This window comes from Synechococcus sp. HK05 (assembly GCF_019104765.1).
Taxonomy (GTDB): domain Bacteria; phylum Cyanobacteriota; class Cyanobacteriia; order PCC-6307; family Cyanobiaceae; genus Vulcanococcus.
In genome coordinates, this window is record NZ_JAHRXJ010000009.1 from 108475 (window position 1) to 216874 (window position 108400).

Annotated in this window: 118 protein-coding genes, 5 tRNA genes and 1 other RNA gene (2 of these 124 running past the window's edge); 57 read left to right on the forward strand and 67 right to left on the reverse strand. The window is 66.7% G+C overall.

Features of this window, described 5'->3' with window-relative positions:
- Positions 1 to 351, reverse strand: the 5' portion of a protein-coding gene (gene trmH / locus KUL97_RS07330; protein ID WP_217796313.1) for a tRNA (guanosine(18)-2'-O)-methyltransferase TrmH. 345 nt of this gene lie to the left of the window's left edge; the window shows 351 of its 696 coding nt (coding positions 1-351); it begins with the start codon at positions 349 to 351; its stop codon lies off the left edge, out of view.
- A 105-nt stretch (positions 352 to 456) separates the two neighbouring features.
- Here trmH and KUL97_RS07335 point away from each other — a divergent pair, with 105 nt between their 5' ends.
- Positions 457 to 780 (forward strand): MGMT family protein, encoded by a 324-nt coding sequence (locus tag KUL97_RS07335; RefSeq protein WP_368656117.1) that lies wholly within the window; start codon positions 457 to 459, stop codon positions 778 to 780.
- Positions 777 to 2141, forward strand: a complete 1365-nt coding sequence (locus KUL97_RS07340) for a 16S rRNA (cytosine(967)-C(5))-methyltransferase (protein ID WP_217796315.1) — start codon at positions 777 to 779, stop codon at positions 2139 to 2141. The genes KUL97_RS07335 and KUL97_RS07340 overlap by 4 nt, the downstream gene beginning before the upstream one ends.
- 10 nt (positions 2142 to 2151) lie before the next feature.
- On the opposite strand, the gene KUL97_RS07345 is transcribed toward KUL97_RS07340, so the two are convergent.
- The 3 genes from KUL97_RS07345 to KUL97_RS07355 form a co-directional block, all read right to left on the reverse strand.
- The gene (locus tag KUL97_RS07345) at positions 2152 to 4224 is read right to left on the reverse strand and encodes a PBP1A family penicillin-binding protein (protein WP_217796316.1); all 2073 of its coding nucleotides are present in this window, start codon (positions 4222 to 4224) and stop codon (positions 2152 to 2154) included.
- Complete coding sequence (chlG, locus tag KUL97_RS07350) at positions 4221 to 5153, reverse strand: chlorophyll synthase ChlG (RefSeq protein ID WP_303246124.1); 933 nt, start codon at positions 5151 to 5153, stop codon at positions 4221 to 4223. The genes KUL97_RS07345 and chlG overlap by 4 nt, the downstream gene beginning before the upstream one ends.
- An 88-nt stretch (positions 5154 to 5241) precedes the next feature.
- Positions 5242 to 5454, reverse strand: coding sequence for a DUF2862 domain-containing protein (locus KUL97_RS07355; protein WP_010304223.1), 213 nt, complete (start codon positions 5452 to 5454; stop codon positions 5242 to 5244).
- A 79-nt stretch (positions 5455 to 5533) separates the two neighbouring features.
- On the opposite strand from KUL97_RS07355, the gene hisF reads away from it, so the two are divergent.
- From hisF to glyQ, 4 genes are all read left to right on the forward strand, one after another.
- Positions 5534 to 6307: an imidazole glycerol phosphate synthase subunit HisF gene (hisF, locus tag KUL97_RS07360; RefSeq protein WP_217796318.1), complete on the forward strand. Its 774-nt coding sequence runs from the start codon at positions 5534 to 5536 to the stop codon at positions 6305 to 6307.
- A gap of 50 nt (positions 6308 to 6357) precedes the next feature.
- Positions 6358 to 6654, forward strand: coding sequence for a hypothetical protein (locus tag KUL97_RS07365; protein ID WP_217796319.1), 297 nt, complete (start codon positions 6358 to 6360; stop codon positions 6652 to 6654).
- The gene (gene ubiE / locus KUL97_RS07370) at positions 6623 to 7339 is read left to right on the forward strand and encodes a bifunctional demethylmenaquinone methyltransferase/2-methoxy-6-polyprenyl-1,4-benzoquinol methylase UbiE (protein WP_217796320.1); all 717 of its coding nucleotides are present in this window, start codon (positions 6623 to 6625) and stop codon (positions 7337 to 7339) included. The genes KUL97_RS07365 and ubiE overlap by 32 nt, the downstream gene beginning before the upstream one ends.
- Positions 7340 to 7582: 243 nt before the next feature.
- Positions 7583 to 8452 carry a glycine--tRNA ligase subunit alpha gene (gene glyQ / locus KUL97_RS07375; protein ID WP_217796321.1) on the forward strand — a complete coding sequence of 290 codons (870 nt, stop codon included), beginning with the start codon at positions 7583 to 7585 and terminating at the stop codon, positions 8450 to 8452.
- Here glyQ and KUL97_RS07380 read toward each other — a convergent pair.
- Entirely contained in the window at positions 8449 to 9126 is a 678-nt protein-coding gene (locus tag KUL97_RS07380; protein ID WP_217796322.1) for a LysM domain-containing protein, read from the reverse strand. The genes glyQ and KUL97_RS07380 overlap by 4 nt on opposite strands.
- Positions 9127 to 9190: 64 nt before the next feature.
- On the opposite strand from KUL97_RS07380, the gene KUL97_RS07385 reads away from it, so the two are divergent.
- Both KUL97_RS07385 and KUL97_RS07390 read left to right on the forward strand, forming a co-directional pair.
- Positions 9191 to 11191, forward strand: a complete 2001-nt coding sequence (locus KUL97_RS07385; protein WP_254896302.1) for a ComEC/Rec2 family competence protein — start codon at positions 9191 to 9193, stop codon at positions 11189 to 11191.
- 36 nt (positions 11192 to 11227) lie between these two features.
- Positions 11228 to 11312, forward strand: a tRNA-Ser gene (locus tag KUL97_RS07390).
- Positions 11313 to 11727: 415 nt separating this feature from the next.
- On the opposite strand, the gene KUL97_RS07395 is transcribed toward KUL97_RS07390, so the two are convergent.
- Positions 11728 to 11970, reverse strand: coding sequence for a hypothetical protein (locus tag KUL97_RS07395; protein WP_217796323.1), 243 nt, complete (start codon positions 11968 to 11970; stop codon positions 11728 to 11730).
- A 116-nt stretch (positions 11971 to 12086) separates the two neighbouring features.
- On the opposite strand from KUL97_RS07395, the gene KUL97_RS07400 reads away from it, so the two are divergent.
- Complete coding sequence (locus tag KUL97_RS07400; RefSeq protein WP_217796324.1) at positions 12087 to 13283, forward strand: glycosyltransferase; 1197 nt, start codon at positions 12087 to 12089, stop codon at positions 13281 to 13283.
- Between the two features lie 75 nt (positions 13284 to 13358).
- Entirely contained in the window at positions 13359 to 14039 is a 681-nt protein-coding gene (locus KUL97_RS07405) for a sugar transferase (protein ID WP_217796325.1), read from the forward strand.
- On the opposite strand, the gene cbiB is transcribed toward KUL97_RS07405, so the two are convergent.
- The 5 genes from cbiB to KUL97_RS07430 all read right to left on the reverse strand — a co-directional run bounded on the left by cbiB (position 14033) and on the right by KUL97_RS07430 (position 18710).
- Positions 14033 to 15031 carry an adenosylcobinamide-phosphate synthase CbiB gene (gene cbiB, locus KUL97_RS07410; RefSeq protein WP_217796499.1) on the reverse strand — a complete coding sequence of 333 codons (999 nt, stop codon included), beginning with the start codon at positions 15029 to 15031 and terminating at the stop codon, positions 14033 to 14035. The genes KUL97_RS07405 and cbiB overlap by 7 nt on opposite strands.
- Before the next feature lie 62 nt (positions 15032 to 15093).
- A complete protein-coding gene (gene ilvC, locus KUL97_RS07415) occupies positions 15094 to 16089 on the reverse strand; it encodes a ketol-acid reductoisomerase (protein WP_217796326.1) in 996 nt (331 codons plus the stop codon).
- A 61-nt stretch (positions 16090 to 16150) separates the two neighbouring features.
- On the reverse strand, positions 16151 to 16753 hold the full coding sequence (locus KUL97_RS07420; RefSeq protein WP_217796327.1) for an ATP-dependent Clp protease proteolytic subunit: 603 nt from the start codon (positions 16751 to 16753) through the stop codon (positions 16151 to 16153).
- A gap of 72 nt (positions 16754 to 16825) precedes the next feature.
- On the reverse strand, positions 16826 to 17527 hold the full coding sequence (locus KUL97_RS07425; protein ID WP_217796328.1) for an ATP-dependent Clp protease proteolytic subunit: 702 nt from the start codon (positions 17525 to 17527) through the stop codon (positions 16826 to 16828).
- A gap of 31 nt (positions 17528 to 17558) precedes the next feature.
- On the reverse strand, positions 17559 to 18710 hold the full coding sequence (locus KUL97_RS07430; RefSeq protein ID WP_217796329.1) for a PIN/TRAM domain-containing protein: 1152 nt from the start codon (positions 18708 to 18710) through the stop codon (positions 17559 to 17561).
- Here KUL97_RS07430 and hemW point away from each other — a divergent pair.
- Positions 18709 to 20016, forward strand: a complete 1308-nt coding sequence (hemW, locus tag KUL97_RS07435) for a radical SAM family heme chaperone HemW (protein ID WP_217796330.1) — start codon at positions 18709 to 18711, stop codon at positions 20014 to 20016. The genes KUL97_RS07430 and hemW overlap by 2 nt on opposite strands.
- Here hemW and panB read toward each other — a convergent pair.
- Positions 19934 to 20755, reverse strand: coding sequence for a 3-methyl-2-oxobutanoate hydroxymethyltransferase (panB, locus tag KUL97_RS07440; protein ID WP_217796500.1), 822 nt, complete (start codon positions 20753 to 20755; stop codon positions 19934 to 19936). The genes hemW and panB overlap by 83 nt on opposite strands.
- A gap of 42 nt (positions 20756 to 20797) precedes the next feature.
- On the opposite strand from panB, the gene ffs reads away from it, so the two are divergent.
- Positions 20798 to 20894, forward strand: an RNA gene (ffs, locus tag KUL97_RS07445) — signal recognition particle sRNA small type.
- Positions 20895 to 20914: 20 nt separating this feature from the next.
- Here ffs and ftsZ read toward each other — a convergent pair.
- The 5 genes from ftsZ to miaB form a co-directional block, all read right to left on the reverse strand.
- On the reverse strand, positions 20915 to 22027 hold the full coding sequence (gene ftsZ / locus KUL97_RS07450) for a cell division protein FtsZ (RefSeq protein WP_217796331.1): 1113 nt from the start codon (positions 22025 to 22027) through the stop codon (positions 20915 to 20917).
- Between the two features lie 163 nt (positions 22028 to 22190).
- Positions 22191 to 23090 carry an FtsQ-type POTRA domain-containing protein gene (locus tag KUL97_RS07455; protein WP_217796332.1) on the reverse strand — a complete coding sequence of 300 codons (900 nt, stop codon included), beginning with the start codon at positions 23088 to 23090 and terminating at the stop codon, positions 22191 to 22193.
- Positions 23087 to 23497, reverse strand: a complete 411-nt coding sequence (locus KUL97_RS07460; RefSeq protein ID WP_217796333.1) for a hypothetical protein — start codon at positions 23495 to 23497, stop codon at positions 23087 to 23089. The genes KUL97_RS07455 and KUL97_RS07460 overlap by 4 nt, the downstream gene beginning before the upstream one ends.
- On the reverse strand, positions 23494 to 24588 hold the full coding sequence (locus tag KUL97_RS07465; protein WP_217796334.1) for a D-alanine--D-alanine ligase family protein: 1095 nt from the start codon (positions 24586 to 24588) through the stop codon (positions 23494 to 23496). The genes KUL97_RS07460 and KUL97_RS07465 overlap by 4 nt, the downstream gene beginning before the upstream one ends.
- A gap of 53 nt (positions 24589 to 24641) precedes the next feature.
- Positions 24642 to 26027, reverse strand: a complete 1386-nt coding sequence (gene miaB / locus KUL97_RS07470) for a tRNA (N6-isopentenyl adenosine(37)-C2)-methylthiotransferase MiaB (RefSeq protein WP_217796335.1) — start codon at positions 26025 to 26027, stop codon at positions 24642 to 24644.
- A 217-nt stretch (positions 26028 to 26244) separates the two neighbouring features.
- On the opposite strand from miaB, the gene KUL97_RS07475 reads away from it, so the two are divergent.
- The gene (locus tag KUL97_RS07475) at positions 26245 to 27306 is read left to right on the forward strand and encodes a dipeptide epimerase (RefSeq protein ID WP_217796336.1); all 1062 of its coding nucleotides are present in this window, start codon (positions 26245 to 26247) and stop codon (positions 27304 to 27306) included.
- A complete protein-coding gene (locus KUL97_RS07480; RefSeq protein ID WP_217796337.1) occupies positions 27306 to 28388 on the forward strand; it encodes a DUF1611 domain-containing protein in 1083 nt (360 codons plus the stop codon). The genes KUL97_RS07475 and KUL97_RS07480 overlap by 1 nt, the downstream gene beginning before the upstream one ends.
- Positions 28389 to 28432: 44 nt before the next feature.
- On the opposite strand, the gene KUL97_RS07485 is transcribed toward KUL97_RS07480, so the two are convergent.
- Positions 28433 to 28505, reverse strand: a tRNA-His gene (locus KUL97_RS07485).
- A gap of 39 nt (positions 28506 to 28544) precedes the next feature.
- On the opposite strand from KUL97_RS07485, the gene KUL97_RS07490 reads away from it, so the two are divergent.
- Genes KUL97_RS07490 through KUL97_RS07500 form a run of 3 tightly spaced genes read left to right on the forward strand, consistent with a single transcriptional unit; the run spans position 28545 to position 31651 of the window.
- Positions 28545 to 28955 (forward strand): DUF4359 domain-containing protein, encoded by a 411-nt coding sequence (locus KUL97_RS07490; RefSeq protein WP_254896305.1) that lies wholly within the window; start codon positions 28545 to 28547, stop codon positions 28953 to 28955.
- Positions 28945 to 30246, forward strand: coding sequence for an amidohydrolase family protein (locus KUL97_RS07495; RefSeq protein WP_217796338.1), 1302 nt, complete (start codon positions 28945 to 28947; stop codon positions 30244 to 30246). The genes KUL97_RS07490 and KUL97_RS07495 overlap by 11 nt, the downstream gene beginning before the upstream one ends.
- A gap of 7 nt (positions 30247 to 30253) precedes the next feature.
- Complete coding sequence (locus tag KUL97_RS07500; protein WP_217796339.1) at positions 30254 to 31651, forward strand: FAD-binding oxidoreductase; 1398 nt, start codon at positions 30254 to 30256, stop codon at positions 31649 to 31651.
- 12 nt (positions 31652 to 31663) lie between these two features.
- On the opposite strand, the gene KUL97_RS07505 is transcribed toward KUL97_RS07500, so the two are convergent.
- The 5 genes from KUL97_RS07505 to murA all read right to left on the reverse strand — a co-directional run bounded on the left by KUL97_RS07505 (position 31664) and on the right by murA (position 36058).
- Complete coding sequence (locus KUL97_RS07505) at positions 31664 to 32188, reverse strand: pentapeptide repeat-containing protein (RefSeq protein WP_217796340.1); 525 nt, start codon at positions 32186 to 32188, stop codon at positions 31664 to 31666.
- Positions 32189 to 32208: 20 nt separating this feature from the next.
- Positions 32209 to 33432, reverse strand: a complete 1224-nt coding sequence (locus tag KUL97_RS07510; RefSeq protein WP_217796341.1) for a Mur ligase family protein — start codon at positions 33430 to 33432, stop codon at positions 32209 to 32211.
- Complete coding sequence (locus KUL97_RS07515; protein ID WP_217796502.1) at positions 33402 to 34613, reverse strand: aspartate aminotransferase family protein; 1212 nt, start codon at positions 34611 to 34613, stop codon at positions 33402 to 33404. Before KUL97_RS07515 ends, KUL97_RS07510 begins: the two co-directional genes overlap by 31 nt.
- 41 nt (positions 34614 to 34654) lie before the next feature.
- Positions 34655 to 34736: transfer RNA gene (locus KUL97_RS07520), tRNA-Leu, on the reverse strand.
- A 26-nt stretch (positions 34737 to 34762) separates the two neighbouring features.
- The gene (gene murA / locus KUL97_RS07525) at positions 34763 to 36058 is read right to left on the reverse strand and encodes a UDP-N-acetylglucosamine 1-carboxyvinyltransferase (RefSeq protein WP_217796342.1); all 1296 of its coding nucleotides are present in this window, start codon (positions 36056 to 36058) and stop codon (positions 34763 to 34765) included.
- Positions 36059 to 36206: 148 nt separating this feature from the next.
- Between murA and KUL97_RS07530 the strand changes: the two genes are divergently transcribed.
- From KUL97_RS07530 to trpC, 5 genes are all read left to right on the forward strand, one after another.
- A tRNA-Leu gene (locus KUL97_RS07530) sits at positions 36207 to 36290 on the forward strand.
- A gap of 143 nt (positions 36291 to 36433) precedes the next feature.
- Positions 36434 to 36682, forward strand: a complete 249-nt coding sequence (locus tag KUL97_RS07535) for a hypothetical protein (RefSeq protein WP_217796343.1) — start codon at positions 36434 to 36436, stop codon at positions 36680 to 36682.
- A complete protein-coding gene (locus KUL97_RS07540) occupies positions 36682 to 37467 on the forward strand; it encodes an RNA methyltransferase (RefSeq protein ID WP_217796344.1) in 786 nt (261 codons plus the stop codon). The genes KUL97_RS07535 and KUL97_RS07540 overlap by 1 nt, the downstream gene beginning before the upstream one ends.
- 47 nt (positions 37468 to 37514) lie before the next feature.
- The gene (gene lpdA, locus KUL97_RS07545) at positions 37515 to 38957 is read left to right on the forward strand and encodes a dihydrolipoyl dehydrogenase (RefSeq protein WP_217796345.1); all 1443 of its coding nucleotides are present in this window, start codon (positions 37515 to 37517) and stop codon (positions 38955 to 38957) included.
- A gap of 4 nt (positions 38958 to 38961) precedes the next feature.
- Positions 38962 to 39846, forward strand: coding sequence for an indole-3-glycerol phosphate synthase TrpC (gene trpC / locus KUL97_RS07550; protein WP_217796346.1), 885 nt, complete (start codon positions 38962 to 38964; stop codon positions 39844 to 39846).
- Positions 39847 to 39954: 108 nt separating this feature from the next.
- Here the strand turns inward: trpC and rpsD are convergent, their stop codons facing one another.
- Positions 39955 to 40563, reverse strand: coding sequence for a 30S ribosomal protein S4 (gene rpsD / locus KUL97_RS07555; RefSeq protein ID WP_217796347.1), 609 nt, complete (start codon positions 40561 to 40563; stop codon positions 39955 to 39957).
- A gap of 156 nt (positions 40564 to 40719) precedes the next feature.
- On the opposite strand from rpsD, the gene yidD reads away from it, so the two are divergent.
- From yidD to KUL97_RS07570, 3 genes are all read left to right on the forward strand, one after another.
- On the forward strand, positions 40720 to 40947 hold the full coding sequence (yidD, locus tag KUL97_RS07560; RefSeq protein ID WP_083798514.1) for a membrane protein insertion efficiency factor YidD: 228 nt from the start codon (positions 40720 to 40722) through the stop codon (positions 40945 to 40947).
- On the forward strand, positions 40947 to 41201 hold the full coding sequence (locus KUL97_RS07565; RefSeq protein WP_217796348.1) for a glutaredoxin family protein: 255 nt from the start codon (positions 40947 to 40949) through the stop codon (positions 41199 to 41201). Before yidD ends, KUL97_RS07565 begins: the two co-directional genes overlap by 1 nt.
- A 107-nt stretch (positions 41202 to 41308) precedes the next feature.
- Positions 41309 to 42829 carry a UDP-N-acetylmuramoyl-L-alanyl-D-glutamate--2,6-diaminopimelate ligase gene (locus KUL97_RS07570; RefSeq protein ID WP_217796349.1) on the forward strand — a complete coding sequence of 507 codons (1521 nt, stop codon included), beginning with the start codon at positions 41309 to 41311 and terminating at the stop codon, positions 42827 to 42829.
- Here KUL97_RS07570 and KUL97_RS07575 read toward each other — a convergent pair.
- The 13 genes from KUL97_RS07575 to sppA form a co-directional block, all read right to left on the reverse strand.
- Complete coding sequence (locus tag KUL97_RS07575) at positions 42826 to 44010, reverse strand: aminotransferase class V-fold PLP-dependent enzyme (protein WP_217796350.1); 1185 nt, start codon at positions 44008 to 44010, stop codon at positions 42826 to 42828. The genes KUL97_RS07570 and KUL97_RS07575 overlap by 4 nt on opposite strands.
- A gap of 89 nt (positions 44011 to 44099) precedes the next feature.
- Entirely contained in the window at positions 44100 to 44912 is an 813-nt protein-coding gene (locus KUL97_RS07580; RefSeq protein ID WP_217796351.1) for a sulfotransferase, read from the reverse strand.
- 41 nt (positions 44913 to 44953) lie between these two features.
- A complete protein-coding gene (locus KUL97_RS07585; protein ID WP_217796352.1) occupies positions 44954 to 45649 on the reverse strand; it encodes a sulfotransferase in 696 nt (231 codons plus the stop codon).
- Positions 45650 to 46052: 403 nt separating this feature from the next.
- A complete protein-coding gene (locus tag KUL97_RS07590) occupies positions 46053 to 46214 on the reverse strand; it encodes a hypothetical protein (protein WP_217796353.1) in 162 nt (53 codons plus the stop codon).
- A gap of 93 nt (positions 46215 to 46307) precedes the next feature.
- Positions 46308 to 47801: an AAA family ATPase gene (locus KUL97_RS07595; protein WP_217796354.1), complete on the reverse strand. Its 1494-nt coding sequence runs from the start codon at positions 47799 to 47801 to the stop codon at positions 46308 to 46310.
- The gene (locus KUL97_RS07600) at positions 47798 to 48349 is read right to left on the reverse strand and encodes a DUF177 domain-containing protein (protein ID WP_217796355.1); all 552 of its coding nucleotides are present in this window, start codon (positions 48347 to 48349) and stop codon (positions 47798 to 47800) included. Before KUL97_RS07600 ends, KUL97_RS07595 begins: the two co-directional genes overlap by 4 nt.
- A 4-nt stretch (positions 48350 to 48353) precedes the next feature.
- Positions 48354 to 49490 carry a membrane protein insertase YidC gene (yidC, locus tag KUL97_RS07605; RefSeq protein WP_217796356.1) on the reverse strand — a complete coding sequence of 379 codons (1137 nt, stop codon included), beginning with the start codon at positions 49488 to 49490 and terminating at the stop codon, positions 48354 to 48356.
- Between the two features lie 55 nt (positions 49491 to 49545).
- Positions 49546 to 49998 carry a PH domain-containing protein gene (locus KUL97_RS07610; protein WP_217796357.1) on the reverse strand — a complete coding sequence of 151 codons (453 nt, stop codon included), beginning with the start codon at positions 49996 to 49998 and terminating at the stop codon, positions 49546 to 49548.
- Positions 49995 to 50384, reverse strand: a complete 390-nt coding sequence (gene rnpA, locus KUL97_RS07615) for a ribonuclease P protein component (protein ID WP_217796358.1) — start codon at positions 50382 to 50384, stop codon at positions 49995 to 49997. The genes KUL97_RS07610 and rnpA overlap by 4 nt, the downstream gene beginning before the upstream one ends.
- 46 nt (positions 50385 to 50430) lie before the next feature.
- Entirely contained in the window at positions 50431 to 50568 is a 138-nt protein-coding gene (gene rpmH / locus KUL97_RS07620; protein WP_010303865.1) for a 50S ribosomal protein L34, read from the reverse strand.
- A 58-nt stretch (positions 50569 to 50626) separates the two neighbouring features.
- A complete protein-coding gene (locus KUL97_RS07625; protein WP_254896307.1) occupies positions 50627 to 51211 on the reverse strand; it encodes a DUF2808 domain-containing protein in 585 nt (194 codons plus the stop codon).
- 108 nt (positions 51212 to 51319) lie between these two features.
- Positions 51320 to 51691 (reverse strand): chorismate mutase, encoded by a 372-nt coding sequence (aroH, locus tag KUL97_RS07630; protein ID WP_217796359.1) that lies wholly within the window; start codon positions 51689 to 51691, stop codon positions 51320 to 51322.
- The gene (gene sppA, locus KUL97_RS07635; RefSeq protein ID WP_217796360.1) at positions 51688 to 52500 is read right to left on the reverse strand and encodes a signal peptide peptidase SppA; all 813 of its coding nucleotides are present in this window, start codon (positions 52498 to 52500) and stop codon (positions 51688 to 51690) included. Before sppA ends, aroH begins: the two co-directional genes overlap by 4 nt.
- 50 nt (positions 52501 to 52550) lie before the next feature.
- Between sppA and KUL97_RS07640 the strand changes: the two genes are divergently transcribed.
- From KUL97_RS07640 to KUL97_RS07650, 3 genes are read left to right on the forward strand one after another with little or no spacing between them, the layout of a single operon-like run.
- On the forward strand, positions 52551 to 53513 hold the full coding sequence (locus KUL97_RS07640) for a DMT family transporter (protein ID WP_217796361.1): 963 nt from the start codon (positions 52551 to 52553) through the stop codon (positions 53511 to 53513).
- Entirely contained in the window at positions 53510 to 54586 is a 1077-nt protein-coding gene (locus KUL97_RS07645) for a glycosyltransferase family 4 protein (RefSeq protein WP_217796362.1), read from the forward strand. Before KUL97_RS07640 ends, KUL97_RS07645 begins: the two co-directional genes overlap by 4 nt.
- A gap of 34 nt (positions 54587 to 54620) precedes the next feature.
- On the forward strand, positions 54621 to 56411 hold the full coding sequence (locus KUL97_RS07650; protein WP_217796363.1) for a glycosyltransferase family 39 protein: 1791 nt from the start codon (positions 54621 to 54623) through the stop codon (positions 56409 to 56411).
- On the opposite strand, the gene KUL97_RS07655 is transcribed toward KUL97_RS07650, so the two are convergent.
- Positions 56405 to 56944 carry a DUF721 domain-containing protein gene (locus tag KUL97_RS07655; RefSeq protein ID WP_217796364.1) on the reverse strand — a complete coding sequence of 180 codons (540 nt, stop codon included), beginning with the start codon at positions 56942 to 56944 and terminating at the stop codon, positions 56405 to 56407. The two genes, KUL97_RS07650 and KUL97_RS07655, sit on opposite strands and share 7 nt — an antisense overlap.
- Positions 56945 to 56954: 10 nt before the next feature.
- Positions 56955 to 58082 (reverse strand): mechanosensitive ion channel family protein, encoded by a 1128-nt coding sequence (locus KUL97_RS07660; protein ID WP_217796365.1) that lies wholly within the window; start codon positions 58080 to 58082, stop codon positions 56955 to 56957.
- A gap of 107 nt (positions 58083 to 58189) precedes the next feature.
- Between KUL97_RS07660 and KUL97_RS07665 the strand changes: the two genes are divergently transcribed.
- From KUL97_RS07665 to KUL97_RS07685, 5 genes are all read left to right on the forward strand, one after another.
- On the forward strand, positions 58190 to 58957 hold the full coding sequence (locus KUL97_RS07665; RefSeq protein WP_217796366.1) for a PspA/IM30 family protein: 768 nt from the start codon (positions 58190 to 58192) through the stop codon (positions 58955 to 58957).
- Between the two features lie 20 nt (positions 58958 to 58977).
- Entirely contained in the window at positions 58978 to 59310 is a 333-nt protein-coding gene (trxA, locus tag KUL97_RS07670) for a thioredoxin (RefSeq protein ID WP_217796367.1), read from the forward strand.
- Between the two features lie 13 nt (positions 59311 to 59323).
- On the forward strand, positions 59324 to 60517 hold the full coding sequence (locus KUL97_RS07675; RefSeq protein WP_217796504.1) for an aminotransferase class I/II-fold pyridoxal phosphate-dependent enzyme: 1194 nt from the start codon (positions 59324 to 59326) through the stop codon (positions 60515 to 60517).
- Positions 60499 to 61248 (forward strand): biotin--[acetyl-CoA-carboxylase] ligase, encoded by a 750-nt coding sequence (locus KUL97_RS07680; RefSeq protein WP_217796368.1) that lies wholly within the window; start codon positions 60499 to 60501, stop codon positions 61246 to 61248. Before KUL97_RS07675 ends, KUL97_RS07680 begins: the two co-directional genes overlap by 19 nt.
- A 124-nt stretch (positions 61249 to 61372) precedes the next feature.
- Positions 61373 to 62347: a M23 family metallopeptidase gene (locus KUL97_RS07685; protein ID WP_368656118.1), complete on the forward strand. Its 975-nt coding sequence runs from the start codon at positions 61373 to 61375 to the stop codon at positions 62345 to 62347.
- Here KUL97_RS07685 and KUL97_RS07690 read toward each other — a convergent pair.
- On the reverse strand, positions 62344 to 63054 hold the full coding sequence (locus KUL97_RS07690) for an ABC transporter ATP-binding protein (RefSeq protein WP_217796369.1): 711 nt from the start codon (positions 63052 to 63054) through the stop codon (positions 62344 to 62346). The two genes, KUL97_RS07685 and KUL97_RS07690, sit on opposite strands and share 4 nt — an antisense overlap.
- A complete protein-coding gene (locus KUL97_RS07695) occupies positions 63054 to 64628 on the reverse strand; it encodes an NAD(P)H-quinone oxidoreductase subunit N (protein ID WP_217796370.1) in 1575 nt (524 codons plus the stop codon). The genes KUL97_RS07690 and KUL97_RS07695 overlap by 1 nt, the downstream gene beginning before the upstream one ends.
- A 118-nt stretch (positions 64629 to 64746) precedes the next feature.
- On the opposite strand from KUL97_RS07695, the gene topA reads away from it, so the two are divergent.
- The 5 genes from topA to KUL97_RS07720 are packed head-to-tail and all read left to right on the forward strand — an operon-like array spanning position 64747 to position 70697.
- A complete protein-coding gene (gene topA, locus KUL97_RS07700; RefSeq protein ID WP_217796371.1) occupies positions 64747 to 67458 on the forward strand; it encodes a type I DNA topoisomerase in 2712 nt (903 codons plus the stop codon).
- Entirely contained in the window at positions 67458 to 67874 is a 417-nt protein-coding gene (locus tag KUL97_RS07705) for a hypothetical protein (protein ID WP_217796372.1), read from the forward strand. The genes topA and KUL97_RS07705 overlap by 1 nt, the downstream gene beginning before the upstream one ends.
- Positions 67871 to 68509 carry a DUF2232 domain-containing protein gene (locus tag KUL97_RS07710; protein ID WP_217796373.1) on the forward strand — a complete coding sequence of 213 codons (639 nt, stop codon included), beginning with the start codon at positions 67871 to 67873 and terminating at the stop codon, positions 68507 to 68509. The genes KUL97_RS07705 and KUL97_RS07710 overlap by 4 nt, the downstream gene beginning before the upstream one ends.
- Positions 68506 to 69615 carry a nicotinate mononucleotide-dependent phosphoribosyltransferase CobT gene (cobT, locus tag KUL97_RS07715; protein WP_217796374.1) on the forward strand — a complete coding sequence of 370 codons (1110 nt, stop codon included), beginning with the start codon at positions 68506 to 68508 and terminating at the stop codon, positions 69613 to 69615. Before KUL97_RS07710 ends, cobT begins: the two co-directional genes overlap by 4 nt.
- A 26-nt stretch (positions 69616 to 69641) precedes the next feature.
- On the forward strand, positions 69642 to 70697 hold the full coding sequence (locus KUL97_RS07720; protein WP_217796375.1) for a hypothetical protein: 1056 nt from the start codon (positions 69642 to 69644) through the stop codon (positions 70695 to 70697).
- A gap of 10 nt (positions 70698 to 70707) precedes the next feature.
- Here the strand turns inward: KUL97_RS07720 and KUL97_RS07725 are convergent, their stop codons facing one another.
- Both KUL97_RS07725 and KUL97_RS07730 read right to left on the reverse strand, forming a co-directional pair.
- Positions 70708 to 71781 carry an aldo/keto reductase gene (locus KUL97_RS07725; RefSeq protein WP_254896351.1) on the reverse strand — a complete coding sequence of 358 codons (1074 nt, stop codon included), beginning with the start codon at positions 71779 to 71781 and terminating at the stop codon, positions 70708 to 70710.
- Between the two features lie 52 nt (positions 71782 to 71833).
- Positions 71834 to 72394 carry a bifunctional nuclease family protein gene (locus KUL97_RS07730; protein WP_217796377.1) on the reverse strand — a complete coding sequence of 187 codons (561 nt, stop codon included), beginning with the start codon at positions 72392 to 72394 and terminating at the stop codon, positions 71834 to 71836.
- 55 nt (positions 72395 to 72449) lie between these two features.
- Here KUL97_RS07730 and KUL97_RS07735 point away from each other — a divergent pair, with 55 nt between their 5' ends.
- Positions 72450 to 73121 carry a riboflavin synthase gene (locus KUL97_RS07735; protein WP_217796378.1) on the forward strand — a complete coding sequence of 224 codons (672 nt, stop codon included), beginning with the start codon at positions 72450 to 72452 and terminating at the stop codon, positions 73119 to 73121.
- 45 nt (positions 73122 to 73166) lie between these two features.
- The gene (locus KUL97_RS07740) at positions 73167 to 73769 is read left to right on the forward strand and encodes an HdeD family acid-resistance protein (RefSeq protein WP_217796379.1); all 603 of its coding nucleotides are present in this window, start codon (positions 73167 to 73169) and stop codon (positions 73767 to 73769) included.
- On the opposite strand, the gene KUL97_RS07745 is transcribed toward KUL97_RS07740, so the two are convergent.
- The 4 genes from KUL97_RS07745 to KUL97_RS07760 all read right to left on the reverse strand — a co-directional run bounded on the left by KUL97_RS07745 (position 73757) and on the right by KUL97_RS07760 (position 77384).
- Entirely contained in the window at positions 73757 to 74167 is a 411-nt protein-coding gene (locus KUL97_RS07745; protein ID WP_217796506.1) for an AbrB family transcriptional regulator, read from the reverse strand. The genes KUL97_RS07740 and KUL97_RS07745 overlap by 13 nt on opposite strands.
- A 114-nt stretch (positions 74168 to 74281) precedes the next feature.
- Positions 74282 to 74890, reverse strand: a complete 609-nt coding sequence (locus KUL97_RS07750) for a cytochrome c oxidase subunit 3 (protein ID WP_217796380.1) — start codon at positions 74888 to 74890, stop codon at positions 74282 to 74284.
- Positions 74887 to 76554: a cytochrome c oxidase subunit I gene (gene ctaD / locus KUL97_RS07755; RefSeq protein WP_217796381.1), complete on the reverse strand. Its 1668-nt coding sequence runs from the start codon at positions 76552 to 76554 to the stop codon at positions 74887 to 74889. Before ctaD ends, KUL97_RS07750 begins: the two co-directional genes overlap by 4 nt.
- Entirely contained in the window at positions 76551 to 77384 is an 834-nt protein-coding gene (locus KUL97_RS07760; protein ID WP_217796382.1) for a cytochrome c oxidase subunit II, read from the reverse strand. The genes ctaD and KUL97_RS07760 overlap by 4 nt, the downstream gene beginning before the upstream one ends.
- A 185-nt stretch (positions 77385 to 77569) precedes the next feature.
- Here KUL97_RS07760 and KUL97_RS07765 point away from each other — a divergent pair, with 185 nt between their 5' ends.
- From KUL97_RS07765 to KUL97_RS07795, 7 genes are all read left to right on the forward strand, one after another.
- Entirely contained in the window at positions 77570 to 78493 is a 924-nt protein-coding gene (locus tag KUL97_RS07765; RefSeq protein ID WP_217796383.1) for a heme A synthase, read from the forward strand.
- Positions 78486 to 79505 carry a heme o synthase gene (locus KUL97_RS07770; RefSeq protein WP_217796384.1) on the forward strand — a complete coding sequence of 340 codons (1020 nt, stop codon included), beginning with the start codon at positions 78486 to 78488 and terminating at the stop codon, positions 79503 to 79505. Before KUL97_RS07765 ends, KUL97_RS07770 begins: the two co-directional genes overlap by 8 nt.
- A 57-nt stretch (positions 79506 to 79562) precedes the next feature.
- A complete protein-coding gene (locus tag KUL97_RS07775) occupies positions 79563 to 80594 on the forward strand; it encodes an ABC transporter ATP-binding protein (protein ID WP_217796385.1) in 1032 nt (343 codons plus the stop codon).
- A gap of 47 nt (positions 80595 to 80641) precedes the next feature.
- Complete coding sequence (locus tag KUL97_RS07780; protein WP_010303801.1) at positions 80642 to 81508, forward strand: ABC transporter permease; 867 nt, start codon at positions 80642 to 80644, stop codon at positions 81506 to 81508.
- A gap of 10 nt (positions 81509 to 81518) precedes the next feature.
- Positions 81519 to 81887, forward strand: a complete 369-nt coding sequence (locus tag KUL97_RS07785) for a hypothetical protein (protein WP_217796386.1) — start codon at positions 81519 to 81521, stop codon at positions 81885 to 81887.
- Positions 81877 to 82569 carry an N-acetylmannosamine-6-phosphate 2-epimerase gene (locus KUL97_RS07790; protein WP_217796387.1) on the forward strand — a complete coding sequence of 231 codons (693 nt, stop codon included), beginning with the start codon at positions 81877 to 81879 and terminating at the stop codon, positions 82567 to 82569. Before KUL97_RS07785 ends, KUL97_RS07790 begins: the two co-directional genes overlap by 11 nt.
- Before the next feature lie 69 nt (positions 82570 to 82638).
- Positions 82639 to 82830, forward strand: coding sequence for a hypothetical protein (locus KUL97_RS07795; protein WP_217796388.1), 192 nt, complete (start codon positions 82639 to 82641; stop codon positions 82828 to 82830).
- An 18-nt stretch (positions 82831 to 82848) separates the two neighbouring features.
- On the opposite strand, the gene groL is transcribed toward KUL97_RS07795, so the two are convergent.
- Positions 82849 to 84507, reverse strand: a complete 1659-nt coding sequence (groL, locus tag KUL97_RS07800; RefSeq protein ID WP_217796389.1) for a chaperonin GroEL — start codon at positions 84505 to 84507, stop codon at positions 82849 to 82851.
- Positions 84508 to 84632: 125 nt separating this feature from the next.
- On the opposite strand from groL, the gene KUL97_RS07805 reads away from it, so the two are divergent.
- Entirely contained in the window at positions 84633 to 84887 is a 255-nt protein-coding gene (locus KUL97_RS07805) for a hypothetical protein (RefSeq protein WP_217796523.1), read from the forward strand.
- Positions 84888 to 84891: 4 nt separating this feature from the next.
- Here the strand turns inward: KUL97_RS07805 and fabG are convergent, their stop codons facing one another.
- Genes fabG through KUL97_RS07820 form a run of 3 tightly spaced genes read right to left on the reverse strand, consistent with a single transcriptional unit; the run spans position 84892 to position 87632 of the window.
- Positions 84892 to 85644 carry a 3-oxoacyl-[acyl-carrier-protein] reductase gene (fabG, locus tag KUL97_RS07810; RefSeq protein ID WP_217796390.1) on the reverse strand — a complete coding sequence of 251 codons (753 nt, stop codon included), beginning with the start codon at positions 85642 to 85644 and terminating at the stop codon, positions 84892 to 84894.
- Positions 85645 to 85686: 42 nt separating this feature from the next.
- Complete coding sequence (locus KUL97_RS07815) at positions 85687 to 86799, reverse strand: TrkA family potassium uptake protein (protein WP_217796391.1); 1113 nt, start codon at positions 86797 to 86799, stop codon at positions 85687 to 85689.
- Positions 86796 to 87632, reverse strand: a complete 837-nt coding sequence (locus tag KUL97_RS07820; protein ID WP_217796392.1) for a glycosyltransferase family 9 protein — start codon at positions 87630 to 87632, stop codon at positions 86796 to 86798. The genes KUL97_RS07815 and KUL97_RS07820 overlap by 4 nt, the downstream gene beginning before the upstream one ends.
- A gap of 60 nt (positions 87633 to 87692) precedes the next feature.
- Between KUL97_RS07820 and ispD the strand changes: the two genes are divergently transcribed.
- Positions 87693 to 88370 (forward strand): 2-C-methyl-D-erythritol 4-phosphate cytidylyltransferase, encoded by a 678-nt coding sequence (gene ispD / locus KUL97_RS07825; RefSeq protein ID WP_217796393.1) that lies wholly within the window; start codon positions 87693 to 87695, stop codon positions 88368 to 88370.
- Here ispD and KUL97_RS07830 read toward each other — a convergent pair.
- Entirely contained in the window at positions 88367 to 89254 is an 888-nt protein-coding gene (locus KUL97_RS07830) for an LD-carboxypeptidase (protein WP_217796394.1), read from the reverse strand. The genes ispD and KUL97_RS07830 overlap by 4 nt on opposite strands.
- Positions 89251 to 90141 (reverse strand): 4-hydroxybenzoate polyprenyltransferase, encoded by an 891-nt coding sequence (locus KUL97_RS07835; RefSeq protein WP_217796395.1) that lies wholly within the window; start codon positions 90139 to 90141, stop codon positions 89251 to 89253. The genes KUL97_RS07830 and KUL97_RS07835 overlap by 4 nt, the downstream gene beginning before the upstream one ends.
- 102 nt (positions 90142 to 90243) lie before the next feature.
- Between KUL97_RS07835 and KUL97_RS07840 the strand changes: the two genes are divergently transcribed.
- The gene (locus KUL97_RS07840) at positions 90244 to 91851 is read left to right on the forward strand and encodes a Ppx/GppA phosphatase family protein (protein ID WP_217796396.1); all 1608 of its coding nucleotides are present in this window, start codon (positions 90244 to 90246) and stop codon (positions 91849 to 91851) included.
- On the opposite strand, the gene KUL97_RS07845 is transcribed toward KUL97_RS07840, so the two are convergent.
- The 6 genes from KUL97_RS07845 to petC all read right to left on the reverse strand — a co-directional run bounded on the left by KUL97_RS07845 (position 91832) and on the right by petC (position 96078).
- Complete coding sequence (locus KUL97_RS07845; RefSeq protein WP_217796397.1) at positions 91832 to 92689, reverse strand: helix-turn-helix domain-containing protein; 858 nt, start codon at positions 92687 to 92689, stop codon at positions 91832 to 91834. The genes KUL97_RS07840 and KUL97_RS07845 overlap by 20 nt on opposite strands.
- Positions 92690 to 92824: 135 nt before the next feature.
- A tRNA-Val gene (locus KUL97_RS07850) sits at positions 92825 to 92896 on the reverse strand.
- A gap of 50 nt (positions 92897 to 92946) precedes the next feature.
- Positions 92947 to 93708, reverse strand: a complete 762-nt coding sequence (gene cobM, locus KUL97_RS07855; RefSeq protein WP_217796398.1) for a precorrin-4 C(11)-methyltransferase — start codon at positions 93706 to 93708, stop codon at positions 92947 to 92949.
- A complete protein-coding gene (gene lgt, locus KUL97_RS07860) occupies positions 93705 to 94559 on the reverse strand; it encodes a prolipoprotein diacylglyceryl transferase (RefSeq protein ID WP_217796399.1) in 855 nt (284 codons plus the stop codon). Before lgt ends, cobM begins: the two co-directional genes overlap by 4 nt.
- Positions 94559 to 95491, reverse strand: a complete 933-nt coding sequence (gene petA, locus KUL97_RS07865) for a cytochrome f (RefSeq protein ID WP_217796400.1) — start codon at positions 95489 to 95491, stop codon at positions 94559 to 94561. The genes lgt and petA overlap by 1 nt, the downstream gene beginning before the upstream one ends.
- Positions 95492 to 95529: 38 nt before the next feature.
- The gene (petC, locus tag KUL97_RS07870) at positions 95530 to 96078 is read right to left on the reverse strand and encodes a cytochrome b6-f complex iron-sulfur subunit (protein ID WP_217796401.1); all 549 of its coding nucleotides are present in this window, start codon (positions 96076 to 96078) and stop codon (positions 95530 to 95532) included.
- Positions 96079 to 96177: 99 nt separating this feature from the next.
- On the opposite strand from petC, the gene KUL97_RS07875 reads away from it, so the two are divergent.
- The gene (locus KUL97_RS07875; RefSeq protein ID WP_254896309.1) at positions 96178 to 96537 is read left to right on the forward strand and encodes a DUF3067 family protein; all 360 of its coding nucleotides are present in this window, start codon (positions 96178 to 96180) and stop codon (positions 96535 to 96537) included.
- On the opposite strand, the gene tatC is transcribed toward KUL97_RS07875, so the two are convergent.
- A complete protein-coding gene (gene tatC, locus KUL97_RS07880; RefSeq protein WP_217796403.1) occupies positions 96538 to 97353 on the reverse strand; it encodes a twin-arginine translocase subunit TatC in 816 nt (271 codons plus the stop codon). It lies immediately after the preceding gene.
- Positions 97350 to 99080 carry an NFACT family protein gene (locus tag KUL97_RS07885; RefSeq protein WP_217796404.1) on the reverse strand — a complete coding sequence of 577 codons (1731 nt, stop codon included), beginning with the start codon at positions 99078 to 99080 and terminating at the stop codon, positions 97350 to 97352. Before KUL97_RS07885 ends, tatC begins: the two co-directional genes overlap by 4 nt.
- Positions 99081 to 99139: 59 nt before the next feature.
- Between KUL97_RS07885 and gmk the strand changes: the two genes are divergently transcribed.
- Positions 99140 to 99709, forward strand: coding sequence for a guanylate kinase (gene gmk / locus KUL97_RS07890; RefSeq protein WP_217796405.1), 570 nt, complete (start codon positions 99140 to 99142; stop codon positions 99707 to 99709).
- A gap of 55 nt (positions 99710 to 99764) precedes the next feature.
- Here the strand turns inward: gmk and psaJ are convergent, their stop codons facing one another.
- Both psaJ and KUL97_RS07900 read right to left on the reverse strand, forming a co-directional pair.
- Positions 99765 to 99881, reverse strand: a complete 117-nt coding sequence (psaJ, locus tag KUL97_RS07895) for a photosystem I reaction center subunit IX (protein ID WP_010303754.1) — start codon at positions 99879 to 99881, stop codon at positions 99765 to 99767.
- Positions 99882 to 99930: 49 nt separating this feature from the next.
- On the reverse strand, positions 99931 to 100410 hold the full coding sequence (locus tag KUL97_RS07900) for a photosystem I reaction center subunit III (RefSeq protein WP_029552731.1): 480 nt from the start codon (positions 100408 to 100410) through the stop codon (positions 99931 to 99933).
- Between the two features lie 62 nt (positions 100411 to 100472).
- Here KUL97_RS07900 and tsaD point away from each other — a divergent pair, with 62 nt between their 5' ends.
- Together tsaD and KUL97_RS07910 are read left to right on the forward strand one after the other, a co-directional pair.
- The gene (gene tsaD, locus KUL97_RS07905; RefSeq protein WP_217796406.1) at positions 100473 to 101540 is read left to right on the forward strand and encodes a tRNA (adenosine(37)-N6)-threonylcarbamoyltransferase complex transferase subunit TsaD; all 1068 of its coding nucleotides are present in this window, start codon (positions 100473 to 100475) and stop codon (positions 101538 to 101540) included.
- A gap of 34 nt (positions 101541 to 101574) precedes the next feature.
- The gene (locus KUL97_RS07910) at positions 101575 to 101769 is read left to right on the forward strand and encodes a high light inducible protein (protein WP_217796407.1); all 195 of its coding nucleotides are present in this window, start codon (positions 101575 to 101577) and stop codon (positions 101767 to 101769) included.
- Here the strand turns inward: KUL97_RS07910 and KUL97_RS07915 are convergent.
- Positions 101766 to 103124, reverse strand: a complete 1359-nt coding sequence (locus KUL97_RS07915) for a type IV pilus twitching motility protein PilT (protein WP_217796408.1) — start codon at positions 103122 to 103124, stop codon at positions 101766 to 101768. The two genes, KUL97_RS07910 and KUL97_RS07915, sit on opposite strands and share 4 nt — an antisense overlap.
- Here KUL97_RS07915 and wecB point away from each other — a divergent pair.
- Positions 103072 to 104190, forward strand: coding sequence for a non-hydrolyzing UDP-N-acetylglucosamine 2-epimerase (wecB, locus tag KUL97_RS07920; RefSeq protein WP_217796409.1), 1119 nt, complete (start codon positions 103072 to 103074; stop codon positions 104188 to 104190). The genes KUL97_RS07915 and wecB overlap by 53 nt on opposite strands.
- On the opposite strand, the gene KUL97_RS07925 is transcribed toward wecB, so the two are convergent.
- Complete coding sequence (locus KUL97_RS07925) at positions 104191 to 105363, reverse strand: efflux RND transporter periplasmic adaptor subunit (RefSeq protein ID WP_217796410.1); 1173 nt, start codon at positions 105361 to 105363, stop codon at positions 104191 to 104193. It abuts the gene before it with no gap.
- 112 nt (positions 105364 to 105475) lie between these two features.
- Here KUL97_RS07925 and ychF point away from each other — a divergent pair, with 112 nt between their 5' ends.
- Positions 105476 to 106567, forward strand: a complete 1092-nt coding sequence (ychF, locus tag KUL97_RS07930) for a redox-regulated ATPase YchF (protein WP_217796411.1) — start codon at positions 105476 to 105478, stop codon at positions 106565 to 106567.
- Between the two features lie 68 nt (positions 106568 to 106635).
- Positions 106636 to 106800, forward strand: coding sequence for a hypothetical protein (locus KUL97_RS07935; RefSeq protein WP_254896310.1), 165 nt, complete (start codon positions 106636 to 106638; stop codon positions 106798 to 106800).
- Positions 106801 to 106813: 13 nt separating this feature from the next.
- Here KUL97_RS07935 and KUL97_RS07940 read toward each other — a convergent pair whose 3' ends face one another.
- Positions 106814 to 107713, reverse strand: coding sequence for a cation diffusion facilitator family transporter (locus KUL97_RS07940; RefSeq protein WP_217796412.1), 900 nt, complete (start codon positions 107711 to 107713; stop codon positions 106814 to 106816).
- Positions 107714 to 107766: 53 nt separating this feature from the next.
- Positions 107767 to 108400, reverse strand: partial view of an MFS transporter gene (locus tag KUL97_RS07945; RefSeq protein WP_217796413.1) — the 3' portion only. Its footprint extends 581 nt past the window's final position; 634 of the gene's 1215 nt are visible here — the last part of the coding sequence; its start codon lies off the right edge, out of view; its stop codon occupies positions 107767 to 107769.

The window sequence follows — 108400 nt, forward strand, 5'->3', positions numbered from 1 at the left end:
GCAGCTGGGGCCGGTGAAGTCGCAGTCGCGGTAGTCGCGCGCATCCACGCTCAGGTGGGTGCCATAGATGCGGAAGCCCTTGGCCTTGAGGCCGCTCAGGCACTCCTCGATGCTCGGGTGCGGATGCAGCGGTACCCACTTCTGGCTGCCCTTGGCGGTTTTGTTGAAGGTGCGCGGCCGGCCCGGCAGGCTCACCACGTGGGCCTCCAGCACCCCCACGGCATCGCAGGTGCGCAGGATGGCTGAGAGGTTGTGGGGCTTGTCCACCGCTTCCAGCACCACGGTGAGATCGCCCATGCGGCGGTTGAGCACGGTCTGCAGGCGCTCAAAGCGGCGGGGCAGCAGGGGCATCGTTCAGGGCGGGCCTGTGGTCCATCGTCCCGGATCGCCGGATCGGCAGCCCAGGCCCGATAGCGTTCCGCCGTGGACCCAGGCTTCTACGATCGCGTTCGCCAGGTGGTGGCCCAGATCCCAGCGGGTCAGCTCGCCACCTACGGCCAGATCGCCGAGCTCATCGGCGCCTACGGCTGTGCCCGCCAGGTGGGCTGGGCGCTGCGCCGTCTCGCCCTGCCCTCGGAGGTGCCTTGGCATCGGGTAGTGAATGCCCAGGGCCGCATCAGCATGAGCCTCAGCCGCGAAGGCTCCGACTGGATGCAGCGGGAGCTGCTGCTCGCCGAGGGCATCCCGGTGGATGAGCAGGGGCGGCTGCCATTGGCCCGTTATCGCTGGATCCCCCCGGGCGCTAGTTGTGGAGCAACATCGGACCCGTTGCCCTGTTGAGCTCGTCGCCTGTTGCTTCAACGGCTGCTGAACCCAAGGGCCTGGCGCCGCGGCGGTTGGCCTGGCAGGTTTTGCAGGCTGTTGCGGCCGGGGCCTATGCCGATGGCGCACTGGAGCGGGAGTTGGGGCGCACGCCGCTCTCGTCAGTGGATCGGGGCCTGGCCACGGAGCTGGCCTACGGGGCCATCCGCCAGCGCCGCTTGCTTGATGCCTGGCTCGATCAGCTGGGCAAGGTGCCCGCCGAACGCCAGCCTCCCAAGCTGCGCTGGCTGCTGCACATTGGCCTCTATCAGCTTCTGGCCAGCGATCGGGTGCCCCCCTCCGCGGCGGTGAGCACCACGGTGGAACTGGCCAAGCGGGGCGGGCTGGCGCGCCTGGCACCGGTGGCTAATGGTCTCTTGCGCGCTTTCCTGCGCCGGCGAGAGGCTGGCGACACCCTGCCGCTCACGCCAGAGCAAGCCCTGGATCCGGCCACTGTCCTTGGGGTTCGGCAGTCGTTGCCGCCCTGGTTGGCGGTTGAGCTGCTGGGGTGGCTACCGCCCGAGCGGGCCGAAGCCTTTGGCCTCGCCTGCAACACGCCGCCCAGCCTGGATCTGCGGGTGAATCGCCTGCGCAGCACCCCGGACGAGGTGTGTGCAGCTCTGGCGGCAGCGGGGGTGGAGGCCTGCCCGATTGAGGGTCTGGCTTCGGGGATCACCCTGAAGGGGCGCAGCGGCGACCTCAGCCGCCTGCCGGGTTTTGCGGAAGGGCATTGGTGCGTGCAAGACCGGGCGGCGCAGCGCATTGCGCCGCTGCTGGATCCTCAGCCCGGTGAGCGGATCCTGGATGCCTGCGCGGCTCCTGGCGGCAAAAGCACTCACCTCGCGGAATGGATGGGAGATCAGGGGCTGGTGCTGGCGCTGGACCGTGGTGAGGCTCGGTTGCGGCGGGTGAGCCGCAACGCCGAACGGCTTGGTCTGAGCAGCATTGCGGTGCAGCACGGGGATGCCACGGCCCTGGCTCAGCAGCAACCTGAGTTGCTCGGCCATTTCGATCGCATCCTGGTGGATGCCCCTTGCTCCGGCCTTGGCACCTTGGCCCGCCATGCCGACGCCCGCTGGCGGATTGATCCAGCGGCGATTGAAGATCTGGTGGTGCTGCAACGCCAGTTGCTGGAGGGGCTGTTACCGCTGCTCAAGCCCCAAGGCCGATTGGTGTACGCCACCTGCACCGTTCATCCCCGCGAAAACAACGCCTTGATCGATGCGTTTGCGGCGGATCATCCCGCCTTGCAGGTGCGCCAGAGCTGGCAGCTCTGGCCGGGTGAAATGGCAGGCGCTGGCGACGGCTTCTATGCCGCCGTGCTCGAGCACCAGGGCTGAGCGATCCGCCTCAGGGCAGAGCTGGAGGTGCGGCCGGTAGCCCTGCGGGAGGAAGCGGCGGCGGCGGTGCTGGCGGTGCGGCTACGGGGGCAGCCGGTGTGGCGTTGGTTGGTGGGCTGGGTTCGCTGGGTGTGCCTTCTGGGATCACCGCCTCCACCGGTGGTTTGTCCTCGGTGGGGGCTGGTGCGGCAGGCTGTGCCGGTGTGGCCACAGGCGCGGCTGCTTCCGGTTTGGGTTTCGGCTTGAGCGCCTTGAGTGGATCGAATTTGCCGGCCAGCTGGGGCTTGGGCGGGAAGGGGCGCACGGGCAGATCCTTGAGGATCGGGCCCATGTAGTCGGCCCAGGCCACCACGGCCACGGCGCTGGTGCTCTTGGTTTCCTTGTTGTTGTCGTATCCGAGCCACAGGCCTGTCACCAGCTGGGGCACGCCGCCGATGAACCAGAGGTCGCGGCCGCCTTCGGAGGTGCCGGTTTTGCCGGCGGCGGGGCGGTTGGGCGGTACAGCGCCGTAGCCGGTGCCGCCCTTCACCACCTGCTGCAGCATCCAGAGCATGGCGTCGGCGATGTCGCTTGGCACAGCGCGGCGGCCGCGGTCGCCATCGACGCGGCGGCTCCAGAGCAGCTCGCCGTTGGGGCCGAGGATTTCTTCAAAGGGTGTGGGGGTCACGTACACGCCACGGTTGAAGATCGCGGCGTAAGCGGCGGTCATATCGAGCACGGTCTGCTCGGTGGCCCCCACCGCCAGCGGATAGAAGCGGCCGAGCTCGCGGGTGATGCCCAGGCTCTTGGCGGTGGCGATCACCTTGTCGAAGCCCACCTGCTTGAGCAGGCTCACCGACACGGTGTTAAGCGACTGCTGCAGGGCCACCCACAGCGGCACCACACCCCGATATTTGTTGCCGAAATTGCGCGGGCAGTAGCCGCCGAAGCACTGCTGCTTGTCGTTGATCTTGTCCTCAGGCTTCATCCCCTCCTTGAGGGCGCTGAGGTACACGAACAGCTTGAAGGTGGAGCCGGGTGAGCGCAGCGCCTGGGCTGCGCGGTTGAACTGGCTCTTGTCGAAATCTTTGCCCCCCACCATCGTGCGCACCAGGCCGGTGCCCGGCTCCATCGACACCACGGCGCCCTCCATGGCGCCGCGGGCGTGCTTGTTGATCGTGGCCTGAGCCCGCTCCTGCCAGCTGAGGTTGAGGCTGCTGCGGATCGTGAGTCCGCCCACCTCCAGATCTTCGGGGCTCAGCACCTTGGGCAGTTCCTGCGCCACCCAGCTGGTGAAGTAGGGCGCTCGGCTGGTCCAATACTTCGGCTCGGCTGGCTTCAGGAGCAGCGGGGCGGCATTGGCGGTTTGCAGCTGTAGTGCATCGATGAAGCCGGCTTCCCGCATTCGCCGCAGCACCGTGGCGCGGCGCTGGAGGGCGAGATCAGGATTCACCAGCGGCGAATACACCGAAGGTGCCGGTGGCAGGCCCGCGATCAGAGCGGCCTCCGGCAGCGTGAGCTCGGCCGGTGTTTTCGAGAAGTAGATCCAGGCTGCATCCGACACGCCATAGGCGCTCGAGCCCAGATACACGTAGTTGAGGTATTGCTCAAGGATTTGCTGCTTGCTGAGCTGGCGCTCCAGCTTTCCCGCCAGCAGCGCTTCTTTGAGCTTGCGGATGATCGTGCGGTCCTGGCTCAGGAACACCGTGCGCGCCAGCTGTTGGGTGATCGTGCTGGCACCCTCCTCCACCGATCCCCGGCTCACGTTGCGCATCAGGGCGCGGCCGATGCCCACGGGATCGATGCCGTTGTGCTCGTAGAAGCGGCGATCCTCCGCAGCGATGAAGGCACGCTGTACGAGCAGCGGCATCTGCCCACTCACCAGCTTCTCGCGCGTGGCGGGGCCCAGCTTCTGGATCACCTGCCCATCCGCCGAGAGCACGGTCACCGTGCCCGGGCGGTTGTAGCTACTCACCCGCTGCACATTGGGCAAGGTTGAATCCAACCCCTGCACCAGCAGGTTCTGGCCCAGGGCAACGGTGATGCCGGCTCCAGCCCCAATCAGGCCAGCGCGCAGCAAAGGGCGGCGGCGTGCGCCTGTCACATCACCACCAGATCGCTATGGCCGATGGCCAGAGCGGTCACCAACATGCCGAGCACCAAGAAGGGTTGTGCACTGGCCTGGTATTTCACATCGAAGGCCACGGGATCGCGGAGCAGCCAGATGTCCTGGAAGGTGATCTGCGGAATCACCAGCAGCACGAGCAGTACCGCCGCGAAATGCTGACCGATCGCGATCAACACGGCCACCATCGCCAGCTGAAACACGTCGATCATGCCGGCGCTGATCCAGCTGGCTTTTTCAATGCCGAACGCCACAGGCAGCGATTGCAGGCCCAAGGCGCGATCGCCTTCCACGCTCTTGAAGTCGTTCACCACAGCAATGCCAAGGCCGGCCAGGGAGTAGGCCAGGGTGAGCAAAGCGGTGGTCCAGGTGAGTTGGCCGAACAGGGCCTGCCCAGCCCACCAAGGCAAGGCGATATAGCTGGCACCCAGGGCGTAGTTGCCCAGCCAGCCGTTCTGCTTCAGCTTCAGCGGCGGGGCGGAATAAATGAAGCTCACGAAGGAGCCACCGAGCGCCAGCAGGAACAGCACCGGGGTGGCGTGACCAGCCCAACGATCGAGGCCGTAGGCCACGCCCAAGCCAGCCAACAGCAGAACCCAGATCTGCGCCTTCACCTGCCAGAGCGGAATGGCGCCGGAGGGAATCGGCCGATAAGGCTCGTTGATCGCGTCGATCTCGCGGTCGTAGTAGTCGTTGATGGTCTGCGTGTAGCCGGCTAGCAGCGGACCGCTCATCAGCATGCAGGCGATCGAGGCGCCCACCTCAGGCATGGTCCAGTGGAAGTTGCCGGAGGCGGCGGCACCGCAAAGCACCCCCCAGATCAAGGGGATCCAGGTGACCGGCTTCATCAGCTGAAGCCGGATCTTCCAAATGTTGGAGGTGCCGCTCGCACCTTTCATCCCCAGCAGTTGCCGTGCCCCACCTCCGCTGCTGGCGGTGGGGTTGGGGGATGCGTTGGTGGAGTCGCTCGTGGGTTCGCTCACAGGGGCTGACGGATCAGGCAGCGGTGATCTCGTCGTCGAAGAACCAGGTGGTGGTGCCGTTGGCCAGCTCCACCACCACGCCGATGCCCTTGCCGTCGGTCACCTTGAAGTCCTTCACGGTGCCGGTGGCATCGGCCTGGAGGGCAGCCACGAGATCGGCAGGAATGCGGTCGCGCACCCGGGTGACCCGCACCTTCGAGCCGACGGTGATGGCAGCCTGGGACATGTCCGGCGCGACGCAAAAGTGGCGTCAGATTAGCCCCCAGTCCTGCGGCTCTACAGCCGTCAGCCGCTCCCCCTTCGCCATGGTCGCCAAACGGATCATTCCCTGCCTCGATGTGGCCGATGGCCGGGTGGTGAAGGGCGTGAACTTTGTGGGTCTGCGGGATGCCGGTGATCCCGTGGAGCTGGCCTGCCGCTACAGCGCCTCTGGTGCTGATGAGCTGGTGTTTCTCGACATTGCGGCGTCTCACCAGGGCCGCGCCACCTTGGTGGAGTTGGTGCAGCGCACCGCTGAAGCGGTCACCATCCCCTTCACCGTGGGCGGCGGCATCAGCACGGTGGAGGGCATCACCGAGCTGCTGCGGGCCGGGGCCGACAAGGTGAGCCTCAACTCCTCGGCTGTGCGCGATCCCGAGCTGGTGGCGCGGGGAGCAGAGCGGTTTGGCTGCCAGTGCATCGTGGTGGCCATCGACGCCCGCCGCCGCGAGGGGGGCTGGGATGTGTACGTGAAAGGCGGCCGCGAGAACACCGGGCTTGATGCGGTGGAGTGGGCGCGGCGGGTGGTGGATCTCGGGGCCGGCGAGATCCTGCTCACCTCGATGGATGGCGATGGCACCCAGGCCGGCTACGAGCTCAACCTCACGCGCGCCGTGGCCGATGCCGTGGAGGTGCCGGTGATCGCCAGTGGCGGCGCCGGCTGCATCGATCACATCGCCCAGGCGCTGGATGCCGGCCCGCAGGGCGGCCATGCCTCGGCGGCTCTGCTGGCGTCGTTGCTGCACGACGGCGTGCTCAGCGTGGAGCAGATCAAACAAGATCTGCTCGGTCGTGGTTTCAACATCCGCCCGCTCGCGTAGGCCTGTTACGCGCCGTTACATTCGTCTCAGATTCGAGCCTCTGCCCGTTCGTGCACGCCCTGGTTCAGACCCACTCCACGGCTCTTGCGGTGGTGCTCGTGCTGGCCGTTGTGGCGATGGTGGCTTGGGCGCTTCAGCTGATGCAAGCCGCGGCTGATCGCAAGGAGTTTTCACTGATGCTCGCCGGCTGCATGGTGTGCTCGGCGGCGGTGGGGCTTGCGGCCGTGATGGTGATGAGTTTCACCAGCGCTGATCGCGTGGAGGCCCAGCTGGAGGCTGGAGGTGTCAGTCTCGACGCGATCTCCCTGCCCTGGGATGCCAGCTTCGATTCAACCCGGCGATCCTGAGCAGGTTCGCGATCTGTTTGATCGCATCGCCCCTGCTTACGACAGGCTCAACGACCTGCTCAGCCTGGGCCTGCACCGCATCTGGAAGCGGCAGGCTGTGGCCTGGCTCGAGCCGCAGCCAGGGCAGCGTCTTCTGGATCTCTGTTGCGGCACCGGGGATCTGGCGCTGGTGCTGGCGGAGAAGGTGCGCCCGGCGGGACTGGTGTTGGGCATTGATGCGGCGGCGGCGCCGCTGGAGCGTGCTCGGCAGCGGGCTCACGGCCAGCCCTGGCTGCCGGTGGAGTTCCGCCTGGCTGACGCGACGGCTACAGGGCTGGCGGATGCCTCAGCGGATGGGGCGGTGATGGCCTACGGGCTGCGCAACCTGCCTGATCCTGCTGCGGGGCTGCAGGAACTGCGGCGCTTGCTGCGGCCCGGTGGGCGCGCGGCGGTGCTCGATTTCAATCGGCCGGCTGATCCCCATGGCGCTACGGCTGCTTTTCAGCGGTTGTATCTGCGTCGCTTGGTGGTGCCGCTGGCCCGCAGGGCGGGGCTGGAGGAGCAATACGCCTACCTCGAGCGCAGTCTTGAGCGCTTTCCCACGGGGGTGGAGCAGGAGGAGCTGGCTTTGGCGGCCGGCTTCAGCGGCGCCCGTCATCGTTTGTTGGCGGGCGGCCAGATGGGGCTGCTGCAGTTGCTGGCATGAGTGCGCTGCTGATTTTCCAGTTCGCGCTCTTGCTTGGCTGAAAGCATCACCGTGATCGCGCTGATCAGCAGGGCGGGCAAGAAGATGCTGAGTCCGAGATCGGGTCCCATCTGAGAGCGGCGAGTGCTTTCAGCGTGGATCTGCGCCGGGGGTGCGTCAGTAGGTGCTTTTGCGGTCGTTGATCCGTCGCTGGGCAGAATCGGGGGCCGAGCGCGCCCACGCCGGCCTCACCAGGAGCAGATCGTGCATTTCCAGGACATCATCAGCACCCTCAACCGCTTCTGGGCCGAGCGGGGCTGCCTGATCCTGCAGCCCTACGACACCGAAAAGGGCGCTGGCACGATGAGCCCTCATACGGTGCTGCGGGCCATCGGCCCCGAGCCCTGGGCGGTGGCCTATCCCGAGCCATGCCGGCGCCCCACCGATGGGCGCTACGGCGATAACCCCAACCGGGCCCAGCACTACTTCCAGTACCAGGTGCTGATCAAGCCCAGCCCCGATGGCATCCAGGAGACCTACCTCGCTTCGCTCGAGGCCCTGGGCATCAAGGCGGCTGACCACGACATCCGCTTCGTGGAGGACAACTGGGAGTCGCCCACCCTCGGTGCCTGGGGTGTGGGCTGGGAGGTTTGGCTCGATGGCATGGAGGTCACCCAGTTCACCTACTTCCAGCAGTGCGGTGGCATCGACTGCCGGCCCGTGTCGATTGAGATCACCTATGGCCTCGAGCGCCTGGCCATGTATCTCCAGGACGTGGAGAGCATCTGGGATCTCTCCTGGGACGGCAACCGCTCCTACGGCGACATCTGGCTGCCCTTTGAAAAGGGCCAGTGCACCTACAACTTCGAAGCCTCCAACCCCGAGCGGCTCAAGCAGCTGTTTGCCATCTACGAAGCCGAAGCCGCCGATCTGGTGGCCAAGCAATTGCCGGCGCCGGCGCTCGACTTCGTGCTCAAGTGCAGCCACACCTTCAACCTGCTCGAGGCCCGCGGTGTGATCTCGGTGACGGAGCGCACCGCCACCATCGGCCGTATCCGCAACCTGGCCCGGCAAGTAGCCGAGGCCTGGCTGGCGGAGCGGGAAGCGCTGGGCTTCCCACTGCTGGAGCGCTAAGGATCTGGGCTCGGCGGCGGCACCGGCACCGCCGGTCCATCGAGCGTGTTACTGCACAGATCCAGCACGATCCGCTGCCCCACGCTGCCTGGAGCGGGGGTGTCCCAGCCCTGCCAGGTGCCGTCGATCCGCCAGTTCTGGCGCAGGCTCGTGCATTGCACGGCCACGGCCGTGGCGGCTGAGCCCCGCAGCCCCAGATCGCTGATCGAGGGCTTCACCAGGGTGATGCGCACGCCGCCGGGGTGCAGCCGCCAGCCCGACCAATCCACGGCAGTGCTGTTGAACCATTTCCAGCGCGCTTTGCCGGAGAGCTCCCGCAGTTCGAGTTCGGCGCGATCGCGCCGCTCAGCGGGGCTCAGCAGCAGTGCGGCGGCGGCCTCAGCGCTGCTGCCCTCAGGCGGGGGTGGTGCCACGGCATCGGCAGGTGCGTTGCTGCGGGTGGAGGCGCCTGGCGCCCCAGGCAGTTTCAACACCTCGCCCACCTGCAGCAGGGTGGGATCGCTGATGCCGTTGAGGTCGATCAACGCCTGCAGGTCCACGCGATAGCGCAGGGCCAGCTGTTCCAGTGTGTCGCCCTCCACCACCGTGATGGTGCGGGGCTGGCCCCAACTGGGCCCTGCGGCGATCAGCGCCAGGCTGCAGGCCAGTGCCAGGAAGCGCTGCCGTCGCTCCATCACCCCAGGGATCTCGGCGGAACCTTAAGGGAACACTCCCAGTAGTGCTGTTGCGAATCAGGCCATGGGTGCGGTGGGTCTGGGCGTTCTGTTGCTGGCGCTGGCGATCGGTGTGTTGCCGCTGAGCGGGCCGCTCAAGCTCGGCTTGCTCGGGGCGCTGCTCCTGGCGGTGGTGCTTGGGCTGAGGCGCCGGCCGCGCCTGCTGGTGCTGTTGTTGCTGGTGCTGCCGCTGAGTTGCGGCCGTGGTGTGCTCGGCCAGCCCCACCAAGCTCCCTCCGATCCGGTGCATCGCTTGGCGGGCTCGGCGCGTGAGCCGGTTACCCTCACCGCCCAGCTGCTGGAGGATCCACGGCCTGATCCCAGCGGGCAGCGCTGCCGGGCTCTGGCCCAGTTGCCTGGTGGTCGCAGTGAGCTTCAGTTCAGCCCTTGCCCGGCTGTGCGCATGGGGTGGCGGCTGCAGCTTGATGGCATGCTGCGCAAGCTGCCGCCAGCGCCCCATCCGCTGCTCTCCGGTTCAGCCGAGCGCCTGCAGCGCCGCGAAGCCTGGACGGCATTGGATGTGCAGCAGTGGCAGGTGTTGCAGCGGGCGCCAACCCCCATTGCCGACCTTCGGCGCCAGATCGGGCTGGCGTTGCGCCAGGCGGGGGGTGAACGGGCCGGTGGGGTGCTCTCTGCGCTGGTGCTCGGCAGTGCCGTGAGCCCCTTGCCGCAGGAGGTGCGGGAGGCGTTTCGGGCGGCGGGTTTGTCCCATGCGTTGGCGGCGAGCGGATTTCATCTGAGCGTGTTGCTCGGTGCGGTGCTGGTGATCGCTCGGCCTTTGCCGGCGGCCCTGCGCTGGGCGTTAGCCCTTGGCGCGATGGGGATCTTCCTGTTGCTGGCTGGTGCGCAGCCCTCGGTGGTGCGAGCTGTGTTGATGGGAGCGGTGGCCTTTGGTCTGCAGGAATGCGGCCGGCGCAGTCGTCCCCTTTCGGTGTTGTTGCTGTGCCTGCTGGTGATGCTGCTGTTGCGGCCGGCCTGGTTGCTTGATGTGGGCTTTCAGCTCAGTGCGGCCGCCACGGCGGGTTTGATCCTCACGGCCCGGCCGCTGGAGCAGCAGTTGAGAGGCGTTGCCCCCGCCTGGGCTGCTGCTGCGATGGCGGTGCCGGTGGCGGCCTCGCTGTGGACGATTCCGTTGCAGTTGCTCCATTTCGGTGCGCTGCCCCTCTACGCCGTGCCCGCCAACCTGCTGGTGGGGCCGCTGCTCACGCCGCTCACCCTGGGGGCGATGGCGATGGCGGCTCTGGCGTTGCTCTGCCCGCCGTTGATGACGGCCCTCGGTTGGTTGTTGGTGCCGGTGGCGCACGTGCTGGTGTGGCTGGTGCGTCAGCTGGCGGCGCTGCCCTTGGCTCAGTGTCAGCTGGGCCGTCTGTCGCCCTGGCTGGCGCTGGCCTCGGCGCTGGGCCTTTTGCCTTGGTTGGTGCCGCAGCTGCGCCGCTGGCGCCTGTGGGCTGCGCTGCTGTTGGGGTGTGTGGCGGCTGCGCAGTTCCACTTGCTCCGTGCTGATCAGCTGCTGTTGGTGGAGGACGGCAGCCGCCAGTGGTTGTTGGCACGCCATGGCGGACGGGCGGCGCTGATCAGCCGCCGCGCGGATGGCCTCAGCTGCAGCCGCGGGGCGCAGCTGGCCCAGGGGCTGGGGGTGCAGCGCTTCGATTGGGTGCTGTCGTTGGACGCGCTTCCGCCAGAGCCCCCTGCCTGTTGGGCGGCGCTGACGCCCACCCTGTTGGCTGGTCAGAACGGCAGTCCGCCCTTGGCTCGCGGTCAGCGGTTGCAGAGCGCGGGGCTGGCGGTGGAGGCCGTGTCGGACACCAGTCAGGCCCTGCTGCTGGCCGCCGGTCGCTGGCGCTGGGGATTGCTGCCCGATCGCCAGGCCTGGTGGAGCTGGCGCGAGCAGCCTGGGCTTGCGGTGGATGGGTTGTGGCTGGGGTTTCGGCCCCGGCCCGCTGAGCAAGCTGCCTTGCCCGCGCTGCCGCCCGCGCGGCTCTGGTGGCCGCCTGCCGGTTCAGCCAGCGGTTGGCGTCAGGCCTGAGCCGGCACCCTGGTCTCTACACTGCATCGGTCGCCTGGAGAGGTGGCTGAGTGGTCGAAAGCGAACGACTCGAAATCGTTTGAAGGGCAACCTTCCGTGGGTTCGAATCCCACCCTCTCCGTATTTAGAAGGTCTGGTGAAGACCATCGAAGTCCCACTTCCCTTGCGGTGGTGGGATTTTTTCTGGGTGCCCAGTGCTGGTTGGTTCTCTTGATCCGGGAAGAGTCGACCAGTGTGTTGTTGGATTGCCGAGAGGCTCCTGCTCGCGGCATACATGCTCAGTTAAACCCGATTGATGATCGAGTGGCGCATCTGTATCTCATTCGCTATCTAAATCTGCTCCAGCCTGCTCCAGCTCGATGACGCTGCCCGTTGATCCTTTTGCCAGATTCGCTCCAGCGACTGCCTGAAGCGTTCAGGGTTGGATTGTGCTTGGGCCATGTGTTGGCGGAACACACGGGTGAGCCGCCAGACCTTCAAGCCAGCAGCAAGGGCAAACACCGCCCAGGGACCCAGCATCCAGAGGGGATGGGCCATCAGCTGTGGAATAACAGCACCAGGCCTCGGCTCACTTGGTGGAATTCGCGCTCCTCACGGCTGAGGTCGAGACCCACCTGCAGCCCTTCTTCCAGGGCGTTGTCGAACGGCGGCGGCGTCGGGGGCTGGCCATCGGTCCACAGCGCAGCGATGCCCACCGGGGTGGCGTGCCAGACAAATCGCTGGGTGATCCCGATGGAGGGTTCGTCGAGGGCGTCTTCCAGGAGCTCGTGGATTGCCATGGCAAAGGGGCTCTGGCGTCAGCATCGAGATTTGCCGCTCCAGACGCAATCAGCTGACAGTTTTTGTGACCTGCTGAGCAATCCTTCTTCAACTTTGCGGCCTTAGCTTGGCCGCGATGGCATCTCTCCCTGGCCCCGCCGCGCTCGTGCACGAGTGGTTCACCCCTCGCTCGGTGGGCGGGGCGGAGTTGGTGGTGCAACAGCTTGATGCCCTGCTCGGGCAGCCCCAGCTGGCCGCCCTGGTGGATGGTGAGAGTGCACGCCCCGAAAGCTGGCTGGCAGGCCGCTCGATCCACACCTCGTTTGTGCAGCACCTGCCTTGGGGCGTGAGCCATGTGCAGCAATACCTGCCGCTGCTGCCGCTGGCGATCGAGCAGCTCGACCTGGCGCCGTATCCCCTGGTGATCAGCAGCAGTCACCTGGTGGCCAAGGGCGTGCTCACGAGCCCGGATCAGTGCCATCTGAGCTACGTGCACACCCCCGTGCGCTACGCCTGGGATCAGATGCACGCCTATCTGCGCCAATCGGCCCTGGCGCGCCGGGGCCTCTCACCCTTGATTCGCTGGCAGTTGCATCGCCTGCGCCAGTGGGATGTGCTGAGTGCCCAGCGGCCCGATGCCCTGATCGCCAACTCCCGCTTCACGGCGGCTCGCATCCGCCGCTACTGGGGCCGTTCCTCCACCGTGGTGCATCCGCCGGTGGCGGTGGAGCGGTTCCGCTGGGATCAGCCTCGCAGCGATGTGTATCTCTGCTTGTGCCGCCTGGTGCCCTACAAACGGGTGGATCTGGTGGTGCAGGCGTTCAACGCCACCGGATTGCCGTTGGTGCTGATTGGCGATGGCCCGGAGCGGCAGCGTCTCGAGGCGATGGCCGGCCCCAATGTGCGGCTGCTAGGCCGCTTGCCGCAGGAGCAGGTGAATGAATGGCTCGCCACCTGCCGTGCCTATGTGTATGCCGGGTTGGAGGATTTCGGGATTGCGCCGGTGGAGGCCATGGCCTCGGGCGCACCGGTGATCGGCCTTGGCCAAGGTGGCCTGCTCGACAGCGTGCGTTGCCTGAGCAGCGGCTGTGAGTCCCCCACCGGCTTGCTGTTCCCCCAGCAATCGCTGCCGTCGTTGGTGGCGGCCCTGGAGCATTTCGAGGCCAATCGGCTGTGGGCACAGCTGCCTGCGGCCGCCTTGCGTCAGTGGGCCGAGCGCTTCAGCCCGCAGCGGTTCCGCCAGCGCTCCCAAGCCTTGATCGAGCAGGTGTGGAGCCGGCACCAGCGCCACCTGGCTCAACGGGGCCGAGCCATGTCTGTGCCTCTGGGGTGAGTGACCGCCGCCTGCGGGCCTCTGGAGCGGCGCACTTCTTTAATGAAGCCACTGTGCACTCTGAGCGCCCGGCATTTGTCCTCTGCCTCCATCCCGGCTGAGTCCACGGCCAGCAGCTTGCTGGCGGCTCAGTCGCTGCGTGGGCGTGTGCTGAAGCGGGGCGGCGACATTGTGTTTTCGCTCTTGGTGCTCAGCCTCGGCTCGCCGCTGTTTCTGCTGTTGGCGGTGCTGGTGAAGCTGAGCTCCCGGGGCTCGATCTTTTATTGCCAGCGCCGGATCGGTCGCGGCTACAAGGGCTTTGGTTGCCTGAAGTTCCGCACGATGCGGCGTGATGCCGATCGGGTGCTGGAGGCGATGTTGGAGGCCGATCCGACGCTGCGGGCCGAGTTTGAGCGGGATCACAAGCTCAAGCGTGATCCGCGCATCACGCCCCTCGGCAAATTTCTGCGCCGCTCCAGCCTGGATGAACTGCCCCAGTTCATCAACGTGCTGCGGGGCGAAATGAGCGTGGTGGGGCCCCGGCCGATCGTGTGGGATGAACTGCGCCGCTACGGCCGCAACATGGATGAAGTGCTCTCGGTGCGGCCTGGTCTGACGGGCCTCTGGCAGGTGTCGGGGCGCAACAACCTCACCTACCGCACGCGCGTGCGCCTCGATCTCACCTATGTGCGCCACCGCAGCTTTTGGCTGGATCTCGGCATCGTGCTGCGCACCATCGGTGTGGTGCTGTTGCCGATGGATCGCGGCGCCTATTGAGCGGCGTTGAGGCCTGCTCCGAGGGCCAGGCCGGTCGCTAACCAAAGCGCTTCCAGCCTCAGGCTCAGCTGCAGGATGCGTTGCACGGAAGAACGGCTCGCTGGCGGGCAGCTCTGTGCCAGGAGCGGTTTGGGTTTGAGGGTGTCGCCGTAGCGGTTCAGCCCTCCCAGCTGCACGCCGGCGGCATGGGCATAGGCCGCCTGCGATACACCGGCATTGGGGGAAGGATCAGAAGCGCCATCCTGCAGGGCGGCTTGCAGCAGGGGAATGCAGCGTGTTGCGGCGCTGGTGCCGGCGACCAGCGGCAGGCTCAAGGCCACCAGCCGGCAGGGCAGCCACACCAGCAGGTCATCGAGCCGGGCCCCGGCGGTGCCGAGCCAGTTGAGCCGGCCAACGCGATAGCCCAGCATCGAATCGAGCGTGCTCGCGGCTTTGAAGCCCCAGGCCAGGCACAGCGGCCCAGGCCCTGCCGTGAGCCCGATGCTCCAGAGCGCCGCTCCCACCAGCATCCAGAACAGGGGGGCAAAGAGCCCATCCACCGCGTTTTCGCTGGCGGTTTCGGCCGCGGCTCTCAGGATCTCTGGGGCGCTGAGCTCGCTGGTGTTGCGCCCCACAATCCAGCTCAGGGCGCAGCGCGCTGGCTGGAGATCCGCATCAATGGCATCCAGCACGCCGCGCACGGCCTGCTCCAGGCTGCGGCCCGCCAGGGCGCTGGCTAGGGCGATCCAAAGCAGCAACAGCCCTGCGGGCTGTGCATCGGGCAGCGCTCTGCCCAGAGCCCATTGCTCCAGCAGCCAGCCGGCGCCGCCGCTGCTGCCCACGAGCAGCAGCGTGATCACGCCACCGGCCAGGCGCAGCGCCAGCGGCCGATCGCCGGCCCAGTGCTCCGCTAGCCGGCGCAGCCGGCTGATGCACCAGCCCATCACCACCACCGGGTGCAGGCACCAGCGCGGATCGCCCACCAGCCGATCCAGCCCCGCCGCGGCGATCACCAACAAAAAAGGGTGGATCCCCGTGAAGGAATCCACCCCAGAAGCGAATGCCAAGGCCTGGATCAGGCGGCCTTCAGCCAGGAGAACATCGAGCGCAGGCCCTTGCCCACCTGCTCGATCGGGTGCTGGCTGTCGCGCTCGCGGATCTTCTTCATCTCAGGCTTGCCGGCGTCGCACTCAGCCACGAAGTTGCGGGCGAAGGTGCCGTCCTGGATGTCGGCCAGGATGCGCTTCATCTCGGCCTTGGTGTCGGCGGTGATCAGGCGGGGGCCGCTCACGTAGTCGCCGTATTCAGCGGTGTTGGAGATGGAATCGCGCATGGCGGTGAGGCCGCCCTTCACCATCAGGTCCACGATCAGCTTCACCTCGTGCAGGCACTCGAAGTAAGCCAGCTCGGGCTGATAACCAGCTTCCACCAGGGTTTCAAAGCCGGCCTTCACCAGCTCGGAGAGACCGCCGCAGAGCACGGCCTGCTCACCGAACAGGTCCGTCTCAGTTTCTTCCTTGAAGTTGGTCTCCAGGATGCCGGCGCGGGTGCCGCCGATGCCCTTGGCGTAGGCCATGGCCAGGGCGCGGGCGTTGCCAGTGGCGTCCTGGTGGATGGCGAATAGGGCGGGAACGCCCATGCCGTTCTGGTACTCCCAGCGCACGGTGTGGCCGGGGCCCTTGGGAGCGATCATCACCACATCCACGTCGGCGGGGGGCTTGATCAGCTCGAAGCGCACGTTGAAGCCGTGGGCGAAGCTGAGCACCTTGCCGGCGCTGAGGTGAGGAGCGATTTCCTTGTCGTAAACGGCCTTCTGGGTCTCATCGGGCAGCAGCACCATGATCCAGTCGGCCTTGGCGGCGGCGTCAGCCACGCTGAGCACTTCCAGACCATCGGCCTTGGCTTTTTCGGCGGAGCGGCTGCCTTCGTAAAGGCCCACCACCACGTTCACGCCGCTGTCCTTGAGGTTGAGGGCGTGGGCGTGGCCTTGGGAGCCGTAGCCAATGATGGCCACCGTTTTGCCGTTCAGCAGGCTGAGGTCGGCATCGGTGTCGTAATACAGCTTGGCCATCAGGGGCTTCGGTTCAGCGCTGAGCAAGGGTCGAGCTTACGAAAGCGCCTGCCGCTGCCCCTCAGGCCTCGCTGGGATGGGCAATCACGCGGTCGATCAAGCCGTAGTTCTTGGCTTCCTCGGCACTGAGGAAGTAGTCGCGGTCGGTGTCCTTCTCGATCTTGGCCAGCTCCTGGCCGGTCATCTCCGCCATGCTCTTGTTGAGCATGTCCTTGATGCGCAGGATTTCGCGGGCCTCAATCTCGATGTCGCTGGCTTGGCGCTGAGCCGTGCCGCCCAGGGGCTGGTGGATCATGATCCGGCTGTGGGGCAGAGCCAGCCGCTTGCCCTTGGTGCCGGCGCCGAGCAAGAAAGCACCCATCGAGGCAGCCAGACCCACGCAGATGGTCACCACATCGCTCTTCACGTATTGGATGGTGTCGTAGATCGCCAGACCGGCGGTCACCGAGCCACCCGGTGAGTTGATGTAGAGGTAGATCGGCTTGGAGTTGTCCTCCGAGTCGAGGTAGAGCATCTGCGCTACCAGGCTGTTGGCAATGGCGTCGTTCACCTCGGAGCCCAGGAACAGGATCCGCTCCACGCCCAGGCGCGTGTAGATGTCAACCCAACGCTCGTACTGGCTGCCGGGCAGGCGGTAGGGAACGCTGGGGGTGCCGATGGGCATGGCGGATGCGGGGGTGGCCGGTGGGTTGAAGTGAGGGGTGAGATCTAGGCCGCCGTTGGGGCCCAGCCGGTTTCAGCTGATACCGGGATTGCCGGGGCTCACGCCGGCGCCGGCCGGTAGTTGGCTCGGAAGCTTTTGGCTGGTGAGCACCCGATCGATCAGGCCGTACTCCACAGCTTCATCGGCCGTGAGGTAGGTCATGCGGTCGGAGTCTTTCGCCAGCTGCTCCACGCTGCGGCCGGTGTTGGCCGAGAGCATTTCGAGCATGGTCTGCTTGTTGTGCAGCACCTCTTTGGCCCGGATCTGGATGTCGCTGGCCTGGCCGCGGGCGCCGCTGCGGGGCTGGTGCAGCACGATCGAGGCGTGGGGCAGGGCGGCGCGATGGCCCTTGGTGCCGGCGCTGAGGATCATCGCCGCGGTGCCCATGGCCTGGCCGATGCAGATGGTGTGCACCGGGGGCTTCACGTAGCGGATCGTGTCGGCGATGGCGAAAGCCTCGGTTTCAAAGCCGATGGCATCGCCGGAGTACCAGCTGGTGCCGGTGGAGTTGATGTAGAAGAAGATCGGCTTCTCCGGGTTGTCAAACTCCAGATACAGCAGCTGGGCAATGATCAGCTCGGTCACGTCGATGCCCATCTGACGCTTGGCATCGTCGTCGCTGAAGAGCGGCAGCCCCAGATACACGATCCGCTCCTTCAGCAGCAGTGAGGGCAGATCGGGCGGTGGGGTGCGCATCACGGCGGAATCGCCGTAGTAGGGAGCTGACACCGACATCCGCGGATCACTGCAGGCCTGAGCCGGGAGCCTAGCGGGGGTTGGCGGTGCCCGGATCGCCTTTCGAGGGTGCGGATTTCTTGCCCGTGGATCGGGGTTTGGCGGGCGACGGCCCCGTGGCCCCCTCCAACTTGCCGAACACCATTCGGCCCGTGGGGGTTTGCAGGGCCCCGGTGATCACCACCGGCAGGCGCTCACCGCTGCGGCCGTGGGCGCCATCCACCACCACCATCGTGCCGTCGTCGAGGTAGCCCACCCCCTGGTTGGCTTCCTTCCCATCGCGCACGATCTTCAGGTTGAGCTCATCACCCGGCTGCACCTCGGGGCGCAGGGCGATCACCAGCTCGCTCAGGTTCATCACCTTCACGGTCTGCACCTCGGCCACCTTGGTGAGGTTGTAATCGGCTGTGAGCAGGGTGCCGCCGGTATCGGCCGCCAGTTTGAGCAGCTTGTCGTCGACGCCGTTGCCTTCGTAGCGGGTGGTGTTCACCACCAGGCGGCGGCCGTAGCGCTCCCGCAGGCTGCTGAGCAACTTCAGGCCGCGGCGGCCCTTACTGCGCTTTTCGTTGTTGCTCGAATCGGCCAGGGCCTGCAGTTCATCGATCACCGCCTGGGCCACGATCACCTGGCCCTCCAGCAAGCCGGAATCGAGCAGGCCGCGCACCCGCCCATCGATGATCACGCTGGTGTCGAGGATCTTGGCGCTGGCGGGCATCAGCACGCCATCGGCCACCAGCAGGGCTTCGGTGCTGTTGGGGTTGAACAGGCGCAGCAGGGTGCGGCCGTGCACCTCCGCCAGGTTGTAGCCCGACACGCCAAAGAACACGTTCGCTGCCACTGCCGCCAGGGGCTTCACCAGCACCAGCTCCCAGGGGAGCGACAGGAACAGGATCGGTGAAATCAGAAGGTTGGCCACCAGCAGGCCTAGGATCAGGCCCACTGCCCTGCTCACCAGCAGATCGGTGGGCATGGTGCGCACCTGCTCCATCAGGCGCTTGCGCAGCCGTTGGAACACCACACCGGCGAGTAGGCCTGCCAACCCCCCTCCGGCCCCCAGGATCCAGCTCAGCTGCTCCAGGTTTTCGATGCGGATCAGCTGCTGTTCGGGCAGCAGGTCGACCCCCAGCCATCCAGCGGCGGCCCCTGACACCACGAACAGCACCAGGATGAGGGTGTCCACCATGACCGGTGCTGTGGCTGCCGACGGCTTGAAGAAGGCAGCATGCCTGATCCCGGCGGCTTTGGCCCGGGAAGGTAACCGGCCTGCACCGCACGCATGGCCGCCGCGCAGCGCCTATCTGCACATCCCGTTCTGCCACCGGCGCTGCTTCTACTGCGATTTCCCCGTGGTGCCGCTGGGGGATCGCGCTAGCGCCGAGCCCGGCGCCCCGGGCAGTGCATCCATCGCCCACTACCTGGAGCAGCTGCAGCGTGAGATCGACTTGGCCCCCTCCGGGCCGCCCCTGTCCACTGTGTATGTGGGTGGTGGGACCCCATCGCTGCTGAGCGCTGAGCAGTTGAAGGTGTTGCTCGCGCTCCTGCGGCGCCGCTTTGGTCTGGCGCCCGGAGCGGAGGTGAGCCTTGAGCTTGACCCCGCCAGCTTCGATCAGCAGCGCCTGGCCGGCTATCTCGCGGCGGGGGTCACACGCGTGAGCCTTGGGGGCCAGAGCTTCAGCGATGCGGTGCTCGAGCAGCTAGGCCGCCGCCACCGCGGCGCCGATCTGCGGGAGGCAGCGGGCTGGCTGCGGCAGGCTCAAACCAGCGGCCGACTGCAGAGCTGGAGCCTGGATCTGATTCAGGGCTTGCCGGGGCAGAGCCTGGCCGGTTGGCGAGAGCAGCTTCAGCAGGCGATGGCGCTGCAGCCGCCCCATCTCTCGGTCTACGACCTGATCGTGGAGCCCGGCACCGTGTTTGAGCGCCTCGAGCAGCGCGGTGCTCTGGCCCTGCCGGAGAGCGATCTCGCGGCGGATTTGATGGAGCTCACCGCCCGCACCCTTGGCGCCGCGGGCTACGGCCACTACGAGATTTCCAACTACGCCCTGCCGGGCCATGCTTCCCGCCACAACCGCGTCTACTGGAGCGGCGCCGGCTGGTGGGGCTTCGGCATGGGAGCCACCGCGGCGCCCTGGGGTGTGCGCGAGGCGCGCCCGCGCACCCGCGAGGGTTATGCAGCCTGGCTCGATCAGGCAGAACGCGCGCAGCCGCTTGGCCATGAGCGCTTACACACGGCGCCGGAGACAGGGATGCCGCTCGATGAGCGCTGGATGGTGGGGTTCCGGCGGCGGGAGGGAGTGAGGATCGATGTGCCGGAAGCGTTAAGGCGCCGTTGGCAGCCCTTTGTGGATCAGGGCCTGCTGCTGCAGGAGGGGCCGCGCTGGCGCCTGCGTGATCCCGAGGGGCTCGCCCTCAGCAATGCGGTGCTGCGGGAGCTGCTGGCGTGGTGGGAGGAGGAGGGCTCTGCGGTTGCAGACCCGCCACCCAGCTCCTGAGGGCATCGATACAGAGCGCACGGCCCGCCAGCAGCGGCGGCGAGAAGGGCGGCTGCCGCTCGGTGAGGCCCAGGAGATCAGCGGTCACGCGCACCTGTCCATCGCACTGATCGCCCGCGCCGATGCCGATCACCGGGATGCTGAGCTCCTGGCTGAGGCCCGCCGCCAGATCGGCAGGCACGTGTTCGACCACCAAGGCAAAGCAGCCGGCGGCCTGGAGATCGCGGGCCTGGCGGCGCAGCCGTTCCTGGCTGAGGGGGTCATTGGCCTGGCGCCGGTAGCCCAGTTGATGCACCGATTGCGGTGTGAGGCCCAGGTGCCCCATCACCGGGATGCCGCTGCGCACCAGGCGATCCACCACCGCGAGGGTTTCTGGCTCGGCACCTTCGAGTTTTACGGCGGCTGCAGGGCTGTCTTTGAGGACGCGCCCGGCGGCGGCCACGGCGGCATCGCCGCCGCACTGGTAGCTGAGGAATGGCAGATCGGTGACGATCAGCGGCTGCTGCGCAGCCGGGCGCTGCAGGCCGCGCCCCACGGCGCGGGTGTGCAGGATCATCTCCTCGAGCGTCACCGGCAGGGTGGTGGCATGGCCGAGCACCACCATCGCCAGGGAATCGCCCACCAGGATCAGGTCGGCGCCGGCTTGCTCCACCAGCGCGGCTGAGAGGGCATCCCAGGCGGTGAGGGCGGCGATGGGCCTCCCTTCCTGCTTGCAGGTGAGCAGATCAGCAGGTCGCACGCCGGAGCACTGAAGGCCGAGGCCCATTGCTAGCATCTGCTCGACTCGGACCCATGCGGCCCGGACGCCCAAATCTGGTCAGGACCGGAAGGGAGCAGCCACACGGGATGCTCCGAGCAGGCGTGGACTCCGGGTCACCCCAATCCAATCGCCTCTGGCTCAGCTCTCGCGCTGTCGGTTGAGCAGGAACGATGGGATGGCGGCCCCGGATTGATCGGCCTCTGTGCTGGCGGAGTTGTTCCCCGCGAAGCTGGCGATGGAACGCTCCGGCCGGTAGCTGCCACCGCCCTCGAAGCCGGTGGCGATCACGGTGACGTGAATTTCGCCCTCGAGGCGTTCATCCACCACCGCACCCACGATGATGTTGGCTTCGGGATCCACCACGTCGTAAATCACTTCGGAGGCAGTGGTCATGTCCTCAAGGGTCATGTCCTTGCCGCCGGAGATGTTGATCACGCAGCCCTTGGCGCCATCGATGCGGGCGGCCTCCAGCAGGGGGCTGCTGATAGCGGCCTGAGCCGCTTCAGTGGCGCGGGAGCGGCCCGAGCCAACGCCTAGGCCCAGCAGCGCGGTGCCGGCATCGGTCATCACCGAGCGCACATCCGCGAAGTCAACGTTCACCAGGCCGGGCTTGGTGATGATGTCGCTGATGCCCTTCACGCCCATGCGCAGCACGTCGTCCGCGGCGCGGAAGGCATCCTGCAGCGGGGCTCCGGCGATCGCTTCGCGCAGACGATCGTTGGGGATCACGATCAGCGTGTCCACATGCTCCGACAGCCTGGCGATGCCTTCTTCGGCCTGGCGCATGCGGCGGCGGCCTTCAAAGGCAAACGGCTTGGTCACGATGCCCACGGTGAGGGCGCCGCACTCTTTGGCCACTTCCGCCACCACCGGTGCGGCGCCGGTGCCGGTGCCGCCGCCCATGCCGGCAGCGATGAACACCAGGTCGGTGCCTTGCAGGGTCTGGGCAAGATCGCTGCGGGATTCTTCAGCGGCCTTCTGACCGATGGCCGGGTTCCCGCCGGCGCCCAGGCCTCGGGTCAGCTTCTGGCCCAGCTGCACCCGTTGTTTCGACGCTGACTGCAGCAACGCCTGGGCATCGGTGTTCAACACGCGATAGCCCACCCCCTGGAGATCCGAGGCGATCATGCGGTTGACGGCGTTGCTGCCACCGCCACCCACGCCGATCACTTCAATGCGAGCCGATTGGCTGGGAACGATCCCGCTGGCTCCATTGCTGCTGGCACTGAGGCCTTCAGCTGCCATCTCCATAGAAGGTCCCATGCCTGTGGTGCTGCGCAGCATTATGTCGTTGATCTGTTCGATCAGCCGCGGGAATCGACACACCTTTGCCGGTAGCAACAGGTGAAGCAATCACCTGTCACCGTTTGCACGCCGTTCGCTTTGCTCCAGTGCTGTTTGTAGACCGCTTGCGTTAGTCGGCAGCGGGGGGTGGCGCTGGCCGGTTGGTGGTGCTTGGTGCCTGCGGTGGACGGTTGGCTTCAGCTATCGCTTTCTGCAGGGCCGCGATGCTGATGCGCCCCTTCCCCGGCAAGCCCAGTTCGGGTTGCTCCGGGTCGCTCAGATCGATCGATTGGATCTTGAGCGTTTTGATCTGCTTCGGCAGATGGGAGGAGAGATGGCGCAGCACCTCGAGGCGCCGGTTCAGCCGTTGATCCGGAAGGCCTAGATGCACATCGCCCAGGGCGGCGGTGCGGAGCCACAGGCTGCCGTTGGGTTCAAACCGCACCTGTTGCAGGGTGCTGCCCAGCTCGTTTTGTTGAGCAAGGATGTCGGCCAGGGGCGCCCGCAGCCGCTCTTGCCAGCCCATCACCATCACCTGTGGGGTGCGGTTGGCGCCACTGCCGCGCTGTTGCCGGCTGGTCATCCAGTTGCCGAGGCGATCCACGTAGCCGCGCTCCATGCCTTTGGCGGAGCGGCGCTGGGCCTGGGCCACTGCTTCCCGTTCCACCAGGCTGATGCGCAGCCGTGGCGGCAGCATCAGCCGGCTCACCTGCACCTGCTCCACCGGCAAGCCAGCCGAAAGCCGCTGGGCCAGTTCCCGGGGTTTGAGGCCTAGTAACGGTTGGGGCAGCTGCAGCTGGGCTTCGCGGATCACCTGCTCGCGATTCACTTGGGAGCTGCCCAGCACTTCGATCTGATCCGGGCTGCGCAGCACCCACCCCTCACGCAGCAAGCCCCAGCCCAGCCCGGTGGCCGCGGCGCTGAACAGGGTGATCCGCCACAGCTGCCGCAAGCGCTCCTGACGGCGTTGCTGGCGCAGTTGCTTACGCCGTTCCGGAGCCAGTGACGGCCGGGTGGGGGTGCGGGTCACAGCTCGCAGCGCGAGCGCGCCATCAGCTCCGCAATCCAGCGGCGGGCGCGATCGGCATCGGCGAAGGGAACATCCTGATGGGCGCTGCCGCTGATCAGGCGCAAGCGGCAGGCTCCCTGGGATTCATCGGTGAGCGGTGCTTCCCCCGATCCGAGCGCCAGGAGCTCCACCTTCTCGAGGGTCTTCACCTCAAACTGGCCCTTTTCCTCGAGCTTGCCGGAGGCGAACACGCTCCAGGTGAGCACGCCGTTGATCAGGCGAGCACCGCCGCAGTCATCGAGCTTGGAGAGCTCAGCGCCTTCGGCCCAGTCGCGGAAGAGCCTCTGCCGCCGCCGTTCCAGCCAGCCCAGGGCCGTGATCAGCGGGAACACCACCAGCAGTGGCAGCCAGAGCAACCCGTGACTCATGCGGCTTCAGCCCTCCTCCCCAGCGCCGGTGTGCCCGATTCTTGCGCCAGTTGCACCAGTTGGTGCACCAATGCGTCGAGCGGTAACCCGCTGGCCTCCCAGAGCATGGGGTACATGCTCTGGCTCGTGAAGCCGGGCAGGGTGTTGATCTCGTTTAACCAGAGATCGCCGCTGCGGCGATCCAGGAAGAAATCCACCCGGGCCAGGCCCTCAGCCGCCACCGCCCGGCAGGCGGCGATGGCCATGCTGCGGGCGCGATCGCTGATGGAGCTGCTCACCTCAGCCGGAATCACGGTGTGACTTTTGCCGTCGCTGTACTTGGTGTCGTAGTCGTACCAGTCGGCGTCGAAGCAGATTTCGCCCAGCACGGAAGCTTGCATGCTGCGGCCCCCGAGCACGGCGCATTCCAGTTCGCGGGCGTCGATGCCTTGCTCCACCACCAGGCGTGGGTCGTGGCTGGCGGCCAGCTCCAGGCCCGCCAGCAGCTCGTTGCGGTTGGTGGCCTTGCTGATGCCCACCGAGGAGCCCAGGTTGGCGGGCTTGATGAAGCAGGGGTAGCCGAGCTGTTGCTCCAGTCGATCCAGCAGCGCCTGAGGATCGGCGTCCAGCTCCTGGGCATCCACGCAGGCGTAGGGCACCTGGGGCAGGCCGGCGGCGGCAAAGGCAGCCTTCATCGCTTGCTTATCCATGCCCACGGCCGATCCCAACACGCCGGATCCCACGAAGGGCACCTGCATCAGGCTGAACAGGCCCTGAATCGTGCCGTCTTCCCCGTTGGGGCCATGCATCACTGGCACCCACACCTGCATGTCGAGTGCGCCTTCGGGAAATCCCTGGAAACCCGGCCGCAGTGGTGCTGCTGGCAACTCCTCGCGGCTCGCCGGGGTGCCCTTCGCGAGCACGGCATCGGCCACCGCCGGCGGCCACCAATGGCCCCATTGATCGATGTAGAAGCAGCTCAGCCGGTAGCGCTCGGCGTTGGCACCGCGCCGCAGGGCTGCCGCCACCGTGTTGGCCGAGCGGATCGAGACCGCATGCTCACCCGAGACACCGCCGAACACCAGGCCTAGTTGCATGGGTTCGCTGGTCATGGGCGCGTGAATCGAGAGGCCAAACGTATCAGCGATCTCGGCGCTGACCAGGCCTAGGGCTGGGCTGTGCCGCTGAGGGAGAAGGCCCGCACCTCCTCGATGCGCACCTCCACCAGATCGCCCGGCTGCCAGCGGCCGTTCTCGCCGGAGAAGAAGGTGAGCCGGTTGGTGCGGGTGCGGCCCATCACCTGCTCGGGATCCTTAGGATTGATGCCCTCCACCAGCACCTGTTCGGTGCGGCCGGCATAACGGGCGCTGCGCTCCCGGGCCACCCGCTCCACCACGGCGTTGATCTCGCGCAGGCGCTCCACCTTCACCTCCTCGCTTAGCTGGTTGGGCCAGTTGGCCGCAGGGGTGTTGGGGCGCGGCGAGTAGGCGGCGGTGTTCACCTGATCGAAGCCGATCTCCTCAATCAGATCGAGGGTGCGGCGGTATTGGGCGTCGGTTTCGCCTGGGAAGGCCACGATCACATCGGCGCTGATCGAGGCATCGGGCATGCGCTCGCGGATCCGATCGATGATGCGCCGGTAGCGGTCCACCGTGTAGCCGCGGGCCATCTCCTTGAGCACGTCATCGTCGCCGCTCTGGAAGGGGATGTGGAAGTGCTCGCACACCTTGGGCAGATCGGCGCAGGCATCGATCAGCCGTTCGGTGAAGTAGCGCGGGTGGCTGGTGGCGAAGCGGATGCGCTCGAGCCCCTCCACGTTGTGCACGAACTGCAGCAGATCGGTGAGGGTGTGCTGGCGGCGGCCTTCCGGCGTGATGCCGGGGAGATCGCGGCCGTAAGCATCGATGTTCTGGCCCAGCAGGGTGATCTCCTTGAACCCCTGGGCGGCGAGGCCTTCCATCTCGAGCTTGATCGCCTCGGGCAGGCGGGATTGCTCCTTGCCGCGCACCGAGGGCACCACGCAGTAGGTGCAGCGCTCGTTGCAGCCGTAGATCACATTCACCCAGCCGCAGATGCTGCTGTCGCGGCGGGCGGTGGTGATGTCTTCCAGGATGTGGTGCTCTTCGGTGGCCACCACCTGCTGGCCCTGCTCCACCTGGGCGAGCAGCACATCGAGGCGGTTGGCGTGCTGGGGGCCCATCACCAGATCCAGCTCGGGCACCCTCCGCAGCAGTGATTCGCCCTCCTGCTGGGCCACGCAGCCCGCCACCACCAGGGTGAGGTTGGGGTTGACGCGTTTGCGCTGGGCTTGCCGGCCCAAGTAGCTGTAAACCTTCTGCTCGGCGTTATCGCGGATCGTGCAGGTGTTGTAGAGCACGAGATCGGCCTCGAGCTCAGCCTGGGCTTCGCTGTAGCCCATGGATTCGAGGATCCCGGCCATGCGCTCGGAATCCGCCTTGTTCATCTGGCAGCCGAAGGTGGTGATCCAGTAGCTGCCGCGCCCGCCCACTGCGGTGGGGGAAGGAGCGTCGCGCAGAGGTGTCGCCGTCATGAGCTCAGTCTCCGGTATCGCGGGGTCGGGCTGCGATGGCCCGTCGCCGCGACGGCCTGGCCTAGGGGCGACTGCCATTGGGTTGCCTCCGGGAGTGGGCCCAGATCCGGCTTGATGTGGGCCCACTCCCGGAGATGCAGCTCGATGAGGTCGGCCCGGCTTCAGGCCTGGCGGGCGCGGCGCATGCGTGCCAGCTTGAAGGCAGCGCCGTGGGGCCATGCGCCTTCGCCTGCATCGCTTCCGCCTGAGCAAGGCCGTGCCGCTCGCCATCAGCCGCGGTACCACCAGCGCTGTGGAGCATCTGCTGCTCGAGCTCGAGCACGAGGGCCTGATCGGCCGCGGCGAGACCGGTGGCTTTGACACCGGCCACCGCCACTACGACACCGAGGCCATTGCGGCGGAGCTGGAGGGGCTGGCGCCGGAGCTGGAGTGCCTGGCGCCGCAGCCGCTGCAGCCGCTTGAGCCGCTTCTGGCCGGGCTGAGCCCGCCGGCGCGCTGCGGCCTGGATCTGGCCCTGCACGATTGGTGGGGGCAGCGCCTGGGGCAACCGCTGCACCGGCTCTGGGGGCTGGATCCAGGCGCCTGCGCCGCCACCAGCGTGACCCTCGGCTTAGGACCGATCGAGGCGGTGTTGGCGCGGCTCGAGCGCTGGCGGCTGCAGCTGCCCTCCACTCGCATCAAGCTCAAGCTGGGCTCCCCTGATGGTCTCGACCACGACCGTGCCCTCGTGCAGGCGGTGCGCAGGGCGCTGCGGCCTGGCGATGAGCTGCAGATCGATGCCAATGGCGGTTGGGATCTCGATGGGGCACAGCAGATGATTCCCTGGCTGGCCGATCTGGGGGTGGTGCTGGTGGAGCAGCCCCTGGCGCCCCAGCGCGATGCCGCCGCCGACACGGCTGGCTTCGCGGCACTCCAGGGACTGGCGTCGATCCCTGTGGTGGCTGATGAAAGCTGCTGGGATCTGGCCGATTTGTTGCGCTTGGCGCCCCATGTGCAGGGCATCAACATCAAGTTGGTGAAGTGCGGCGGCCTGAGCGAGGGGGTGTTGATGGCGCGCACGGCGCGGCGTCTCGGTCTTGGCGTGATGCTGGGTTGTTATTCCGATGGCGGTTTGCTCAACAGCGCCGCGGCTCAGTTGCTGCCGCTGGTGCAGTGGCCTGATCTCGATAGCCATCTCAACCTGCTCAACGACCCCTTCGCCGGCCCCGAGCGTGAGGGGGATGTGCAGCGGCCGGCGCAGAGGCCGGGTCTTGGGGTGCAGCCCCAGGAGGTGCACTGATGCTCAGCCCCGATGCTCCGCTGGTGCTGTTGCAGCACGGCGGCCTCGACAACCTCTCGGGCAAGACCGGCCTGGCGATGCTGCGCTACCGCCAGGGCCCGATCGTGGCGGTGATCGATCCCGCCCATGCTGGCGCCGATCTGCAGACGCTCACGGGGATCGCGCGCGCTGTGCCGGTGGTGGCGGATCTGGCCGCGGCGCTGGCCTTTGGGCCGGCGGTGGCGGCGGTGGGATTGGCGCCCTCCGGCGGACGCTTGCCGCGCGAGATGCGGGCCGATGTGGTGGCGGCGCTGCGGGCTGGGCTCAATCTGGCGAGCGGCTTGCACAGCCGTCTGGCGGCGGACCCGGAGTTTGCAGCGATTCCCCTGGCGCCGGGTCAGTGGATCTGGGATCTGCGCCAGGAGCCGGCGGAGCTGGAGGTGGCGATGGCCCGCTGCGCTGCCCTGCCCTGCCGGCGCCTGCTGGCGGTGGGATCGGATATGGCCGTGGGCAAGATGAGCGCCTGCCTGGAGCTGCAGCGGGCGGCCCAGCGGGCGGGGTTGGATGCCCGCTTTGTGGGCACCGGCCAGGCCGGCATCTTGATCAGCGGCCAGGGCGTGGCGCTGGATGCGGTGCGTGTGGATTACGCCGCCGGTGCGGTGGAGGCGGCAGTGCTGGCGGCCGCGCAGGGGGCTGGAGCCGAGGCCTGGGTGCTGGTGGAGGGCCAGGGTTCGCTGGCGCACCCTGGATCCACGGCCACCTTGCCGCTGATGCGGGGCAGCCAGCCCACGGATCTGCTGCTGGTGCATCGCGCCGGCCAGAGCCATGTGCGCACCCGAGCGGGCGCTGTGCCCGTGGCGATCCCACCGCTACCGGAGCTGATCGCGGCCTGTGAAGCGGTGGCGGCCTTGGGCCGGCCCGACGGACTGCGGCCCCGGGTGCGGGCCATCGCCTTGAACACCGCCTTACTTGATGCGGCCGAAGCCGAGCGCCAAGCCCAGCAGATTTCAGCACTCACCGGCTTGCCGGCGCTTGATCCAGTGCGCCACGGGGCTGATGCGCTGTTGGCGGCCTTACTTGCAGCGCCGGCGACCGCTGGATAGGCGAAAGCCCCACCACTCAACGAGTGATGGGGCTTTCGAGCAGGGGCGGACGAGGGGACTTGAACCCCCGAATGCCGGAATCACAATCCGGTGCCTTAACCACTTGGCTACGCCCGCCAGGGCTGCGCGATCCTATCAATGCGTGTGCAGCCTTGAATGGAGCGGCTTGGTGGGCTGAGCAGGCCATGGGGGTGGTGCCTCACGGCGGTGGCGCTGGGGGGAGCCCTGGTGGCCACCAACCCCGACGAACAGGATTTCGAGGAGTTCGCCGGTGAGCGGCTCGTGCGCCTCGTGGATCAGGAGCTCTGCGATCAGGGCGGCCTGCCGATGGTGGCGCGGCTGCTGATTCAGAACTGCTCTGAGCTCGTGCAGGGGCAGGAGCGCGTGCTGGGCAGCCTGGCTCTGCAGGGCAGCACGCGCACCAATGCCGGTGTGTTCAGCCTTTACAGCACCCAGCTCGGCGGACAGTCGCTGTTGCCTGGCCTGCGCATACCCCGCTACAGGATCCTCACGCTGGGAGTGGCGGGGCAGCTGGTGATGCTGCAGGCCAGTGCTGATGAGGGCTGATGCCCCCGGGCCCAGCTGCCTGAAGCTGCAGCTGCCGCGGCTGCTGCTGGATCCCTGCCAGCGCGATCTGCCCTGCGGCGATGCCGATGGGTTGGTGCCGGTGCAGCTGGAACTGAAGGCCGGCCGGGTGGCCGCGATCCGGCCCCTGGCATCCCCGCAGGGTTTGCCCCTGGCGCTCACGCCTCTGGTGGAGGCCCATGCCCATCTTGATAAGGCCTTCAGTTGGGAGCAGCACCCCAACCGCAGCGGCCAGATGGCTGACGCACTGAGCGTGAATCTGCTGGAGGGCGAGCAGCGCACCCTCGAGCAGGTGTGCCAGCGCGCCGGCCGCGCCCTGGATCAGGCCTGGCGCTATGGCCTGCGCGCCATTCGCAGCCACATCGATAGTGGCGGGCCGGGTGCAGCGCCCAGCTGGGAGGCCTTGCTGGGGCTCCAGCAGCAGTGGCGCGGGCGCGTGGAGTTGCAGCTGGTTGCTCTGGTGCCGATCAGCCACTGGAGCACTGAGGCCGGCCGGGCCCTGGCGCAGCGGGTGGCGCTGGCTGGCGGCTTGTTGGGCGGAGTGCTCGGGCCGCCCTATCCGCGCGCCCGCCGCGATCGCCAGGCCCTGCAGGGGATGTTGGCCCTGGCTGAGCAGCTCGGCTGCGGCATCGATCTGCACGTGGATGAGAGCGGCGAGGCCCCTGGCCAGGGGGTGGCGCTGTTGCTCGAGCAGCTGGAGCGCCACCGCCCTCAACTGTCGATCACCTGCAGTCACGCCAGCAGCATGGGGCTGCTGCCGCTCGCCGCGCAGCAGCGGCTGGCGGAGCGGCTGGCGCGTTTGCAGGTGGATGTGGTGGCCCTGCCCACCACCAACCTCTGGTTGCTGGGCCGGCGCGGGGATACGGATCTGGCCCAGCGGCCCCTGGCGCCGGTGCGCCAGTTGCAGCGGACCGGGGTGGTGGTGGCTGTGGGCGGCGACAACGTGCAAGACCCCTGGGATCCCGGCAGCGACTTCGACCCGCTCGAGCTGCTGCGCCTGGGCAGTCGCGTGTGCCATTGCGCCCCCTGGCAGCGCCAGGGGCTCACCCCCTTCACCACGGCGCCTGCGCGCCTGCTCGGCCTGGCGTGGGATGGGATCTTGCGCCAGGGATCTCCGGCCGATCTAGTGATCACCAGTGCCACCAGCTGGAGTGAGCTGCTGGCTAGGCCGCCCCAGCGGCGGGTGCTGCGCGGCGGCCAGTGGCTGCAGGCGGCCTCCACAGAGCAGCCCTCGCCAGCCCTTGCCAGGCTGGAGGCCTCAACCTTCCGCTGATTGCTCGATGGCCTCGCTGCTGCCCAGCGCTCTGCCGCAGCCCCTGCCGGATCCGGCTACGGCGCAGCAGCTGGAGCAGCTGGCCGCTGATCTGCGCGCCGCCGGCTTGATGCCCCTGCGCAGCAGCGGAGAGCTTGAGCAGCTCTCCGCCGATGCTTTTGTGTATTCGCCGGTGCTGCAGCCCCTGCTGCAGGGGTTGCGGGCGCAGCTGGGCGTACGGGCTGAGAGCGCCGAACAGGTGTTGGCGGTAGCGGCGGCCTGCGCCCGCCATGGGGTGAGCCTCACCCTGCGCGGGGCTGGCACGGGTAATTACGGCCAGGCCACGCCCCTGGCTGGCGGGTTGGTGCTGGAGCTCAGCGCCATGAACCGTCTGCTGGAGGTTGATCCCAGCAGCGGTGTGTTCAAAGCAGAGGCGGGAATCCTGCTGGCCGATCTGGAGGAACAACTGCAGGCGCGGGGCCGTGAGCTGCGCCTGCTGCCCAGCACCGTGCGCAGCGCCAGCCTGGCGGGGTATCTGGCGGGCGGCTCCAGTGGGATCGGCTCGCTGCGCTGGGGATTTCTGCGGGATCCAGGCCATCTGCTCGGGCTTGAGATCGTCACGCTCGAATCCACGCCGCGGCGGCTTCAGCTCGGGGCTGCGGAAGCCGAGGCGATCAACCACGCCTATGGCTGCAACGGCATCATCACCAGCGTCACCATGGCCAGCGCGGCTGCCGTGCCCTGGCAGCAGTGGGTGCTGGAGTTTGCCTCCTGGGACCAGGCCCTGTCGGCGGCGCAGCAGCTGCCTAAAACAGCCTTGCTGCTCAACGCCCTCTGTGCCCTGGAAGGGCCTGTGGCGCAAAGGATGCCGTGGCCAAAGGGCTGCCCCCCCGCTAAGGCATCAGGGCATCGGCTGTTAATCCTGGCGGCCCCGGATGCACGCTTGGCCCTCGATGCGCTGCTGCTGAGCCTCGGGGGCCAGCTGGTGTGGGAGGCGCCCCAGGGGCAAAGCCGGGGCATCCCGCTGCGGGAGCTGTGCTGGAACCACACCACCCTGCATGCCCGCACCCAAGATCCGGGTCTCACCTATCTGCAGCTGCTGTTGCCTCAACCGGAGCAGCCGGCCCTGGCCGCCTTGCGCCAGCGTTGGGGCGACGACGTGCTCTGGCACCTGGAAGCGGTGCGGGCCCAGGGGCAGCAGCGGTTGGCCTGTTTGCCGCTGGTGCGCTGGCGGGGGCGTGAGGCGCTCAGCGACCTCATCCGCCACGCCTGCGAGCTGGGCTGTCTGTTGTTCAACCCCCACGCGATCACGGTGGAGGACGGCGGCCTGGGCGGGGTGGATGCGGCTCAGGTGGCGGCCAAAGCCGAGTACGACCCGGCCGGGCTGCTCAACCCCGGCAAGCTGCGTGGCTGGTTGGAGCGCTGAAGCGAACTGGCTTCAGCAGCCGAGGCTGGCGCGGGTGTCGGCGCCGGTGCTGGGGTTGGTGCCGCTGGCCTTGGCGCAGAGCAGCCGCTGGTCGGCGCGATCAATCAGGGCATCGCTGAAGTCGGCGCCGGTCACATCAGCGCCGCTGAAGCTGGCACCCGCCGCGATCACCCCCACCAGCACGGCATCGCGCAGGTTGGTGTAGCTCATGTCGGTGCGGTCCATCAGCACATCGCTGAGATCGGCGCCGCTGAAATCAGCTTCGGGGAAGGCCCCTTGCGTGAAGATCGCGCCGTGCAGATTGGCGCCGGTGAAGTTGGCACCCTTGCCCACCGCACCAGCAAACGACGTGTTGGCCAGCTGCTGGTTGGAGAAGTCTTTGCCGCTCTGGTTGGTGAGCGTGTAATCCACGGTGTCCTGGAACAGGGCCCGATCCTGCAGGCCCACACCTGCACTGGTGTCGAGCGCCATGGCCGGCAGGGCGGCCACCAGCAGCCAGAGGCTGGTGGCAAAGGCCATCAGGCGGCGGATCAGCATGGCGGCGGCGGCGTCTGCCTTCAGTCTGTCGCTTGAAGCAGGGGCAGTAGCTCCGCCACCAGATAGAGCGAACCGCAGGCCACCGGTAGAGCGGGCGAGTCGATCAGCCAGGCCAGGTTGCTGAGGAGGTCTGGAGCGCCTGCCTCCAGGGGAAGGCCCGTCGCGGCCTGGAGCTCCTCCGCGCTCCAGCTGCTGTGCTCTGCCGGCAACGCCACCACGCGCACCGCATCGCCTGGCTTGAGCAGGCTCTGCAGCAGTTGCGGCGCATCCTTGTGGCGTTGCATGCCGATCAGCCAGCGCCGCGGTAGGCCCTGCTCCTGGGTGCGTTGATCGAGCTCTTGGCGCAGGGCCGCGGCGGCTGGTGGGTTGTGGGCGCCGTCCACGAGCAGCGGGCACCCCTGGAATTGGCGATGCTCCAGCCGGCCAGGCCAGCGGGCTTGCTGCAGCCCTGCGTGGATGGCGGCGGTGTTGATCGGCCAGCCGCGCTCCGCCAGTGCCTCGGCCGCGCCGTAGGCCACGGCGGCGTTGAGCTGCTGCAAAGTGCCGCGCAGGCCCAAACGCGGGCCGCCTTCCGCGGTGCTCGGGAGTGGTCCCACCCAACGCAGCAGACAGCCCTCGCGGGTCGCCTGCTGGCGCAGTACCGCCGCTGCTTCCGGGGGCTGTGGGCCGCTCACGGCGAAGGCCCCGGGGTGCAGCACGCCCGCTTTCTCTGCGGCGATGGCCGCGATCGTGGGCCCTAGGTGTTCGGTGTGATCGAGGCCGATGCTCCCGAACGCCAGCACCTGGCGATCCGGATGCACCGTGGTGGCATCGAGCCGGCCCCCCAGTCCCACCTCCAATACGGCTAGCTCCACGCCCGCATCGGCGAAGGCCTGCATGGCCGCAGCCGTCACCAGCTCGAAGGGGGTGAGGTTGTGCCGCAGCGCTAGGGGCTGAAGCTCCTGCAGTAGTGCACTCAGCGCGGCTTCGCTGATCAGGCCCTCCGGCAGGCGGATGCGCTCGCACCAGCTGAGCAGATGGGGTGAGGTGTAGAGGCCGCAGGGGATGCCGGCGGCGCTGGCGATGGCGTGCAGCATCGTGCTGATCGAACCCTTGCCATTGGTGCCGGCCACTTGCACCGCCGCAAAGCGACGCTCCGGATGGCCCAGTTCGGCCAGGGCCGCCTGCAGCCTCTCAAGGCCGAGGTCAACACCCCGGCGGCTGAAGGGGGCGATCAGCTCGCTGAAGGGGTCTTGGCCTGGCACTCGATCAGGGCTCGTTCCAGTCGCTTCACCGCTTCGCGGATGTGGCGCGGCTGAATCGTGAGGGGCGGCACAAAGCGCACCACATTGGTGCCGGCGGGCACCAGCAGGAGCCCTTCAGTCATGGCCGCTTTCACCACATCGATGGCGGCGGGGCCATCGGGGCGCAGCACCAGGCCCTGGAGCAAACCCCAGCCGCGGCAGCCTTCGGCCAGCGTGGGGTGACGACCCACGAGGCCGGCGAGCTGCTCCTGCAGCAGCTGACCCATCGCTTCGGCATGGGCGGGCAGATTGCGCCGCACCAGCTCTTCCGCCACGGTGAGGCCAGCTCGGCAGGCCATGGGGTTGCCGCCGAAGGTGCTGGCATGCTCACCGGGCTTGAGGTGATCGGCAGAGGCCTTCACGCACAACGCGCCGATCGGGAATCCGCCGCCCAGCCCTTTGGCGAGGGTGAAGGCATCGGGTTCCACGCCCAGCTTTTGGTAACCCCAGAGACGCCCGGTGCGGCCCACGCCCACCTGCACCTCATCAAAGATCAACAGGATGTTGTGTTGATCGCAAAGCTCTCGCACCCGCCGGAAGAACGCCTGGTTGCCGGGGTTCACACCGCCTTCGCCCTGGAGCGGCTCGAGCATCACGGCGGCCACCCGTGGACCGTTCTGTTCGCACTCCGCAAGGAGCGCCTCAAAGGCGGCGGTGTCGTTGTAGGGGAAGTAGCGGAACCCCTGCACCATCGGCTCAAAGCCCTGGTGATATTTGGGTTGGCCAGTGGCGGTGACCGCCGCCAGTGTGCGCCCGTGGAAGCTCGCCTGGGCGGTGAGGATCAGCGGGCCACCAGCCTCATTGCCAATGCCGCGCACCTGGTGGCCGTGCTTGCGGGCCAGCTTGATCGCGCCCTCGTTGGCCTCTGCGCCCGAATTGCAGAAGAACACCGCATCGGCGCAGCTGTTGGCCGTGATCCAGGCCGCCAGCTGTTCCTGCTCGGGAATGCGATACAGGTTCGACACGTGCTGCAGCTTGCGCAGCTGCCGGCCCAGAGCCCGGCGCATCACCGGGCTGCTGTGGCCGAGGGTGCACACGGCAATACCAGCCACGCCGTCGAGGTAGCGCTTGCCCTGGCTGTCCCACACCCACACGCCCCGGCCGCGGACCAGTTCGAGGGGAAAACGCCCGTAGGTCTGCATCACCGCCGAGCTGGCGGGGGTGATGCGAGGGGGCGGAGTCATAGGAGCGGTGGGACTTGAACCCACATGCCCGAAGGCGCTCGATTTTGAGTCGAGTCCGTCTACCAATTCCGGCACGCTCCCGCGTGGCTGACTTTAGGGGTCAGCCCTCAGCCCACGCGGCGGATCGAGGCGCCGACGCGGTTGAGTTTGCCCTCGAAGTCGGCGTAGCCGCGATCGAGGTATTCCAGGCCCTGCACCGTGGTGATGCCTTCGGCGGCCAGGCCCGCCAGCACCATGGCGGCGGAAGCGCGCAGGTCGCTGCCCTGCACCGGTGCACCGCTGAGGCGCGCCACCCCTTCGATGAAGGCGGTGCTGCCCTGCACGCGGATCGCAGCGCCCATGCGCTGCAGTTCAGCCACGTGCTGCAGCCGGTTTTCGAAGATGTTTTCCGTGATCACGCTTGTGCCTGTGGCCGTGGCTAGCAGGCTCATGAACGGCGCTTGCAGGTCGGTGGGGAAACCCGGGAAGGGCTGTGTGCGTAGATCCACGGCCCGGATCTCGTCGGCGCTGATCGTGACCAACGTGCCGTCGATCTCGAGCTTGCAGCCCGCTTCTTCGAGCTTGGTGAGCACGGCGCCGAGGTGATCGGTGATCACCGGGCCCACCGTGAGGGTGGAGCGGGTGATCGCCGCGGCCAACAGGAAGGTGCCCGCCTCGATGCGATCGGGAATCACGGCGTAATCCGCACCGTGGAGCCTCTCCACCCCAACGATCGTGATGGTGGGGGTGCCGGCACCGCGCACCTTGGCGCCCATGGCCAGCAACAACCCGGCCAGATCCACCACCTCCGGCTCGAGGGCGGCGTTTTCGATCACCGTTTCACCCTCGGCCAGGGCGGCGGCCATCATCAGTGTTTCCGTAGCGCCCACGCTGGGGCAATCGAGGTGGATGCGCCCGCCCTTCAGGCGATGGCCGCGGCCTGGCACCACCGCCGACACCACACCGTGCTCGATCGTGACCTGAGCCCCCAGGGCCTTGAGCCCCTTCACGTGCTCCACCACAGGCCGGGTGCCGATCTGGCAGCCACCGGGGAGGGGGACCCGGGCGATGCCCAGCCGTGCCAGCAGGGGGCCGATGCAGAAGAAGCTGGCCCGAAGGCTGTTCACCAGCTCATAGGGCGGGGCCGATTGGCTCAGGCCCGAGCCGTTCATCTCAAGGCTCTCACCGTTGCGGCGCACCTTGACCCCGAGGGAACTGAGGATGTCGCCCATCCCCTGGATGTCCGTGAGGGGCGGCACGTTGCGCAGCCGCAATTGATCTTCGGTGAGCAGGCTGGCGGCCATCAGCACCAAGGCTGAGTTCTTGGCACCACTGACCCGCAGCTCGCCCGACAAACGGCGGTTTCCCGCGATCTCGAGCTGAGGGTTGAGAATCTGTTGAGACGGGAGCGCGGTCACGGTCATGGCTTCGGGCGTCCCGCCTCAGGGGCCTCATCCTGACAATCCGTCCTGAGACCGGCAAGACGTCCGGCGCTGGAACTGGCTTGGCCCCGGGGGCGCCACCCTTGATGGGGTACATTTCCGGGGTCGCCGACGCGACACGCCAGCCCCTGCGGATGTGGCGGAATTGGTAGACGCGCTAGTTTCAGGTACTAGTGGCAGCAATGTCGTGGGAGTTCAAGTCTCCCCATCCGCACTTCTAAAGCCTCCCTCAAGCTGAGGGGGGCTTTTTGTTGCTTCGCTGCTTTTGCTTGCTGTGGATTGCCTTGGTTGTCAGGCTGCGCGGCAAAGCAGCTGCATCCGTGCAGCTGCTTTGATCGTTGTTGTTGCACCTTCGCGATGCTCGTTCTCAAGATCACCAATGCCCCTGAAGTGGTGGCATCCAAGATCGGCCGTTTTCTCGAGGCGCTGACTCCCGACGCCCTCGACGAAAAAACGGTGGAGGACGTGATTATCAAAGAATTGATCAGCAACCTCACCGCCGAGGGGCTCAAGGGTGAAGTGGCGGCGGTGCGTGGTCTGGAGCTGAAGGACGCCAGCCTTGAAGTGGGCGATGGACTGCACGTGCGCCGCCACGAAACCTTCTGATGGAGCTGATCACCAGCCGCCGGAACCCGCTGGTGGGACGCCTGCGGGCGCTGCACCAGCCCAAGGGGCGCCGTGAGCAGGGCTTGCTGCTGTTGGAGGGCACCCATCAAGTGCAGGAGCTGCTGCGGCTGGGGCTTCAGCCCGAGCAGCTGCTCGCCACCCCCGCCTGGATCGAGCGCCACGGCGCTTTGCTGGCGGATCAGGCGCTTCCGCTGCAGCCGGTGGGTGAGGAGGTGATGGAGGCGGTGGCCACCACCGATCACCCCGATGGGGTGGTGGCCACCCTGGCGCGCGAGGCCCTGCCGGTTGCCCGGGGTGACGGAGCCTTCGTGCTGGCCTTGGATCAGCTCCAGGACCCTGGCAATCTCGGCACCCTGCTGCGTACGGCTCTCGCTGCCGGAGTGGATGAGGTGTGGCTCGGAGGCGGCGCCGATCCGCTCCAGCCCAAGGTGCTGCGCGCTTCTGCAGGTGCCGCTTTGGCCCTGCCACTGCTGCGGCTGACCGATCGCTCAGGCCTGCTGCCCCTGCTGCAGCGTGCGGCAGCTGAAGGCCGCCAACTGGCCGCCACCCTGGTGCATGCCACTGCCCAGCCCTATTGGCAACTCGAGTGGACCCGTCCCACGGTGTTGTTGCTAGGGAATGAAGGGGCGGGGCTGCATCCGCAGCTGGCTGACCTGGCGACCCATCGCGTCACCATCCCCCACAGCGCGGCGGTGGAATCCCTGAACGTGGCGGTGGCGGCGGCGCCGTTGTTGCTGGAGCGCTGGCGCCAGCTCCACAGCTGAATGGGGGGCTGACAGGAGAGAATGCCCGCCAATTGAGCAGGCATCCGGTGAGCGACGGCAGCTTCGACTTTGATGTGATCGTGATCGGCGCTGGCTATGGCGGCTTCGATGCGGCCAAACACGCTGCTGAGCACGGCCTGCGCACCGCCATCATTGAAAGCCGCGACATGGGCGGCACCTGCGTGAACCGCGGTTGCGTGCCCTCCAAGGCGCTGCTGGCCGCCAGCGGCCGCGTGCGCGAGTTGGCCGATGCCGAGCACCTCAAGGGCTTCGGGATCCACGCCGCCCCCGTGCGTTTTGAGCGTCAGAAGATCGCCGACCACGCCAACCAGCTGGTGGCCACGATCCGCGGCAACCTCACCAAAACCCTGGAGCGCGCCGGCGTCACGATCATCCGCGGCACCGGCCGCCTCGAAGGGCCCCAGAAGGTGGGTGTGCGCGAGATCAACGGCGTGGATCGCGTGCTCAGCGGCCGCGACGTGATCATCGCCACCGGTTCTGATCCCTTCGTGCCGCCCGGGATTGAAACCGATGGCCGCACGGTATTCACCAGCGATGAGGCCGTGAGCCTGGAGTGGCTTCCCCGCTGGATGGCGATCATCGGCAGCGGCTATATCGGCCTGGAATTTGCCGATGTGTACACCGCTTTGGGTTGTGAGGTCACGATGATCGAGGCCCTCGATCGGGTGATGCCCACCTTTGATCCCGACGTCGCCAAGATTGCTGCCCGCAACCTGATCGATGGCCGCGACATCGACGCCCGCTCCGGTGTGCTGGCCAAGTCGATCAAGCCCGGTGCGCCGGTGCAGATCGAGCTGGTGGATATGCAGACCCGTGAGCCCGTGGAAACCCTCGAGGTGGATGCGGTCCTGGTGGCCACCGGCCGCGTGCCCAGCAGCAAGGGCCTGAACCTGGAGGCCTGTGGCATCGAAACCAACCGCGGCTTCATTCCGGTGGACGATCAGCTGCGGGTGCTGGTGAACGGTGCTCCCGTGCCCCACCTCTGGGCCGTGGGCGATGTGACCGGAAAAATGATGCTGGCCCACACCGCAGCGGCCCAGGGCACCGTGGCGGTGGACAACATCCTGGGCCACCCGCGCGCGATCGATTACCGCTCGATCCCTGCAGCCACCTTCACCCATCCCGAGATCAGCTCGGTGGGGTTGAGCGAAGCCGATGCCAAAGAGCTGGCGGCCAAAGATGGTTTCGAGCTGGGAGCGGTGCGCAGCTACTTCAAGGCCAATTCCAAGGCCCTGGCGGAGCTGGAGAGCGACGGCCTGATGAAGCTGCTGTTCAACAAGAGCACTGGCGAGGTTCTCGGCGCCCATATTTATGGCCTGCATGCTGCAGATCTGATCCAGGAGATCGCCAACGCTGTGGCTCGCCGCCAGAGCGTGAAGCAGCTGGCCAACGAGGTGCATACCCACCCCACCTTGAGCGAAGTGGTGGAAGTGGCCTACAAGCAGGCCGCCATGGCCGTGGGAGCCTGAACCGATGGAGATTCGTCGCCGGCCGCCGAACCCCAAGGTGAAGGTGGCCCACCTGGAGTACGCCATCCCCCACGAGGAAAGCGAACCGCGCAACATCCTCGAGAAGATCGTCTGGGAGAAAGACCGCGAGGTGGCGGTTGCCCGCGAACGGGTGAGCTTGGAGCAGCTCAAGAAACAGGTGGCTGAGCTGCCGGCTACCCGCGATTTCCTGGCGTCGCTGAAAGCCGCCTGCCGCAAACCGGCGGTGATCGCCGAGGTGAAGAAAGCCAGCCCCAGCAAGGGCGTGATCCGTGAGGATTTCGATCCCGTGGCGATTGCCCAGGGTTACGCCGCTGGTGGTGCCAGCTGCCTCTCTGTGCTCACCGATAAGCAGTTCTTCCAGGGTGGCTTTGAGGTGCTGGTGCAAGTGCGCCAGGCCGTGGAGCTGCCGCTGCTCTGCAAAGACTTCATCCTCAGCCCCTATCAGCTGTATCAAGCGCGCGCCGCCGGCGCCGACGCAGCCCTGCTGATTGCCGCGATCCTCACCGACGCGGATATGGCTTATCTCCTGAAGGTGGCGCGGGCCCTGGGCCTCACCGTGCTGGTGGAGGTGCATGATGCAACCGAGCTGGAGCGGGTGCTCGCTCTCGACGGTGTGCAGCTGATCGGCATCAACAACCGTGATCTGGCCAGCTTCCACACCGATCTGGCCACCACTGAGTCGCTCACCGAGCGCTATGGCGATCAGATCCGCGCCAAGGGCTGCCTGCTGGTGAGCGAATCGGGGCTGTTCAGCCGCGATGATCTCGATCGCGTGCAGAGCGCCGGCGCCGATGCTGTGCTGGTGGGTGAATCGCTGATGCGGCAAGACGATGTGACCGCGGCTCTCGAGAAGCTGATCGGCGGCTGACATCTCAGCGCTGTCAGACACAACCCAGCTCACAAAAAAGCCCGGCTGGATAGCCGGGCTTTTGCTGTAGGTGGGGAAGATCGGGGCTGCCGGAAGGCAGCCGATTGATCACACCTTGCGGGAGTAGTACTCCACCACCAGCAGTTCGTTGATTTCGAGGGCGACCCACTCGCGCTCGCACTTGCTGATCACCTTGGCCACCTGCTTGTTCTTGTCGAGCTCGAGGTGGGGGGGGATGTTGGCCAGACCCGGGAATTCCAGGTTGGCTTCAGCCAGCTTCTTGCTTTGCTTGCGCTCGCGGATGGCGACCACATCACCGGCTTTGCACTGGTAGCTGGGGATGTCCACGACGCGACCGTTCACGGTCACGTGGCCATGGTTCACCAGCTGACGGGCACCGGGAACGGTGGGGCCGAAGCCGAGGCGGAAGCACACATTGTCGAGACGGTTCTCGAGCAGCTTCAGCAGGTTGGTTCCCGTGGAACCCTCCTGGGCGCGCGCTTTCTTCACGTAGCGCACGAGCTGACGCTCGGAGATGCCGTAGTTGAAGCGAAGCTTCTGCTTCTCTTCGAGGCGGATGGCGTATTCGGAGCGCTTGCGACGGGCTTGGCCGTGCTGACCGGGGGGATAAGACCGCTTAGCGGACTTACGGGTGAGACCGGGAAGGTCTCCCAAGCGCCGCGTAATCCTCAGACGAGGGCCGCGGTAGCGAGACATAGAAAACCGTGTGGTTGGGCAAAGGAGTGGTGAGAGCTTGGTGCTGGTGAAGCGGCCTTGCGAGAATCTCTCGGTGCCGGTAGCTCCAACAGCGGGCTGCAGCCACGCCAGTTGTCGATCCTATCGCTCGGCCCTGGTTTCTCCCCTTTGCTGCCCATGAACCAGCTGCTGCAACGGTTGCTCCTGGCCTTGATCGGCTTCTACCGCCTCTTCATCTCACCGCTGTTGGGCCCGCCCCGCTGCCGTTTCATCCCCAGCTGCAGTGCTTACGGTTTGGAGGCGATTGAGCGGCATGGCCCCTGGCGCGGCAGCTGGCTCACCCTGCGTCGCCTGCTGCGCTGTCATCCCTTCACCCCCTGCGGCTGCGACCCGGTGCCGGATTGATGGCTGAGCTTGTGCTGATCACCCGGGAGGGGTGCTGCCTTTGCGAGGGACTGGAAGAGAAGCTGCTCGCTTTGGCTTTGCCGTTCAGCCGGCTGGATGTGGACGCTGATCCGCAGTTGTTGGCCCGTTTTGATCTGGAGGTGCCGGTGCTGCTGGTTCGGGAGGCCGGTGAGGAGCGGCAGCTGCCGCGGGTGTCGCCGCGCTTGCCGGCTACCCAGCTGCACGCCTGGCTGAAGGGCCATGGTGTGGCCTGATCAGGTGGCCAGAGTGGTCAGTCTTGCCTGAGGCTCACAAGACTGGTTGCAGCGGCAACCGTGTGGGCTGGGATTGCGCTTAAAACAAGCGCATCAGCCTTGCGGCCATGTCTGATCGGCTTCACCCTTTGCTGCGCCAGGTGGGCCTGGCGGTGCCGCCCGGGTTGGCCAACGCGGATGTGACCAGCGTCAGCTGTGATAGCCGGCGGGTGGGCCCGGGCACCGTGTTTGTGGGCTTGCCGGGCGCGCAAGTGGATGGCGGGGTGTTCTGGCCGCAGGCCCTGGCGGCTGGGGCGGTGCTGGCGGTGATTGGGCGTGCGGCGGCGGAAGCCTGTCCACCCGCCGACCAGGACGCGGTGCTGGTGGTGGCCGACCCCGTGGCGCGCTGGGCTGGGCTGCTGGCTGCGGAGTTCTGGCAGCAGCCGAGCCAACGCCTGCACCTGATTGGCGTGACGGGCACCAACGGAAAAACCACCACCACCCACCTGATCGAGCATCTCGCCGCCAGCTGCGGCACCCCCGCCGCCTTGTTTGGCACCTTGGTGAACCGCTGGCCTGGCCACAGCGTGACCGCGCAGCACACCACGGCGTTTGCCGATGTGCTCCAGGGGCAGTTGGCTCAGGCCGCGGAATCGGGGGCCCAGCTGGGAGCCATGGAGGTGAGCTCCCATGCCCTCGATCAGCAACGCGTGAGCGGCTGCCGTTTTGCGGGGGCGGTGTTCACCAACCTCACCCAGGACCACCTCGACTATCACCCGTCGATGCAGGCCTATTTCGAGGCCAAGGCCAGCCTGTTCAGTGCGCCCTTCCTTGAGCTGCAGGACGGGCAGCCCACGGCCGTGGTGAATGTGGATGACCCCTGGGGGCAGCGTTTGGCCGAGCGGCTGGGGAGCCACGCCTGGCGCTGTTCGTTGGAGGAAGGCTCTGAGGCGGAGCTGCGCATGGAGCAGCTGCAGTTCAGCTCTGAGGGTGTTCGAGGGGTGCTGGTGAGCCCCCATGGCAGCGGTGCGTTCCAATCGCCCCTGCTCGGTCGGTTCAACCTGATGAACCAGCTGCAGGCGGTGGGCGCCTTGCTGCAGCAGGGGCTGCCTTTGGCCAACCTGCTGCAGGGCCTCAGCAGTTTTCGGGGTGTTCCCGGCCGGATGGAACGGGTAGCTGTGGGCCGTGCGGAGTGTTGTGAAGGAGCGTTGCCGGCGGTGTTGGTGGATTACGCCCACACCCCCGATGGTTTGGAGAGTGCGTTGAAGGCCTGCCGGCCCTTTGCGCGCGGGCAGCTGATCTGTGTGTTTGGGTGCGGGGGGGATCGCGATCGCACCAAGCGGCCGCTGATGGGCTCCATCGCCGCGCGGTTGGCGGATCGGGTGGTGGTCACCTCCGATAACCCCCGCACCGAAGATCCTCAGCAGATCCTCAACGACGTGGTCGCCGGCATCCCCGAGGGCACGGCCGTGCAGGTGGAGGCGGATCGTGGCCGTGCGATCGCCGCCGTTGTGGCGGCTGCCCGGCCTGAGGATCTGGTGTTGATTGCCGGCAAGGGCCACGAGGATTACCAGATCCTGGGCACCACCAAGATCCATTTCGACGACCGCGAGGAAGCGGAGAAGGCCCTGCGGGAGCGGCCCTGTTAGGCGAGGGCCCTCACGGCGTTCAGCAGGGCCTCAATCTCCTGGGTTGTGGTGGTGATGTGGGTGCAGGCCCGCAGGCAATCGGGATCGTCCAGACGGCGGATCCACAGGTGCTGTTCTCCAAGACGGTCCACCACACCGGCTGTGGAGGCGCCCTGCAGGCTGAAGCTCACCAAGCCCGCCGGTGGTGGGTCCGGCAGCAGGGTGCTGATGCCTTGGACCGCCTGAAGGCCCTGCCAAAGCTGGCGGCTGCCGGCCTGGATGGTGGCGAGGCGTTGCTGAGGAGTTCCCGCTTCGGCAAGCAGCTCCAGGGATGTGGCCAGGCCGCTGCAGAGAGGAACGCAGGAGGTGGCCACTTCAAAGCGTCGCGCGTCGCTGTGGAAGCTGCTGCCGGCTGAGGCCTCATGGCGCAGGCTGCGCCAGCCGATCAGGGTGGGCTGTGCCTGCTCCAGAAGCCGATTTGAGAGGGCGACGCCGCCCAGCCCCTCTGGGCCGCAGCACCATTTGTGGCCCGTAAAGGCATAGATGTCGGCCGCTGCGGCTGCCTCATCCACGGGGATGGATCCCATTGACTGCGCTGCATCCACCAGCAGCCACGGTGTGTTTGGATGCCGGCGCAGATGTGCTGCCACCGCGGTGATCGGCATCACGCTGCCGCTGTTCCACAGCAGGTGGGAGAGCGCCACCAGACGCGTGCGTGGCGTGAGGGCCCGCTCGAGGGCCTCCAGCACGGCCTGATCAAGCGCAGCTTGCGGTGTGGTGCGGCACAGCTCCAGCACCGGCAGCCACTGAATCTGGAGCCCTTCGCGCCGGGCCAGCTCCTGGCAGGCAGCCACCACTCCTGGATGTTCGCAGTCGCTGATCAGGAGCGCGTCATCCGCTTGCCAGGGCAGTCCCCAGAGCGGCAACACGCAACCGCTAGTGACGTTTTCGGTGAGGGCAATCCGATGCGGTGCCACACCGCACAGGTGAGCTAAGGCTTGGCGTACCCGGGCTGATTCGTGCTCAATGAAGGGCCACACATCATTGGTGAACGGCCCCAGCTCCTGGATGCGCTGCCAGCTGGCGTGGATGGCCTGCAGGGAGGGAGTTGGCAGGGGGCCTTGACCGCCGTAGTTGAAGTAGGTCTTGTTGGCGAGGGCTGGGCAGAGATCCCTGAAGTCGTTTTGCGTTGCGTCTGTCAAGGTCTGGCTGTTGCGGATTAGCTCGGAGCCGCTTGCTGAGAGAATGGCGCCGTGAGCGTATTCTCTCGCCTCGGTGCTGTTTCTGCTGTCTATGGAGATGGTGGATCAGGCCACAGCCCAACCTCTGGAAAGCGTGCTGCGAGCTGTTGATTAGGCTCCTTATAAAAATCTTGAAGGTGCCGGATCACATCTGCGGGGATTACTGTTTTGGGCTTGTTGGTGTTTCGAGGGGGGGAATGTTGGGGCTGTGGAATTGGATTAAGATTGAGAAAACGCTGTGCCTGATAGAAGGTGGCTTCGGAGTCTCTGAAGAAGTCTTCACTTTTGATGATCAGGATTTGTTCTCGGCTGTAGTACTCGATGAATGCCTCGAGTTGCTGGGCATAGAGGCCGCGCGCTTTGTAGGGGTTAGCGTTCCTTCCGCTGCGTGAGACTTCGGCAGTGAGGGCGATTTCCGGGGGCCTCGTTTCGACGCCATTGCGCTGAAGATGGCAGTAGTGGGAGATGGCTCGCTCCACAGGGTTACGAAGCATCGCGATGAGCTTGGCGTTCGGAATCAACGCGTGCATGCGTGGTGCTGAGACCGTTGCATTCGCGAGATACGACGGCGTTGCCTCGATTCTGCAGTGTGCACCTCTCAATGTTTCCCAGATTGGGAAGTGAGTTCGATACCAGTGGCTGCCTTTTGCATAGTGCTTGTCAAAGAAGTGTATTTCCTTCACCGATGAGAAGGCGACTTGTGGGTGCTCGCGCAGCCATGCATTGAGTGTTGTGGTCCCGCATTTCATGCCGCCAATGATCAGGGCATTCGGTAGGGGGCGGAACGCGGTGGTGAGCCGGTAGTAGGGGTAAAGCGCTTGCCGAAGGCGCTCGCGCTGAGTGAGGGTTCGGATTCGAAACATGTTGTTGGCACGCCCGCCTTCATCGTAGACAGTGGGTTTGCTTACCAGCCTGGAAAATCACCCAAGAGAGCGCTGAGGTCCTGATTGGGTTGTTCATAGAAGATCTCCAGGTGCTGCCTTACGGCATCGGAAATCACGGGCTTGATGGTGCTGGTGTTGCGAGCGGTTGCATTGTCGGGGAGGGGTCTTCTCTCCAGGTTGAGAAAGTTCAGAGTTTGTTGGTAGATGGTTGAGGGTGCGCTGAAGAATTCCTCGCTTTTGATGATGAGGATGTTATTGCGTGGGTAAAAGTTGAGGAAGTGTTCGAGCTGTTTGGCGTAAAAGCCTCGCGACTTGTAGTGATTGACGCAGCTGCCGTTGCTTGTGAAATCAGACATCAGTGCCACTTCAGGTGGGCGGGATTCCTTCTGGTTTCGGAGTGCATGGCCGTAGTGAGAAATGGCCCGCTGGACCGGGTTGCGCAACATCACGATCAACTTGGCACCCGGAATCAGGGCATGCATCCGTGGTGCAACCCGTTCTGCCCGATAGAGGTAAGAGGGTGTTGCCTCGAGTGTGCAGCTTGCGCCCTGTAGGCGTTCCATGATGGGGAAATGGGTTCTGTACCAACCTGTGCCCCGTTCAAAATGTTTGTCGAAAAAATGAACCTCTTTGTGGCTCGAGAAGGCGATGCCTGGGTGCTCCCTCAGCCAAGCATTCAGGCTTGTTGTGCCGCACTTCATGCCGCCAATGATCACGGCATTAGGAAGGGGTCTCAGGGGCGCGCTGAGCCTGTAAAGAGGGTAAAAGTTTTTGCGAAGATACTGGCGAGTGCTCTTGCTTCGGCGTAGCAAGGTCTGATTCGCGGCAATGGGCAATATGACCCACTGATCTAGTAAATATTCTGAAGGTGCTAAAGGGGTTGTCTAGAAGCTCCTGCGCTGCAGTGCTTTCAGGGTTTTTGCCCAACATCTGTAAGCACTCTTGCTGTGATCTAGCGCACGGTTTGATTCATGTCTCGCTCGATTTCAGCCTCGCTGAACGGCATCGCGGGTTGGGAGAGCGTCCAGCCAGTCCTGGTGGCCAGCATTGGGGTTGCCACTATTAACCGCTGCTACGGCTGGCGGTAGGCGCATTCGTGCTGGAGGCGCCGCATCCCCTTCAGAGCACCTGCCCCACCATCACGGCAGCGATGGCGGAGAACAGGGTGATGCCGAGGGCAGTGAAGGGGTTCTGGCCCTGGGCCACGGCGAAGCTGGTGATCACACCGGCGCCGAGGCAGGCCACGGCCAGTTGGGTGGTGAGGGCTGGGCGCTGCTCCACGGTCTCGGGCTCGAATGGCAGCAGCTTGCTGGCAGCAGCGGCTGGGAGCTTGGCTTCTTTACCTGGCGTTGATCTTCGTTACGCCGCGCAATGTCAGGCCGGAGCCATTCGGGTGGAGGCTGGGCGCGCTCGGCCGCTGCTGGCCCACTGCTGCAGCGCCTCGAGTTGCTCGCGGGCCGTTCGCGACAGCGGCACCAGTTGGGCGGCGGCACTGATCAGATCACTCTCGCAAAACTCGCGCTGCTCGCTGAAGGCTTGGTGCATTGCTTCGATCACCACCTGCTCGAGTTCGGCCCCGGAGAAGCCGGCTGTGCGGTCCACCACCACCTCTAGCGGCAGGCTGTGATCGGGGCGCCGCCTCCGAAGCTGCAAATCGAGGATCGCTTTGCGCTCGGTTGCATCGGGGAGATCCAGCAGGAAGATCTCGTCGAAGCGGCCCTTGCGTAGCAGCTCGGGAGGCAGCTTGTCCACGCCGTTTGCGGTGGCCACCACGAACACGGCGCTGCTCTTCTCCGCCATCCAGGTGAGCAGGCTGGCCAGCACGCGCTGGCTGGTGCCGCCATCGCTGCGGCCATCGCCGGCGGCTCCGAACCCCTTATCGATTTCATCAATCCAGAGCACGCAAGGGGCCATGGCTTCAGCGCGCTGGATCATGTCGCGGGTGCGTGCTTCGGAGGCCCCCACCAGCCCGGCGAAGAGGCGTCCCACATCCAGCCGCAGCAACGGCATGCTCCAGCTGTGAGCAATCGCTTTGGCGGTGAGCGATTTGCCGGTGCCTTGCGGGCCCACCAGCAGCACGCCCCGTGGCAAGGGCAGCCCGTAGCGGCGCGCGTCATCGCTGAACGCCATGTGGCGCTGTTCCAGCCAGCGCTTGAGAGCATCGAGACCGCCGATGTCGGCTGGGCTGGCTTCCGTGGGGCAGTACTCGAGCAGCTCGCTGCGGGCGATGGCCTGCCGCTTTTCCTCCAGCACCTCATCAAGATCAGACAGGCCCAGCTCGCCGCGGCTGGCGAGGCCCCGAGCCGCGACCTGGCGAATGCGCTGTTCGCTCAGCCCGCTGCAGCTGTGGCTGAGTTGCTCGAGCAGTTCAGGCTCGAGATGTTGGCCGCAGGCTTGGGCGATGCTGCCCAGGAGAGCTTCGATCTCCTGCTGGTTGGGCAGGGGCAGATCGAGCAGCGTGATGCACTCATCGAGATCCCTCGGTGGCTGCCACTCGGTGGCGGTGATCACGAGGGTGTGCGGCTGTTGGCGCAGGCTGCTGGCCAGGTTGCGCAATTTGCGGCAAATGCTGGCGTCGTCGCAGTAGCGGTGGAAGTCGTGCAGCACCAGCAGGGCCGGCTGTTCGGCCGACAGGGCGGCCAGGCTGTCGAGGGCTGCTAGGGGATTGCGCGCGGCTTCGCCATCGCGACCTGGCCAGCCGCTGAGGCCACTAATGAAATCCCAGCGGGCGAGAGCTCGATTCCCCAGGCGACGCGCGGCGGCAGCGAGCAGCGTGGCGATCCGTTCTTCTTCCTGGCTACGGATCCAGAGGATGGGGGTGCGCGCCCGAATCAGCAGATCGAGGTGGTCGGCCCAGGCCTGGCTCATGGCTGCAGTTTTTTCAACGCCGCCCAGCGAGGGTCGGTGAGTGCCTGTTCACCGGGCGCCCCCAACAGCTCAGGGCCCGGGCAATCCGTGCCGCAGCGATTCACCAGCGGCAGCTGCAGGCTGAGCTGTTCGAAGATCCAGTGTTCGGGATCGAAGTCGCCGCTGGGATCAAGGCTTTCGCACAGGCCATCGGGATCGAGTTCGAGCACCTCGCTGCCGCCTTCAAGCACCACCTCGGCATCAATGCCGGCGGATCTGGCTTGATCCCCGAGCCACACCACTTCCTGATGGCGAAAGCTCAGGGGGTGATTGAAGTGTTGCAGGCAGCGATCACAGCGCAGGGTCACGATCGTGCTCGCTTCGCCGGCCACCTCAAGGATGTTGCCGCGATGCACGGCCGTGAGGCTGCCGCGAACGGGGGTGAGGCTCTCCAGTTCGCTGATCGCTTGATCCACCGTCCAGCTTCGTCCGTCCGCGAGGAGCCGCAACTCCTGAAGCGGCACAGGCTGCAGGGGATCTCCAGCCGGCGACGGATGGATGGCAGCCATGCCCTTACTTCTTGCCCTTGGGCTCGAACGGCAAGCGCTCACTGCCACTCACGGTGGCGGTGACGGTTTTGGCTTCAGCCGCGAGCTGTTGATCCAGGATCGCCTGCAGGTTGTCGGGCAGGGCCTCACGGGTGAGCAGGAAGGTTTGCGCAGCCTGGAAGATGTTGGCCACCACCATGTAGAGCAGCACCCCAGCCGGCAGCGGGAAGAATAGGAACATGCCGGTGATCATCACGGGCGTGATCTTGTTGGCCGTGGCTTGCTGCGGGTTGGCCGGCATGCCCATCCCCGAGAGGATTTGGCTCACAAACAGGCTGGCGCCGAAGGCAGCCACCAGGATCGCGATATCCCAGTTGACGGCGCCATCGGTGTAGAAGCCCACCTGGCCGAGGGCCTTGATGAACAGGAAGCCGCTACGGGCAGCCAGGCCGGGGATCTTGGCCTCCACAGTCACATCGCCTGGGGCGATGGCGTGGATGGTGCCATTCTGATCCACGCTCACCAGGCCCTCGCCTTTAGTAACGCTCCAGGTGGGGGTGAAGGCACTGCCGTTCTCCACACCCGTGAGCACCGAGGCGAAGCTGGCGCCGTCTTTGGTGTGGAGGCTCACGGTTTCGGTGTCGCCCACGCCCAGCTTGGTGCCCTTCTCGAGGCTGGCAATCACCGGCACGTGGTTGGTGGCGGTAACGAAGATCGAATGGCTGGGGCTATTGAACGGCTTGGGCTCAACGGCGGCGATCTGATCGGCCGGCAACACCTTCAGGTTGAGGGTGTAAGGCACATCTGCGAACGGTGATCCCCGCAGGGTGGCGAACAGCGCAAACAGGATCGGCATCTGCACCAGCAGGGGCAGACATCCAGAGAGAGGGCTGCCGAACTCCTTCATCAGCGAGCCCAGCTCCTCCTGCTGCTTCTGGGGATTGTTGGCGTATTTGGCCTTGATCTCGGCCTGGCGCTTCTGCATCACCGGCTGGGCGATGCGCATGCGGCGGGCGCTGCGGATCGAGCCGGCGCTCAGCGGGAACAGCGCCAGGCGGATCACCACGGTGAGGGCAATGATCGCCAGGCCGTAGCTCGGCACCAATCCGTAGAAGAAATCGAGGATCGGCAGCAGCAGGTTGTCGGAGATGTAGCCGATCACGGCGTGTGCAGGTCCGGGGAGAAGGGAAGTGGAGCCAGTGTGTCAGGCGGGTGGCTCAGGCCGCTGCGTTGTCGCCGAAACCGGTTTTGGGGCTGGCCTTGGCGGCCGGACTGGCGGCCATGCGCTCCTGGATGTAGGCCTCGGCCTCCTTGTAACGGGGCACGGCGCGCATCTCGAGCTTCATGCCGTCGTTGAGGATCAGCACCATGTCGCCCCAGAAGCCCAGGCCGCGGGCCACCGAGCGCACCTCACGGATCTGGCTGTACACCACCTGGCTGCGGTCGCGGCCGAGCCAACCACCGCTCACTTCCACACGGCGGCTGGTGATGCGGAAGCGCAGCCATAGGGCCCGCACCAGGGCACCCACGGCGAAGGGAATGCCGATCAGGGTGAGGCCGAACAGCAGGTTGGTGATCAGGTCACCCTTGGCCGGCCCCCCCGCGTAGAAGACGTCTTCATTGATGCTGGCTCCTGGAGCCACCGGTGGCGTCTGGGGCGTGCCTGTCATGGCCGTAGTCCTGCCTTCGCGAGGAGTTGGAAACATTCTCCCAGCAGGGCCTGGTCGGTGGCCTCGGCACTGCCGGGTTTGAGGGAGATCAGCAGCCAGTGACCGGCGCCCTGATTGGGCAAGGCTTCCACGGCAGCCGAGAGGTGGCTGTGGAAGAGGCGGCGAAGCTGGTTGCGGCGCACGGAGCGCTTGCTCACCTTGCTGCTCACCACCACCGCCAACCGGCAGCTGTTGGGGCTGTGGTCGCGGGGATCCGGTTTGAGCAGCTCAGGCTGGGCGTTCAAGCAGCGCAGCACCATCAAGTTGCCGTGGTGGCGCTGGCCCTTCTGGTAGAGGCGGTCAAACACAAACCGCCCCCGCAGTCTGTGTTCCCGGGATAACACCATGGGACACGAGCTGCGGGGGCGGTGCGGCGAACAGCTGATCGAACGATCAGACGGCCAGGCGAGCGCGACCGCGCTTGCGGCGGGAGCGGATCACACGGCGGCCGGTGTGGCTGCGCATGCGAACACGGAAGCCCGAGACGCGCTTGCGCTTGCGGCTGGTTCCTTCAAGGGTGCGCTTGGTCATGGCTCCGGCTCGGCTGCGCCTTCAACGTCGATCGCCCAACCTACCAGCCCGCCTTGGCTCAATCGCTCTGGGGATCGATCTGGATCAACCAGCTGCCCAGGTAGCCCGATACCGGTACATCCCCAGGGGCCTGGGCGAGGGCGTTGAACTGATACATCCCAATGTTGAAGGGATTGAACAGGTTGATGTACACGCCGATCGTCTTACCCACGGGCACGGGGGTGTCGGGGAAGATCTCGATAGCGCTGCCGTCGGCCGCCACTTCCACGGTGGCAGGAATGTCGGTTTCGCAGCGGGTGCGCGAGAGCATGCCGCCTTCCTTCATGTAGCAGAGCTTGACGCGCTTGGGATCGATGGTGGCGTCAAAGCTCTTGGGGATACCAACCACCAATTTGAGGATGGCGGTTTTGCGATCTTTCGGCTTGAGGATCAGGTAATACTCCGAGCGCTTGAGGCGCTTGGTATCCGTCATGAAGAAGTAGAGCTTCCGGTAATCCTTGCTGGAATCCCAGCGGAATTCCACGAGCCCGGGGGTGCCTTGGCCCTTCACCGGCAGCATCGGTGCGAGGGCGGTGGCGGCGCCAGCGAGCCCCAGCGCTGCGGCCAGAGCGGTGCCTGCGGCACCCATGCGGAACCCAGCCATGGATTGCTTCGAGTCGGTGGTCTTGCTGACCATTCTTGGCAGCCAACGCCAGCACCAGGGCTGAGGGGGGTGCCGGACCTGGGTTTGGAAGCTGTGACCAGATGCGACTCAGGAGGCTAGATCGGGGCGCAGGCGTGCGGCGTCGCGCAGGTAGGCATGGCGCACGGGTTGGTCGGGCTCCAGCCAGGCATGGGCCAGCAGGCGGATGCAGCGGGGCAGGTCGCCGGCGACGGCCATCTGCTGGCAATCGAGTAAGGCAACGCTGTCCCAGCCATCGCGGCGGCGGGCAATCGCCGCAGGAAACATCGCATCCAGGTCGGCCGTGACCGAGAAGGTCACCGAGAGCAGTTGGCTTCCCTGGAGCTGGTTGCGCTCCACCAAGGCATCAATCAGTTCGCTCACCGCCTCGCTGATGGCAGCGCTGGTGTTGGCCGCAGCGGTGGTGGCGCCCCGCAAGGCCCGCAGTTGGGAGGTGCTCATGGGCGGTACAACCAGAGGGGTTGGCCGCTCCAGGCGAGCTCCAGGTGGAGGGCTTCGCTGAGGCGGGCGAACAGGTTGCGGCCAGGGATCATCCCGGCCAGGCCTTTCTTCGGCTGTCCGAAGTTGATCGGCCTGGTGGTCTCTTCATCGAGGTCGGCTAGTTCACAGGCCAAGCGGCGGGCGCTGTCCTCATCACCCAGTTGATCCACCAGTCCCAGCTCAAGAGCCTGGGCGCCGCTGAACACGCGCCCATCGGCAAAGCCGCGCACGGCGCTCTCCTCCAGCCCCCGGCCCTCAGCCACGGCGTTCACGAATTGGCCGTAGCTCGAGTCGATCAGGTCTTGCAGCAGCTGCCTCTCACCAGCGGTGAGGGCACGATCCGGCGAGAGAATGTCTTTATACAACCCGCTTTTCACGGTTTCAAACTGCACGCCGATGCGCTCAAGCAGCCGCGAGAGGTTGTTGCCCCGCAGGATCACGCCGATCGAGCCGGTGATCGAGCCGGCATTGGCCACGATTTTTTCGGCCGCCACCCCCACGTACACCCCGCCGGAGGCCGAGATGTTGCCGAAGCTGGCCACCACGCGACAGCCCTTCTGGCGCAAGCGTTGAATCGCCGCATGGATTTCTTGGCTGTCACCCACGGTGCCGCCAGGGCTATCGATCCGCAGCAGCAGCGCTGGGAATTCACGCCGCTCCACCTCCCGCAGCGCTTTGAGCACCCGTTCGCGGGTGCCGGAGGCAATCGCCCCTTCGATGGCGATACGCGCCAATTTGCGGCGGGATTTGCGGCGCCAGGGCCAGACCATCGAGGCGGTGTGCAGTGGCTGGATCTTAAAAAGGAGCCTGTGGGCTGCTGGTGCGGGTGAAGGTGCGCTGGCTGCTGATGGTGTTGCCGTTTGCCCTCTGGGGCACGGCGATGGCGGCCATGAAGCCGTTGCTGGCGGAGGCTGGGCCCCTCACCCTGGCCTGGATGCGTTTGCTGCCTGCCGGGGGCGTGGTGTTGCTGGCGGCGGGGCTCTGGCGCGGGCAGTGGCGTGTGGATCGGCGCGATTGGGGGTGGCTGCTGCTGTTTGCCCTGGTGGACGCCACGGCGTTTCAGGGGCTGCTGGCCAGGGGGTTGGTTGGCACCGGCGCGGGTCTGGGATCGGTGTTGATCGATTCCCAGCCCTTGCTCGTGGCCCTGCTGGCCCGCAGCCTGTTTGGAGAGGCGATCAATCCAGTGGGCTGGCTGGGGTTGCTGGTGGGTTTGCTCGGCATCCTTTGCCTGGGGTTGCCGGCTCCGCTGCTGCGCCAATGGTGGCTGATGGGGCCGGAGTCTCTGGGTGACCAGGCCTGGAGCCATGGCGAGCTGTGGATGCTGGCGGCTGCCCTGGCCATGGCTGTGGGCACGGTGATCAGTCGCTACGCCTGCCGCCACAGCGATGCGGTGGCCGTCACCGGTTGGCACATGGTGTTGGGTGGCCTGCCGTTGCTGGCCGGATCGGCCCTGCTGCCGGTGTTCAGGGCGGACGTTCCGCCGTTTTGGCCCCACTGGTCCCTGTTGCAGTGGGGGCTGATGGCTTACGCCGCCTTGCTGGGCAGTGCTGTGGCCTATGGCCTGTTTTTCTGGTTCGCCAACCACGGCGATCTCACGAGCTTCACCTCGCTCACCTTCCTCACGCCAGTGTTCGCCTTGCTGTGCGGGGTGGTGCTGCTGGAGGAGCAGCTGCAGCCTTTGCAGTGGCTGGGGGCTGCTCTGGCCCTGGTGAGCGTGGTGCTGATCAACCGCCGTGCGCTGCTGTGGCACCCCGGTGGGGCGGCGGCTGAGGTGGTGCCATGAACCTGTTGGTGGTGGCCACCGCTCTGGGGCCTTTGGGCAGCGGCCGCGGCGGTGGCGTGGAGCTCACCCTTGCTGGCCTGGTGGCCGGGCTGCTGCAGCGGGGGCATCGGATCACGGTGCTCGCGGCTGAGGGGTCTCAGCTGCCAGGTGATGGCGCAGCCGCAGAGCTCTGGAGCTGCGCTGGCACGCCGCAGCCGAGCGTGCAGCACCAAGGCCGTGAGGCGTTGATCACCATGCCGGCGGATGCGTTGCTGGCTCGTTTTTGGCGGCGCGTCCTCGCTGAGGCGCCGGCGGCGGGGTTTGATGCGGTGCTCAACCTCGGCTACGACTGGCTTCCGTTTTGGCTCACCCCCACGGCGCCGCTGCCGCTGTTTCACCTGGTGAGCATGGGTTCGGTGAATGCCGCGATGGATGGGGTGATCGCGGAGGTGGCGGCCTGGGATCAACGGCGGCTCGCCTTTCACACGGCGGCTCAAGCTGCGGATTTCGCCCTTGTGCAGCCGCCTGTGCTGCTGGGCAATGGCTTTGATCTGAGTGCCTACCGGTTTTGCGAGCAGCCCGAAGCGCTGCTCGGCTGGGTAGGACGAGTCGCACCCGAGAAGGGGCTAGAGGATGCGGCCGCTGCAGCGGCGCGCTGCGGCTTGCCCCTGGCGGTGTGGGGTCTGGTGGAAGACGAGGCCTATGCCGCTGCTGTTCAGGCCTCGGTGCCGGCGGGCACGCTGCAGTGGCGGGGATTTTTGCCCACGGCGCAGTTGCAGGCCGCGCTGGGCCATTGCAGGGCGCTGCTCAACACGCCGAAGTGGAACGAGGCCTACGGAAATGTTGTTGTGGAGGCGATGGCCTGCGGTGTGCCGGTGGTGGCCTATCGGCGTGGTGGCCCCGGCGAATTGGTGCAGCCCGGTGAGAACGGCTTCCTGGTGGAGCCTGACGACGTCGCGGCCCTGGCCGATGCCGTCGGCCAGGTGGATCGAATCGATCGCCGCGCCTGCCGTCAGTGGGTGGAGCGCCATGCGTCGCGGGCGGTGCTGGCGGAGCGGATTGAGGCCTGGGTGGGGCAGGCGCTGCAGCCGTAAGCGATAACGTCGAGCCTGACGCAGCTCGCCCCTGGTGCCCCGCAGGTTCGTGTTGCCCTTGGTGCTGATCTGCGGCCTGGCGTTGTTTGTGTGGGGGCTGGGCAGCACCGGCCTGGTGGATGAAACCCCGCCCCTGTTTGCAGCCTCCGCCCGGGCGATGGCCCGCACCGGCGATTGGCTGATTCCGCGGGTGAACGGCTTGCCTCGCTACGACAAGCCGCCCCTGGTGTATTGGCTGATGGGGCTGATTTATGCCCTGCCGGCCCATGACCAATGGGACCCTCTGGGCACCTGGGCGGCCCGGCTGCCTTCGGCCCTATCCAGTGTGGGCCTGATGCTCGCGATGGCTGCGGCCCTCGTGCGCTGGCCGCAGCCGCTTCCCAGCGGCCGCCTGCCGGCTTCCTCCCAGCAGGCGATCACAGCGGTGTGTGCGGCGCTCGCCTTTGCTCTATCGCCGCTGGTGCTGCTCTGGAGCCGGATCGCCGTGAGCGACGCCTTGCTCACCGGTTTGCTGGGGGGTGTGCTGGTGTTGTTGTGGCGTTGCTATGCCGGCGGCGGCCGCCCTTGGTGGGCCTGGATTCTGTTGGGTCTGGCGGTGCTGGCCAAGGGCCCGGTGGCTGTGGTGTTGGCGGGCATGACCCTGGTGGGCTTTGGCCTGTGGCAGCGGGATCTGGCGGGCCTGACCGCTCGGCTGCGCCCCTGGCCAGGCCTTGGCCTCACCGCCTTGGTGGCCTTGCCCTGGTATGGGCTGGCGGCCCTGGTGGAAGGGCAACCGTTCATTCAGAGCTTTTTCGGCTATCACAACCTGCAGCGCTTCACCGGGGTGGTGAATAACCACCTGCAGCCTTGGTGGTTTTTCCTACCGGTGATGGCGGTGGCCTCCTTGCCGTTCACGCCGCTGTTGCTGGCGGGGCTGGTGGGGGCTGTGCAAAGCCGCAACGTGAGTCAGCCGCCGGAGCATTCGCTGCAGCGCTTTGCTACCTGCTGGCTACTGGCGGTGCTGCTGTTTTTCACCTTGGCGGCCACGAAGCTGCCGAGCTATTGGATTCCGGCGACGCCAGCGGCGGGCCTTTTGATCGCCCTGGCCGCGCAGCAGCGTCCGGGGCGTTGGCTGATGGCCAGCACCTTGTTGTTGCAGGGGGTGTTGGCGGCGGGCCTGGCGGCCTCGAACCGTTGGGTGCCCCTGATCCATGAACCAGAACTCCCCACCCTGCCGGCGGAGCTCCTGGCGAGTGGGTTGCTCAGCCGTGCGGCGGCCTGCTTCGGTGTCGCTGTGTTGGCAGGCCTGATTCTCTGGTGGGCGAAGGCCCCTTGGGCGCGTGGCTGGTTGCTGGCGCAGCAGCTGGCGGTGGTGGCTTTTGCCGTGTCGGCCCTGCAGCCGTTGGTGGTCTTCGGGGATCGTTTGCGCCAGGCTCCGCTGCGCCGCCTGGCGGCGGCGGTGCAACAGCAGCACCGCCCTGGAGAACCCCTGGCGATGGTGGGGATCCTGAAGCCCTCGCTGCACTTCTACGCCAACCAGGTGGTGATCTACGAGGGGGTGCAGCCCAACGGTCCGCTCAACCTCAACGACCGGCTGTTGCAGGAGCGTCGCCGCGGGCAGACCCCCTCCCCGCCCGTTCCCGGCAGCTCTGTTTTGCTGGTGATCGATCAACGCACTGCCCAGCTGCCCCACTGGCGCGGCTTGCGTCATCAGGCCCTGGCCTCCGAAGGGTTGTTTGATCTCTGGCGGGTGCCGCGTCAGGCCCTCGATCAGTGGGCCGACCAGCTCAAGCGCTCCGACGCACCTCCGGCGGATTGGCAGCAGCCCCGGCCCGAGCGCTATTGATCGCTGGCGGGGGTGCCCATGGCCACGCCGTTGTCCATCCGTTCCCGCTGGCAGAAGCTGCAGTGCCCCCAGCGCTGCAATTCACCGGCAGGTGCTGGCCGCTGACAGCAGGGGCAGTTGGCCATGCCGAAAACATCCACACGGCTCGGATGGTGCGCCCACACCTGGGCCTCTTCGTCGCTGCCGAAGGGCGGCAGGGGGGAGGGTTGGTGCTGCTGCAGCACCAGATCCTTCACAGAAAAACCAGCGCCGCGCAGGGCGCCCAGCAGGCGGTGTTTGTTGAAGCGCAGTGCTTGCAACCATTGGGGATGGCTCGCACCCACCACCAGCCGTCCGCCCTGCAGGCGCAGGGGGCGGCAATGGGGGGCCAGCTGGGCTCCGGCGATCCCAGGCCAGGCCTGCCAGAGGGCGGCGAGGTTCTCGTCGCGGCGCCAGTGCTCCTGCAACTGGCGCAGGCAGGTTTGCAGACGGGTGGCTGGCGCCGGCGCTGAGGGCACCAGGAAGGAGAGATTGCCAACGGTGCGCGGCTGCATGAGATCTGCTTCAGCGGGCGGTGGTGAGCTTCTGGATCGGGTGAGTGCTGTCGAGGTCTGGAGCCGGATAGAGGGTGGTGCAGTTGAAGGCGAAGTCACCGCCGGCTTTCTTCACGATGTCGGCGATTTCCAGGAAGATTTTCTGCTGCACGTGTAGATACTCCCGCCACACCGTTGTGCGGGTGAAGCAGTACACCAGCATGTTGATCGAAGAGCCGGCCCACTCATCGAAGCTCACCAGAATCATCTGCCGGTTGTCGATATCCGGATGGTTCTCCAGGAGATGCTGCACCGCTTCGGTGATGGCCTGCATGCGTGGGAGATCCTCGTAGCGCAGGCCGATGCTGGCCTTGATGCGCCGGTTGTACATGCGCCCGGGATTCTCAATCGGTGTGGTGGCAAAGACCGAATTGGGAATCGAGAGTGGCCGGCGGTCGAGGGTCACGATTCGGGTGTGATACCAGCCGATGCGCTCCACGGTGCCCTGCAACGTGGACGTTTCCACGCCTGACCAGATCGGTAGCTGAATCCAGTCGCCCACTGAGAAAGGGCGGGTGAAATAGAGCATCAGGCCGGAGAGAAAGTTCTGTGACACCTGCTGGGTGCCGAAGCCGATGCCGATGCCGGCCCCGCCGAGCATCGTGGCCACGGCGGTGGTGGACACGCCGAAGGTGACCATCAGCGCTGCCACTGTGATGACCACCACGCCAATGGAGAGCAGCCGATCCAGGAGGCTGGTGACCATGGCGCGCTCACCGGGATCGTCGACCCCCAGCCAGCGCTGCACGTGATCGGTGTGCAGCAGCATCTGCCCTGCATCGATGCTGGCCCAGCCCACGGCGATCAGGATCAGTGCCGTTGAGGTTTCCAATCCTTTGAGCGGCATCAGGGCCGGGGCGGCTCCGCTCATGGCGTGGGCTAGCCAACCCAGGTAGAGCGCCGCACTAAGACCGGTGATCAGCGGTCGCCGCAGGGTGGCTGCCAGACGCGGCACCAGTGGCCGCACATGCCTGCCGTAGCGCTCCGCGAACTTCAGCACCAGCCAAAGGGCTAGCAGCAGGCCGGTTCCCACCAGAAGCCCTTCGTTGCTCTGGAAGAAATCAACGTCGCTTAGGAGACGCTGGCGTGCATCGGACATCAGCGATCAGGGATCAGGGGCCACCGTAAGGCCGCCCAAAGGAGGCTGAATTCAGGTGGCTGCTTTCGATAACCTGGCGCCACGGCTTCTGTTCCTGCAGCACATTTATGGGCTTCTTTGATCGCCTCGGCCGTCTGGTGCGCGCCAACGCCAACGCGGCGGTGGGAGCGATGGAGGATCCCGCCAAGATCCTGGATCAGTCGGTGGCCGACATGCAGGCCGACCTGGTGAAGCTCCGGCAAGCCGTGGCTACCGCCATCGCCAGCCAGAAACGCATTCAGAACCAGGCTGAGCAGGCCGAAGCCCAGGCGAAAACCTGGTATGAGCGTGCCGAACTGGCCCTCAAAAAGGGCGAGGAAGACCTCGCACGCGAGGCCTTGGGCCGCCGCAAAACCTGCCAGGACACCGCCACAGCCCTGAACACTCAGCTCCAGAGCCAGGCCGGCCAGGTGGAGCAGCTCAAACAGAGCTTGGTGAAGCTCGAAAGCAAGATCGCCGAGGCCAAAACCAAAAAAGACATGCTCAAGGCCCGGGCCCAGGCGGCCCAGGCCCAGGAGCAGCTGCAGAGCGCCGTGGGCAACCTCGGCACCAACAGTTCCATGGCGGCCTTTGAGCGCATGGAAGAAAAGGTGGAGGCACTGGAGGCCCGTAGCCAGGCCGCCGCTGAGCTGGCCGGTGCCGATCTTGAGAGCCAGTTCGCCGCACTGGAGGGCGCCCCTGAGGTGGACGACGAACTGGCGGCTCTCAAAGGCAAGCTGGCCGGCTCCGCCCCTGCGGCCGCCCTGCCGGAGGCCGGTGGTGCTGTGCAGGCGGTGAAAGTGGAAGAGGTGGATGCCGAGCTCGAGGAGCTCAAGCGCTCGATCGACAAGCTCTGATCCATACAATCGCCGCAGCGTTGCCTGCTGCCGTGTCTGTTCTGCACCTCACCGATGCCAACTTCCAGGCCGAGGTGCTGGATGCCGCTATGCCGGTGCTCGTGGATGTATGGGCTGAGTGGTGCGGCCCCTGCCGCCTGATGGCCCCGATGATGGATTGGGCAGCTGCTGAATATGCCGGCCGTTTGGCTGTGGGCAAGCTCGAGGCTGATCCCAACCCCACCGCCCGCGATCAGATGGGCATTCAGGGTTTGCCCACCCTGGTGATTTTCAAGAATGGCCAGGAGGTGGCGCGCCATGAGGGCGCCATGGCCAAGCCCCAACTCAAGGCTTTCCTGGATGCCAACCTCTGAGGCGCCGGCAGCACTGCATCTCTCCGAGCGGGTTCGAGGTCTGGGCAGCGGCGTGTTCGCCCGCAACGACCAGCGCAAACAGGCTTATCGGGCGCGGGCCCAGGCGTTAGGTCTTCCGGCTCTGCTGGATCTCTCCCTTGGCTCCACCGATCTGCAACCGCCAGATCTGGCCATGGACGCCATCCGCGCCCAGCTGGGCCGGCCTGAGAGCGCCGCCTATTGCTTGCATGGCGCCACCCTGCCCTTCCGCGAGGCTGTGGCGGCCTGGGCGCAGCGGCGATTCGGGGTGGCCGTGGATCCGGAGCGGGAAGTGCTGCTGCTGGTGGGCTCCCAGGAGGGGACGGCCCATCTGCCCCTGGCGGTGCTCAACCCCGGCGATCAGGCGTTGTTGCTCGATCCCTATTACCCCTCACACCTGGGGGGACTGCAGCTGGCCTCGGCGCAGCCACGCTTGTTGAAGCTCGATCCCCAGGCCGGTTTTGCTCCGGATTTTGATCAGTTGAGCGATCACCAGTGGGATGCCCTCAAGTTGATGGTGCTCGGCTTTCCCCACAACCCAACGGCCACCACCGGTGAGCAGGCCTGGGTGGATGCTGCGGCGGAGCGGGCTGTGCGCCATGGGGTGGTGTTCGCTCACGACAACCCCTATGTGGATCTGGCCCTCGATGGGGAGGCACCGGCATTGCTGCGTTCACCACTGTGGCGCCAGTGCGGCATTGAATTTTTCTCCTTTTCCAAGGGATGGTGCCTTGGGGGCTACCGCCTGGCTTTCGCCATCGGCGCGGAGCCGTTGATCACGGCCCTACGCCAGCTGAAGGGCGTGGTGGATTTCAACCAGAGCACAGCGCTTCAGGCCGGGGCGATCGCCGCCTTGGAGCAGGCGGCCGACTGGCCGGATCGGATCAAGCCGATTTACCGCGAGCGTCGCGATCGGATGGCGGCGCTGTTGCAGGCGGCGGGCTGGCCGGTGCGGATCCCCTCGATGGCGCTGTATCTGTGGCTGGAGCTGCCGGAGCGGGCCCGCGCAGCCGGCCTGAATTCGGAATCGTTCTGCGCCCAGATGCTGGAGGCCACGGGCGTGTGCCTCACCCCGGGCAACGGCTTTGGCGGCGGTGGTGAGGGCTATGCGCGCTTGGCCCTGGTGCATCCGATCGAAGAGCTGGAGGCCGGCGCTCAGCGGATGGCAGCTTGGCTGGCTCAGCTCTGAAAGCCGCCGCGATTGCCGCTGCTCTGCGGGGGCTGGCGGCGGATCAACCGCTGGCCTGGCGGCTGCGGGTGCTGCCGGTGTGCGCCAGCACGGAATGGGAGCTGGAGCGTTGGCTGGAGGCCGGCGCCCAGCCGCCGCTGGCGTTGCTGGCGCAGCAGCAGCGCCACGGCCATGGGCAGCAGGGCCGGAAGTGGCAGTCGCCGCCAGGGGGCGTGTGGCTGAGTGCGGCCATTCCCTGGCCCGAGCAGCCCGCGCCAGCGGCCTCCTTGGCTCTGGCCGCGGCGGTGGGGATCGCGCTGCAGCTGGAGGCGCTGGGGCTGAAGCCTCAGATCAAGTGGCCGAATGATCTGTTGATCGATGGTCGCAAGTTGGCGGGGATCCTTCCGCGGCTGCGTTGGCGCGGCGGCCGGGTGCGCTACGCCCAGCTGGGGGTGGGCCTCAATGGGCTGAACCGGGTGCCCGCTTTTGCGATCAATGCGGCAGAGGCCCTGGGCCAGCACCCGCTGGCGCAGCCGGCGACCCTCGCGGCCCGGGCGCTGCGCGGGCTGGAGTGGGCAGCGGCCGCCTGCAATCAGCCTGAATTGGTGCGTCGCCAGGCGGAGCAGCGCCTCCACCGGCCGGAGTGGGTGGAGCACGAGGGTGAGCGCTGGGCCGTGGCTGGCCTCGAGCCCAATGGGGGGCTTCGCCTTTGCCGCGGCAACGCGCCAGCTGTGCTGCAGCGGGCTTTCTAGAGTTTGTTCCGCATTGTTTGCGGCTGCTGTGCCTCGCCTCCAACCGCTCAGGCTTCTGGTGGCCCTTCCGGCTCTGTTGGGGGGAGGCCTGGCCTGGGCGCAGCGAGAGGCTGCTCAGCCAGACGTGCCCGTCGCACCTGCCGCATCCGCTGCACCTTTGGCGCCACTGTTGCCGCCGCCAGGTAGCACCGCCGTTCCCCTTCGGCCTGATCCGGCCCGGCTCAGCGGTGCCGCTTCAGCGCCGAAGCGCTTCGATCAATCCCTCGATGAGCTCGTGCGCCAGGGGGTGGTGACCCCTCATGAGCGCAACCTGGTGCGTGGTGGCAGCGGATCGCTGGCCCCATTGGATGTGGGGGCGTTCCAGCAGGCTTGCCGCGGCGGAGCGCTGTCGGCCAAGGAATGCCGCGGTGGGATTGCTCTGCGCTGGGGCCGCCGCAACGGCAGTACGGGCAACACCGCCTGGGGCGGGCGGATGGATGCCAACGGCATGCCGCTGCCGCCGCTCACCGTGCCGGTGTCGGCGCTGTTGGCCGGCAATGGTGGCAGTTTCAATCTGGCGAGTGTGTTTCGGGTCACCCCTCGCCCCGCACCGGTGCTGGGCAACGGCAACCGCCGCTTGCTGCTGCCGATCATCGGCAGTGCGGTGAACACCAGCGGCTTTGGTTGGCGGCTGCATCCGCTGCTCGGGGCCTGGCGGTTGCATGCCGGTGAAGACCTGGCGGCGCCGGAGGGCACACCGGTGGTGGCGGCCCTGAGCGGCAAGGTGGTGAGTAGTGGCCTGGCGGGCGGCTATGGCCTGGCGGTGGAGGTGGAGCATCAGCGGCCCCTGCGCCGCAGCCTCTACGGCCACCTTTCGGAGCTGTATGTGAAGGCCGGTGATGTGGTGCGCCAGGGCGAGGTGATTGGCCGGGTTGGCAGCACGGGATTAAGCACCGGCCCTCACCTGCATTTCGAGTTGCGGGAGCCCGCGGCAGGCGGCTGGGTGGCGATCGATCCGGGCGACTTTGATCCCGGCAATGGTTGGCAAGGCCGTGATGCGATTGCGCTGCTGATGGGGCAACTGCTCCAGAGCCTGGAGCGGCCGCCTGCCCAGGGCTAGTCCTGCGACCCGGCGCCGCTGTCCACCAGCCGCCCATCGTGGAAATGCACGATCCGCTCGGCCCGGGCCGCCACATCGTGTTCGTGGGTGACCAGCAGGATCGTCATCCCCTGCTCCCTGTGCAGCTCATCGAACAGATCCAGCACCTCTTTGGTGGTGCGGGAATCGAGGGCGCCGGTGGGTTCATCCGCCAGCAGCAAGTTGGGGTTGTTGATGATGGCTCGGGCCACGGCCACCCGTTGCTGTTGGCCGCCGGAGAGCTGGTTGGGCTTGTTGTGCAACCGCTCGCCGAGGCCCACCCGCTGCAGTGCCGCGATCCCCAGCTCCCGCCGCCGCTCCGCCGGTACGCCGGCGTACACCATCGGCAGCATCACATTCTCCAGGGCCGTGAGCTCTTGCAGCAGATGGAACTGCTGAAACACGAACCCCAGTTCGCGGTTGCGCAGGTCGGCCAGTTGGTCGTCGCTGAGGTGCTCCACGGCGGTGCCGTTCAGCCGGTAGCTGCCGCCGCTGGGGCGATCCAGGCAGCCGAGGATGTTCATCGCCGTGCTCTTGCCCGAGCCGGAGGTGCCCATCACAGCCAGGTATTCGCCGCGGCGCACGTTGAGGCAGAGATCATCCAGTGCCGTAACGGCCGTGTCTCCAGTGCCGTACACCTTGCGGATGTGATCCAGCTCCGCCACCAGCGGTACGGCGGTGGGGCTCATCAACCGATGGGGAGGTTGGACGCTGCAGCAAGGGCTTTCTGCAGCATCGGTGTGCCGGCTACAGCGCCATTGGCCCAGCCGAACAGAGGGTTGGAGAGGATCCCGCCCACGGCCGTAACGGCTACGCAGGAGATCAGTGCGGCGCGCAGGGGCTGCAGACCGGCAATGCTCCAGTTCACTTCCGGATAAGCCTTCACCACTTCAGAGGCTTCCTGAGGCTCTTTCACCACCATCATCTTGATCACCGAGATGTAGTAGTAGATCGACACCACCGAGGTGAGCAGGCCCACCACCACCAGCAGGTATTGGCCATCGGCCCAGCCGGCAAAGAAGAGGTAAATCTTGCCGAAGAAGCCCAGCATCGGCGGAATGCCGCCGAGGGAGAGCAGGCAGAGGCTCAGGCCCAGGGTAATCAGCGGATCCTTCTGGTACAGACCGGCGTAATCGCTGATCCGGTCACTGCCGGTGCGCAGCGAGAACAGGATGATGCAGGCGAAGGCGCCCAGGTTCATGAACAAATAGGCCGCCATGTAGAGCACCATCGCGGCGTAGCCGTCTTCGGTGCCGCACACCAGGCCGATCATCACGAAGCCGGCCTGGCCGATGGAGCTGTAGGCCAGCATCCGCTTCATCGAGGTTTGGGCCAGGGCCACCACGTTGCCCAGCACCATGCTCAGGATCGCCAGCACGGTGAAGAGGAGCTTCCACTGGGCCTCGAAGGGCTCGAAGCAGCCCACCAGGATGCGCAGCGCCAGGGCAAAACCAGCAGCTTTCGAACCCACTGAGAGGAAGGCCACCACTGGAGTGGGGGAGCCTTCGTACACATCCGGCGTCCACTGGTGGAAGGGAACTGCGGCGATCTTGAACGCCACCGTGGAGAGCACGAACACCAGAGCCAGAGCCGCCACCGGAGAGGCGCTGGTCTGCAGAGCTAGGCCAACGGCTTCGAGGCTGGTGTTGCCGCCAGTGAGGCCGTAGAGCAGAGAGGCGCCGTAGAGGAACACGGCCGCTGCGGCCGAGCCCACCAGGAGATACTTCAGTGCGGCCTCGGAGCTGCGCGCATCGCGCTTCATGTAGCCCGAGAGCAGGTAGCTCGCCACTGAAAGGGTTTCCAGCGAGACGAACACGCTCACCAGGTCGGTGGAGCCGCAGAGCAGCATCGCCCCGAGGGTGGCGGCCAGCAGGATCGCGGCGTATTCACCCACAGGGGTGCCGGCGCGCTCCACGTAGCGCCAGCTGATCAGCAGCGACAGCAGTGTGGACGCTGCCACCACGGCGCGGAAAGCAATGGCGAGGTTGTCGGCCAGGAACGAGCCGAGGAAGGAGGGCTCCAGTGGTGAAGCGTTCCACTGCAGAGCCAGCAGCCCCAGGGCGCTGCCAAGGCCGATGTAAGAGAAGAGAGGCACCCAGCGGGAAGCGGCCTTCTCGCCGGCCAGATCCACCAGCAGGCAAGCCAGCATCGCCAGGAGCACGGCTCCTTCGGGTGCCACCGCACCTGCATTCAGCTGCAGGGAGGTGATCGCGCTCACTGCAGGAGCTGCCGCTGAGCCGGCCTCGGCCAGAAGAGAGTGCACAGCTGGATCAAGGTCGCCCGTTGGGGGGGACTGTAGCCGCGCTCACGGCGGGATCTGGTTTCTGTGCCAGGGCTTGACCGCCGGTGCGATAAAGAGGGAAGCGGTTTACCGCCTGCCTGTGGCGCACACCCTCGTCATCGTTGAGAGCCCCACGAAGGCCCGCACCATCCGCGGGTTCCTTCCCAAGGACTTCAAGGTGGAAGCCTCGATGGGGCACGTGCGCGACTTGCCCAACAACGCCAGTGAGATTCCGGCGGCCCACAAAGGCGAGAAGTGGGCCAATCTCGGCGTGAACACCGCCAACGACTTCGAGCCCCTCTACGTGGTGCCGAAGGACAAGAAAAAGGTGGTGAAGGAACTCAAGGACGCCCTCAAGGGTGCCGATCAGCTGCTGCTGGCGACGGACGAAGACCGGGAAGGGGAATCGATCAGCTGGCACCTGCTGCAGCTGCTGAACCCCAAGGTGCCGGTGAAGCGGATGGTGTTCCACGAGATCACCAAAGAAGCGATTGGCCGGGCGCTGGAGCAGACGCGCGAGCTCGATATGGAGCTGGTGCACGCCCAGGAAACCCGGCGCATCCTCGATCGCCTGGTGGGCTACACCCTCTCGCCCCTGCTGTGGAAAAAAGTGGCCTGGGGCTTGAGCGCCGGCCGGGTGCAATCGGTGGCGGTGCGGCTGCTGGTGCAGCGCGAGCGGGCGCGGCGCGCCTTCAAGAGCGGCAGCTACTGGGATCTCAAGGCCCAGCTGCAGCAGGGCAGTGCTGGTTTTGAAGCCAAGCTCACCCACCTCAAGGGCGAGCGCATCGCCGGGGGCTCCGATTTCGATGAGGCCACCGGTGGCCTCAAGGCCGGCAGCAAAGTGCGCCTGCTTGCTGAAGCCGAAGCGCGACAGCTGCGGGACACCGTGCTGGCGGCCCCCTGGACAGTGGCAGCCGTGGAGGAGAAGCCCACCACCCGCAAACCGGTGGCGCCCTTCACCACCAGCACCCTGCAGCAGGAGGCCAACCGCAAGCTGCGGCTGTCGGCCCGCGAAACGATGCGCACGGCCCAGGGGCTCTACGAGCGCGGCTTCATCACTTACATGCGTACCGATTCGGTGCATCTGAGTGATCAGGCGATCAATGCCGCCCGCAGTTGCGTGGCCGACAAATACGGCAAGGACTACCTGAGCCCTTCAGCCCGCCAGTTCTCCACCAAGGCGCGCAACGCCCAGGAGGCCCATGAGGCGATCCGCCCCGCCGGCGAAAGCTTCCTCGACCCCTCCGCCACGGGCCTCGATGGTCGTGATCTGGCGCTCTACGAGCTGATCTGGAAGCGCACCGTGGCGTCTCAAATGGCTGACGCCAAGCTCACGATGCTGAGCGTGGATCTGGAAGCCGATGGCGGCAGCCTCGGCACCGCGGCCTTCCGCGCCACCGGCAAGCGCATCGATTTCCCCGGCTTCTTCCGCGCCTATGTGGAAGGCAGCGACGATCCCGATGCCGCCCTTGAGGGGCAAGAGGTGCTGCTGCCTTCGCTGAAGACTGGCGATCGTCCCACCTGCAAGGGCGTGGAAGCCCTTGGCCACCAAACCCAGCCACCCGCCCGCTACAGCGAAGCGGCCCTGGTGAAGATGCTGGAGAAGGAGGGCATCGGCCGCCCCTCCACCTATGCCTCGATCATCGGCACGATCGTGGACAGGGGCTACGCCACCCTGCAGAACAACGCCCTCACCCCCAGCTTCACGGCGTTCGCTGTGACCGCACTGCTGGAGGAGCACTTCCCCGATCTGGTGGACACGAGCTTCACCGCGCGGATGGAGAACACCCTCGACGAGATCTCCCACGGGCAGGTGCAATGGCTGCCCTACCTGGAGAGCTTCTACAAGGGCGACAAGGGCCTGGAAACCCAGGTGCAGCAACGCGAAGGCGATATCGATCCCACCGCCTCGCGCACGATCGAGCTCGAGGGCCTGCCCTGCGTGGTGCGCATCGGCCGCTTCGGCGCCTACCTGGAAACCAAGCGCGTGGCCGACGACGGCACCGAAGAGCTGCTCAAGGCCACGCTGCCCAATGAGATCACCCCGGCCGATCTCGATGCTGAGAAGGCGGAACTGATCCTCAAGCAGAAGGCCGATGGCCCCGAATCTCTGGGCGAAGACCCGGAAACCGGCGATCTGGTGTACCTGCTCTTTGGCCAGTACGGGCCCTACGTGCAGCGGGGCCAGGTGAGCGACGAGAACCCCAAACCCAAGCGCGCCTCTCTGCCGAAGGGCACCCAGCCGGAAGAGCTCAGCCTCGAGGACGCCCTCGGTCTGCTGCGGCTGCCGCGCCACCTGGGGGAACACCCCGAAGGCGGCAAGATCGAGGCTGGCCTCGGCCGCTTCGGCCCCTACGTGGTGCACCACAAGGGCAAGGGCGAGAAGGACTACCGCTCCCTCAAGGCCGAAGACGATGTGCTGATGGTGGGCCTCTCACGGGCGATGGAGCTGTTGGCGCAGCCCAAGCGCGGCCGCGGCGGCCGCACCGCCCTCAAGGAGCTCGGCACCCCCGAGGGCGCCGATGAGGCGATCCAGCTGTTCGATGGCCCCTACGGCCTCTATGTGAAGCAGGGCAAGGTGAACGCCTCCCTGCCGGAGGGCACCACGGCCGACACGATCACCCTCGAGCAGGCGGTGGAGCTGCTGGCGGCCAAGGCGGCGGCCGGCAAGGGCAAGGGTCGCAAAGCGGCAGGTACGGCGGCCAAGAAACCGGCGGCCAAAAAGCCCGCTGCCAAGAAGGCCCCGGCGACCACCAAAACCGGTCGCCTCCGGGCCAGTGCCGTGCGGGTGATCCGCGCTGCCGACAGCTGATGCCGCTGCCACGGCTGACGCCGCTCCTGCTGGCTGTCGCTGTGACCGGCTGCAGCGGAACGCCTTTTGGCGATCAGCTCTCGCGCAGCTTCTCCCAGCCTGCCGCTGCCCCTGCGGTGCCGCCGGCCAAGCCCGCTGCCGCTCCGGCCAAGCCTGAGGTGGTGGAGACGCCCAAGCCCGAGCCTCCGAAGCCCGAGCCCAAGCCCGTGGCGGCGGCGCAACCCCTCACTCCGGCGCCCTACCGCGTGACGATCAAGCTGCCCGCGGCCGATCCCTCATCACCAGCAGAAGCGGTCACCGATGCGCTGCGTCAGGCCGGTGTGGCCTTTGAGGTGGAAACGATCGAGCGGGTGCCGGCTGCGGGTGCAGACACCGCAGCACCCCTGCGCACCACGCCGGCCCCGCCAGCGCGATGAGCCTCAGCCGCCGCCAGGCCCATCAGCTCACCGACACCGCCTATCTGGCGGCGGCCACTGCATTGTTGTGGGTGGGTCTCTACTACCTGCCGGTGGGTGGTGCCCTGTTTCGCTTGGCCCTGCCGCTGCCGCTGGCCCTCCTGCAGCTGCGCCACAACCGCCGCTGCGCTGTGGAGGGGGTGGCCGTATCGGCCTTGCTGCTGGTGGCCCTGATGGGACCGATCCGCGGACCGCTGGTGCTGTTCCCCTACACACTCTTGGCCCTGTGGTTGGGCTGGTGCTGGAGCCGAAAGCTCAGCTGGTGGCTCAGCTGGAGTGTGGGGGTGCTGATCGGGGCAACGGGATTTCTGGTGCGGGTGGCGGTGGTGTCGGTGCTGCTCGGTGAAAACCTCTGGGTGGTGATCACCACCGCAGCGGCCCAGTTGCTCGAGCGGCTCAGCGGCCTGTTGCACCTCGGTGGCGGCCCCGAGCTCTGGCAGGTGCAACTGCTGGCTCTGGGGCTGGTGTTGCTCCAGAACGTGATTTATGTGCTGGCGCTGCATGCGGTGGCGCTGTGGATCTTCGGTCGCCTGCGCAGCCCGATCACCCCGCCGCCGCCGCTGCTGCGTCCCCTGCTCGCCCTCGATCCCCTTTGACGCTCCAGCGCCTCAGCGGTGATTCCCTGCAGGCCCAGCGATGGTGTGCTCAGGTGGCTGCCGCTGCCCACGACACCCGGGTGCTGCTGCTCCTAGCCGGCACCGCCACCGCCGCTGTGCCGGGAATTTCGGCGGCGGGTGCGACACCCGAAAGCCGCCGGCTCACCGCCGCTGCCGATGCGGAGTTGCTGCTGCTGGGGCCTGGCCATCCCCGCCCTCATGCCCTGCCGCCCCTGCCGGCGGGGGTGAGCCCGGCGCTGATTTCCCGGGTGGTGGTGGAACAGCTGGCGCTGGATCCGCTGGTGGTGGATGCGGGGGCAGCGGTGCCGCCAGCGGTGCCCCACCTGCAGCTGGGCCATCGCCCCGCCCGTTGTCTCAGCACGGGAGCAGCGATGGAACAGCAGCGAGTGCTCGCGCTGATCGCTCTCGGCCGGCGCTGGGGGCGGCAGCTGGCCCGGCGCGGGCAGCCCTTGCTGCTGGCGGAATGCGTGCCCGGCGGGACCAGCACGGCCCAGGCGGTGCTCCAGGGCCTGGGGGTGCCCGCCGCCGGACTGGTGAGCGGCAGCCTGCGGCAGCCGGCCCATGCCCTGAAGGCTCAGCTGGTGGCACAGGGATTGGCAGCGGCCCAGCTGCCCCAGCACGCAACGGCGGAGCAGGTGCTGGCAGCGGTGGGGGATCCCATGCAGCCCTTGGCGGCTGGGCTGCTGCTGGAGGCGGCCGTGGCCGGCCTGCCGGTGCTGTTGGCAGGTGGCAGCCAGATGGCAGCGGTGCTGGCGGTGGCGCTTGCCCTGGCCGAGCCCAGCCAGCGCTCAAGGCTTGCGGCTTGCAGTGCCATTGCCACCACCGCCTGGGTGGCAGGCGAACCCGGTAGCGATCTGGCGCGGTTGCTGGATGAGCTTCGTGCCCGTTGGGGGCCTGAGCCGCTCGCCTTTGCGGCCTCCCTGCGCTTCCAAGGCTGTGCCTCTCCCCAGCTGCTGGCCTTTGAGCAGGGCTACGTGAAGGAAGGCGTGGGTGCGGGTGGTTTAGCGGCTCTTTGGGAGCTGAGTGGCCGCATGCCGCAGGCCTTGGCCCAGGCCTGTGATCAGGCCTGCCGCCAGCTGGTCTGATCGGCTTTGCCCCTTAGGGTCGGGCGATGGCTCAAGCCCCTCTGCACTCGCGCCGCCATCTGCTGCAGTTGGCCAGCCTGGGGGGCGCCGCCCTGGCCGCTGGATCCCTGGCGGGATGCCGCCGCGGCGCCGCGGCTGGCCGCTTGCTCACGGTGCGGGGCCAACTGCCGCCGTCCTGGCTCAAGGCCCTGCCCTCGGCCTGGCGTTCCCAGGTGCTGGAGGACCCCGCCGAGCTGCTGGAGCAGCTCCAACGCCCGAGTGATCAGCCGAGCCTGAGCAGCCTCGGGGATGGCTGGCTGCAGCAACTCCCAGCTGGGCTGTTGCAGCCCATCGAGGCTGCGGCGCTGCTGGAGCTGCTCGACCCGATCGCCCAGGCGCCCAGCCGTCTGTTCGCGGGGCCTGACGCGGCCGTCAAGGCCTTCCCCTGGGCTTTTGGCACCTGGGTGATTCTGCTGCGCAACCGGCCGGATCTGCTGCGGCGCCAGGGCGAAGGTTGGTCATTGCTGCTCGATCCCAGCCTTCGGCAGCGGCTGGTGCTGCCCGCCAGCCCGAGGCTGCTGCTTGAGTTGGCGCGGCGCCAACTCAGCCTTCCACCAGGTGCGGTGGATCCGCGCCTGGTGGAGCAGCTGCAGCGTTTGCATGCTCAAGCCATCAGCCTGGATGAACGCCAGGGGCTCAATTTCCTCTTGGCCGGCGATGCGGATGCGGCCGTGGTGACCAGCCAGCGCGCCGTGCCGTTGCTGCAGCGTGATCCCCGACTGGCTGCTGTCCTGCCGGCCTCGGGCTCACCGCTGTGGTGGCAGCTGTTGGTGCGCACGGGGCCGGCTGGCTCGCCCCTGCCGCTGGAGTGGATCCGCGATGGCTTGAGCCTGCCGCTCTTGGATCGCTTGCTGGCGGCCGGTTGGGTGCCGCCCCTCCCGGCGGCTGTGCTGCAGCCGGCTCTCCAGCGCTGGCCCCGGCGGCTGCGGCCCTTGCTGCTGCCCCCGCCGGACCTGCTGGCCCGCTGCACCAATCTCCCGCCGCTCACGCCAGCTGAGCGCCAGGACCTACAGCAGCTCTGGGATCAGGCGATGGCTGGGTAGGGCCCGCACCTCAGCCCCAGAGCCGCCGCCGCGGAGCTGCCGCCAGCCGTTGGTGGGTGTCGGCCAGCAGATCGGGAATCGGGAGCTGGTGGGGGCAGCGGGGCAGGCAGTCGCCGCAGCGCTGGCAGGCGCTGGCATTGCGCTCCTCCCACCAATGGCCGGCCCTGCCGATCAGGTTGTAGCGCTCCTGGGCGAAGGCGTTCATGCCGTGGCCCACCGCCAGGTTGCGCAAGCGCAGCAGCTCGGGGATGGGCACCTCGCTGGGGCAGGGCAGGCAGGCGCGGCATTGCCCGCAGGCTTCGGTGCCCAGGCGCGCCTGACCTGCTGCCGCCAACCGGGCCAGGGCGGCTTGATGGGCCTCGCTGAGCCAGGGCGTGGCGCCGCTCAGGCGCGCGGCGAGGGCCAGATCCTCAGGCTGTTCAGCGCCGAGGGTGAGGGAGGAGATGCCCGCCTCCAGCAGGAAGCGATAAGCCAACTCCAGGGGGTGGAAGGGGGCGCAATCCACCAGGAGCTCATCTGAGGGGGCATACAGCCGTCCGCCTTTGTCGGCCGGGGAGATGGCGAGAACCCCGATTCCGGCTTGCAGGGCATGTTGCGCGATGGCCAGCCGGGTTTGATCGAACAGGTGCAGATGCAGGCTGCAGAAGCTGAAGCGCCCGCTGGCCAGTGCCTGCTCGATCAGGGTGTTGCTGCCGTGGCTGGAGAAGCCCACCTGGCCCACGAGCCCTTCCTCCAGGGCCCAACGCAGCAGCTCAGCACCCGCTCCCTCTAGGGCCCAGTTCAGGTGCTCCGGTCGGTTGAGGCCGTGCACCGCCAGGTTGTGGAGCTGGGTTAATCCCAACCGCTCCAGCAACGCCGCCAGCTGCTGCTGGCCGTCCTCCAGGCTGATACCCGGCAGCAGCTTGCTGGTGAGCACCAGATCGGCGTGGACGTCGGGATCCTGCTCCTGCAGGTTGCGCAACGCCAGCCCGAGGTAACGCTCAGCCATGCCATAGGCCGGTGCCGTTTCCACGTGGTTGATGCCGGCCGCCAGGGCCGCCTTCAGCACCTGGGTCATCTGCTCGGCACTGCCGGTGGCCCGCATCGTGCCGAGGCAGAAGGGCGAGACGGCCGGGCCTCGGCCGAAGGGGCGCCGCTCAGCTGGGGGCTGTTTCACCGCCGGGGGCCTCCTCATCGCCACCCTCCTCTGGGTTGCTGTCGCTTTGGGCCTGGCGGATGTGACGCACCAGCTCGGCGGGGCTGATCCCGTCGAGGAAGCGGCGGAAATCGGCGGCATCTTCGGCATCGGCTTCGGCATCCACCGGGATGGAGGCATCGGCCACCACTTCCTCCAGCATCCAGATGCTGCTGCCGGTGCGCACCGCCAGGGCGATGGCATCACTGGGCCGGGCATCGAGCTCGTGGCTTTGGCCATCGCTGCCGCTGAGCTTGAGCACCGCGCGGAAGGTGCTGTCTTCGATGGTGTGGATGATCACCCGTTGCAGCTCCAGGCCACCGGCCTCCAGCAGCTTGGCCATCAGGTCGTGGCTGAGGGGCCGGGCGGGACTCTGATCCTTGAGCCCAGCCATGATGTTCTGGGCTTGAGCCTGGTCGATCCAGATCGGCACTTGCCGCCGGCCGGAGGGATCGCGCAACAGCACGATCGGGCTGCGGCTGGCGGCGTCGAGGGCGATGCCGGCCACGCGCATCTCAACCATCGCTTGCCTGCAGACGCCCTTGCCCGATTATGGCCAGGGTTGATCGGGGCACCGCATGTTCACCGGGCTGGTGCAGGCCGTGGGGCAGCTGCAGCGTTGCAGCGGCGGTGTGGAGCTGCGCGTGTCAGCTGAAGCCGGGCTCGATCCCGCCGCCCTGGCCCTCGGTGACAGCGTGGCCGTGGATGGTGTGTGCCTCACGGTGACCGAGCGGTCAGCCCATGGCTTCAAGGCCGATGTGAGCGAGGAAACCCTGGCCCGCACCACCCTGGCCGCCAAGGCTGATCGGCGCGGCTGGGTGAATCTCGAGCCGGCCCTGCGTTTGGCGGATCGCCTCGGCGGCCATCTGGTGAGCGGTCACGTGGATGGCTTGGGCACCGTGGTGGCTGTGGAGCAGCAACCGGCTTCCTGGCGGCTGGTGCTGCGCTGGGCTAACCCCGCCTATGGCCGCTACGTGTGTGAGAAGGCCAGTGTGGCCGTCGATGGCATCAGCCTCACCGTGGCCGATTGCAGCGCCGATGGGGCGGAGTTCTGGATTGCGGTGATTCCCCACACCTGGAGCTCCACCACCCTGCGGCAGTTGCGGGTGGGGGATGCGGTGAATCTCGAGGCGGATCTGCTGGCGAAGTACACCGAACGGCTGTTGGGTTGGCGCCAGGAGCGTGATGCCAACACCGCCTCAGCCCCCGCGATCGACGCTGGCTGGCTGGCTGAACACGGCTGGAGCTGACGATCGCAGCGGTGATGTCTACCTTCTGGTAGACGACCGTTTTCTATGGCTTCCGACAGACCTGAGCTCGCTGTGAGCTCCCTGCGCAGTTTCACCATTGCCGAGGGCATCTTGCTGCTGGTGCTCGGCGTGCTGGCGCTGCTGTTCCCCGTGATCGCCTCCGCCTGGGTCACCGTGATCGTGGCCCTGGCCTTTCTGGTGGGCGGCATCTTTGGCTGGATCAACAGCCTCACCCGTTCACGCCGCCTGAGCCGCTGGCATTGCTTCTGGCGCCTGGTGGTGTCCACTCTCTTCCTGGTCACCGGCGCCTGGATTATTCAGCAGTTCAGTGCCGGCATCGTGCCGGCGGCCGCGCAGGTGGCGGCGCTGGCCTTTGCCATCGGCATCGTGTTCCTGGTGGAGGGTGTCGTGGCCGCGATCGTGGCGCTCTCCCATAGGGAGATGTTCGGATGGGGGTGGGGCCTGGCCAATGGCGTCGTCACCTTCGTCCTGGGACTGATCATCGTTTCGATGAGAGACGGCGGCTTGCTGAGCGTGTTGGGGATCCTGGTTGGGATCAGCTTCCTGTTCAGCGGCATTGATCTGCTGGTGTTCAGTGCCGCCTTCCACGGTCCTGATGATCGGGGCGGGCCTGCTCAGCCGGCCTGATCGGCTGCGTTGCTCTCGCCTGTGTTGCTGCTCTCGTTGGCTTCATCGAGGGGCAGCAACCAGATCGAGCCGGTTTCCTGGTGAATTTCGATCTTGAATTCCTGGCCCGGCTCCAGACCCATGCGGCGGGTGTAGGCATGGCCGATCAGCAGATTGCCGTTGCCATGCACCCGCGTGCGGAATTCGGCCTGGCGGCCGCGGGTGCCGCTACCACCGCCGCTCCCACCGCTGGCGTGACTGGGCAGTTTGTAGCCCTTCGCTTCCACCAGGGCGCGGTAGAAGCTCTTCTTCAGCAACCGGCCGCTGGGACCCACATAGCCGCAGGCTCTGGCGATCTGGTCTTCGGGGCGATTGCTCAGGGCACGGGCCTTGTCGAGGAGGGCCTTCCCTTCCAGCATCTGCACGGGCGTGCTCACTTTCTCTTCAACGAACACCGGCTTGGCTGAGATCTGGTCGCCCGATTGTGCCGATCAACTGCAATCACCCGCAAGGGCAAAAGCAGAGAACTGTGTTCAAAGCAGATACAGCAGGCCGTAGAGGATCACCCAGATCCCATCCACAAAGTGCCAGTAGAGCTCTGCCGCCTCCAACGGGAACTGGTTGTCGATCGTGATCCTTCCGCCTTCTCGGCTTTGCCACCACACGATCAGGATCATCAGGCCGCCCAGGGTCACGTGCAGGCCGTGGAACCCCGTAATGGCGTAGAAGGTGCTGGCGAAGAGGTTGTCGGTGAGGCCGAAGGGCAGGGCGAAGTACTCCTTCATCTGACCGGCCAGGAAGCTGAAGCCCAGTGCAGCGGTGAGCAGCAGCCAGCGCTGACAGAGCGGGTGATTGCCGCGCCGCAGGGCGGCCCCTGCCCGATGGAAGGTGAAGCTGCTCACCAGGAGCAACAGCGTGTTGATCGTTGGCAGCAGTAGCTCGAGCTCGTAGTTGTGCCCGGAGGGCAACGGGTTCACAGCCCGGAAGGTGAGGTACGCCGCAAAGAAGCCGGCGAAGGTCATGCCATCCGCTACCAGGAAGGTGGCCAGGCCGAAGATGCGGTGGTCGCCGTGGCCGTCTGCATGGTCGTGGTCAGCTGCGCTGACGGGGGAGGCAAGGTTGTCGCTCTGAAGGCTCGTCATCGCTGATCTCCTTGGCCAAGGGTCCACAGGTCACGGCCACTGCTGGCCTCCAGGCTCAGTTCACCGGGCGCGACGCCGTAGCCATAGGGCTCATGAACCAGTGGCGGCTCGCCGTGCCAGTTCTCCACCGGTGGCGGTGAGCTGGTGAGCCACTCAGGGGTGAGAGCCTTCCAGGGGTTGTCGCCGGCGGGGGCCCCGTTGAAGGCGCTCATCACCACATTCAGCAGAAAGGGCAGTGTGCTGATCGCCATGAGCAGGGCGCCGGCACTGCTGAACTGATTGATCAGGGTGAACTGAGGGTCGTATTCGGCCACGCGCCGGGGCATGCCATTGAGGCCGAGCCAGTGCTGAGGGGCAAAGCAGAGGTTGAAACCGATGAAGGTGAGCCAGAAGTGCAGTTGCCCGAGGGGTTCATTCAGCATCCGGCCGGTGACCTTCGGGTACCAGTGGTAGATCGAGGCAAAGATCACAAACACCGTGCCTCCGTAGACGATGTAGTGGAAATGCCCCACCACGAAGTAGGTGTCGTGCACGTGGATGTCGAAGGGCACCTGGGCCAGTGCCACGCCGGTGATGCCGCCGAACACAAAGTTCACGATGAAGCCACAGCAGAACAGCATTGCCGTGTTGAGGCTGATTTTGCCGCCCCAGAGGGTGGCCAACCAATTGAAAAACTTGATGCCCGTGGGAACGGCGATAAACGCGGTGGCGATCGTGAAAAACAGGCGCATCCAAGGAGGTGTGCCACTGGTGAACATGTGGTGCGCCCACACGATCAAGCCCAGAAACACAATCGCCATGATCGAATACACCATTGTGGTGTAGCCAAACAGCGGCTTGCGGGCATGCACCGGCAGGATCTCGCTCACCAGGCCAAAGGCCGGCAGCACCATGATGTACACCGCTGGGTGTGAGTAAAACCAGAACAGGTGCTGGTACACCACAGCATTGCCACCGAGAGCCGGATTAAAGAAGCCGGTGTGGGCAATGATGTCGAAGCTGAGCAGCACCAAGGTGCCGGCTAGCACGGGGGTGGAGAGCACCACCAGGATGCTGGTACCGAGCATGGCCCAGCAATACATCGGCAATTGCATCAAGCCAAGGCCAGGGCGGCGCAGCTTGAGGATGGTGGCGATGAAATTGATGCCACCGAAAATTGAGCTGCCCCCCAGAAGCAGCACACTCAGGATCCAGATGATCTGCCCTGTGGCTGGTGTGGTGATGCTTAAGGGTGGATAGGCCGTCCAGCCGGATTGGGCGGCGCCGGTGATGAAGTAGCTGCTGATCAGCAGGATCCCCGCGGGGGGAATCAACCAGAACGCCACGGCATTGAGCCGCGGGAAGGCCATGTCACGGGCACCCACGTAGAAGGGGATCAGGTAGTTGCCGAAGGCGCCATTCACCACCGGCACGATCCACAGAAAAATCATCACCGTGCCGTGCAGGGTGAGCACTTCGTTGTAGGTCTCCCGCGGCAGGAAATCGGAGATGGGGGTGAGTAGCTCCGTGCGGATCGCGCCGGCCAGGGCGCCGCCGATCAAATAGAAGAGAAAGCCGCATACCAGATACTGGAGCCCGATCACTTTGTGGTCGGTGCTGAAGCTCAGGTAGCGCAGCCAGCCCTGGGGCTGCAGCGAGGGGCTGGGGTTGAGGCTGAGGGTCATGACTGCACCGCGGCGGGGGACTCAGCAGGGGGATTGGGGCTGTTTTTCGCCACCCAGGCGGCAAAGCTTTCCGGTTCTTCCACGACCACCGTGGAGCGCATGCCGCCGTGATACGGGCCGCAGAGCTCAGCGCACACGATCGGGTATTGCCCCGCTCGGGTGGGGGTAAAGCTCAGCAGGGTTGGTTGGCCTGGGATCACATCCTGTTTCAGGCGAAACTGCGGCACCCAGAAGGCGTGGATCACATCGAGGGCTTTCATCTGCAGAGCCACCGGCTGCCCCACCGGCACATGCAGTTCGCCGCTGGTGATGTCGGAATCGGGGTAATGAAAGATAAAGGCAAATTGCATGGCGGTCACGTCCACCGGCAGCGCCGCGATCGCCCCGTCTCCCTCGAGCGCCACCGGACTGATCCCACCCCAGGTGCGCTCGTCGCTGTGTTGCATGCCGTGCATGCTGTGATCGTTGAGCGGGGTCATCCCGCCCATCCGGTCGTAAATGTCGTAGCTGTAGATCCCCACAAACAGCACCACCACCGCGGGGATGGCCGTCCAGACGATCTCCAGCGGCAGATTCCCTTCGATGGCTGCCCCATCGCCGGTTTCTCCCACGCGGCGTCGAAAGCGCACCAGGCTGTAAACAATCAAGCCCACGATCCCGATGAACAGGATCGCGCCAATGCTGAACAAAACCTTAAAGAGTTCGTCGTAAACCGGTGCATTGGCGCTGGCGTCTGTCGGCAGCAGGTTCACGTTCTGGCCAATCCATAGCCCTGCCAGCACCAGAGCCATTCCGGTGAGCAGGGTGAGGATGGAGGGAGGGACCCGCATGGCTGCGGCTTCGAACGACCAACCCTATGGAGGATCGCCAGGGCTGGGCTGCGGCTGTTGACCTTTGCAGCAATGTCCTTGGTTCGGGTGAGGGATTGAACACCGATTGCAACGTCGATTGATGCAATCGTGTGGCCGCCTGTTGCCCTGGTTAGTTTCAGCTCAACCCTGGTTTCAGTCGTCCGATGACGGCCATTGCCCTCTCGCCGCCGATCGGTCGTCGTAGCGCTCTCGCGGCGCTCAGTGCCCACTTATTGGTGGCACTGATTGCTTTGGTAGGCATTGGTGGGGCTACTCGGGTGATGGAGGCGGGCCTGGCTTGTCCGGATTGGCCTCTCTGTTACGGCTCACTGCTGCCGGGCCGGCAGATGAATCTGCAGGTGTTCCTGGAATGGTTTCACCGCCTCGACGCCTTTGTGGTGGGTGTGGGGTTGTTGGTTCAGGCATCGCTCAGCACCTGGTGGCGTCGCGACTTGCCCCGTGCCGTGCCGTGGCTGTCCGGGGCAGCTCTGCTGCTGGTGGCCGTTCAAGGCGGCCTTGGCGCTCTCACGGTCACCCTGTTGTTGCCGTTTTCGGTGGTCACGGCTCACCTGATCACGGCACTGCTGTTGGTGGCGCTGCTCAGCGCCTGCACGCAGGTGTTGTTGGAGCCAACCCCCAGTGGCATGGCTCCTCTCCAGAGCCGTTGTGCGGTGGATCGGCTCTGGCCCACGCTGCTCGGTGTGGTGGCGCTGCTGGCCCTAGGCCAGTGCTTGCTTGGTGGACTGATGGCCACCCAGTGGGCTGCCGGGCGTTGCCTCAGCTCAGGCGAGGGCTGCGGTTGGCTCTTGGCCCATCGCCTGGGCGCTCGGCCCGTGGCAGTGGCCGCGTTGGTGGCCGCCGCCTGGGGGCTCTGGCGCCGCCAGAGCGAACGACTCCTGGCCGCGCTGGCGGCCTTGGCCGTGCTGGCTCAGGTGGCGCTTGGGGTGCTGAGCCTGCGTCTCACCCTGGCGGTGCCCGCCGTCACCGTGGCGCACCAATTGATGGCGGCCTTCCTGGTGGCGGTGCTCGCCGCCTGGTTCAGCCGCAGCTTGCTTCAGCCCGCTTATTTGGAGGTGACTCGTGGTTAGTGCTCCTGCTGCTTCAACGGGTCTGAGCCGTGACCAGGCGGTGCCCTCGCGGGCACGGATCAAGCTGCCGCCTTGGCTGGAGGTGGCCAAGCCGCGCCTGATTCCGCTCCTGCTGGCCACCACCCTCGGGGGCATGGCCCTCTCCGAGGGGTGGCCCCTGCCGCCGTTGCGCTTGGCCTGCACCCTGGGTGGCGGTGCGTTGGCGGCAGCGGCCGCTGGTGTTCTCAACTGCCTTTGGGAGCAAGAGCTCGATGGCCGCATGCAGCGCACCAGCTCCCGGGCGCTGCCCTCCGGTCGCTTGTCGATGGGCACGGCTTTCGCCATTGCCGTGGCGCTTGCCCTCACGGCGGCCACCCTGCTGGTGGGCGGCGTGAATTGCCTCGCCGCAAGCCTGGCGCTGCTGGGGCTCTGCAGCTACGTGCTGCTCTACACCGTCCTGCTCAAGCCCCGCACCCCGCAAAACATCGTGATCGGCGGGGTGGCCGGCGCCATCCCGCCCCTGGTGGGGGCCGCGGCGGCCACGGGTCACCTGGGCCTAGGGAGCTGGTGGCTGTTCGCGCTGGTGATGGTGTGGACCCCCGCCCACTTTTGGGCCCTGGCCCTGCTGCTGCGCGAGGACTACCGCGCCGTGGGGATTCCGATGCTGCCGGTGGTGAAGGGCACCGCCGCCACCGCTCGTGGCATCAGCTTTTATGCCGCCCTCACGGTGTTGCTCAGCCTGTTGGGGGTGTGGGCACTGCCCAGTGGCGGGCTGCTCTATGGCTTGTTGCTGCTGCCGTTCAATGCCCGTCTGATTCAGATGGCCTGGCGGCTCCATCAAGATCCCGATGATGTGCAGCGCGCCCGTGGCTTGTTCCGCTGGTCGATCCTGTATCTATTCGGGATCTGCCTGCTGTTGCTGATGGCTCGGCTGCCGTCGGGTGCTGTGTTCAGTTCCCAGGGTTGGGATCTGCTGGCGCTGGCTGGGTCCGGCAAGCCAGGTTTCACCCTGGCTGCGGTTTTGGCGGCCTGAGCTTTCTAGATTGGCCTCTTCACGGGCCACTGGGAGCCTGAACTCTTGGCGGATGGGATGCCGGAAGCGGTGATCGAGCTCCAGGACGTGAGCAAGCGCTATGGCAAGGGTGATCGCGCTGTTGTGGCGCTCGATGGCCTCAATCTGAGCGTGCCCGCGGGCAGTCTGTTTGGGCTGCTCGGCCCCAATGGCGCCGGCAAAACCACCACCCTGCGGATCCTGGCCACCCTGCTCGCCCCCTGCAGCGGCAGCGTGCGCGTGGCCGGGGTGAATGCCCTGGAGGATCCCCGCGGCGTCCGCGAACGCCTTGGCTATGTGGCCCAAGAGGTGGCACTCGACAAAATCCTCAGCGGCCGCGAGTTGCTGCAGCTTCAGGGCGACCTGTATCACCTGCCCCGCGCCGATCGCGATCAACGCATCGCTGACCTAATCGAGCTGCTGGGCATGGGCGATTGGATCGATCGCCGCAGCGGCACCTACTCCGGCGGCATGCGCCGTCGCCTCGATCTCGCCTCCGGCCTGTTGCATCGCCCGCAGGTGTTGGTGCTCGATGAACCCACCGTGGGGCTCGACATCGAAAGCCGTGCCGCCATCTGGCAGGTGCTGCGGCAGCTGCGGGATCAGGGCACCACGGTGCTGCTGAGCAGCCATTACCTCGAGGAGGTGGATGCCCTGGCCGATCAGCTGGCGATCATTGAGGGTGGCCGGGTGATTGCCGCGGGCCAGCCGTCCGAACTCAAAGCTGCTCTGGGTGGTGATCGGGTCACCCTGCGCGTGCGTGAATTCAGCGATGAACCCGAGGCCCTGCAGGTGCAGCAGCTGTTGCAGCGCTGCCCCGGTGTGCGCCAGGTGGTGGTGAACCGCGCTCAGGGGTATTCGTTGAACCTGGTGGTGGAGCACGACGGCGTGGTGGAGCAGTTGCGCCGCCAGCTCGCGGAGGCCCAGCTGCCCGTGTTCGCTCTGGCTCAAAGCCGCCCCAGCCTCGATGATGTGTATCTCCAGGCCACCGGCCGCACGCTGATGGATGCGGAGCTGGCCGTGGCCGGCAGCCGCGATCCCAAGGCGGAGCGCAAACAATCGATGCGCTAACTCGCGTTTCTGCTTCCCCTTTTGTTGTTGTTCCTCCGTCAGCCGCGATGACCAGCGCCGCTCCTTCTCTGCTCAACGCTGCGGCGGGTACCCCCCCTCAGCGCTCTGCCACGGCGGAGCTGCTGCAGGAAACCCTGGCTCTCACGCGCCGCTTGTTTCTGCAGCTGGCCCGCCGCCCTTCCACCCTGGTGGCCGGCGTGCTTCAGCCGCTGATCTGGTTGGTGCTCTTCGGGGCTCTGTTCGCCAACGCCCCGGAGGGGCTGTTGCCCGATGGCATGAGCTACGGCCGTTTCCTCGGTGCCGGTGTGATCGTGTTCACCGCCTTCAGCGCGGCCTTGAATGCGGGCTTGCCGGTGATGTTTGATCGCGAATTCGGCTTCCTCAATCGCTTGCTGGTGGCGCCACTGCGCTCCCGCAGCTCGATCGTGCTGGCCTCGGTGCTTTACATCACCGCTCTGAGCCTGGTGCAGAGCGTGGCGATCATGGCCACTGCCTGGGCCTTGGGGTATGGCTGGCCAGGCGGAGCCGGGCTGCTGCTGGTGCTGGTCACCCTGCTGCTGCTGGTGTTTGCCGTTACGGGGTTGAGCCTGGGGTTGGCCTTCGCGCTACCAGGCCACATCGAGCTGATCGCTGTGATTTTTGTGGCCAACCTGCCGCTGCTGTTCGCGAGCACCGCCTTGGCTCCGATTTCGTTCATGCCCGCCTGGTTGGGCTGGCTCGCGGCCCTGAATCCCCTTACCTTCGCGATTGAACCGATTCGCGCGGCCTACGCCGGCCAGTTCTCCCTGTCTGCTGTGGTGTTGGAGGCCCCTTATGGCCAACTCAGCGCGGCGGCTTGCCTGGGGATCCTTGCCGCTTTGGCCCTGGGTTTGTTCCTGTTGATCCGCCCGTTGCTGGATCGCAAACTCGCCTGATTCGCTGCCAGTGGCTGCTCAACCTCCCGCTTCTCCTTCGCCTCAGGCCCGCCGACAGGCGCAGATCCTGGCCCTGCAAGCCGCCTTGGCGGCTCGTGATCGCCATGCGATCCAACGCCTGCTCGGCCAGTGGGTGCATCGCCAGGGCGTGAGCTCCCTGGCGGTGCTCGGCCAGGAGCTGGCTGCTGCAGAGCCTGAAGCTTGGGCGTGGTGGCAATCGCTGCAAAGCCAGGACCCGGAACCGGTTTCGGAGGAGCCGCCACCGCGCTTGGAGCCCCAGTTGCCTCGAGCTACCCGGCCGGCGCCGGCCCCCAGCCATCCGGCTGTGGTGCAACTGAGGGCCTGGTTGCCAGATCAGGAGCTCCGCCGTGCTGCCTGAACGCGCCCAACTGCAGGGCGGCCTGATCGTGTCCGTGCAGGCACCAGAAGGGTCGCCGATGCGCCAGAACGAGGTGATTGCTGCCATGGCGGAAGCGAGCCTCAACAACGGTGCGGTGGGTGTGCGGTTGGAGAGCCCCGAGCACATCGGTGCCGTGCGGCGCCGCTGCCCGGAGGCCCTGATCGTGGGGCTGTGGAAGCGGACATTCCCCGATAGCCCCGTCTACATCACGCCGGGCTGGGAGGAGATCCAGGCGGTTTGGGCGGCAGGGGCCGATGTGATCGCGCTCGATGCCACCGAGCGGGTTCGCCCCGATGGCGCCGTACTCGCCGATCTGGTGCGGCGTGCCCGCACCGATCTGGGCGCCGTGCTGATGGCGGATGTCGACAGCCTTGCCAATGGCCTGGCGGCAGCATCGATTGGCTGCCAATGGGTGGGCACCACGCTGTTTGGCTACACCGAAGCCACCACGGTGCTGAAGCCCCCCGCTTGGGATCTCATCCCTGAGCTGCGGCGGCAACTGCCGGCCGACACCCTGCTGATCTGTGAAGGAGGTCTTGCCAGTGCCGACCAGGCCGTGCAGGCCCGCAGCCTTGGCGCCGATGCCGTGGTGGTGGGGACCGCCATCACCGGAGTGGATCTGCAGGTGGCGGCTTACCAGCGCGCGCTCAACGCTTTTTGAAGCTGTTGCTCTCGCGCCCGCGCCACGATGCAGACTTGTTGAGTCTCAAGCGTCTTACGGGAGGTGCTGATGGCCCCTCTGCGATTGCACGCGATGGTGCCGTTGGCCCTCGGCGGGCTTCTGCTGGTGGTGCCCGCGGCAGGCCTGCCGATGGGTGAACTGCAGGCTCTTAATCGGGAACTGGGGCGGCTGTGTTCGGATCCGCCCCGTGAAGCTCTGGCTGTCTGCCGGATTCACGCCCGCTTGGTGCGGGCGCTGTAGGCAGACCGCGGGCCTGGATCACATCATGCCGGGCATGCCCATGCCGCCCATGCCGCCCATGCCACCCATGCCACCCATGTCGCCACCGGGGGCAGGGGGAGCGGGGGGCTCGGGCTTGTCGGCAATCACGGCTTCCGTGGTGAGCAGCAGGCCGGCGATCGATACGGCATCCTGCAGGGCCAGGCGCACCACCTTCGCGGCATCGAGGATGCCGGCGGCGAGCAGGTCTTCGTAGGTTCCGGTGGCGGCGTTGAAGCCCTTGCCGCTGCGGCGCACTTCGTCAGCCACCACGTTGGCGTCGTAGCCGGCATTCGCCGCGATCTGGTGCAGCGGTGCCGCGAGGGCGCGCTGCACGATCTCCACCCCGGTGCGCTCGTCGCCGCCCAAGCCAGAGGCCAGGCTGTTGAGCTCATCGGCCAGTTGCACCAGGGTGCTGCCGCCGCCGGCCACGATGCCCTCCTCCACGGCGGCGCGGGTGGCATTGAGGGCGTCCTCAATGCGCAGCTTGCGGTTGCGCAGCTCGGTTTCGGTGGGGGCACCCACCTTGATCACGGCCACGCCGCCGGCCAGCTTGGCCACACGCTCGCTCAGCTTCTCGCGGTCGTACTCCGAGTCGGTGTTGTCGAGTTCGCGCTTGATGGCGGCCACGCGATCGCTCACGGCAGCCTGGTGATCGCCGGTGGCCACGATCGTGGTCTCGTCCTTGCTGATCGTGATCCGGCGCACCGTGCCCAGATCCTCCAGGGTCACCTTGTCGAGGGTCATCGCCCGGTCTTCGCTCACCAAGGTGGCGCCGGTGAGGATGGCGATGTCTTGGAGCATCGCTTTGCGGCGATCGCCGAAGCCAGGCGCGCGCACGGCGGCCACCTGCAGCACGCCGCGGTTCTTGTTCACCACCAGGGTGGCGAGGGCTTCCCCATCCACTTCCTCCGCCAGGATCACCAGGGGCTTGCCGGCCTTCGACACGGCCTCCAGCACCGGCACCAGATCGTTGATGGCGCTGATCTTGCGGTCGGTGATCAGCAGCAGGGCGCCCTCGAACTCACACACACGGCGATCGCCGTCGGTCACGAAATAGGGGGAGCTGTAGCCGCGGTCGAAGGCCATGCCTTCGGTGATCTCGAGCTCAGTGGCCAGGCTCTTGCTCTCCTCCACGGTGATCACGCCATCGGCGCTCACCTTGTCCATGGCCTCACCCACCATGCGGCCCACTTCCTCATCGCCGCCGGAGCTCACGGTGGCCACCTGGCGGATGGCATCGCCGGCCACGGCGCGGGAGCGGCCTTCGATGCCCTTCACCACTTGGGCCACGGCCTTCTCCATGCCGCGGCGCAGCAGCACGGGGCTGGCGCCAGCGGCCACGTTGCGCAGGCCTTCGCGGGCCATGGCCTGGGCCAGCACCGTGGCGGTGGTGGTGCCGTCGCCGGCCTTGTCCTTGGTTTTCGTGGCCACCTGCAGCAGCAGCTTGGCGCCGAGGTTCTCGAACGGATCTTCGAGTTCGATCTCCTTGGCGATGGTGACGCCGTCGTTCACCACATCGGGGGCGCCGAACTTCTTCTCGAGCACCACGTTGCGGCCCTTCGGACCGATGGTGACCTTCACCGCATCGGCCAGGGCATTTACGCCGCGCTCCAGGGAGGCGCGGGAAGCATCAGAGAAGGAGAGCAGCTTGGCCATCGCTGGGCTGTGAGCAGGCAATGGCCAAAGGCTCCCATGGCGAGGTGGCCGCTGGCTTGTGGGGAAAGCCGAATCGGCGCGGCCCCACTGCTGCGCTCCTGGGCCACGGCCGATAGGGTTCGCCCATGGAGGACAGCTTCAGCGACGCCCTGGCGGACAGCCTCAACGGCCCACTCACGGAGGCCCTGGCGGATCCCACCACCGGCAGCGACGTGATGGCGTTTCTGATCGCGGTGGGCCTCGGCCTGGGAATGGCGTTGATCTACGTGCCCCTGCGCCTGTTCCTCACGCTCACGGCCCGCAGCCGGCGGTTGCGGCTGCTGCAGCGGATTCGCCGGCTGCGTGAGGAGTTGGCGCAGCCCGTGCAACCGGGCACCTAAGCCCTCAGCGCATCACCATGCCGCCATCCACCTGCAGCACCTGGCCGGTCATGTAGGCGGCGGCGGGATCGGCGGCCAGAAAGCGCACGGCGCTGGCCACTTCAGCGGGCTGACCCATGCGCCCCAGGGGGATCGCTTTCAGGATCGGCTCCTTGTCGAGCTCGGCGGTCATGTCGCTCTCGATGAAGCCAGGCGCCACCGCATTCACGGTGACGCCGCGGCTGGCGAATTCGGCGGCGCTGCTGCGGGTGAGGCCGATCACGCCGGCTTTGGCGGCGCTGTAGTTGGCCTGGCCGGGGTTGCCCATCAGGCCCACCACCGAGGTGATATTGATGATGCGGCCGCTGCGCGCCTTGAGCATCGAGCGGCTCACGGCGCGGGTGCAAAGAAATACGCCGGTGAGGTTGAGGTCGATCACGCTCTGCCAGTCGGCGCTCTTCATACGCATCAGCAGGCCGTCGCGGGTGATGCCGGCGTTGTTCACCAGCACATCCAGCCGGCCTTCTTTCTCCAGCACCGCCTTGATCAGGCCTTCCACCTGTTCCTCATCCGCCACGTTGGCTTGCTGGGCCCAGGCTTTACCGCCTGCGGCACTGATCTCACCCACCACGGCTTCCGCGGCCGCAGGGGAGCTGGCGTAGTTCACCACCACCGTGGCGCCGGCAGCGGCCAGCTCCTTGGCAATCGCGGCACCGATGCCGCGGCTGGCGCCAGTCACCAGGGCAACTTGTCCGCTGAGGGGAGTGGCGTTGGCCATGGCAGGGGGAGGGCTCGGGTCGAGCGAGCGTAGATCTGGGCCTCAGGCCGGCATGCTCGCGACACCCTCGAGGGCGCTGCCCAGCAGGTCGCCGAAGCGCTGCAGCTGCTGCTTGCTGCCCATCACCACCAGCAGTTGGCCCGGTGCCAGGCGGACATCGCCCCCGGGGTTGGCGAGCAGTAGTTCAGAGCTGCTGGCGCTGTTGGAGCGGGCCTGGGGATTGCGGATCGCCAGCACCAGAGCGCCGCTGCGGCGGCCCAGCTGCAGTTCCGCCAGGCTGGCGCCGTTGAGGTCCCCCAGGTGGCCGGGGTCATCACTGAGTTGGAACTCCTCCACCTCGCAATCGCTGCCGGCCAGCAGTTCCATAAAGGTCACCGCCAGGGGGCGAAGGGCCGTGGCGGCCATGGTGCGGCCGCCGGCCACATAGGGGCTCACCACCTGATCGGCCCCAGCCAGGCGCAGCTTGCCTTCGGCCTCTTCGCTATCGGCCCGGGCAATCAGGCGGGTGCGGGGCGCCAGGCCACGGGCGCTGAGGATCACGTAGAGGTTGGCGGCATTGCTGGGGAGGGCAGCCACCAGGGCCCGGCAGTGGTGAATCCCCGACTCTTCGAGGGTTTCATCGAGGGTGGCGTCGCCCTGCAGCACGGTCAGCCCGCGTTGTTGGGCTTCTTCGATCCGATCGGGATCGTTTTCCACCACCAGCAGTGGCACGCCTTCGCCGCTGAGCTGTTCGGCGATCTCGCGCCCGATCCGGCCGTAGCCGCAGAGGATCACGTGCTGATTCATCGTGCGCTTGAGCTGTTGGCGGTAGCGCCGTTCGCGCAGCCGCCGGAAATAGCCGGAGTTGGTTAATTCCAGCAGTTTCTGAATGGTTTGCTGCACCACCACCAAGCCACCCACCAGCAGCAGGGCCGTCACGATCCGGCCGCCGGTGTGGATCAGGGGGGTGTGTTCATCGCTGAAGCCAAGGGTGCTGAGGGTGATCAGCACCATCCAATAGCAATCGCCCCAATCCCAGCCTTCGGTGAGGCGGTAGCCGAGGGCGCCGCCGTTCACCACCAGGGCAAGGGCCAGCAGGGGGCCCGCCCAGGGTTGTCTGGCGAGTGCACCGCGCAGGCCTGGCCGGCGACGGATCGGCCGGCGCGGGCGTTTCATCCCAGGCCGAGGGCGGTGAGCACCGCGGCGCTGTGGAGCTGATCCAGCTGGCCGGCCTGGCCCACGGCCTGCACACCCTGGCGGTTGGGCAGGCTGGCGGCATCACGGCCCAGGGCCACCAGCGGCATGCCCGCCAGCAGTGCCAGCTCGGTGGTGATCGGATCGCTGCTCAGCACCACATCACAGCTGGCCACCTGGGCGGCGCGCTCAAGCAGCTTGCCGCTGCCCTTGGCCTGCACTACCCGCAGGTCGGGGAGCTTGGCGCGCACCTGATCCGGCAGCTCCTGCCAGCGCTGGCTGGGCCAATCGGAGGCACCGCCTGCGGGGGCAAGCAGGAGGGCTGGCCCCTGGCCCGCCGGAAGTTGCGTGGCGGCCTGCTCCAGCGCTGGTTTGGGCAGGGCGAGACGGAAGCTGTTCGCGTCGAGGCTCAGGCCAAGGGGGCTCAGATAGGCGGCCATGGTCTGGGCAGGCCAACCGCTGCCTGCGGTCACGGTGCTGGTGGCGGAGAAGCCGCCTGCGGCCACCCGGGTTGGGATGTGGCTCATCGAGAGCATCAGATCCACCTGGCGCCCGCTGGCCAGGTTGATGCAGGCCTGGAAGTCGGGCTCGCGCACATTCCCCAGCAGGTTGGCCCAATCGGCCAGCGTGGGGTTGCCGTTGAAATCGAACGGGATCAGCTTCTCCACCGCCGGTAGCAGGCTCCAGGCACTGGCCGCGGCTGGCGCACAGGCCACTTGGATCTGGGCTCCGAGCCCTTCAGCCACCTGTGCCGCTGCCGGCAGGCAGTGGAGCTGAGCTTCAACGCTGCCTGGAACCAGAAACAGAACGCGCATGGCCGCAGGCGGAGCGTCGACTGATTGTATGTAGGTGGGATTACTCAGCCCCGGAACGCCATGCATTTGCTGATCGCCTGTGCCGGCAGCGGCCGCCGCATGGGGGCTGAGCGCAACAAGCTGCTGCTGGAGGTGGCGGGCCGGCCTGTGCTGGCCTGGACGCTCGAGGCCGCCCTGGCGTCCGCCTCGATCCGCTGGATCGGGATCGTGGGTCAGCCCATCGATCAGGCCGACATCCTGGCCATGGTGGACGCGGCCCAGCCCCACAAGCCGGTGGTCTGGATCCAGGGGGGAGACACCCGCCAGGATTCCGTGTGCAACGGTCTGGCGGCCCTGCCGGATGGTGCCAGCTCCGTGCTGATTCACGACGGCGCCCGTTGCCTGGTGGAGCCGGGCTTGATCGATCGTTGTGCGGCGGCGGTGGAGGCCGGAGCAGCGGTGATTGCGGCGGCGCCCGTGACCGACACGATCAAGCGTGTGGATGGCCAGGGGGTGATTCAAGACACCCCGGATCGCTCCCAGCTCTGGGGTGCCCAGACTCCCCAGGGCTTCCCGGTGGAGCAGCTGCGTCAGGCCCACGCCCGAGCCCGCGCTCAGGGCTGGAGCGTCACCGATGACGCCTCGTTGTTTGAGCGGCTGGGCTGGCCTGTTGTGGTGATGGAGTCGTCGCCGGCGAACATCAAGATCACCACCCCCTTTGATCTCACGATCGCTGAGGCGGTGTTGGCGGCGCGTTAGGCCTGAAGCACCGCCAGCTCGGCGCGGTTGGCATCCAGCCGCACCCGCTGTCCGAGCGCCAGAGCTGCATTGCCGGGCTCATGCCCGACGGGTAGATCCGCCAGCACGGGAATGCCCAAATCGCTGGTCCGCTCCTGCAGCACCGCCCGCCAGCTGTCGTTCGCGTCGTCGTCGTTGTTGCAGCCGCTGAAGCTGCCGAAGCCAATTCCGGCCAGCTGCTGCAAGGCTCCGCAGAGCCGCCAGTGGGTGAGCATTCGATCGAGGCGATAGGGGGCCTCGCCGATGTCTTCCAGCACCAGCACCGCCCCCCGCAGCTCGGGTAGGTGCGGGGTGCCGAGCAGATGGGTGGCCACGGTGAGGTTGCCCACCAGCACTGGGCCCTCGGCCACGCCGCTCACCCAGGGGGTACCGGCGAGGGCGGGCAGGGGTTCGCCGAACAGCAGGTGGCGCAAGCGCTCCTGGCTCCAGCTGGGCTCGGCGGCCAGGCTGGTGAGCATCGGCCCATGGATTCCGCCTTGGAAGCCGGCGGCCTGGCGGGCCCAGAGCAGCGAGGTCACATCCGAGTAGCCGAGCAGCCACCGCCCGCCGCTGCCCGGGCCGAACAAGCCCGGCTGCTCCAGCAAGCGGGCGGCGCCCCAGCCGCCCCGCAGGCAGGCCAGCAGGGGGGCCTGGCTCCGTAGGTCGCTAAGGCGTTCAGGGTCGGTGCCGGCCAGATGGCCCCAGCGCCGCAGGGGCTGCGGGTGGCGATCCACCTGCAGGCCCCAGCTCTCGAGCACAGCGATGCCGCCCTCCAGTCGCTCGAGGGCATCGGCCTGGAGCGCTGAACTGGCGGCTGCGAGCTGCACCCGATCGCCGCGGCGCAGCGGTGCCGGCCAGCTGCTCATGGCGTGAGCCCTCCGCTGCGGCCCACCACCAGGGCGAGCAGCAGCAGAGCCCCCAGCAACACCTGATGGCGGAAGTGCACCCCGAAGGAGGAGCGCGGCAGATTGGGCCGCTGCAGCAGCTGAGCCTCGCGCCACCAGCCGCCGGCGCTCACCAGCCAGAGCAGCCAGAAGCCTCCATGCACGCCCTGCATGGCAGCGGCCCAGGCCACCAGAAGGGCTGCGGCGCCGTAGCACCAACCCACCACCATGGGCGCCTGATCGCCGAGGCTCAGGGCCGAGCTGCGCACCCCCAGCCGCGCATCGTCGTCGCGGTCGGCCATCGCATACACGGTGTCGAAGCCGAAGGTCCACAGGCAGGTGGCCAGCCACAGGGCGGCTAGGGGCCAGCCCCCTTGCAGGCTGCTGCTGCCGGCGGCCCAGGGGATCAGCACCGCGAACCCCCAGCACAGGGCAAGCACCGCTTGCGGGTAGCCAAACCAGCGCTTGGCGGAGGGGTAGAGCAGAACAGGCGGCAGGGCTGCGATCGCCAGGCCCAGGCAAAGGCCGCGGCTCGAGGCAGGTAACCCCCAGAGCACCACCGCCAGGGCCGCCAGCAGGCAGATGGCCAGCAGCAGCAGCGCCGCTGCCACGCTGATGCGGCCGCTAGCTAGGGGGCGTTCGCGGGTGCGCTCCACCTGGGGATCAATGCGCCGGTCCCAGAGGTCGTTGGCGACGCAGCCCGCGCCGCTCACGGCTAAACCGCCGAGCACAATCCAGCCCACCAGCACCGCCGGCGGCGGCGCCTGCGGTAAGAGCCAGAGGCTCCAGCCGGCCGGGATCAGCAGAATCAATCGGCCGCTTGGTTTATCCCAGCGCAGCAGCGCCAACCAGGTCTGCAGCGGTGCCAAAAAGCCAGCCAGCAATGTGGCGCAAACCCTAGGGCTGCCGCTTGGGTGAGCATTGGGTGAGCAGCAGTGCGAAAGTGGCGCAGCGCGTGAGGCGATGGCCGCGTGAGCGAGGCATCCAGCCACTCCATCGGGAGCTCCATTCGCCCCGTGGCGGGGATTGATATCGGCACCAATTCGATCCACCTGCTGGTGGCAGCGGTGGACACCGAATTGCGCACCTTCTCGGTGATCCTCACGGAGAAATCCACAACGCGGCTGGGGGAGCGCGATCCCGAAACCGGTGATCTCTCGCCGGATGCGATCGAACGGGCCTTCACCACCCTGCGCCACTGCCGCGAGCTGGCGGCCAGCCACGGGGTGGACCCCGGTGATGTGGTCACCGCGGCCACCAGCGCGGTGCGTGAGGCCCCCAACGGGCGCGATTTCCTGCAATCCATCCAGGAGCAACTCGGCCTGGAGGTGGATCTGGTGAGCGGCCCGGAAGAGGCCCGCCTGATCTATCTGGGTGTGCTCTCGGGCATGGCCTTCGGGGACCAGCCCCACCTGATCCTCGATATCGGTGGTGGTTCCACCGAGTTGGTGCTGGCCGACGGCCGCGATGCCCGCGTGCTCACCAGCACCCGTGTGGGTGCGGTGCGGCTGCAGCGTGATTTCGTTAGGGAGGAGCCGCTGCCTGCCAAGCGGGTGGAGTTTCTCAGGGCGTTCATCCAAGGCTCCCTGGAGCCAGCGGTGCTGCAGGTGCGCCAACAGCTGAAGGCCGGGGAACAGCCGGTGATGGTGGCCACCAGCGGCACGGCGATGGCGATTGCTGCCCTGGCTGCGGCGGATGAACCACGGCCGCCCCTGCGCATGCAGGGGTATCGGGTGAGCCGGCAGCGGCTCGATCAGCTGGTGGAGCGTTTGCTTGGGCTGACTCCGGCCCAGCGCCGCGCTTTACCAGCCCTGAATGAACGGCGCGCCGAAATCATCGTGCCCGGGGCGCTGATCCTGCAGACCGCCATGGAGATGCTCGGTGCGTCGGAACTGGTGATCTGCGAGCGGGCCCTGCGGGAGGGGCTGATCGTGGATTGGATGCTGCGCAACGATCTGATCGTGGATCGCTTCGCCTTCCAGAGCAGCATCCGCCAGCGCACGGTGCTGCATCTGGCTCAGCGCTACAAGGTGGATGTGCCGCGGGCCGAGCGGGTGGCGGCTTATGTCCAAAGCCTCTACAGCCAGAGCCAGGGGCTGCTGCACAGCGACGACGGCAGTGGCCGTCAACTGCTCTGGGCGGCCGCCATGCTCCACAGCTGCGGCCAGCACATCAACACGGGCGCATATCACAAGCACAGCTGGTATCTGATTCGCCATGGCGAGCTGCTGGGCTACTCCGATAGCGAGCACTTGATGGTGGCGGCGATCGCCCGCTACCACCGCCGCTCACTGCCCAAGAAACGGCATGAGTCGTGGCAGCTGATCGAAGGGCGCGAGCAGCGCCGCACCGTGGCGGCCATGGCCCTGCTGTTACGCCTGGCTGTGGCGCTCGATCGCCGGCCTGAGCCTGTGCTCGCTGGTCTGCAGCTGCGGCGCGAGGGCGACAACCGCTGCGCGATCCGCTTGGAGCCGATGCATGCCGGTCAGGATCTCAGCCTGGAACGCTGGAGCCTGGCGGCGTGTGCAGCGGCGGTGGAGGAAGCGGTGGGCGTGCGCCTCAGCGTGGAGGAGCGCTGAAGCTCATCCAGCGGATCTGATCGATCGGCCCCAGTGGTTTGCCGGGGCCGTTGCCCTGGCTCACGATCACCAGATCGGGGCGGCCCGCCAGGATTTCTAGGCCACCGGCCAGCGGGAATTGGCGCTTGCCCTGGAACGTGCCCTCAAACAACACCTTTCCCTTGGCGGTGCGCACCGTGAGCCAGCTGGGCTGGGCGGCGCTGAGGCTGAGTTCGCTGGGAATCGGGGCAGGTGCCGGCTTAGGGGTGGGCTTGGCTGCAACTGGTGCTGCAGCCGGTTGGGCAGGTTTGGCCGGTTGCGGAGCCGAGCGGCGGGCTGCCCGTTGCGGCAGTTGCTGCCATCCCCAGAAGCCAGCCGCACCGATGCCGGCTAACAGGGCCACGCTCCCGAGCCAGCGCAGGGCGCCGCCGCCGCCTGTGCCGCGGGCACGCGGCTGACTGGTGTAGCTCTGGGGACTGAGCCGGGCGCGGGGGCGTTGACGGCCGGAGGGCTCGGCGCTGCTCAGGGGGGCTGGGGCCGGCTTGATGGTGCTGCGCAGCTGCTTGAGCGGCTCCACCAGGGGGGTGGCATCGACGCCGAGGGCCGCGGCCACCCGGCGCGCCTGGGCAATCACAAACACCAGTTCCGGCAGGCGCTGCGGGTCTCCGGATTCAAGGGCGTTGAGTTGCTCCTCGCCCATGTGCAGTTGTTCGGCCAGGGCGGCGCTACTCAGGCCGCGCTGCTCGCGAGCGGTCCGCAGGCGTTGGCCCAGCACCATCAAGGGATCGCTGGAGCCGCTGCTCAGAGCCGTTGCGTCGTGTTGCCCGGCTGTGGAAGGGTTGGCCTCACTGGCGGTCACGGCGCATCGGCTGGGTCGTTGCCGACATTGTGGCGTGAAAACAGTGCTGCACCACACGGTTGCTGAAAACCGTTGTTGCTGCTGAGATCAGATCAAAAAGTTCAAAGGTTTTTGATTAACCTTGGAACAATGAAATGGGCGATACTGGATTCGAACCAGTGACCCCTTCCGTGTGAAGGAAGTGCGCTACCACTGTGCTAATCGCCCGCGTGCGCTGATCGCTCGCGCTTTGAGACTTTAGAACATGGCCTGCCGGCTCAAGCTCCGCCGCGGAACAGGTGGTGATGGCTGGCTGAGTAGAGCCGTGAGCGGGCGGCTCCTGGGGCGGCCAGGGCTGGGCTCACCACGTACAGCGTGGTGCGAATCAGTTCGCGCTCCTGGCTGGCCCGCGCCATCTCCGACAGCGGCACCACCTGAAGCCATTGATCCGGCCAGCTCACCCGGTAGCCGATCGCAACCGGCGTTTCGGCTGGGTAGTGCTGCAGGAGCTCCGCCTGCACCTCCTCCACATGGCGGGCGCTGAGGTACAGGCAGAGCGAAGCCTGCAGGGCAGCGAGATGCTGCAGCTCTTCGCGCGCGGGCACGCCGGTTCGCCCGCCAGCGCGGCTGAGCACGATGGTTTGCACCACCCCTGGGATGGTGAGCTCCGCCTGCAACGCTGCGGCGGTGGCTTGGTAGGCGCTCAGCCCTGGCACCACCTCCACCTCCACATCGGCATCCAGCAGCCGGCAAAGCTGTTCATGCAGGGCGCTGTACAAACAGGTGTCGCCGTCATGGAGGCGCACCACCCGCTTGCCGGTGGCGGCGCGCTCGAGCATCACAGCCATCACCTCCTCCAGCGTGAGGGTGCTGGTGCGCACCCGCTCGCATCCCTCGGGGGCCATGGCTGCGAGTTGGGGGTTCACCAGCGAATCGGTCCAGATCAGCACCTCCGCCTGCTCGATCGCCCGGGCGGCACGCAGGGTGAGCAGATCTGGCGCTCCCGGACCTGCCCCCACGATCCAAACCTTGCCGCTCATGGCTGCACTCCGCTGGGGTCCGGCAGGGGTTGGCGCCGGCCATACAGCCAGTAAAGGCCCAGTGCTCCGAGGCCAATCAGCAGCAGGCTCACCAGCTGTGCCATGCGCAGGCCTCCATCGCAGTCGGGCGGGGTGCCCATCAGGCAGAGGGGATCGATCCGCAGGCCCTCAATCCAGAAGCGCCCAGCGCTGTAGGCCACCAGGTAGAAGCAGCTGATGGCACCCATCGGCAAGGAGATCTTGCCCCGCACACCCCGCTCAAATAGCACCAGCAGCAGCGCCAGCACGCCGAGGTTCCAGAGGGATTCGTAGAGGAAGGTGGGGTGGAAGGTGCTCTGGTCGAGGAACTCCACAGGCCGATTGGCGTAGGGAATCGTGAGCTTCCAGGGGAGATCCGTGGGCAGGCCGAAGGCCTCTGAATTGAAGAAGTTGCCCCAGCGCCCGATCGCCTGGCCAAGGGCTACCGAGGGCAGCAGCACATCCAGGAGGTTCCAGAAGGCGATGCGCCGCCAGCGGCTGTAGAGGATCACAGCGAGGGTGCCGCCGATCAGGGCGCCATGAATGGCGATGCCCCCCCGCCAGATAGCGAAGGCATCCAGCCAATTCAGCTGGTATTGCCGCCACTCAAACGTCACGTAATAGAGCCGGGCGCCAATCACGGCAGCCAGCACCAGGATCGGCAGCAGATCGGCAATCAGAGCGGGATCGATGCTGCGCTGCTTGCCCAGGCGTGTGGCCAGCAGTAGCCCCAGCAACACGGCCACTGCAATCAGCAGGCCGTACCAGCGCAGAGAAAAGGGCCCCAGCTGAAACAGCAAGGGCCCCGGTGAGGTGAACAAAGCGAGGGGCATCAGATGCCTTCGGCGGCCTGAACCTTTTCTACCTGCTTCTTCTTCAGCACCAGCATGATCTGGGCCAGAGCCACGGCTGCGAAGAAGGCCAGCAGACCGTAGATGCGGTTGGGGTTCTGGAGCACCACTTCGGCGTCGAGCTGGCCGAAACCACCCACATTGGGGTCGTTGGTGAGGGCAGCACCGGCGGCCACTACATCGCCCACGGCGGCGGTGAGGGTGGGACCGGCGGGAATGGTGTCGGTCACCGAGCTGCCATCGATGGTTTGGATCACCACGTCGGTGGCGCCGTTGTCGCCGGCGTTGATGGCCTGAACGGTGCCGGCAGCAGACGCGGTGAACACGCTGTTATTGCTCTTTTCACCAGTGGGATACACCTGGCCGCGGCCACGGTTGCCACCCACGTGCAGCTGGTATTTGCCGAAGTGGATGTTGCTGTCGGCAGCAGGATCCGGGGAGAGGATCGGGAACACAATCTTCTGGTGGTTGTCGCCGGGCAGGGGGCCCACCAGCAGGATGTTGGGATTGGCGTCGTCCCAGGTGGTCACGTAAACGCCAGCGGTCTCTTCCTTGAGTTCGTCGCTGAGGCGGTCAGCAGGGGCCAGTGTGAAGCCATCGGGAAGCATCACCACGGCACCCACGTTCAGGCCGGTGGGGCTGCCATCGCCGGCCACCTGTTGCACCTTGGTGTCGTAGGGGATTTCAACTTCCACCTTGAACACCTCATCGGGGAACACCGCTTGGGGCAGTTCCACGTGGGTGGGCTTCTTGGCGAGGTGGCAGTTGGCACAAGCCAGCTTGCCGGTGGCTTCGCGGGGGTAGTCGTAGTTCTGCTGCGCCCAGAACGGGTAGGCCCAGCTGGCCTGGGGAGCAATGAGCAGAGCGCCGAGAGCCAGCAGCGAGCTCAGCAGCAGGGAGAAGGAACGACGCATGGTGCGGAGTGGCGAGGGGAAAACGACTGGGGAGGAGATCAGACCCACCAGGGCTTCTCGCCGGTGCGGAAATCGGTTTCGGTCCACTGGCTCAGGAACACGTTGTCGTTCTCAACCGACACGTGAGCCAGGGCCAGGGAAAGGGGCGCAGGGCCGCGCACCACCTTGCCGGTGGCGTCGTACTGCGAGCCGTGGCAGGGGCACATGAACTTGTTGGCCGCGGCGTTCCAAGGCACGACACAGCCGAGGTGCGTGCAGATGGCGTTGATGCCGTAGCTGCCGATGGCATCGCTGCCTTCAACGATCAAATAGGTGGGGTCACCCTTGAGGCCCTGCACCAGGTTGCGATCGCCCTCACGGTGGTTGCTCAGCCAACCCGTAGCGGTCACGGCGTTGCCCAGCTCATCTTTGGCTGCAGTGCCGCCGCCGGAACCAGCTGCCTTGGGAGGGATGAAGTAGTTCACCACCGGGTAGAGGGCACCCAGGGCCACGCCCGTCACCGACCCGAAGGTCAGCAGGTTCATGAATTGGCGACGACCCATTCCGGGCACGTCACCACTCGAGGCGCTTGCTGGGATCTGGGTCATACGGGGCGGCGTGGTGGCCACTGCAACGTGGCGCCCATTATGGACGTTGCCCCTCCGGCTCCCGTTGGCCAAAACGGGCTTGCGGCGGCAGCCTGCAACATGCTGTTGCGCGCACCTGCTTCCGTGACCCTCCCGTCCGACGCTCCGCTCAGCAGCACTGAGGTGCTCGAGATCCTGCGCCAACGCTGGCAGGCCTCCTACGACCTCCAATTGATCGTGCGGCGCGGGCGCCTGTATCTGCAGGTGATGTGGGGGTATCTCGAGCAGCAGTCGTTTCCGATGACGGCCGAGCAATACGCCGAGAAACTCAACGAGCTGGTGGCCAATCTCAATGGCCTGGGGGTCTCGGCTCAGGTGCGCAGCTGGCTCACCACCACCACCGACAAGCCAAGACTCGGGAAGGCGATGACGTTGCCGCTGGAGCTGCCGGAAGGCCGCGCCAGCGAGTTTCTGCTCTGATTAGCTGCGCTGCACCACGCGTGCCAAAGCCACACCCACCAGATAAAGGGCCGTGATGGCGCCGCTGAGCAGCAGCATCGTGACCGGATCGGTGGAGGGGGTGAGCACGGCGCCCGCCAGGGCCGAGGCCACCACCACGAAGCGCCAGGCCGCGAGCATGGTTTGCGCCTTCACAACGCCCAGTGCCGCCAGGAGCATCTGCAGCACTGGCAGTTGGAAGGCCAGGGCTGTGGCCACCATCAGCAGCAGCACGAAATCGAGGTAGCGCTCGATCGACCAGAGCGGCTCCACCACATCGGCGCCGTAGCTCACCAGGAAGTTGAGCGCGGCAGGCACCAGCGCCCACCAGGCAAAGGCCAGGCCGGCCATGAACAGCACGGCTGAGCCGCCCACGGCCGGAGCCACCAGGCGCTGTTCTCGCCGCGTCAGCCCCGGCAGCACGAAGGCCAAGCCCTCGTAGAGCACGTAGGGCAGCGCCAGGATCAAGCCGGCATAGCCCGCCACCTTGATCGAGACAAAGAGGAATTCACCCGGCGCCAGCTGCAGGAAGTGAATGCCCTTGGCCGGAACTTCCAGCAGCCGCACCAGCGGTTTCACCAGCAGCAGGCAACCGCCTGCCCCGATCAGCACCGCCAACAGGCTGCGAAGGATGCGCCGGCGCAGTTCCTCGAGGTGATCCACCAGGGTCATCTCCACCTCGGCCGGGAATTGATCGTCCGGGTGGAGGTCCTCCTGGGCGGTGGCAGCAGCCTGGTCGCCGATGCCGCTGACGCGGATCGGTGCCGGTGGGGGCAGCACGGTTTCGGGCTCGCTCATGGCTCTGGCTCTCCACCGAGGCTAGGGGGCGTGGCTGTGAGCAGTGCTGCCGCCCGCCCTGGATCGGCCCACAGCACCTCGCCGCCGCGATGGCGCACCGTGCCCGGCCCGGCGCCGGCAATCCGCTGGAGGTCGTCGCAGGGCACCAGCACCACCGCCACGCGGCTGTTGCCCCGCGCCCGGCTGAAGTGCGCGGCTAAATCGGCGGCGGCCTGCAGATCTGCCTCCCCCGGCACCCCCTCCGAGCCCTTCAGCACCACGTGGCTTCCCGGGCACTCCTGGGCGTGGAACCAGAGATCGCCGCGGCGGGCCTGGCGCAGGCTGATCCATTCGTTCTGGCGGTGGTTGCGGCCCACCTGCAGGCGCAGGCCACTGGGGCTGCTGAGCTCGAGCGGGGTGGGGGTGTCGCTGGCGCCTTGGCGGCGTTGGCTGCGGTTGGGGCGCCCTGATTCCTGGAGGTGAGCGCAGTCCTCGTCGAGGCTGCGCAAATGCTCGAGGGCGGCGGTGTGGCTGTGCTGCGGCCCCTGCTCCAGATAGGTGAGGCTCGCCTCGAGTTGCTCGATACGTTGGCGGTGTTGCTCCAGCCGCGGGGTGATGGCGGCCACGGAGCGCCGTAGCTTGCGGGCCCGTTTGTAGAGCGCCTGGGCTTCGGCGACCTGATCCCGGCTGGGTTGGGGCAGGCAGAGCAGGGCATCGGCCTGCTGCTGCAGCTGGTCGCTGTTCTCCACCTGATGGAGCAGTTGCTCCTGGTGCTCCATCTGGCTGCGCTCGCGCTGCAGCAGTTGCTCCAGCCGTTGCCGCACCTGATGGTGCCGCTGCCGCACCTGGCGGCTGCCCAGGCAGTCCTGGTGATAGGCGGCCAGGGCTTGGTTGATGGCGAGCGGCTCGGGGGCCTCAAGGCCGGCTTGGGCTGGCTCCTGCCAGCAGCGGTAGGCGCAGCATTGGCCCAGGCTGAAGCCAAAGCGCTGTTGCTCCATGGCCTGCAGCCAGCCTTGCCAGCGCTCCCACAGCGCCAGCCATTGCTGGGGGGTGAGGGTCTGCACCGATTGGCTGAGCAAGGCTTGGCCCTCAGGGGTGTCGCCGGCTAGCTGCAGGGCCAGGGCCGGGCTGATGCCCTGATAAGCGCTCTGCAGAGCTTTGAGCAGCGGCAGCGGCAGCAGGGTGAGCTGCGCCTGCCAGCGCTCAAACGGTTCGCACAGATCGGGAGGCTGCCCCTCGAGTGGCGGCGGAGGGCTGTAGAGGTCGCCCGTGCCGATCGGCCGCAAGCGCGACTGCTGCTGGCGCACCTGCCGGGCGGCAGCCACCACCCGGCGCTGCTCATCCAGCAGAAACACATTGCTGTGGCGTCCCATCAGCTCCAGCACCAGCCAGCGCTGCAGGGTGTCGCCGGGCCGCGCCGCAAAGCCCAGTTCCACCACCCGCTCCCAGCCGGGCTGCTCGAGGCTCACCAGCGCCAGACCCCCCAGACCGTGCTGCAGCTGCTGGGCCAGGGTGCTGCCATCGCCCTGGCGCGGCGGCGGGGCAATCGCCATCAGGCGCGGTGCTTCCGCCAGCCAGCTCACTTCCAACCACAGGCGCTGCTTAAGGGTGCGAAAGCCCAGTTGCAGGGTGTGGCCATCAGCCTGTTGCGCCTTCTCGAAGCGGCTCGGCACCAGCAGGGGCTGCAGTTCGCTCAGCACCGCCCGCAGGCTGGTGAGATCCATGGCCTGGAGCGCGGCAGGAGCCATGGGCGAGGCGAAACAGCTGCGGCGGCACACCTACTCTGCAGGGCCGCGCTCGATCATTCATGGCTGCTGAGCCCTCCGCTGCAGGCCGGCTGTTTCTGATCACCGGTCCCAGTGGTGTGGGCAAAGGCACTCTGGTCGCCGCCTTGTTGCAGCGGCACCCGCAGATCTGGCTGTCGGTGTCGGCCACCACCCGCGCCCCCCGCAGCGGTGAACAGGAGGGGCAGCACTATTTCTTCCTGGATCGTGCTGGCTTTGAGGCCAAGGTGGCCCAGGCGGGCCTGTTGGAGTGGGCGGAGTTTGCCGGCAACTGCTACGGCACGCCCCGTGAACCGGTGGAGCAGCAGCTCGCCGCCGGGCGCCCTGTGTTGCTGGAGATCGAACTGGAGGGAGCCCGCCAAGTGCGCCAGAGCTTCCCGAGCGGCTTCCAGATCTTCATCAAGCCTCCGTCGTTTGAAGAGCTGGAGCGCCGCATCCGCGGCCGAGGCACCGATAGCGAGGAGGCGATCAGCCGTCGCCTCGAGCGCGCCCGGGTGGAACTCGCCGCGGAGGCTGAATTCGATGCCGTCTTGGTGAACGACGATCTCGATCGCGCCTTGGCTGAGCTGGAGCAGCTGATGGGTCTGGGCTGAAGGCACAAAAAAAGCGGCTCACTGGAGCCGCTTTTGGGAATTCAGCTGGAGCTGCTCACATCGGGTGGAAGAGCAGATCGGGATAGAAACGGTTGAATTCGATCAGGATGCCGGCGGTCACGGTGAACCAGATGGCGGCAAAGACCGGAGCCGTGGTGAGGAACTTCTTCATCGCTGGTGGTTGGAGGGATGAGTGGGAAAACGTTCAGGCCCAGGCCTGATCAGCGAGGGGAGACGGTGATCTTGTCGTCAGCCTCGGTGAGCTTGCCGCTGGTGAGGGCGCCGAAGGCGGCGATGGGCCAGGTGGCTGCAGCCAGGGTGCTCTTGAAGGCCAGAGACAGGTCGATCTGGATTTCCTTCATGGCGGCGTCTTTGTCGCCGCGGATCGCCATCAGGTAGTTGCGACCGGCCCAGCCGATGCAACCAGCGATGTAAAGGAACGCGATGCCGGGAATGATGAAGTCACCGGCGTGGCTGAGGCGGCCATCCACGATCAGGTGGGGCAGGCCATCAGCACCGCAGGAGGCCTGGCTGTACATCGCGAAGCGAGCCTTGGCCTGGTCGGTGGTGGCAGCAGCGGCGCGCTGCTGGAAGCGGGCGCTCTCAGCGCAGGGGGTCAGTCCGGCCACATCGGCTTTGGCCACAGGGGCGAAGCCGAAGATCAGCAGGGCAGAAATCAGAACAGCAAAGAGGCGGCGCATCGGGTCCAGCTGCTGCACGGCAGGATGTCACTTACGGACAGTACGAGGGTCGTTCAAAGCTGATGCCAACCCTGCTGGCCCTCGAAACAAGTTGTGACGAGTCGGCGGCGGCTGTGGTGCGCGATCAGCAGGTGCTGGCGAGCGCTGTGGCGTCCCAAGTGGAGGAGCACGCGCGCTGGGGTGGCGTGGTGCCGGAGATCGCCTCACGCCGCCATGTGGAGGCCTTGCCGGCTCTGATCGAGCAGGTGATGGCCGACAGCGGCGTGGCCTTTAGCGAGCTGGATGCAATCGCGGCCACAGCAGCTCCGGGGCTGGTGGGGGCGCTGTTGGTGGGCTCGCTCACGGGTCGCAGCCTGGCGCGGCTGCACAACAAGCCGTTTGTGGCGGTGCATCACCTGGAGGGCCATCTCTGCTCGGTGCAGCTCGGAGAGCCGCTGCCGCCGGGCCCATACCTCGTGCTCCTGGTGAGCGGCGGTCACACCGAAATGATCCGCGTGGATGGCCCGGGGCGCTACGAGCGGTTGGCCCGCAGCCGCGATGACGCGGCCGGGGAAGCCTTCGACAAGGTGGCGCGCCTCTTGGATCTCGGATATCCCGGTGGCCCGGCGATTCAGGTGGCCGCGGCCGCGGGTGATCCGCGCCGTTTTGCTTTGCCCAAGGGGCGTGTGTCGCTGCCCGGCGGCGGCTTCCATCCCTACGACTTCAGCTTCAGCGGCCTCAAAACAGCGGTGCTGCGCCTGGTGAACCAGCTCAAGCAGGAGGAAGCCCAGGGCGGGGAGCCCTTCCCCCTGGCGGATGTGGCAGCCAGCTTTGAGCAGGTGGTGGCCGATGTGCTCGTGGAGCGCACCACGCGCTGCGTGCGCGATCAAGGGCTCAGCACCCTGGTGCTGGTGGGTGGCGTGGCGGCTAACCGTCGGCTGCGCCAGCGTTTGGAGCAGCGCTGCGGGGAGCTGGGCATCCAATGGCGCCTGGCGCCTCTGGCCTACTGCACCGACAACGCCGCGATGATCGCGGTGGCGGCGGAGCAGCGCTTCCGGGCGGGATCGCAGAGTTCGATTGAGTTGGCTGTGGCTCCGCGTTTGGCTCTGGAAGCCACTCCCGTTCTCTATGAACCGCAGCCGGCCTTCTGAGGCCACTAGGGTTCTGAGACTCATCGGAACAGCCATGTCCACGGCTCAACCGGCACCCGAGCCCTCCGACCTGGCTCAAAACGTGGTGGAAGCAGCTCCGGAGGAGCTCAACCAGTGGAAACGCGGCTTCACTCCCCAGGCTGAGATCTGGAATGGCCGCATGGCCATGCTCGGTCTGTCGGTGGGGCTGAGCGTGCTGTTGATTGCTCGGCTGGCCGGCAAGGCCTAGGTCTTCCCCCGCAATGCCTGAGCCAGTTCGTTCGGCTTCAGGCTCTGGGCGAGCGCGTCATCAGCGTTAACGCGCCCTTGCTCCACCAAATGCTGCAGGGCTTGATTGGCGGTTTGCATCCCGTCGAAGCTGCTGCGGGCCATGATTTCTTCGATCTCGGCGAGCTCGCCGCGCTGGATGTAGTCCTTGCAGGCGTCGGTGTTGATCAGGATGTCGTGAAAGGCGGCGCGTTTGCCGTCGGTGGTTTTCAGCAGCCCTTGAGCGATCACCCCCAGCAGGCTTTCCGACACGGCCCGGCGGATGCCCTCCTGTTCGCTCGGCGGCACCATCCCCAGCACCCGCTCCACGGTTTTCACCGCTGAGTTGGTGTGCAGGGTGCCAAACACCAGGTGCCCGGTCTGGGAGGCCTCGATGGCCGTGGCCAGGGTTTCGCCATCGCGGATTTCCCCGATTAGGATCACGTCGGGGTCTTCCCGCAGGGCGGCGCGCAGGGCGTTGTGGAACTGGCGGGTGTGCTGCCCCACCTCCCGGTGGCGGATCAGCGATTGGCGGCTCTCGTGCACAAACTCCACAGGGTCCTCAATCGTGAGGATGTGGCAGCTGCGGTTGCGATTGATCCAGTCGATCATCGCGGCGAGGGTGGTGCTCTTGCCTGAGCCGGTGGGCCCGGTGATCAGCACCAGCCCTTTGGGCCGGGAGGCCAGCTCCTGCAGCACCTGCGGCAGGTTCAGCTGCTCAAGGCTGGCGATCTGCTGCGGAATCAGGCGCAGCACCATCGCCGGCCCGCGCAGGGAATCCAGCAGGTTGATGCGCACCCGCACGAACGGGAAGGCGTGGGAGCCATCAAATTCTTGATCCCGCCCGAAGCCGTCGATCTGGGCGGGGCTGAGCATCTCCCGCAACCAACCGTTGAAGGTGGCGGCATCGGTGATCGGCCAGCCGGTGCGCAGCATCTCGCCGCGGGCCCGGTAGCGGGGCTCCTCACCCACCCCCAGGTGCACATCGGAGAAACCGTTGGCATCGGCGATCTTCACGATCCCCTCCAGGCTTCCGGGCTGGGGGCCGTTCAGGGCGCCGGGCTCGCGGTTGGTTTCGGTGGTTGGTGCTGGAGTCGTGTGGGGCGTGGCAGTAGGCGCCGCGGTGGGCTGGCTTCCCGTCAGCGGTGGAAACAAGCTGGGAGGAAACGGAGAGCTCGAACTCACCACGGCAGTGGTCGCTGGTTCCAGCTTCGCGGTGATTGCGGCAGTTGCCCAGCGCATTCGCGCGCCATCTTTAGGATCCGGCTGACTGCCGGCCTCGCGCGTGAGCACCCCCCATAACGTCTGCATCGTGCTGGGCACGCGCCCGGAGGCCATCAAGCTGGCGCCGGTGATTCAGGCTTTTCAAGCCGCTCCCGATTTCCGCACGCGGGTGGTGCTCACCGGCCAGCACCGCGAAATGGTGGCGCAGGTGATGGAGCTGTTCGGCCTGCAGGCCGATCACGATCTAGCCCTGATGGCTCCCAAACAAACGCTCACCCACATCACCTGTGGGGCGTTGCAGGGGCTGCAGGCCGAATTTGAGCAGCACAAGCCGGATCTGGTGCTGGTGCAGGGCGACACCACCACTGCGTTTGCCTCGGCCCTGGCGGCCTTTTATGCCCAGGTGCCGGTGGGCCATGTGGAGGCGGGCTTGCGCACCGACAACATCATGGATCCCTATCCGGAGGAGGCGAACCGGCGCCTGATCTCCCAGGTGGCGCAGCTGCATTTCGCTCCCACGGAGGTGTCTGCCGCCAACTGCCGCGCCTCCGGGGTGGTGGGTGAGGTGTGCATCACCGGCAACACCGTGATCGATGCGCTGCTGCTGATGGCCGAGAAAGCGCCGCCGTATGCGTTGCCGGGCCTCGATTTCAACAACCAACGCGTGATCCTGGCCACGGTGCATCGCCGCGAAAACTGGGGGGAGCGGCTCCAGGAGATCGGCCAGGGCTTCCTGCAGGTGCTCGAGCGTTTCCCGGATACCGCCCTGCTGTTGCCCCTGCACCGCAACCCCACCGTGCGGGAACCGCTGCAGGCGCTGCTCGGCGATCACCCGCGGGCCTTCCTCACCGAACCGCTCGATTACGACCAGCTGGTGGCGGCGATGCGGGGCTGCACCCTGCTGCTCAGCGATTCCGGCGGGTTGCAGGAGGAGGCCCCGGCTCTGGGTAAACCGGTGCTGGTGCTGCGCCGCACCACCGAACGGCCGGAGGCTGTGGATGCCGGCACAGCCAAGCTGATTGGCACCGCCAGCGCCGATATCCTGCGCGAAGCCTCGCTGCTGCTCGAGGATTCAAGCGCGTACGACGCGATGGCCCGTGCCCACAACCCGTTTGGCGATGGCAAAGCCAGCGAACGGATCGTGGAGGTGAGCCGCCGCTTTCTCACGCGGGTTGGCTGATCACTCGCGCTTCTTCTTGGCCCAGGGCGGCAGGTCGATGAACACGCGGGTGCCGGGCTTGAGACCCTCCAGGATTTGGGTGTCCTTGCCGCTGCTGGCCCCGAGGCTCACCGCCTGGAAGGTGGGCTGATTGCCGGGGCCCACCAGCAGCACGCCCGGTTTGCCCTGCTCGGTGACCACCGCCACGGTGGGGATCACGGTGCGGGGCGCCAGGGTGCCGGTGTTGAAGTCGATGTCGGCGGTCATGCCGATGCGCAGCTCCGGCGGCGGATCGATCAGCTGCAGCTTCACCTCAAACGAGGTGACGTTGTTGAGCTTTTCGGCGCGGGGGGCGATCTGGCGTACGCGGGCTGGGAAGCGCCGATCCGGGAAGGCATCCACCCGCACCGAAGCGCTCTGGCCCACCTGGATGCGGCCGATATCGCTCTCGGGCACTTTGGCCACCGCCTCGAGCCCCTGGGCTAGCTCCACGATCGAGGAGCTGCTGGCGCCCGCTGATGCCGAGGCGGATGTGGTGGGCGTTACGAAAGCGCCGGGATCCGCGAAACGGGCGGTCACCACGCCGGCGAAGGGGGCGCGCACGGTGAGATCGGAGCCTTCCTTGAGGCGAGCTTCCAGGCGCTGCCGGGCTGCTTCCACAGCCGCTTTGTCCACGGAATAGCTGGATTTAGCGCTGTTGTAGTCGTCGATGCTGATGCCGCCTTGGCGGATCAACGCTTCGCGGCGCTGGAGTTCGCTTTGGCTGCGGCTGAGTTGGGCCTGGGCCGACCGCAACTGCGCGCGGAGTTCGTCGAGGCGATCCTCCAGATCGCCGCCATCCATCAGGGCCAGCGCTTGTGCGGCCCGCACGCTGTCGCCCTCTTCCACAAACAGCTTCTCGAGCACCCCTTGGCGTTTGGGGCTCACATTCACCTTGCGGAAGGCTTCGAGTTCACCGCTGGCGGTGATCACCCCGGGGAGGGATCCCTGCCGCGCCACCACGGTGAAGCTGTCGAGACTGCGCTGCTGGCTGCTGCTACGGCGCTGGTTGATTAAGGCGCCGCCGCCACCGATCACCAGGGCACCAGCCAGCAGGCCCGCCCAGAGGCGTTTGCGCTGCAACCAGGGCTGGCTGCGCTGCAGAGCGGCCGGCAGCGGCTTCCCGACCTCGCGCTTGGGGGGTGACTCGAGCATGGAGGAGGAGATGACCGTGCGCCTGCGCTTGACCCAGTCTTCCTGGTCGCACCCCTTAGCTGTGGGGTGGATCCCCGATGAAGGCTCCAGGGGCAGTCCGTAGATTCCTCCGATGCTTAAAGCCGGAATCGTGGGGCTGCCCAATGTGGGCAAGTCGACCCTGTTCAACGCCCTTGTGGCCAACGCCCAGGCCGAGGCGGCCAACTATCCCTTCTGCACCATCGAGCCGAATTCGGGTGTGGTGGCGGTGCCGGATCCACGCCTGCAGCAGCTTTCGGATCTCAGCAAGAGCAAGGATCTGATCCCCACGCGGGTTGAGTTCGTGGATATCGCTGGCTTGGTGAAGGGGGCCAGCCAGGGCGAGGGGCTTGGCAACAAGTTTCTGGCCAACATCCGCGAAGTCGACGCGATCGTGCATGTGGTGCGCTGCTTCGAAGACGACGACGTGATCCACGTGAGTGGTTCTGTGGGGCCGGCCCGTGATGCTGAGGTGATCAACCTCGAGTTGGGCCTGGCGGATCTGAGCCAGGTGGAGAAGCGGCGCGAGCGGCTCAAGAAGCAGGTGCGCACCAGCAAGGAGGCCCAGGTGGAGGATGCCGCCCTCGAGCGCATCCAGGCGGTGCTGGAGCAGGGCGGGGCGGCCCGCAGTGTGGAGCTGAGCGATGAGGAAGCGGCGATGGTGAAGCCGCTGGGGCTGCTCACCGCCAAGCCGATCATCTACGCCACCAACGTGAGTGAAGACGATCTGGCCTCCGGTAACGCCTACTGCGAGGAAGTGGCGGCTCTCGCCCAGAAGGAGGGTGCCGGCACGGTGCGCATCAGCGCCCAAGTGGAAGCTGAGCTGATCGAGCTCCCCGACGAGGATCGCGCTGAATTCCTGGCCGGCCTTGGCGTGGAGGAAGGCGGTTTGCAGAGCCTGATCCGCGCCACCTATGCCCTGCTGGGCCTCCGCACCTACTTCACCACCGGCGAGAAGGAAACCCGCGCTTGGACCATCAAGGCCGGCATGACCGCCCCCCAAGCGGCTGGCGTGATCCACACCGATTTCGAGCGCGGCTTCATTCGCGCCCAGACCATCGGTTACAAGCAGCTGCTGGAAGCCGGGTCGTTGGCGGAAGCACGCAACAAGGGCTGGCTGCGCGCTGAAGGCAAGGAGTATGTGGTGGAAGAAGGGGATGTGATGGAGTTTCTGTTCAACGTCTAAACCGCACGTGGGTCGTGTCAGCTCTTCGTGCTGGTTTGCCTCAGAATGGCTCCAGCACGTTCAGCCCCATGACGGAGCAGCAACAGACCGCCGACGGCGCCCAGCAGCACGACTTCGAGGCGCAGAAGCAGGTGCACCAGCAGATCCGCAACGATCCTGACTACGACGATTGGGAGTACGGCACCGAGCCCCTGCCCCATGAGGCCTGGACGGCCAAGGTGAGCAAGGGCTGAGCCCCTGCGGCCTTCAGCCCGGCTCCAGCTGCAGGGTGCTGTGCTCCACCCCGATGGCGGCGAGGGCGTCTTTGGCTTGATGGAGCAAGTCCAGATCGCCCATGCCGCTCTCGCACCGGCACACGTGGGCGGTGAGCGCCACCTGTGTGGTGCTCAGGCTCCAGATATGCACGTGGTGCACATCCACCACCCCCGGGAGCGCCAGCAGCGTGGCGCGCACCTGATCCGGCTTGATGTGGGCCGGGATGCCATCGAACAGCACCACCAGCGCATCGCGGATCAGCACCACGCCCGTGTAGCCCACGGCCACGCCAACGCCGATGGCGGTGAGCGGATCGAGCCAGTGCCAGCCGGTGATCCCCACCAGCAGCGCGCTCAGCAGCACCGCTAGCGACACCAGCGCATCGCTCAACAGATGGATCACCGCCGCGCGGCGGTTGAGGTCATGGGAGTGGCCATGGTGATCGCCCCCATGGCCGAACAGTTGCGCCGAGCCGAGGTTCACCACGATGCCCGCCGCTGCAGCCCAGGCCACGGGCCCACTCACCAGCGGCTCCGGGCTCTGCAGGCGCTGGATCGCCTCCACCACCATCACCGCCGAGGCCATCGCCACCAGCACGCCATTGATCAGCGCGGCGAGCTGGGTGCTGCGGCCGAAGCCGTAGGTGAACCGCTCACTGGGCGGGCGGGTGCTCAGCCGCTCGGCGCCCCATCCCAGCGCCAGGCCCGCCACATCACCGAGGTTGTGGATGGCATCACCGATCAGCGCCAGCGACCCGAAGCCGATGCCGATCACGATCTGCGCCACCGACAGTGCCGTGTTCAGCAGGATGCTCCAGCGAAAGGCGGAGGCCAGGCCGGCGCGGCCGATGTGTTGCTGCGGGTGGCGGTGACCCGGTTCGTGCGGAGCCATAACGCCCATCCACTGCCCCGATTGTGGGGGTCGTGGTGCGGATCGGCCTGTGTTCAGGCTTTCACGTGGGCGCGGCGGCGGATTGGACCAATCAGCATGAGGCACAAGGCGCACACCAGGGCCACCAGCAGCCAGAGCACCAGCCCATGCCCCTGGCCATCGAGCAGCAGCCCCGCCAGCAGCGGCGCCCCGAAGGCACTCAGGGCAAAGCACTGCGAAAACAGCGCCATGGCCAGGCCGCCATGGCCGGCGGGGCTCAGTTCCACCACCGCTTCGGTGGAGGTGGGTAGGAATGCGGCCTGCCCAAGGGCCAGCACCATCAAGGCCAGTACCACCAGCGCGATGCCGTGATTGGTGAGGGCGGAGAGCGCCAGGAGTGCTGTGCCGGCGCTGAAGCACACCATGCTCACGCCAAGGCCCACCGCCACCGACCGGCGTGCCAGGGCTTGACCCACCGGCCACTGAATCAGCAGCAACACGGCCAGGGGGATGCCGATCAGCAGGGCGCTGATCGCTTCCGGTTGGGCATCGCGCTCCAGCCCGCCCCGCACCAGATCCAGGGGCACGGCGCTTTGCATCAACGCGGGGATCGCAGTGGCCACCACCGAAAGCAGCAGCATCGGCAGGAGGGCCGGCAACCACTGGCCGAGGGGAATGGCGGGCACGCCTGAGCGCCCAGCCTGCAGA

Excerpts from the sequence above, each read along its gene's own strand:
- tsaD (WP_217796406.1), top strand. The coding sequence starts at position 100,473 with ATGCCAACCCTGCTGGCCCTCGAAACAAGTTGTGACGAGTCGGCGGCG.
- KUL97_RS07705 (WP_217796372.1), top strand. The coding sequence starts at position 67,458 with ATGCCGCTGCCACGGCTGACGCCGCTCCTGCTGGCTGTCGCTGTGACC.
- KUL97_RS07725 (WP_254896351.1), bottom strand. The coding sequence starts at position 71,781 with ATGCGGGCCACCGGCAGTGCCGAGCAGATGACCCAGGTGCTGAAGGCG.
- hisF (WP_217796318.1), top strand. The coding sequence starts at position 5,534 with ATGGTCGCCAAACGGATCATTCCCTGCCTCGATGTGGCCGATGGCCGG.
- miaB (WP_217796335.1), bottom strand. The coding sequence starts at position 26,027 with ATGACGGCGACACCTCTGCGCGACGCTCCTTCCCCCACCGCAGTGGGC.
- rpmH (WP_010303865.1), bottom strand. The coding sequence starts at position 50,568 with ATGACCAAGCGCACCCTTGAAGGAACCAGCCGCAAGCGCAAGCGCGTC.
- KUL97_RS07595 (WP_217796354.1), bottom strand. The coding sequence starts at position 47,801 with ATGAGCCAGGCCTGGGCCGACCACCTCGATCTGCTGATTCGGGCGCGC.
- KUL97_RS07925 (WP_217796410.1), bottom strand. The coding sequence starts at position 105,363 with ATGCTCGAGTCACCCCCCAAGCGCGAGGTCGGGAAGCCGCTGCCGGCC.
- tatC (WP_217796403.1), bottom strand. The coding sequence starts at position 97,353 with ATGAGCGAGCCCGAAACCGTGCTGCCCCCACCGGCACCGATCCGCGTC.
- KUL97_RS07720 (WP_217796375.1), top strand. The coding sequence starts at position 69,642 with ATGGCTCAAGCCCCTCTGCACTCGCGCCGCCATCTGCTGCAGTTGGCC.
- KUL97_RS07805 (WP_217796523.1), top strand. The coding sequence starts at position 84,633 with ATGGAGGACAGCTTCAGCGACGCCCTGGCGGACAGCCTCAACGGCCCA.
- KUL97_RS07710 (WP_217796373.1), top strand. The coding sequence starts at position 67,871 with ATGAGCCTCAGCCGCCGCCAGGCCCATCAGCTCACCGACACCGCCTAT.
- KUL97_RS07540 (WP_217796344.1), top strand. The coding sequence starts at position 36,682 with ATGGAGCTGATCACCAGCCGCCGGAACCCGCTGGTGGGACGCCTGCGG.
- KUL97_RS07625 (WP_254896307.1), bottom strand. The coding sequence starts at position 51,211 with ATGGCTGGGTTCCGCATGGGTGCCGCAGGCACCGCTCTGGCCGCAGCG.
- gmk (WP_217796405.1), top strand. The coding sequence starts at position 99,140 with ATGGCTGCTGAGCCCTCCGCTGCAGGCCGGCTGTTTCTGATCACCGGT.
- KUL97_RS07580 (WP_217796351.1), bottom strand. The coding sequence starts at position 44,912 with ATGTTTCGAATCCGAACCCTCACTCAGCGCGAGCGCCTTCGGCAAGCG.
- rpsD (WP_217796347.1), bottom strand. The coding sequence starts at position 40,563 with ATGTCTCGCTACCGCGGCCCTCGTCTGAGGATTACGCGGCGCTTGGGA.
- KUL97_RS07875 (WP_254896309.1), top strand. The coding sequence starts at position 96,178 with ATGCTGTTGCGCGCACCTGCTTCCGTGACCCTCCCGTCCGACGCTCCG.
- KUL97_RS07750 (WP_217796380.1), bottom strand. The coding sequence starts at position 74,890 with ATGACGAGCCTTCAGAGCGACAACCTTGCCTCCCCCGTCAGCGCAGCT.
- hemW (WP_217796330.1), top strand. The coding sequence starts at position 18,709 with ATGACCGGTGCTGTGGCTGCCGACGGCTTGAAGAAGGCAGCATGCCTG.
- KUL97_RS07665 (WP_217796366.1), top strand. The coding sequence starts at position 58,190 with ATGGGCTTCTTTGATCGCCTCGGCCGTCTGGTGCGCGCCAACGCCAAC.
- KUL97_RS07425 (WP_217796328.1), bottom strand. The coding sequence starts at position 17,527 with ATGTCGGTGTCAGCTCCCTACTACGGCGATTCCGCCGTGATGCGCACC.
- rnpA (WP_217796358.1), bottom strand. The coding sequence starts at position 50,384 with ATGGTGTTATCCCGGGAACACAGACTGCGGGGGCGGTTTGTGTTTGAC.
- KUL97_RS07690 (WP_217796369.1), bottom strand. The coding sequence starts at position 63,054 with ATGAGCCCCACCGCCGTACCGCTGGTGGCGGAGCTGGATCACATCCGC.
- cobM (WP_217796398.1), bottom strand. The coding sequence starts at position 93,708 with ATGAGCGGCAAGGTTTGGATCGTGGGGGCAGGTCCGGGAGCGCCAGAT.
- KUL97_RS07935 (WP_254896310.1), top strand. The coding sequence starts at position 106,636 with ATGACGGAGCAGCAACAGACCGCCGACGGCGCCCAGCAGCACGACTTC.
- KUL97_RS07420 (WP_217796327.1), bottom strand. The coding sequence starts at position 16,753 with ATGCCCATCGGCACCCCCAGCGTTCCCTACCGCCTGCCCGGCAGCCAG.
- KUL97_RS07655 (WP_217796364.1), bottom strand. The coding sequence starts at position 56,944 with ATGCAGCCGCGCACCGTTGGCAATCTCTCCTTCCTGGTGCCCTCAGCG.
- KUL97_RS07780 (WP_010303801.1), top strand. The coding sequence starts at position 80,642 with ATGACCAGCGCCGCTCCTTCTCTGCTCAACGCTGCGGCGGGTACCCCC.
- KUL97_RS07535 (WP_217796343.1), top strand. The coding sequence starts at position 36,434 with ATGCTCGTTCTCAAGATCACCAATGCCCCTGAAGTGGTGGCATCCAAG.
- KUL97_RS07830 (WP_217796394.1), bottom strand. The coding sequence starts at position 89,254 with ATGAGCAGCTGGCCGGCACCGCTGCGCCGCGGCGATCGGGTGCAGCTC.
- KUL97_RS07495 (WP_217796338.1), top strand. The coding sequence starts at position 28,945 with ATGAGGGCTGATGCCCCCGGGCCCAGCTGCCTGAAGCTGCAGCTGCCG.
- KUL97_RS07730 (WP_217796377.1), bottom strand. The coding sequence starts at position 72,394 with ATGGTTGAGATGCGCGTGGCCGGCATCGCCCTCGACGCCGCCAGCCGC.
- KUL97_RS07600 (WP_217796355.1), bottom strand. The coding sequence starts at position 48,349 with ATGGCTGCCATCCATCCGTCGCCGGCTGGAGATCCCCTGCAGCCTGTG.
- KUL97_RS07465 (WP_217796334.1), bottom strand. The coding sequence starts at position 24,588 with ATGACCAGCGAACCCATGCAACTAGGCCTGGTGTTCGGCGGTGTCTCG.
- KUL97_RS07740 (WP_217796379.1), top strand. The coding sequence starts at position 73,167 with ATGGCTTCCGACAGACCTGAGCTCGCTGTGAGCTCCCTGCGCAGTTTC.
- KUL97_RS07395 (WP_217796323.1), bottom strand. The coding sequence starts at position 11,970 with ATGGCAATCCACGAGCTCCTGGAAGACGCCCTCGACGAACCCTCCATC.
- lgt (WP_217796399.1), bottom strand. The coding sequence starts at position 94,559 with ATGCCCCTCGCTTTGTTCACCTCACCGGGGCCCTTGCTGTTTCAGCTG.
- KUL97_RS07500 (WP_217796339.1), top strand. The coding sequence starts at position 30,254 with ATGGCCTCGCTGCTGCCCAGCGCTCTGCCGCAGCCCCTGCCGGATCCG.
- KUL97_RS07460 (WP_217796333.1), bottom strand. The coding sequence starts at position 23,497 with ATGAGTCACGGGTTGCTCTGGCTGCCACTGCTGGTGGTGTTCCCGCTG.
- ilvC (WP_217796326.1), bottom strand. The coding sequence starts at position 16,089 with ATGGCCAAGCTGTATTACGACACCGATGCCGACCTCAGCCTGCTGAAC.
- KUL97_RS07815 (WP_217796391.1), bottom strand. The coding sequence starts at position 86,799 with ATGAAACGCCCGCGCCGGCCGATCCGTCGCCGGCCAGGCCTGCGCGGT.
- KUL97_RS07745 (WP_217796506.1), bottom strand. The coding sequence starts at position 74,167 with ATGCTGGAAGGGAAGGCCCTCCTCGACAAGGCCCGTGCCCTGAGCAAT.
- murA (WP_217796342.1), bottom strand. The coding sequence starts at position 36,058 with ATGACCGTGACCGCGCTCCCGTCTCAACAGATTCTCAACCCTCAGCTC.
- petC (WP_217796401.1), bottom strand. The coding sequence starts at position 96,078 with ATGACCCAGATCCCAGCAAGCGCCTCGAGTGGTGACGTGCCCGGAATG.
- KUL97_RS07515 (WP_217796502.1), bottom strand. The coding sequence starts at position 34,613 with ATGCAGACCTACGGGCGTTTTCCCCTCGAACTGGTCCGCGGCCGGGGC.
- aroH (WP_217796359.1), bottom strand. The coding sequence starts at position 51,691 with ATGAGCACCTCCCAACTGCGGGCCTTGCGGGGCGCCACCACCGCTGCG.
- petA (WP_217796400.1), bottom strand. The coding sequence starts at position 95,491 with ATGCGTCGTTCCTTCTCCCTGCTGCTGAGCTCGCTGCTGGCTCTCGGC.
- KUL97_RS07885 (WP_217796404.1), bottom strand. The coding sequence starts at position 99,080 with ATGGCTCCTGCCGCGCTCCAGGCCATGGATCTCACCAGCCTGCGGGCG.
- KUL97_RS07645 (WP_217796362.1), top strand. The coding sequence starts at position 53,510 with ATGAACCTGTTGGTGGTGGCCACCGCTCTGGGGCCTTTGGGCAGCGGC.
- KUL97_RS07820 (WP_217796392.1), bottom strand. The coding sequence starts at position 87,632 with ATGCGCGTTCTGTTTCTGGTTCCAGGCAGCGTTGAAGCTCAGCTCCAC.
- ispD (WP_217796393.1), top strand. The coding sequence starts at position 87,693 with ATGCATTTGCTGATCGCCTGTGCCGGCAGCGGCCGCCGCATGGGGGCT.
- KUL97_RS07505 (WP_217796340.1), bottom strand. The coding sequence starts at position 32,188 with ATGCTGATCCGCCGCCTGATGGCCTTTGCCACCAGCCTCTGGCTGCTG.
- ctaD (WP_217796381.1), bottom strand. The coding sequence starts at position 76,554 with ATGACCCTCAGCCTCAACCCCAGCCCCTCGCTGCAGCCCCAGGGCTGG.
- KUL97_RS07430 (WP_217796329.1), bottom strand. The coding sequence starts at position 18,710 with ATGGTGGACACCCTCATCCTGGTGCTGTTCGTGGTGTCAGGGGCCGCC.
- ftsZ (WP_217796331.1), bottom strand. The coding sequence starts at position 22,027 with ATGGAGATGGCAGCTGAAGGCCTCAGTGCCAGCAGCAATGGAGCCAGC.
- KUL97_RS07775 (WP_217796385.1), top strand. The coding sequence starts at position 79,563 with ATGCCGGAAGCGGTGATCGAGCTCCAGGACGTGAGCAAGCGCTATGGC.
- KUL97_RS07570 (WP_217796349.1), top strand. The coding sequence starts at position 41,309 with ATGTCTGATCGGCTTCACCCTTTGCTGCGCCAGGTGGGCCTGGCGGTG.
- KUL97_RS07610 (WP_217796357.1), bottom strand. The coding sequence starts at position 49,998 with ATGACAGGCACGCCCCAGACGCCACCGGTGGCTCCAGGAGCCAGCATC.
- KUL97_RS07735 (WP_217796378.1), top strand. The coding sequence starts at position 72,450 with ATGTTCACCGGGCTGGTGCAGGCCGTGGGGCAGCTGCAGCGTTGCAGC.
- KUL97_RS07760 (WP_217796382.1), bottom strand. The coding sequence starts at position 77,384 with ATGCGGGTCCCTCCCTCCATCCTCACCCTGCTCACCGGAATGGCTCTG.
- KUL97_RS07480 (WP_217796337.1), top strand. The coding sequence starts at position 27,306 with ATGCTCAGCCCCGATGCTCCGCTGGTGCTGTTGCAGCACGGCGGCCTC.
- KUL97_RS07385 (WP_254896302.1), top strand. The coding sequence starts at position 9,191 with ATGGGTGCGGTGGGTCTGGGCGTTCTGTTGCTGGCGCTGGCGATCGGT.
- fabG (WP_217796390.1), bottom strand. The coding sequence starts at position 85,644 with ATGGCCAACGCCACTCCCCTCAGCGGACAAGTTGCCCTGGTGACTGGC.
- KUL97_RS07940 (WP_217796412.1), bottom strand. The coding sequence starts at position 107,713 with ATGGCTCCGCACGAACCGGGTCACCGCCACCCGCAGCAACACATCGGC.
- groL (WP_217796389.1), bottom strand. The coding sequence starts at position 84,507 with ATGGCCAAGCTGCTCTCCTTCTCTGATGCTTCCCGCGCCTCCCTGGAG.
- yidD (WP_083798514.1), top strand. The coding sequence starts at position 40,720 with ATGAACCAGCTGCTGCAACGGTTGCTCCTGGCCTTGATCGGCTTCTAC.
- KUL97_RS07660 (WP_217796365.1), bottom strand. The coding sequence starts at position 58,082 with ATGTCCGATGCACGCCAGCGTCTCCTAAGCGACGTTGATTTCTTCCAG.
- KUL97_RS07475 (WP_217796336.1), top strand. The coding sequence starts at position 26,245 with ATGCGCCTTCGCCTGCATCGCTTCCGCCTGAGCAAGGCCGTGCCGCTC.
- ychF (WP_217796411.1), top strand. The coding sequence starts at position 105,476 with ATGCTTAAAGCCGGAATCGTGGGGCTGCCCAATGTGGGCAAGTCGACC.
- KUL97_RS07910 (WP_217796407.1), top strand. The coding sequence starts at position 101,575 with ATGTCCACGGCTCAACCGGCACCCGAGCCCTCCGACCTGGCTCAAAAC.
- KUL97_RS07380 (WP_217796322.1), bottom strand. The coding sequence starts at position 9,126 with ATGGAGCGACGGCAGCGCTTCCTGGCACTGGCCTGCAGCCTGGCGCTG.
- KUL97_RS07765 (WP_217796383.1), top strand. The coding sequence starts at position 77,570 with ATGACGGCCATTGCCCTCTCGCCGCCGATCGGTCGTCGTAGCGCTCTC.
- KUL97_RS07915 (WP_217796408.1), bottom strand. The coding sequence starts at position 103,124 with ATGGCCTCCGGGCGCGTGCCCAGCACGATGCAGACGTTATGGGGGGTG.
- trpC (WP_217796346.1), top strand. The coding sequence starts at position 38,962 with ATGGAGATTCGTCGCCGGCCGCCGAACCCCAAGGTGAAGGTGGCCCAC.
- KUL97_RS07400 (WP_217796324.1), top strand. The coding sequence starts at position 12,087 with ATGGCATCTCTCCCTGGCCCCGCCGCGCTCGTGCACGAGTGGTTCACC.
- KUL97_RS07565 (WP_217796348.1), top strand. The coding sequence starts at position 40,947 with ATGGCTGAGCTTGTGCTGATCACCCGGGAGGGGTGCTGCCTTTGCGAG.
- sppA (WP_217796360.1), bottom strand. The coding sequence starts at position 52,500 with ATGGTCTGGCCCTGGCGCCGCAAATCCCGCCGCAAATTGGCGCGTATC.
- KUL97_RS07490 (WP_254896305.1), top strand. The coding sequence starts at position 28,545 with ATGGAGCGGCTTGGTGGGCTGAGCAGGCCATGGGGGTGGTGCCTCACG.
- psaJ (WP_010303754.1), bottom strand. The coding sequence starts at position 99,881 with ATGAAGAAGTTCCTCACCACGGCTCCGGTCTTTGCCGCCATCTGGTTC.
- KUL97_RS07795 (WP_217796388.1), top strand. The coding sequence starts at position 82,639 with ATGGCCCCTCTGCGATTGCACGCGATGGTGCCGTTGGCCCTCGGCGGG.
- KUL97_RS07355 (WP_010304223.1), bottom strand. The coding sequence starts at position 5,454 with ATGTCCCAGGCTGCCATCACCGTCGGCTCGAAGGTGCGGGTCACCCGG.
- ubiE (WP_217796320.1), top strand. The coding sequence starts at position 6,623 with ATGCCAGCTTCGATTCAACCCGGCGATCCTGAGCAGGTTCGCGATCTG.
- KUL97_RS07900 (WP_029552731.1), bottom strand. The coding sequence starts at position 100,410 with ATGCGCCGCCTCTTTGCTGTTCTGATTTCTGCCCTGCTGATCTTCGGC.